82 protein-coding genes, 1 tRNA gene and 5 pseudogenes (2 of these 88 cut by a window edge) are annotated in these 115,343 nt (G+C 65.8%); 41 read left to right on the top strand and 47 right to left on the bottom strand.

All coding sequences use genetic code 11. The features are described from left to right. Together QE385_RS18630 and QE385_RS18625 are read right to left on the bottom strand one after the other, a co-directional pair. Positions 1-383 carry the 5' portion of an HAD family acid phosphatase gene (locus QE385_RS18630; RefSeq protein ID WP_307104441.1) on the bottom strand. It extends 484 nt beyond the left edge of the window, so 383 of the gene's 867 nt are visible here — the first part of the coding sequence; it begins with the start codon at positions 381-383; the stop codon falls past the left edge of the window. 146 nt (positions 384-529) lie between these two features. After that, entirely contained in the window at positions 530-1,231 is a 702-nt protein-coding gene (locus QE385_RS18625) for a CoA transferase subunit A (protein ID WP_307104438.1), read from the bottom strand. A gap of 100 nt (positions 1,232-1,331) precedes the next feature. On the opposite strand from QE385_RS18625, the gene QE385_RS18620 reads away from it, so the two are divergent. Next, positions 1,332-2,981 (top strand): thiamine pyrophosphate-binding protein, encoded by a 1,650-nt coding sequence (locus QE385_RS18620; RefSeq protein ID WP_307104435.1) that lies wholly within the window; start codon positions 1,332-1,334, stop codon positions 2,979-2,981. A 215-nt stretch (positions 2,982-3,196) separates the two neighbouring features. On the opposite strand, the gene QE385_RS18615 is transcribed toward QE385_RS18620, so the two are convergent. Both QE385_RS18615 and thiS read right to left on the bottom strand, forming a co-directional pair. After that, positions 3,197-3,379 carry a CsbD family protein gene (locus tag QE385_RS18615; protein ID WP_307104433.1) on the bottom strand — a complete coding sequence of 61 codons (183 nt, stop codon included), beginning with the start codon at positions 3,377-3,379 and terminating at the stop codon, positions 3,197-3,199. A 90-nt stretch (positions 3,380-3,469) separates the two neighbouring features. Then, the gene (thiS, locus tag QE385_RS18610; protein ID WP_307104431.1) at positions 3,470-4,480 is read right to left on the bottom strand and encodes a sulfur carrier protein ThiS; all 1,011 of its coding nucleotides are present in this window, start codon (positions 4,478-4,480) and stop codon (positions 3,470-3,472) included. 115 nt (positions 4,481-4,595) lie between these two features. Between thiS and aroQ the strand changes: the two genes are divergently transcribed. The 7 genes from aroQ to glnA all read left to right on the top strand — a co-directional run bounded on the left by aroQ (position 4,596) and on the right by glnA (position 9,896). Continuing rightward, the gene (gene aroQ / locus QE385_RS18605; RefSeq protein WP_058746681.1) at positions 4,596-5,030 is read left to right on the top strand and encodes a type II 3-dehydroquinate dehydratase; all 435 of its coding nucleotides are present in this window, start codon (positions 4,596-4,598) and stop codon (positions 5,028-5,030) included. A 14-nt stretch (positions 5,031-5,044) separates the two neighbouring features. Continuing rightward, a complete protein-coding gene (gene accB, locus QE385_RS18600; protein ID WP_307104428.1) occupies positions 5,045-5,533 on the top strand; it encodes an acetyl-CoA carboxylase biotin carboxyl carrier protein in 489 nt (162 codons plus the stop codon). Positions 5,534-5,539: 6 nt separating this feature from the next. Next, a complete protein-coding gene (accC, locus tag QE385_RS18595; RefSeq protein ID WP_307104426.1) occupies positions 5,540-6,889 on the top strand; it encodes an acetyl-CoA carboxylase biotin carboxylase subunit in 1,350 nt (449 codons plus the stop codon). 162 nt (positions 6,890-7,051) lie between these two features. After that, entirely contained in the window at positions 7,052-7,441 is a 390-nt protein-coding gene (locus QE385_RS18590) for an HdeA/HdeB family chaperone (RefSeq protein ID WP_307104425.1), read from the top strand. Between the two features lie 100 nt (positions 7,442-7,541). Then, positions 7,542-7,877: an arsenate reductase (glutaredoxin) gene (arsC, locus tag QE385_RS18585; protein WP_307104830.1), complete on the top strand. Its 336-nt coding sequence runs from the start codon at positions 7,542-7,544 to the stop codon at positions 7,875-7,877. Positions 7,878-8,037: 160 nt separating this feature from the next. Further along, a complete protein-coding gene (locus QE385_RS18580; RefSeq protein ID WP_007405799.1) occupies positions 8,038-8,376 on the top strand; it encodes a P-II family nitrogen regulator in 339 nt (112 codons plus the stop codon). A gap of 107 nt (positions 8,377-8,483) precedes the next feature. Further along, complete coding sequence (gene glnA, locus QE385_RS18575; protein WP_307104423.1) at positions 8,484-9,896, top strand: type I glutamate--ammonia ligase; 1,413 nt, start codon at positions 8,484-8,486, stop codon at positions 9,894-9,896. Positions 9,897-10,152: 256 nt separating this feature from the next. Here the strand turns inward: glnA and QE385_RS18570 are convergent, their stop codons facing one another. The 6 genes and pseudogenes from QE385_RS18570 to QE385_RS18540 form a co-directional block, all read right to left on the bottom strand. After that, on the bottom strand, positions 10,153-10,461 hold the full coding sequence (locus QE385_RS18570; RefSeq protein ID WP_307104421.1) for a putative quinol monooxygenase: 309 nt from the start codon (positions 10,459-10,461) through the stop codon (positions 10,153-10,155). After that, entirely contained in the window at positions 10,458-11,075 is a 618-nt protein-coding gene (locus tag QE385_RS18565) for a peptidylprolyl isomerase (RefSeq protein ID WP_307104419.1), read from the bottom strand. Before QE385_RS18565 ends, QE385_RS18570 begins: the two co-directional genes overlap by 4 nt. A gap of 77 nt (positions 11,076-11,152) precedes the next feature. Then, positions 11,153-12,127, bottom strand: a complete 975-nt coding sequence (locus QE385_RS18560) for a quinone oxidoreductase (protein WP_307104417.1) — start codon at positions 12,125-12,127, stop codon at positions 11,153-11,155. A 42-nt stretch (positions 12,128-12,169) separates the two neighbouring features. Further along, positions 12,170-16,218 (bottom strand): annotated as a pseudogene (locus QE385_RS19915) (translocation/assembly module TamB domain-containing protein). Positions 16,219-16,331: 113 nt separating this feature from the next. After that, positions 16,332-18,347: an autotransporter assembly complex family protein gene (locus QE385_RS18545; protein ID WP_307104413.1), complete on the bottom strand. Its 2,016-nt coding sequence runs from the start codon at positions 18,345-18,347 to the stop codon at positions 16,332-16,334. A gap of 113 nt (positions 18,348-18,460) precedes the next feature. Beyond that, positions 18,461-18,691 (bottom strand): hypothetical protein, encoded by a 231-nt coding sequence (locus QE385_RS18540; protein ID WP_307104411.1) that lies wholly within the window; start codon positions 18,689-18,691, stop codon positions 18,461-18,463. Positions 18,692-18,828: 137 nt separating this feature from the next. Here QE385_RS18540 and QE385_RS18535 point away from each other — a divergent pair, with 137 nt between their 5' ends. Further along, complete coding sequence (locus tag QE385_RS18535) at positions 18,829-19,035, top strand: hypothetical protein (RefSeq protein WP_307104409.1); 207 nt, start codon at positions 18,829-18,831, stop codon at positions 19,033-19,035. A 5-nt stretch (positions 19,036-19,040) separates the two neighbouring features. On the opposite strand, the gene QE385_RS18530 is transcribed toward QE385_RS18535, so the two are convergent. After that, the gene (locus QE385_RS18530; protein ID WP_307104407.1) at positions 19,041-19,676 is read right to left on the bottom strand and encodes a LexA family transcriptional regulator; all 636 of its coding nucleotides are present in this window, start codon (positions 19,674-19,676) and stop codon (positions 19,041-19,043) included. A gap of 74 nt (positions 19,677-19,750) precedes the next feature. Here QE385_RS18530 and QE385_RS18525 point away from each other — a divergent pair, with 74 nt between their 5' ends. From QE385_RS18525 to QE385_RS18470, 12 genes are all read left to right on the top strand, one after another. Continuing rightward, positions 19,751-19,927 carry a hypothetical protein gene (locus QE385_RS18525; RefSeq protein WP_307104405.1) on the top strand — a complete coding sequence of 59 codons (177 nt, stop codon included), beginning with the start codon at positions 19,751-19,753 and terminating at the stop codon, positions 19,925-19,927. Further along, positions 19,924-20,289, top strand: coding sequence for a hypothetical protein (locus QE385_RS18520; RefSeq protein ID WP_307104403.1), 366 nt, complete (start codon positions 19,924-19,926; stop codon positions 20,287-20,289). The genes QE385_RS18525 and QE385_RS18520 overlap by 4 nt, the downstream gene beginning before the upstream one ends. A 78-nt stretch (positions 20,290-20,367) precedes the next feature. Further along, on the top strand, positions 20,368-22,497 hold the full coding sequence (locus QE385_RS18515) for a TonB-dependent receptor (RefSeq protein ID WP_307104402.1): 2,130 nt from the start codon (positions 20,368-20,370) through the stop codon (positions 22,495-22,497). A gap of 136 nt (positions 22,498-22,633) precedes the next feature. Next, positions 22,634-23,818 carry an acyl-CoA dehydrogenase gene (locus tag QE385_RS18510; protein ID WP_307104399.1) on the top strand — a complete coding sequence of 395 codons (1,185 nt, stop codon included), beginning with the start codon at positions 22,634-22,636 and terminating at the stop codon, positions 23,816-23,818. Positions 23,819-23,957: 139 nt separating this feature from the next. Further along, a complete protein-coding gene (locus QE385_RS18505; protein ID WP_307104396.1) occupies positions 23,958-25,097 on the top strand; it encodes a CaiB/BaiF CoA-transferase family protein in 1,140 nt (379 codons plus the stop codon). A 48-nt stretch (positions 25,098-25,145) separates the two neighbouring features. Continuing rightward, a complete protein-coding gene (locus QE385_RS18500; protein ID WP_307104395.1) occupies positions 25,146-25,703 on the top strand; it encodes a (2Fe-2S)-binding protein in 558 nt (185 codons plus the stop codon). Between the two features lie 114 nt (positions 25,704-25,817). Continuing rightward, a complete protein-coding gene (locus tag QE385_RS18495; protein ID WP_307104393.1) occupies positions 25,818-26,759 on the top strand; it encodes an RcnB family protein in 942 nt (313 codons plus the stop codon). A gap of 80 nt (positions 26,760-26,839) precedes the next feature. After that, entirely contained in the window at positions 26,840-27,526 is a 687-nt protein-coding gene (locus QE385_RS18490; RefSeq protein WP_307104391.1) for a 2OG-Fe(II) oxygenase, read from the top strand. A gap of 84 nt (positions 27,527-27,610) precedes the next feature. Then, on the top strand, positions 27,611-29,365 hold the full coding sequence (recJ, locus tag QE385_RS18485) for a single-stranded-DNA-specific exonuclease RecJ (protein WP_307104389.1): 1,755 nt from the start codon (positions 27,611-27,613) through the stop codon (positions 29,363-29,365). A 57-nt stretch (positions 29,366-29,422) separates the two neighbouring features. Beyond that, positions 29,423-29,497, top strand: a tRNA-Glu gene (locus tag QE385_RS18480). Positions 29,498-29,592: 95 nt separating this feature from the next. Next, positions 29,593-31,410, top strand: a complete 1,818-nt coding sequence (locus tag QE385_RS18475; protein ID WP_307104826.1) for a site-specific integrase — start codon at positions 29,593-29,595, stop codon at positions 31,408-31,410. A 309-nt stretch (positions 31,411-31,719) separates the two neighbouring features. Then, the gene (locus QE385_RS18470) at positions 31,720-32,745 is read left to right on the top strand and encodes a hypothetical protein (protein WP_307104387.1); all 1,026 of its coding nucleotides are present in this window, start codon (positions 31,720-31,722) and stop codon (positions 32,743-32,745) included. Between the two features lie 213 nt (positions 32,746-32,958). On the opposite strand, the gene QE385_RS18465 is transcribed toward QE385_RS18470, so the two are convergent. From QE385_RS18465 to QE385_RS18410, 12 genes are all read right to left on the bottom strand, one after another. Further along, positions 32,959-33,716 (bottom strand): IS5 family transposase gene (locus QE385_RS18465; protein WP_307102204.1). Its coding sequence is split into 2 segments (ribosomal slippage): positions 32,959-33,383 and positions 33,383-33,716, totalling 759 coding nucleotides; the frame shifts between segments, so codons are not numbered across the junction. Between the two features lie 589 nt (positions 33,717-34,305). Next, positions 34,306-34,794 carry a hypothetical protein gene (locus QE385_RS18460; protein WP_307104386.1) on the bottom strand — a complete coding sequence of 163 codons (489 nt, stop codon included), beginning with the start codon at positions 34,792-34,794 and terminating at the stop codon, positions 34,306-34,308. A 35-nt stretch (positions 34,795-34,829) separates the two neighbouring features. Then, complete coding sequence (locus QE385_RS18455; protein WP_307104384.1) at positions 34,830-35,183, bottom strand: hypothetical protein; 354 nt, start codon at positions 35,181-35,183, stop codon at positions 34,830-34,832. Continuing rightward, the gene (locus tag QE385_RS18450) at positions 35,180-35,737 is read right to left on the bottom strand and encodes a hypothetical protein (protein WP_307104383.1); all 558 of its coding nucleotides are present in this window, start codon (positions 35,735-35,737) and stop codon (positions 35,180-35,182) included. The genes QE385_RS18455 and QE385_RS18450 overlap by 4 nt, the downstream gene beginning before the upstream one ends. A gap of 47 nt (positions 35,738-35,784) precedes the next feature. Then, complete coding sequence (locus QE385_RS18445; protein WP_307104381.1) at positions 35,785-36,444, bottom strand: hypothetical protein; 660 nt, start codon at positions 36,442-36,444, stop codon at positions 35,785-35,787. After that, entirely contained in the window at positions 36,444-36,965 is a 522-nt protein-coding gene (locus QE385_RS18440) for a hypothetical protein (protein WP_307104379.1), read from the bottom strand. Before QE385_RS18440 ends, QE385_RS18445 begins: the two co-directional genes overlap by 1 nt. Before the next feature lie 111 nt (positions 36,966-37,076). Continuing rightward, positions 37,077-39,773: a hypothetical protein gene (locus tag QE385_RS18435; RefSeq protein ID WP_307104377.1), complete on the bottom strand. Its 2,697-nt coding sequence runs from the start codon at positions 39,771-39,773 to the stop codon at positions 37,077-37,079. A gap of 249 nt (positions 39,774-40,022) precedes the next feature. Further along, entirely contained in the window at positions 40,023-40,502 is a 480-nt protein-coding gene (locus tag QE385_RS18430; protein ID WP_307104375.1) for a hypothetical protein, read from the bottom strand. 8 nt (positions 40,503-40,510) lie between these two features. Then, on the bottom strand, positions 40,511-41,185 hold the full coding sequence (locus QE385_RS18425; RefSeq protein WP_307104374.1) for a hypothetical protein: 675 nt from the start codon (positions 41,183-41,185) through the stop codon (positions 40,511-40,513). 86 nt (positions 41,186-41,271) lie between these two features. Then, positions 41,272-41,934 (bottom strand): hypothetical protein, encoded by a 663-nt coding sequence (locus QE385_RS18420; protein ID WP_307104372.1) that lies wholly within the window; start codon positions 41,932-41,934, stop codon positions 41,272-41,274. Between the two features lie 16 nt (positions 41,935-41,950). Then, on the bottom strand, positions 41,951-43,996 hold the full coding sequence (locus QE385_RS18415) for a S8 family serine peptidase (protein WP_307104369.1): 2,046 nt from the start codon (positions 43,994-43,996) through the stop codon (positions 41,951-41,953). A 22-nt stretch (positions 43,997-44,018) separates the two neighbouring features. Continuing rightward, a complete protein-coding gene (locus QE385_RS18410) occupies positions 44,019-44,225 on the bottom strand; it encodes a hypothetical protein (protein WP_307104368.1) in 207 nt (68 codons plus the stop codon). Between the two features lie 632 nt (positions 44,226-44,857). Here QE385_RS18410 and QE385_RS18405 point away from each other — a divergent pair. Beyond that, the gene (locus tag QE385_RS18405) at positions 44,858-45,376 is read left to right on the top strand and encodes a hypothetical protein (protein WP_307104366.1); all 519 of its coding nucleotides are present in this window, start codon (positions 44,858-44,860) and stop codon (positions 45,374-45,376) included. Then, complete coding sequence (locus QE385_RS18400) at positions 45,373-45,612, top strand: hypothetical protein (protein ID WP_307104364.1); 240 nt, start codon at positions 45,373-45,375, stop codon at positions 45,610-45,612. Before QE385_RS18405 ends, QE385_RS18400 begins: the two co-directional genes overlap by 4 nt. Positions 45,613-45,945: 333 nt before the next feature. Here the strand turns inward: QE385_RS18400 and QE385_RS18395 are convergent, their stop codons facing one another. Next, complete coding sequence (locus QE385_RS18395) at positions 45,946-47,187, bottom strand: hypothetical protein (RefSeq protein ID WP_307104362.1); 1,242 nt, start codon at positions 47,185-47,187, stop codon at positions 45,946-45,948. A gap of 357 nt (positions 47,188-47,544) precedes the next feature. Further along, positions 47,545-48,060 carry a DUF1643 domain-containing protein gene (locus tag QE385_RS18390; RefSeq protein ID WP_307104360.1) on the bottom strand — a complete coding sequence of 172 codons (516 nt, stop codon included), beginning with the start codon at positions 48,058-48,060 and terminating at the stop codon, positions 47,545-47,547. Between the two features lie 438 nt (positions 48,061-48,498). On the opposite strand from QE385_RS18390, the gene QE385_RS18385 reads away from it, so the two are divergent. Beyond that, positions 48,499-49,515 carry a restriction endonuclease gene (locus QE385_RS18385; RefSeq protein ID WP_307104358.1) on the top strand — a complete coding sequence of 339 codons (1,017 nt, stop codon included), beginning with the start codon at positions 48,499-48,501 and terminating at the stop codon, positions 49,513-49,515. 67 nt (positions 49,516-49,582) lie between these two features. Here the strand turns inward: QE385_RS18385 and QE385_RS18380 are convergent, their stop codons facing one another. Beyond that, on the bottom strand, positions 49,583-55,633 hold the full coding sequence (locus QE385_RS18380; protein ID WP_307104356.1) for a hypothetical protein: 6,051 nt from the start codon (positions 55,631-55,633) through the stop codon (positions 49,583-49,585). Between the two features lie 456 nt (positions 55,634-56,089). Next, positions 56,090-57,464, bottom strand: a pseudogene (locus QE385_RS18375) (transposase). A gap of 497 nt (positions 57,465-57,961) precedes the next feature. Here QE385_RS18375 and QE385_RS18370 point away from each other — a divergent pair. Both QE385_RS18370 and QE385_RS18365 read left to right on the top strand, forming a co-directional pair. Continuing rightward, entirely contained in the window at positions 57,962-58,891 is a 930-nt protein-coding gene (locus QE385_RS18370; protein WP_307104354.1) for a DUF1837 domain-containing protein, read from the top strand. Beyond that, positions 58,891-60,999, top strand: a complete 2,109-nt coding sequence (locus QE385_RS18365) for a DEAD/DEAH box helicase (protein ID WP_307104352.1) — start codon at positions 58,891-58,893, stop codon at positions 60,997-60,999. The genes QE385_RS18370 and QE385_RS18365 overlap by 1 nt, the downstream gene beginning before the upstream one ends. 506 nt (positions 61,000-61,505) lie before the next feature. Here the strand turns inward: QE385_RS18365 and QE385_RS18360 are convergent. The 9 genes and pseudogenes from QE385_RS18360 to QE385_RS18325 all read right to left on the bottom strand — a co-directional run bounded on the left by QE385_RS18360 (position 61,506) and on the right by QE385_RS18325 (position 88,919). Then, complete coding sequence (locus QE385_RS18360) at positions 61,506-61,721, bottom strand: hypothetical protein (RefSeq protein WP_307104349.1); 216 nt, start codon at positions 61,719-61,721, stop codon at positions 61,506-61,508. 89 nt (positions 61,722-61,810) lie between these two features. Further along, positions 61,811-62,221, bottom strand: a complete 411-nt coding sequence (locus tag QE385_RS18355; protein ID WP_307104347.1) for a hypothetical protein — start codon at positions 62,219-62,221, stop codon at positions 61,811-61,813. A 49-nt stretch (positions 62,222-62,270) separates the two neighbouring features. Then, positions 62,271-69,821, bottom strand: a complete 7,551-nt coding sequence (locus QE385_RS18350; RefSeq protein WP_373424736.1) for a cadherin domain-containing protein — start codon at positions 69,819-69,821, stop codon at positions 62,271-62,273. A 9-nt stretch (positions 69,822-69,830) separates the two neighbouring features. Then, positions 69,831-69,926, bottom strand: a pseudogene (locus QE385_RS19910) (hypothetical protein); the annotation flags it as partial. Positions 69,927-70,500: 574 nt separating this feature from the next. After that, positions 70,501-82,512 (bottom strand): annotated as a pseudogene (locus QE385_RS18345) (hypothetical protein); the annotation flags it as partial. Between the two features lie 1,434 nt (positions 82,513-83,946). Further along, on the bottom strand, positions 83,947-84,276 hold the full coding sequence (locus QE385_RS18340) for a PilZ domain-containing protein (RefSeq protein ID WP_307104343.1): 330 nt from the start codon (positions 84,274-84,276) through the stop codon (positions 83,947-83,949). Next, positions 84,276-85,922 (bottom strand): hypothetical protein, encoded by a 1,647-nt coding sequence (locus tag QE385_RS18335; protein ID WP_307104340.1) that lies wholly within the window; start codon positions 85,920-85,922, stop codon positions 84,276-84,278. The genes QE385_RS18340 and QE385_RS18335 overlap by 1 nt, the downstream gene beginning before the upstream one ends. A 5-nt stretch (positions 85,923-85,927) precedes the next feature. Then, positions 85,928-86,692, bottom strand: a complete 765-nt coding sequence (locus QE385_RS18330) for a hypothetical protein (RefSeq protein WP_307104338.1) — start codon at positions 86,690-86,692, stop codon at positions 85,928-85,930. A gap of 49 nt (positions 86,693-86,741) precedes the next feature. Further along, positions 86,742-88,919 (bottom strand): ATP-binding cassette domain-containing protein, encoded by a 2,178-nt coding sequence (locus QE385_RS18325; protein ID WP_307104336.1) that lies wholly within the window; start codon positions 88,917-88,919, stop codon positions 86,742-86,744. Between the two features lie 296 nt (positions 88,920-89,215). On the opposite strand from QE385_RS18325, the gene QE385_RS18320 reads away from it, so the two are divergent. From QE385_RS18320 to QE385_RS18275, 10 genes are all read left to right on the top strand, one after another. Next, positions 89,216-90,433 carry an HlyD family type I secretion periplasmic adaptor subunit gene (locus QE385_RS18320; protein WP_307104822.1) on the top strand — a complete coding sequence of 406 codons (1,218 nt, stop codon included), beginning with the start codon at positions 89,216-89,218 and terminating at the stop codon, positions 90,431-90,433. A gap of 40 nt (positions 90,434-90,473) precedes the next feature. After that, complete coding sequence (locus QE385_RS18315; RefSeq protein ID WP_307104334.1) at positions 90,474-91,925, top strand: TolC family protein; 1,452 nt, start codon at positions 90,474-90,476, stop codon at positions 91,923-91,925. Positions 91,926-92,105: 180 nt separating this feature from the next. Further along, on the top strand, positions 92,106-92,531 hold the full coding sequence (locus tag QE385_RS18310; RefSeq protein ID WP_307104332.1) for a DUF983 domain-containing protein: 426 nt from the start codon (positions 92,106-92,108) through the stop codon (positions 92,529-92,531). Next, the gene (locus QE385_RS18305; protein ID WP_307104330.1) at positions 92,509-92,847 is read left to right on the top strand and encodes a hypothetical protein; all 339 of its coding nucleotides are present in this window, start codon (positions 92,509-92,511) and stop codon (positions 92,845-92,847) included. The genes QE385_RS18310 and QE385_RS18305 overlap by 23 nt, the downstream gene beginning before the upstream one ends. A gap of 68 nt (positions 92,848-92,915) precedes the next feature. Beyond that, complete coding sequence (locus tag QE385_RS18300; RefSeq protein WP_307104328.1) at positions 92,916-94,316, top strand: PLP-dependent aminotransferase family protein; 1,401 nt, start codon at positions 92,916-92,918, stop codon at positions 94,314-94,316. A gap of 122 nt (positions 94,317-94,438) precedes the next feature. Next, positions 94,439-95,830: a cytochrome ubiquinol oxidase subunit I gene (locus QE385_RS18295; protein WP_307104326.1), complete on the top strand. Its 1,392-nt coding sequence runs from the start codon at positions 94,439-94,441 to the stop codon at positions 95,828-95,830. Between the two features lie 6 nt (positions 95,831-95,836). Further along, the gene (gene cydB, locus QE385_RS18290; RefSeq protein WP_307104324.1) at positions 95,837-96,844 is read left to right on the top strand and encodes a cytochrome d ubiquinol oxidase subunit II; all 1,008 of its coding nucleotides are present in this window, start codon (positions 95,837-95,839) and stop codon (positions 96,842-96,844) included. After that, on the top strand, positions 96,844-96,966 hold the full coding sequence (locus QE385_RS18285) for a DUF2474 domain-containing protein (protein ID WP_307104322.1): 123 nt from the start codon (positions 96,844-96,846) through the stop codon (positions 96,964-96,966). The genes cydB and QE385_RS18285 overlap by 1 nt, the downstream gene beginning before the upstream one ends. 75 nt (positions 96,967-97,041) lie before the next feature. Continuing rightward, complete coding sequence (locus tag QE385_RS18280) at positions 97,042-97,674, top strand: 2-dehydro-3-deoxy-6-phosphogalactonate aldolase (RefSeq protein WP_307104320.1); 633 nt, start codon at positions 97,042-97,044, stop codon at positions 97,672-97,674. A gap of 4 nt (positions 97,675-97,678) precedes the next feature. Further along, positions 97,679-98,707, top strand: coding sequence for a fatty acid desaturase (locus tag QE385_RS18275; RefSeq protein ID WP_307104318.1), 1,029 nt, complete (start codon positions 97,679-97,681; stop codon positions 98,705-98,707). 6 nt (positions 98,708-98,713) lie between these two features. On the opposite strand, the gene QE385_RS18270 is transcribed toward QE385_RS18275, so the two are convergent. Beyond that, positions 98,714-99,613, bottom strand: a complete 900-nt coding sequence (locus QE385_RS18270; protein ID WP_307104316.1) for a LysR family transcriptional regulator — start codon at positions 99,611-99,613, stop codon at positions 98,714-98,716. Between the two features lie 124 nt (positions 99,614-99,737). Between QE385_RS18270 and QE385_RS18265 the strand changes: the two genes are divergently transcribed. Both QE385_RS18265 and QE385_RS18260 read left to right on the top strand, forming a co-directional pair. After that, the gene (locus QE385_RS18265) at positions 99,738-100,412 is read left to right on the top strand and encodes a DsbA family protein (protein ID WP_307104315.1); all 675 of its coding nucleotides are present in this window, start codon (positions 99,738-99,740) and stop codon (positions 100,410-100,412) included. A gap of 24 nt (positions 100,413-100,436) precedes the next feature. Further along, a complete protein-coding gene (locus tag QE385_RS18260; RefSeq protein WP_307104314.1) occupies positions 100,437-101,045 on the top strand; it encodes an NAD(P)-dependent oxidoreductase in 609 nt (202 codons plus the stop codon). Positions 101,046-101,296: 251 nt separating this feature from the next. Here the strand turns inward: QE385_RS18260 and QE385_RS18255 are convergent, their stop codons facing one another. The 9 genes and pseudogenes from QE385_RS18255 to pobA form a co-directional block, all read right to left on the bottom strand. Continuing rightward, positions 101,297-102,247 (bottom strand): carbon-nitrogen hydrolase family protein, encoded by a 951-nt coding sequence (locus QE385_RS18255; RefSeq protein ID WP_307104312.1) that lies wholly within the window; start codon positions 102,245-102,247, stop codon positions 101,297-101,299. An 85-nt stretch (positions 102,248-102,332) separates the two neighbouring features. Beyond that, the gene (gene pcaF, locus QE385_RS18250; RefSeq protein WP_307104309.1) at positions 102,333-103,535 is read right to left on the bottom strand and encodes a 3-oxoadipyl-CoA thiolase; all 1,203 of its coding nucleotides are present in this window, start codon (positions 103,533-103,535) and stop codon (positions 102,333-102,335) included. Further along, positions 103,535-104,716: a 3-oxoadipate enol-lactonase gene (gene pcaD, locus QE385_RS18245; RefSeq protein ID WP_307104307.1), complete on the bottom strand. Its 1,182-nt coding sequence runs from the start codon at positions 104,714-104,716 to the stop codon at positions 103,535-103,537. The genes pcaF and pcaD overlap by 1 nt, the downstream gene beginning before the upstream one ends. 1 nt (position 104,717) lies before the next feature. Then, a complete protein-coding gene (locus QE385_RS18240; protein ID WP_307104305.1) occupies positions 104,718-105,818 on the bottom strand; it encodes a lyase family protein in 1,101 nt (366 codons plus the stop codon). A 38-nt stretch (positions 105,819-105,856) separates the two neighbouring features. Continuing rightward, positions 105,857-106,552: a protocatechuate 3,4-dioxygenase subunit alpha gene (gene pcaG, locus QE385_RS18235; RefSeq protein ID WP_307104302.1), complete on the bottom strand. Its 696-nt coding sequence runs from the start codon at positions 106,550-106,552 to the stop codon at positions 105,857-105,859. After that, a complete protein-coding gene (pcaH, locus tag QE385_RS18230; protein WP_307104300.1) occupies positions 106,542-107,249 on the bottom strand; it encodes a protocatechuate 3,4-dioxygenase subunit beta in 708 nt (235 codons plus the stop codon). Before pcaH ends, pcaG begins: the two co-directional genes overlap by 11 nt. Beyond that, complete coding sequence (locus QE385_RS18225; protein WP_307104297.1) at positions 107,246-107,884, bottom strand: 3-oxoacid CoA-transferase subunit B; 639 nt, start codon at positions 107,882-107,884, stop codon at positions 107,246-107,248. The genes pcaH and QE385_RS18225 overlap by 4 nt, the downstream gene beginning before the upstream one ends. Further along, a complete protein-coding gene (locus tag QE385_RS18220; protein ID WP_307104295.1) occupies positions 107,881-108,594 on the bottom strand; it encodes a CoA transferase subunit A in 714 nt (237 codons plus the stop codon). Before QE385_RS18220 ends, QE385_RS18225 begins: the two co-directional genes overlap by 4 nt. Beyond that, positions 108,591-109,779 (bottom strand): annotated as a pseudogene (pobA, locus tag QE385_RS18215) (4-hydroxybenzoate 3-monooxygenase). Before pobA ends, QE385_RS18220 begins: the two are co-directional and overlap by 4 nt. Before the next feature lie 127 nt (positions 109,780-109,906). Here pobA and QE385_RS18210 point away from each other — a divergent pair. Next, positions 109,907-110,782, top strand: coding sequence for a helix-turn-helix domain-containing protein (locus QE385_RS18210; protein WP_307104293.1), 876 nt, complete (start codon positions 109,907-109,909; stop codon positions 110,780-110,782). A 39-nt stretch (positions 110,783-110,821) separates the two neighbouring features. Here the strand turns inward: QE385_RS18210 and QE385_RS18205 are convergent, their stop codons facing one another. Then, entirely contained in the window at positions 110,822-111,751 is a 930-nt protein-coding gene (locus QE385_RS18205) for a helix-turn-helix domain-containing protein (RefSeq protein WP_307104291.1), read from the bottom strand. A gap of 322 nt (positions 111,752-112,073) precedes the next feature. On the opposite strand from QE385_RS18205, the gene QE385_RS18200 reads away from it, so the two are divergent. Continuing rightward, positions 112,074-114,905: a TonB-dependent receptor domain-containing protein gene (locus QE385_RS18200; RefSeq protein WP_307104289.1), complete on the top strand. Its 2,832-nt coding sequence runs from the start codon at positions 112,074-112,076 to the stop codon at positions 114,903-114,905. 57 nt (positions 114,906-114,962) lie between these two features. Continuing rightward, positions 114,963-115,343: the beginning of a hypothetical protein gene (locus tag QE385_RS18195; RefSeq protein ID WP_307104287.1), read on the top strand. 591 nt of this gene lie beyond the right edge of the window; the window shows 381 of its 972 coding nt (coding positions 1-381); it begins with the start codon at positions 114,963-114,965; the stop codon falls past the right edge of the window.

Below are 115,343 nucleotides of genomic sequence, written 5' to 3'. Positions count from 1 at the left end.
CCGGGAAAGGCGCGGTCGGCGCGGCCGGTCAGATCGTCCTGCTCGAAACCCAGGTTCAGGAGGACGGTTTCGTCGACGTCGAACACCGCCGCCGGGCGCTTGCCCGCACAGGACAGGAACCGGGGATCGTCGAGGGTCGCACCCTCCTGGAGCACCACGCTGTCGCGCGGGGGGCGGCGGACCTGGTCGGCGGCATAGGTGACGAGCGCGTTCCACGCCTGGCGCGAGATCGCGTCCGCCTCGGCCGAGCCGTAGAGATATTGCATCCCGGCGAGCTTGGGGTTCGCCGCCGCCGGGGGGGGAGCGGCGGGACTGGTGTTGCCGACCGCGACGACGCAGCCGGACAGGGACAGGGCGGCGGCGAGGGTCAGGGCCAGCTTCAAGCCGGGGAGCCCTCCCCCACCCCCTCCCGCTTGCGGGAGGGGAGAGGTTGCGGGACGACCGGCACGGTTCAACATCAGACGTTTCATCAACTCCCCCTCCGCCAGATACGCTCCCCCTCCGCAGGCGGGAGGGGCCTGCCCAACCATCAAGCCCGCTCGCGGACCGTCCGAAACTCGATCTTCTTGTCGTAGGGCGCGCCGACGATCATCCGCTTCACGTAAATCCCCGGCAGATGGATCTGGTCGGGATCGAGGCTTCCCACCGGCACCACCTCCTCAACCTCGGCGACGCAGACCTTGCCCGCCGTCGCCATCGGCTGGTTGAAGTTGCGCGCGGTCTTTCGGAAGATCAGGTTCCCGGCCTTGTCGGCCTTCCACCCCTTGATGATCGACAGGTCGGCGCGGATGCCGCGTTCGAGGATATAGTCCTCACCGTCGAAGCTCTTCACTTCCTTGCCCTCGGCCACCTTCGTACCGACGCCGGTCTTGGTATAGAAGCCGGGGATGCCCGCGCCCCCGGCCCGGCACCGTTCGGCGAGCGTGCCCTGCGGACAGAATTCGACCTCCAGCTCGCCGCTGAGATATTGCCGCTCGAACTCCTTGTTCTCGCCGACATAGGAGGAGATCATCTTCCTGACCTGATGCGAGCGGAGCAGCTTGCCCAGCCCCACGCCGTCGATCCCGGCATTGTTGCTGGCGATGGTCAGGTCCCTGGTCCCCGCCGCCTCGATCGCGTCGATCAGCCGCTCCGGGATGCCGCACAGGCCAAAGCCGCCCGCGCAGATCGTCATGCCGTCGAACAACAAGCCGTCGAGCGCGTGGGCCGCGTCGCGATAAAGCTTCTGCATGGGCGTCCTCCCTATGATGGACGGAGCGTTAGGCGGAGCGGTGGAGCCCGGTCAACCCGGCGTTTGCGCTTTGCGAAGCAGCGGGTCTAGGCTGGGCGCCATGACCCAGATCACCGGCGGACGCCTGCTTGTCGATGCGCTTCTCGAACAGGGGTGCGACCGTATCTTTACCGTGCCGGGCGAGAGCTTCCTGGCGGTGCTCGACGCGCTGCACGATACGCCCGCGATCGACCTCGTGACCTGTCGACAGGAGGGCGGCGTGACCTTCATGGCGTGCGCCGACGGCACGCTGACCGGACGGCCGGGTATCGCCTTCGTGACGCGCGGACCGGGGGCGACCAATGCGGCGATCGGCGTCCATGTCGCACGACAGGATTCGCAGCCGATGATCCTGTTCATCGGCGATGTCGACCGGGGCACCCGCGACCGCGAGGCGTTTCAGGAGGTCGATTTCCAGGCGATGTTCGCGCCGCTGGCCAAATGGACCGCGCGGATAGACGATGCCGCGCGCATCCCCGAATATGTCGCCCGTGCCTATGCCACCGCGATGAGCGGACGGCCCGGCCCGGTCGTGCTGGCGCTGCCCGAGGACATGCTGTGCGACCTGGTCGAAGGCCATGCCCGCCCCCGTATCGAACGCCCGTCGCAGGATGTGCGGATCGAGGACGTCATGGCCGTGCAGGCGCTGATCGAAAAGGCCGAGCGCCCGGTGGCGATCATCGGCGGCGCACACTGGAACGACGACGCGGTGGCGCTGGCCGGGTCCTGGGGCGAGGCAGCCGGCATTCCGCTGGTCGCGGCCTTCCGCCGTCAGGATGCGGTGTCGGCGACCTGCCCGGTCTATGCGGGCAATCTGGGCTATGGCCCCAATCCGGCGCTGGTCGCCCGGGTGAAGGCGGCCGATCTGCTGATCGTGCTGGGCGCGCGGCTGGGGGAAGCGACGACCGATGGCTATAGCCTGATCGCCCCGGACCATCCGGGGCAGATTTTGGTCCATATCCATCCTGACCCGGAGGAACTGCACAGCACCTATCGCACCGATCTGGCCCTGTGCTGCGACGTGGACCGCGCGCTGGGTATGCTGGAATTGCTGGCGACGCAGGCCGCCGCGCCGCATCCCTCCGGGGCCGAAGCCCATGCCGCCTATCGCGCCTGGTCCGACCCGGCTCCGCGCGAGGGCGTGACGCTCGACCTCGGCCAGTGCGTCGCGGCGATGCGCGAGGCGCTTCCCGCCGACTCGATCCTCTGCAACGGCGCGGGCAATTATTCGGGCTGGTGGCATCGCTATTGGCGCTACGAGCCGGGGTGCCAGCTTGCCCCGACCTGCGGCGCGATGGGCTATGGCGTGCCCGCCGCCACCGCCGCCGGGCTGCGCCACCCGGAGCGGACGGTCGTCGCCCTGGCGGGCGATGGCTGTTTCCTGATGAACGGACAGGAACTGGCGACCGCCGTCCAGCATGGCGTGTCGATGCTCGTGATCGTGGTCGACAATGGCGGCTATGGCACGATCCGGATGCATCAGGAACGCGAATATCCCGGCCGCGTGGCGGGAACCCGGCTCGGCAATCCCAACTTCGCCGCGCTTGCCCGTGCCTATGGCTGCTGGAGCGAGACGGTGACGCGAACCGAGGATTTTGCCTCCGCCCTGTCGCGCGCGATGGCGGAGCCGGGCGTGCGGCTGCTCCATCTGAAGACCGATATCGAGATCATCACCCCCGCCACCACCCTGTCGCGAATCGCCGGGCGTTAGGTCAGGCGTCATCTGCCTTCCGCCCCGGTCCTCGCCGGGGCAGGAAGCAAAGGACGCAAAAGTCCCATTCCGACACCCGCAAGACGATCCAAGCAACGCCGCCACGGCCTGCCGGACTTCACCCGATCGCCCCCAGACAAAACAAAACCGCCCCGGCGTGAGCCGAGGCGGTGAGTTTCGTTGCTGATTGCTTTAGTCAGAAGCGAATAGCAGGATCAGATGTTGTCGCCAAGCGCGCCCTTCACCGATCCCTTGACCTGCTGGCCCTTGCCTTCGACCTGCTGGGCCTGGCCCTCCGCCTTCAGATCGGCGTCATGGTTGTGCTCGCCCAGAGCTTCCTTGGCCTTGCCAACCAGTTCGTTGACGTTGCCCTTGATCTTGTCGGTCAGCTCACCCATCGGGGCCTCCATTTGCTGGGGATTGTCACATCCCGTTGAACACTCGGAGATAGAACCCTTTGTTACGCGGCAAGTTCCCTGAAATTAATGTCAGATAAGCCCGGCGAGCGGGCTCGAGGGATCGGCATAGCGGCGCTGTCCCATCCGTCCGGCGCGGTAGGCCATGCGCCCCGCCTCGACGGCCGCCTTCATCGCGCAGGCCATCAGCACCGGGTCCTTGGCTTCGGCGATAGCCGTGTTCATCAGCACGCCGTCGCAGCCCAGCTCCATCGCCACCGACGCCTCGGACGCGGTGCCGACCCCGGCATCGACCAGCACCGGAACCTTGGCCCCCTCGACGATCAGGCGGATCGTCACCTTGTTCTGGATGCCCAGCCCCGAGCCGATCGGCGCGCCCAGCGGCATGATCGCCACCGCGCCGACATCCTCCAGCCGCCGGGCCGCAATGGGATCGTCGACGCAGTACACCATCGGCTTGAAGCCTTCCTTGGCCAGGATCTCGGTCGCGCGCAGCGTCTCGACCATGTCCGGATAGAGCGTCCGCGCCTCGCCCAGCACCTCCAGCTTGACCAGGTCCCAGCCGCCCGCCTCACGCGCCAGCCGCAGCGTGCGGATCGCGTCCTCGGCGGTGAAGCAGCCCGCCGTGTTGGGCAGATAGGTGATCTTCTTGGGGTCGATGAAGTCGGTCAGCATCGGCGCATTGCGATCCGACACGTTGACGCGGCGTACCGCCACGGTGACGATCTCCGCGCCCGAGGCTTCGACTGCCGCCGCATTCTGCGCGAAGTCCTTATACTTGCCGGTGCCGACGATCAGGCGCGAGCGGAAACGCTGCCCCGCGACTTCCCACGAATCATCGTCGACGACGGGCGCGGCATGATCGCCGCCGCCGACGAAGTGCACGATCTCGATCTCGTCGCCGTCCTCGACCTCGACCTGCGCCAGCGTCGAGCGCGGCACGACCTCCAGATTGCGCTCCACCGCCACCTTTTCGGGCACCAGCCCCAGTTGGCTCGCCAGATCGGCCAGCGACAGGCCCGCCTTTACCCGCTTATGCTCGCCATTCACGGTGATCGTCACGGTTCCATCGGTATGAGGCATATCTGTGTCACTTACCATGCAAGTCGCTGCCCGCTCGACGTGGGATAGGGCATGCGGTTAAGGAAGGCCCTCGATCTAGGCCCGGCCATTCCGAGCCGCAACCATGGGAGTGCGGATGTCCGCGACCGTTTATGTTCTCAACGGGCCGAACCTGAACCTGCTCGGCCTGCGCGAGCCGCATATCTATGGCCATGACACGCTGGACGATATTGCGGGGATGCTGGAGGATCGGGCCCGAGAGCTCGATCTGGCGATCGACATGCGCCAGTCCAACCATGAAGGCCATCTGATCGACTGGCTGCACGAGGCCCAGGCCTATGAGGCCAAGGCCGTGCTGCTCAATGCCGGGGGCTTCACCCATACGTCGATCGCGATCCATGACGCGATCAAGTCGGTGACGACCCCGGTGATCGAGGTTCACCTATCCAACCCTCATGCACGGGAGCCATTCCGTCATGAGAGCTTCATCGGGCGTGCCGCAAAAGGCACAATCGCGGGTTTTGGCGCGCATTCCTATCTGCTCGCGCTTGAAGCCGCGGCCCGGTTCTGACAGGAGCGCTGCCCATGACCGAAAAGACTGAACAAGCGATGAAGGTCGATGTCGACCTCGTCCGTCAGCTCGCCGAGCTGCTCGACGCCACCGCCCTGACCGAGATCGAGGTCGAGCATGGCGACCGCAAGATCCGCGTCGCGCGCAAGGCCGCGGCCGTCGCCCAGATGGGCTATGCGCCGGCGCCCGCGCCCGTCGCTGCCCCGGCCGCCGCGCCCGTCGCCGCCGCCGCACCCGCAGAGGTCGGCGCCTCGGCCCCGGCCGTCTCGGCCAATGCGGTGAAGTCGCCGATGGTCGGCACCGTCTATCTGTCGGCCGAGCCGGGCGCCAAGCCCTTCGCCTCGGTCGGGCAGAAGGTCGCCGCGGGCGACACGCTGCTGATCGTGGAAGCGATGAAGGTGATGAACCCGATCACCGCGACGTCGGCGGGCACCGTCACCGCCGTCCTGGTCGAGAACGGCCAGCCGGTCGAGTTCGACCAGCCCCTGGTCGTCGTCGAGTAAGCCGCCTTGGCGCAGATCAAGAAACTCCTGATCGCCAATCGCGGTGAGATTGCGCTTCGCATCCACCGCGCCTGTCACGAGATGGGGATCGAGACCGTCGCCGTGCACTCCACGGCCGATGCCGATGCCATGCATGTGCGCCTCGCCGACCAGGCGGTGTGCATCGGCCCGCCCGCGGCGACGGACAGCTATCTCAACATCCCGAACATCATCTCGGCGGCCGAGATTTCGGGCGCGGATGCGATCCATCCCGGCTATGGCTTCCTGTCCGAGAACGCCAAGTTCGCCGAGATCGTCGAGGCGCACGGCCTGATCTTCGTCGGCCCCAAGCCCGAACATATCCGGGTGATGGGCGACAAGGTGGAGGCCAAGCGGACGGCGGGCGCGCTCGGCCTGCCGCTCGTCCCCGGTTCGGACGGCGCGATCTCGGATCTGGATACGGCCAAGGCCCTCGCGGCCGAGATCGGCTATCCGGTCATCATCAAGGCGGCCAGCGGCGGCGGCGGTCGCGGCATGAAGGTCGTGCCCTCCGAGGATCAGCTCGAAACGCTGATGCAGCAGGCGGGCACCGAGGCGAAGGCCGCGTTCGGCGACGCCACCGTCTATATGGAAAAATATCTGGGCAACCCCCGGCATATCGAATTCCAGGTATTCGGCGACGGCAACGGCAATGCGATCCATCTGGGCGAGCGCGACTGCTCGCTCCAGCGCCGCCACCAGAAGGTGCTGGAGGAAGCCCCCTCGCCGATCATCTCGGCCGAGGAGCGCGCGCGCATGGGCGGCGTGGTCGCCAAGGCGATGGCCGATATGGGCTATCGCGGGGCGGGCACGATCGAGTTCCTGTGGGAAAATGGCGAGTTCTATTTCATCGAAATGAACACCCGCCTGCAGGTCGAGCATCCGGTAACCGAGATGATCACCGGGCTGGACCTGGTGCGCGAGCAAATCCGCGTCGCCGAGGGGCATCCGCTGACCCTGCGCCAGGAAGACGTGCAGTTCCGTGGCCACGCCATCGAATGCCGCATCAACGCGGAAGATCCGCGCACCTTCGCCCCCTCGCCGGGCACGGTGAAGATGTATCACGCGCCGGGCGGCATGCATGTCCGCGTCGATAGCGGGCTGTATCAGGGCTATAAGGTCCCGCCCTATTACGACAGCATGATCGCCAAGCTGATCGTGTACGGCACGACCCGCGAAGGCGCGCTGCGCCGCCTGCGCCGGGCGCTGGAGGAGTTCGTGATCGAGGGGATGAAGACCACCATCCCGCTCCACCAGTCGCTGCTGGACGATCCCGAATTCCAGAAGGGTGACTATACGATCAAGTGGCTGGAGGAGTGGCTGGCCAAGCAGGCCTGACCTCTTTCCATTCCATGTTCGATCAGGGGCGCTCGGTCACAGGACCGGGCGCCCTTTTTGTTTTCCCGATCAATGAAGGACTGATGAACAGTTTTTCACTGGTGGAACATGGCCTGTGCAATCGGCATTTCTGCGGTGCCTTTGATGAAAGGAGTATCGCAGATGAAACTTCTCCGTCCCCTCCCCGCCTTGGCTGCCCTCGCCATCGTCGCGCTTCCATCGGCCGGCATGGCGCAGCGTGTCTATGAACAGGCCCATGTGCCCGGCAAGAACGGCAGCGTGCGCGTGATCGAAGTGCTCAAGTCCGGCAAGAAGCTGGAAACCGTGTCGTGCCACGACTTCGGCCTGCTGGATGAAAGCTCCCGTCCACAGGCGATCGTCTATGCGGCGAACTACGGCCCCAAGGGCAAGCCCCATCCGACCTATACCGTCGACGGGGTCGAGAACATCGTGCCCGTCGTCGTCGACCAGTGCAAGGCCCGGCCCGGCGACCATTTCACCACCGCCGTCGCCCGCGCGCTCAAGCGGATGCCGGTCGCCGCCAAGCACTAAGCGGATTTCCGAGCGGGTCGGGCCCCCTGCCAGTCCCGCTCTTTCCGGTCACGAGAGCCTTGGCTTTCACCGCTGCGGAGCGCATAAGCCGCTCATGGCCATTCGTGCGACCATCTATCACAATCCGCGATGCTCCAAATCGCGCGAGGCGCTGGCCCTGCTGAACGACGCCGGTGCCGATGTGACGGTGGTCGAATATCTCAAGTCGCCGCCCTCCGTCGAAGAACTCGCGCGCCTCTATGCCAAGGCTGGCCTGGCGCCCCGCGACGGGCTTCGCAGGGCGGAGGCCGAAGCGAAGGCGCTCGCACAGGCGGACGACGCCACCGTGCTGGCCGCAATGGCCGCCAATCCCATCCTGATCGAGCGGCCGCTGGTCGAGACGCCCAAGGGCGTGGTCATCGGCCGCCCGCCCGAAGCCGTGCGGGGCATCCTGTGATCGCTGCCCATTATTTGAGCAGCATCCATCCTTTTGCCCGCTTTTCGGGCGCAAATCTGACCATTTTCTTACCCTCGCAGGAGGGGAAGCCAGTTGGCACGATCTCTGCAACGCGTGAGATCGGGCGAGGGTTCGAACATCATCGGGGACAGTCAGGCTCGTGAAAAAGATTGAGGCGATCATCAAGCCGTTCAAGCTCGATGAGGTGAAGGAGGCGCTGCACGAAATCGGCGTGTCCGGCATCACCGTCACCGAGGCGAAGGGTTTCGGCCGCCAGAAGGGACATACCGAGCTCTATCGCGGTGCCGAATATGTCGTCGACTTCCTGCCGAAGGTAAAGCTGGAGGTGGTCGTCGAGGACGGTCTGGCCGAGCGCGTGGTGGAGGCGATCGCCGCCGCCGCGCAGACTGGCCGGATCGGCGACGGCAAGATCTTCGTGATCCCGGTCGAAACGGCGCTGCGCATCCGCACGGGCGAGCGCGACGACGCGGCGATCTGACGCACCCGACACTCATCCGTCACCGGGCTGACATTCGGCCCGGCTAAACACGTATCACCGGCCCCGGCCTTTCGCCGGAGGGCGGCCAAGCAGAGAGAGAACGGCACATGGCGAATACGGCCAGCGACATCCTGAAGAAGATCAAGGACGAAGAGATCGAGTGGATCGACCTGCGCTTCACCGATCCCAAGGGCAAGTGGCAGCACCTGACCATGGTCGCCTCGATCCTGGGTGAGGATGAGCTGACCGACGGCCTGATGTTCGACGGCTCCTCGATCGAGGGCTGGAAGGCGATCAACGAGTCGGACATGGTCCTCAAGCCCGACCTCGACGCCGTGTACACCGATCCGTTCTCGGCCACCCCGATGCTGATCGTGTTCTGCGACATCGTCGAGCCGTCGACTGGCGAGCTCTACGCCCGCGATCCGCGCTCGACCGCCAAGCGCGCCGAGGCATTCGTGAAGACCACCGGCATCGGCGACACCGTCTATGTCGGCCCGGAAGCCGAATTCTTCATGTTCGACGACGTGCAGTTCGACACGAACTATTCGTCCTCCTACTTCAAGATCGACGATATCGAGCTGCCGACCAACACCGGCCGCGAATATGAGGGCGGCAATCTCGGCCACCGTCCGCGCGCCAAGGGCGGCTATTTCCCCGTCGCGCCGGTCGACTCGGCGGTCGACATCCGCGGCGAGATGGTCACCACCATGCTCGAAATGGGCCTGCCCTGCGACAAGCACCATCACGAGGTCGCCGCCGCGCAGCACGAGCTGGGCCTGACCTTCGGCACGCTGACCCAGACCGCCGACCGCATGCAGATCTACAAGTATGTCGTGCACCAGGTCGCCCATGCCTATGGCAAGACCGCGACCTTCATGCCCAAGCCGATCAAGGAAGATAACGGCTCGGGCATGCACACCCACTTCTCGATCTGGGAAGGCAAGAACCCGCTGTTCGCCGGCAATGGCTATGCGGGTCTGTCGGAAATGTGCCTCTACTTCATCGGCGGCATCATCAAGCACGCCAAGGCGGTGAACGCCTTCACCAACCCGACCACCAACAGCTACAAGCGTCTGGTGCCGGGTTATGAAGCGCCGGTGCTGCTCGCTTACTCGGCGCGCAACCGCTCGGCTTCGTGCCGCATCCCATACGGCACCGGCCCGAAGTCGAAGCGCGTCGAGGTGCGCTTCCCCGACGCGCTGGCGAACCCGTATCTCGCCTATGCGGCGCTGCTGATGGCGGGTCTGGACGGTATCCAGAACAAGATCCATCCGGGCGAGGCGATGGACAAGAACCTGTACGACCTGCCGCCCGCCGAGCTGGCCCAGGTTCCCACGGTCGCCGGTTCGCTCCGCGAAGCGCTCGACTCGCTGGCCGCCGACCACGACTTCCTGCTGAAGGGCGACGTGTTCACCAAGGACCAGATCGAAAGCTATATCGAGCTGAAGATGAGCGAAGTGATGCGCTGGGAAATGACCCCCAGCCCGGTCGAATACGACATGTACTACAGCGGCTGATCCAGCCACGGACCGATGTCACTACGGGGAAAGGGGCCGCGAGGCCCCTTTCTTTTTGGGACGACGGCCGCCGATACACCCGTCCAAAACGGATGACGTCAAGGCTCTCGGACTGGCGGAAAGACGGCACTTCCCGTCGTCCGCAAATAGAGCAGGATGACATAAGCACCCGCCCCCTGCCCTTCAGGGGCATTGTCCACTTTAGAATCAGCGAGGGCAGAGGGAAGAATAGGCGGATCGAATGTCGGTCCGAGCATCACACAGGGCGGGCTTCCCCGACCGTATAGACCCGCAGATCACGCTCACCGATGCCCAATGCCGGCCATGCCGCCCGCCATTCGGCGATATGCGGCGACGCGAAATGCGCATCCAGCGCCGCCTGATCGGCCCATATCTCCTTCACATGGATGAGGCCGGGGTCGAGCACGTCCTCGGCATAGCCATATTCCAGGCATCCCGGCTCGGCGCGGCTGGCCTCGACCATGCGGCGCATGACGGGGCGGGCGGCGTCCAGATTGTCCGGCGGCAGCCGCACCGTGCCGATGATCAGCAGCCTGTCGCTCACGGCGTCACCGACACCCGCTTGGCCGACAGGATCTTCACCGGTGCCGCCAGCATCTCGCCCTTGAACGGCCCCTTGGCGGCGTCGGTCTGCGCGTCGAGGATCTTGTGGATCACGTCCATCCCCTCGACCACATGACCAAAGGCGGCATAGCCCAGATTGTCGCCGGGCTTGGAGGGATCGGCATCGAGCGAGGGCTGTGCGCCCACCATGATGGTGAAGTCGCCCCGCGCGCTGCCCGGCGCCAGCCGCGCGATCGAGATGGTGCCGTCCAGATGCTTCAGGCCGGTCTTCGTCGTCGGCTCATGCGCGATCGGGGGCAGGATGCGCTTGGGCTCGTTCTGGATGCCGAACTGGACGAAGCCGAAATCGGGCGCGACGCGGACCGAGCGATAGAAGGTCACGCCGTCCAGCCGGTGCTGGTCGACATAGCGCAGGAAATTGGCGGTGGTGATCGGCGCATGGGTGCGATCGAGGTCGAGGACGACCGGCCCCAGGCTGGTCTGCATCGCGACCCGGACCATGACGGGCCTGGGGGCTTCGACCGTGGCCGGTGCCGTCGGCGTGGCGGGCGCGGCCTGAATGGCCAGCAGAGCGAGCGGGAGGAGCGCGATCATATGGGTCTCCGATGGGCGATTTCAGCCAGCTTAACGGGAATGTCGGACGAGGAATATTCCTGGCGCTTCGACTTTGGTCAGGGGATCAGCACCGTGCTCCCCACCGTCTCGCCTGCCTCGATCGCGCGGTGCGCCTCGGCCGCGTCGGTCAGGGCGAAGCTCTGGCCGATCTCGGGCGTGATTGCGCCTTTCTCCAGCATCGCGAAGACCCGCGCGATCAGACGCCGCTTGTCCCCGGCGGTCACCGCATAGTCGAACAGCGTCGGCCGGGTGACGAACAGCGAGCCCTTGGCCGCCAATAGGCCCAGATGGACCCCGTCGACCGGCCCCGAGGCATTGCCGAAGCTGACCACCAGTCCGCGCCGCGCCATGCTGTCGAGCGAGGCGCCCCAGGTCGCCTTGCCCACGCCGTCCAGCGCCACCGGCACGCCCTGGCCCTGGGTGATCTCGCGAACCCGGGCGGCGACATCCTCGGTCCGGTTCAGGATGACGTGATCGGCCCCGGCCGCGCGCGCCTTTTCGGCCTTCGCCTCACTGCCCACCGTGGCGATGACGGTCGCGCCGATCGCTTTCAACCAGCCGACCGCCAGGTGCCCGACCCCACCCGCCGCCGCATGGACCAGCACGGGCCAGCCCGGCTGGACGGCGGCGCAATCCTCGATCAGGAACGCGGTCGTCGCGCCCTTCAGCAGAATCGCCGCGGCCGTGCGATCATCCACCCCGTCGGGCAAGGGCACCAGCAAATCGGCCGCGACATTGCGGGCCGTCGCATAGGCGCCGCGCGCCGGGCCGAACACGCCGACGCGGTCGCCCACCGCGAAATCGGTCACGCCTTCGCCCAGCGCCTCGACCACGCCCGCCGCCTCCGAGCCCAGCCCGCCCGGCAGGTCGATGGGATAGAGCCCGCTGCGGTGATAGGTGTCGATATAGTTCAGGCCCACCGCATGGTGACGCATGCGAACCTCGCCGGGGCCGGGCGGGGGCAGTTCGTGCTCGCGCCACCGGATCACCTCGGGGCCGCCGGTCTTGTCGATGAACGCGGTCTTTTCCATGGGGTTCAGGCTCCTGTTCGACATGGTGGCAAGCGCAACGCCTCAATAATCCTTCGAGATGCGCACGTTCAGGCTCTGCCGCCCCAGCGTCGAGATGCTGGAGAGCAGCGAAAGCCAGCGGGTGACCTGGAACTCGACCTGGGTCGCGGAATAGCCCTGACCGTCGGTCACGATCTCGGCATAGAGGCGCCGGGTGATATATTTGCCCGCCGCCACCGACGTGCCGCGCCCCAGCTGCACATCGGCGGGCAGCACGCGCAGCCGATCGAGCCCCGCCGCCCGGCGCACCGCGTTGATCGGGTTCAGCCCGCCCCCGCCATCCTGAAGCGCGGCGACGGCGGCGGCAAGCTGCAACGCCTCGGGCGCGGACAGCTTGGCGATCGAGGTGCCGAACAACAGGCGCGACAACAGCTCGTCATTGGGCAGCGCGGGGGTGCTGGAAAAGCCGATCTCGGGCTTCAGCGCGGTGCCGGTGACGCGGATCGAGGCGCTCAGCCCCTGGACATTGGCATTGGCCGCGATGTCGAGCGCGGGGTTGGCGGGCACCTCGCCGCCGAAGCGGATGATGCCGCGCGCCAGATCGAACTCGCGGCCCGCAAAGTCGTAATCGCCGCGGATCAGCGTCGCCTGTCCGGTGATCGCGGGATTGTCGGGCGTGCCGCCGATCTTCAGGTCCGCCGACCATTCGCTGTTGAGGCCCAGCCCGGAGACGATCAACCCGCCCGAGGCGCGCGCGCGGACGTCCAGCGTCCAGGGCTTGCGCGGAGCATCGTCCTCCTCGCCGCCGCCGGGAACGTTGATCTCGCGGATGTTGAGCTGCGGCACCGCCGTCGCGGCGGAGGCGCGGCCCAGGCGATAACGGCTGCTGTCGAGCACCACGTCGCCCGCGATCGTGCCGCCCGTCCCGTCCGAATGGAAGGTCAGCGGCCCGGTCACCGTCGCGGCAATATCGTCACGCGCGATCATCGCCGCGCGGCTGGCCTGGAGCGAGAGGTCGAGGCCGATGCCATGGGCGGCGGCGAAGTCGAACTGGCCGTTGCCGCTGACCCGCCCCTCGCGCCCCGCCTGCGCGGCGAACCGGTCGATCACCAGCCGCGATCCGCCGAACCGGCCGCTGGCCTGGACGTCGGTCAGGACGGTGCCGGTCGTCGCGCTTTCGATCCGCGCGCCGGTCGCGCGCACCGCCCCCCGGATGACCGGCTGGCGAAGCGAGCCGCCGACATCCGCGCCGATCGCCACCGGCCCCGACAGATCGAACAGCTCGACCCCGGTCAGCCGCCACAGCGTATCGGCGGGCCCGGCATAGCGTAGCTGCGCGATCAGCTGCCCGGTCTGCATCCGGCTGGCCCAATCGCCCTGTCCGGCAGGCACCAGCAGCGCCTGGCCGCGCCCGACGATCCGCCCGCCCGACGCCATGACCGCGCGCACGCCCAGCCGGTCGGCGGACAATACCCCCGCCACCCCCATGTCGATCGGCCGCGAATTCAGCACCAGTCCCGCGCGCGTCAGCCCGCGAATGGTCAGGTCGACCTTGCCGGTCGGCGCCCCGCCCGCCCGGCGCAGGGTCAGCGTCCCGCTGGCGCTGCCCCCCAGCCCGAGGCCCGGATAACCGATGTCGAGCACGGCCAGCGGCATCCGGGACAGCCCCGCCTGCACCTCCACGCCATCGGCGTCGAGCCGCCCGGCCAGCTTCGCCTCGCCCCCCGCAAAAGCCAACCGTGTCGGTGCCAGGGTCCAGCTGTCGCCGTCGCGCGCGTGACCACGGCGGGCGACAGGAATTGCAGCGGACGCCGGTCGAGCGTGCCCTGCGCGGTCATCGACAGCCGCCCCGGCGTCACCTGCGTCACGGTCTGGATCGCGAAAGCGCGACCGCGCGACCCCGAAATGCCGACCCGCACCTCGCCCGTCCCGCCACGCAGTCGCGCGGTGCCGGTCATCTGCGCGATGTGGAAGGCACCGTGCCGCACCCCCTGCGCACGCGCCGACGCCTCGACCGAGGCCCCGGCGGGATCGAGCAGCGCGATCAGGTCGAGCCGCCCCTGACGGACCGCCACGCCCGCGATCTGCGCCTGTCGCGCCGCCAGATGGGTTTCGATCCGCTGCACGCCATTGGCGGGCCGGAACAGCAATTCGCCCGACAGCCCGCCGCCCGCCACGCCCAGCTGTCCGACAAAGCCGCCCTGCGCCACGGTTAGCGCGCCGGTCGCCCTGGCACCGGCGACCTCCAGCGGCTGGAACTGGATCACCGCATCCTGCCCGCGCGGCAGCAGGATCGCGCCGGTCAGGCGGAACGGGCCCAGGCGCGATCCGCCATTGGCGCGGACCGCAAAGCCCTGGTCGGTGGGGTCGAGATGCGCGCGGACATTGGCAAGGCCCAGCGCGGCATTGGGCTGGGCAAGGATCAGGTCCAGCGTCGGCCGGTCGATCCGCCCGTCCAGCGTCATCTGCACCGGGCCATAGCTGCGCTGCCGCCCGCCCCCGACGAAGCGGAAGCTGCCGTCGGTCCGGCGGATCGCCTCGCCGGTCAGCCGGATATCCGGGCCGGTCAGCACCAGCCGATGGAAATGAAAGACGCCGTCCGGCCCGCGCTCCAGATCGGTGGTCAGGCGCGGCAATCCACCCGCCAGCGACCGCAGGAAGCTGTTGTCGAGGCGACGGACCTGCGCCTCGCCGCGCCCGACGATGCGCGTGCCATGGCCGCCCGCACCCGGCACGGCGGTCAGTTTGGAGCGGACGTCGACGATGCCCAGGCCGGGGATCAGATAACGCTGGAGCGCGCCGTCCAGCGCGACATCGTAGCGGCCGTTGGTCAGGTCGATCCGCAGGCCCAGCCGCCCCGCCAGCCTGTCCGAGCGCAGCGCAAGCCCCTGTCCGACGATCGCCCGCGGCGTGATGCGCAGGTCGCCCGCCACCGACAGGCGGCGCAATATGCCGCCCGCCGCTTCGCCGACCCCCGTCACCCGCGCGGCGGTGAACCGGACCGGCAGGGTCAGCGGCCAGCCGCCGCTCAACCGCCCCCGCCCCTCAGCCAGCGCGCCGTCGAACCCCGTGCGATCGAACGAGAAGCGGGTGGCCGCCAGCCGATAGTCGAAGGCCGCCCGGTCCAACGCGCCGTCCAGCCGCAGGCGCAGCGCGATCGCCTGTCCGCGCATATTGGCGAACAACGCTTCGGGCCGGAGCAGGCGCGCCTCCACCCGCAGGCCGTCGAAACGGTTGGCGCCCAGATCGACCGTCCCCGTCGCCCGCGCCCGCAAGGCGGCCGAGCGCAGCGCCAGCGCGCCGGTCAGGCGGCGGTCGGCGAAATCGGCTTGCCCGGCCAGCGTCACGCGCGGCGCGGTCAGGCGCTGCAACCGCCCGCGCAGGATCAGCGAGGGGGTGAGATAACCCGATAGGGCATAGTGCCCCGCCCGCGCCGACAGCGTCAGGTCGGCCGCGCGCCGCTGCGCGATCAGGCCATGCGCGCGCCCGTCCCAGCGGGTCCAGCTGCCCTTGCCCGCAACGTCGAGCGACACCGGCGCGCGCGCGCCCGACAGCCGCGACAACACGCCCCCGGCCCGCCCCCGCGCCTGAACCGCCAGGTCGAACCGGTCGCGGTCGGGCTGCGCGTCCAGCCGCAGGCGAAGCCGGTCGCTGCCCGCCACCGCGCCGTCGAGCGCGACGAGCGCCCGGCCGTCGCGAATGTCCGCGCGTCCATCGATCCGCGCCACCCGCCGACGGCCCAGCACGGCGGGCGCGAGGACCAGCCGGTCGAGATGGAGCCGGTCGATGCGGATATCGAAATCGGGCAGGATCGGCGTGTCGCGCCCGGTGCGGCGGGTGTGCGGCACATGATAGAGCGTGGCGAGCGGCGCTTCGACCGCGCGGATGTCGAGCGCCCCCCGCGCCCAGTTCAACGGCCGCCAGTCCAGCCGCGCCCGCGGCACCCGGACCAGCAGGCCGTCCAGATCATAGACGCGCAGATCGACCAGCCGCATGTCCGAATAGAGCGACCCTTCGATCCGTCCGACCGAGAAGCGCAGGCCAGTCGGGGTGCGGATCGCCCCGATCCGGTCGGCGACCCAGCGATGGCCGATCGCGGTATCGACGATCATCAGCGCGGCGCCGATCGTGGCCAGCACCAGCGCCGTCAGGATCGCCAGCGCCCGACCCCAGCGGAACCGGCGCGCGATCACCGGCGGATCGGCGGGCAGATCCTCCCCCTCGTTCAAAATGCCTGTCCCAGCGAGACATAGACGGCGACCCGGCTATCCCCCTTTTGCGGGTTGAGCGGCGTGCCGAGATCGAGGCGGATCGGTCCGAAATTGGAGTAATAGCGCACTCCCAGTCCGGTGCCGAAGCGCAGCCCGGTCAGGCGCGGCAGCGGCGAGGTCGCGATATTGCCCGCGTCGAGAAAGGGCACGATGCCGAAATTGCCGAACGCCCTGACCCGCGCCTCGATCGAGAATTCCGCTAGGCTGCGCCCGCCAATGGGGTCGTTATTGGCATCGCGCGGCCCGATCGCCTGAAAGCCATAGCCGCGCACCGACGCGCCGCCGCCCGCATAGAAACGCCGCGACGGCGCGATCTGGTCGCGCGGCGCGCCCAGGATCGTCCCCAGCCGGGTGCGCGCCGCCAGCACCACCCGGTCGCCGAACGGGCGATAGATGCTGGCATCGACCTGCGTCCGCGCATAGCCGAACGCCGCCCCCTGCAACGACAATTCGGGGCTCAGCCGCCCGCCCAGCCGGAAGCCGCGCGTCGGGTTCAGCAGGTCGTCCGATCCGTCATAGTTGAGGCTGGTCGGCAATGCGCCGATGAAGAAGGTCCGTCGGCGCGGCTGGCCGGTCGACTCGATCACGTCGCGCTCGTCCGAGGTCAGCAGCTCGCCGCCCAGCGACCAGGTCCAGGTCTTCTGGAAGAAGATGTTGGTCTGCCGCTCCAGGCTGGCCGACAGCGACAGCGTCTTGGCCTCATAGGCGTCGCGCAGCAGATGCGCGGCGGCGAACTGCGCGGTCAGCACCCGGTCGCGGCCGTTGAAGTTGTTGCGCCGGAACACCACCGAGCCGAGCTGCTCGCGCGTGCCCAGCACACTGCGCAGGGTCAGCGCGCCCTCGGGCGGGAAGAGGTTGCGATCGGTCCAGTTGATCGCCGCGCGCGCGCCCTCGCCGGTGCCATAGCCCAGCTCGCCCGCGATGGTATGCGACGGCGCGGGTTCCAGCGTGACCGCGACATTGACCGTCTCGGGCGTGTCGCCGGGCACCGGCTTGACCTGGACCGAGGAGACGAGCCCGGTCTGCACCAGCGCGCGGCGCAGATCGTCCAGCCCGGCCGAGTCATAGGGATCGCCGGGGCGGAAGCGCGCAATGTCCTGGACATGCTCCGCGTCGAACAGCCGGTCGCTGGTCGTGACGATCCGCCCGTAACGGCGCGGCGTGCCCGGTGCGATCGACAGGTCCAGCGTCGCGGTGCGCGCGGCGCGATCGACCACGATCTGCGGATCGCCGACCTTGGCGAAGGGAAAGCCCGCCTCGCCCACCGCCGCCTTCAGGGCCGCCTCGCCCGCGACGATGGTATCGGCGTCGACCGGATCGCCCGGCTTGATGCCGAACGCCTGCGTCAGCGGCGCGGCCTTGTCCCCCGCCCTCTGCACCCCGTCGAGCGTCACCCCGGCGAAACGGTACAGAGTGCCCGGCGTCGCCTGCAGCAGCACGGTCGGCACCTCGCCGGGTTCGATCCGCGTCGCGACCTGCGCATCATAATAGCCCGCGCCGCGCAGCAAATTGGTCAGCAGCGCGGCATCCTCGCGCGCGCGGCGGTCGAGCTGCGCGGCGTTGGCGGGATCGCTGTCATTGGTGTGGAGGCTGGACAGCTCGTCGAACCGCTTGCGGAGCAGGTCCCCCGCGCCGTCGATCCCCTCGACCCGCCAGCGATAACGCCGCTCCGCCGCCGCATCGACCGTCGCCGCGATCGTCGCGGACGGATCGCCCGGCGCGGTCGACAGGTCGGGCCAGGCCACCCCGATCTCGGGCAGCGGCGCAAGCGGCGCGGACGGGTCGAGCATCGTCGGATCGATGGCGTCCGGCGTCGTCTGCGCGGCGGGCGCGGTCGAGGACGGCGCGGGGTTGGCACCGACCGGGACCGTCTGGGCACGCGCCTGGCCCGTCCAGGCGATTCCGCCCATTTCCATGGCAATACAAAGGATGGCGACCGATCGGCGCGGCCGCCCGACGCGGACCATCATGGCCCAGTCCCTAGCCGCGACGGAGCGGCAGCGACACCCCCCGGCACGCTCGGTTGAACAGATTTGCCGCGCCGGACGTCGCGCGCCATGGTCCGCGTGCCGCCCGGCCCGCATCAATGAACGGTGCCGAACGCCTCTTCGCTGGACAACAGGCCGATCAGACGCTCGATCTGGCGCCAGCGGCAGAAATGGATGTGGTTGCCCAGGTCGCGGCTACGCCCCGCGCGCGCCGCCGCTTCTCCGCCCGCCGATTCGCCGAACGTCTCCATCATCTCCGCCGCAGTCGCCACATCGGTGTCGGTGACGAAGGGAGGAACCTGAAAGCCGCCGCCGCGATCGGGCATATACACTCCTGAACCGTGCCGTTTCGCTGGCGTCCCTAATCCGGATTTCCGTTTTTCGCCAGTCCCCTTGGCCTGTGCCGCGCGCCCCGTCGCGGGACGGCTGGCCTCGCCCGGCGCATCGTGCGAGGACGGTCACCATGACCGATCCCCAGCGCCCTTCCGCCCCGCCGTCCCCGCCCCGCGCGTCGCGGCCGTCCGCGCCCGCGGGCGGGTTCTTCATCGCGGTCGGCGTGGTGGGCGGCATCCTTGCCGGGCTGGCGACGGGACAGGTGACGCTGGGCGTGCTGGCCGGACTGGGGTTCGGCATCCTCGTCGCGCTGCTGCTCTGGTGGCGGAGCCGCTGAGGCCGTCAGCTGGGCAGGCGCATCTGCCACACCACCCGCCCGATCACCGTGATCGGCCCCTGCGGCACCGGCGGCGCGGCGGGATTGTCGCTTGAGGCGACCAGCCCCTCGGGCCCGGCACGGAGGCGCTTGACCATCAACACCTCGCCGATCCGGATGATATAGAGGCCGCCCCGCGCGGGCGGGCGGACATCCTGCTGATCGACGACCAGGTGATCGCCGTCCATCAGCCCCGGCGCCATCGAGTCGCCCCGCACCCGGATGACCGAGGCGGCGCCCTCGTGCAGCCCCAGCCGCCGCGCCAACTGGCGATCGAGCGCCTCGACCCCGATCATCACCTCGTCATCCACGGTCGCCCCCGGCCCCGCCGAGGCAGCCACCGCGAGCCGCCGGACCAGCATCGGCCCCGCCTCCACCGACGCGCCCAGCCGCGTTTCAGCGATGCCGAAGAACTCGGCCAGCTGACGGCGATCGCCCTCGGCCAGCATGCGCGGCGATCCGCGATGGACGAACTGGTGGAGATAGGCCTCGTTGCGCCCCAGCATGCGCGACAGCGCGGCCAAGCTGACGCCCGCCTGCTCCGCCAGCGCCTGGAGCGTGGCCCTGATCTCCGATCCCGACATGGCCTCCGATATAGGCATAGGATTTTTCCTAGACAAGTTGGAAATTAGAACAGAACAAGAACAGCGGAGATTCGGACAATGGGAGAACGTCCATGGAATTGCTGGGGTTGATCGAACGCTATCTGAAGGCCAGCCACATGCCGGAAACCAAGTTCGGCCGCATGGCGGTCAACGACCCGCGACTGGTGGGCGACCTGCGGCGCGGGCGCGAGCCGGGGCCGGAGATGGTCCAGCGCGTCCGCAGCTTCATCGCGGAGCATCGCGCATGACCGCGCTCGCCTGGTCGGACCCCGCCCGCCGCTCCGCTGGCCTGTGCCGCACCCGTCCGCGTCCCGCCGATCGCGGCGAAAGGCTGGCCCGCGTCCTTGCCGCCCATGCCGCGCAGGCGGGGTGTACGGTTACGATCGCGGTCCAGGCGGTCGAGCCATGGTCTTCGGCGACATTCAGCGGATCGGTGGCGACCCTGTCGCTGGCCGCGCCCTCCTCCCCGGCCCTGGCCGCCTGGCTGGCCGATCTGGCGGAGGCGGATATTCCGCTGGGTCGCGATATCGTCGCCGATCTGTCGGTCGAACCGGCGGCGGAGGGGTGGCTGCTGCGCGTCCTGACCTGTGCGGATGCGGCAAACGGATGAACGGTCGGTCATTTTTCTGTTGATATGTTGTAACACTACGCTACCGACGGGGCTTCGCCAATCATCGGAGCCCTGTCCTTGCCCAAGTCCGTCCTGCTGTCCGGCCTGTCGGCCACCGCCGTCGCCGCCCTGTTCGCCCTTCCCGCCGCCGCGCAGACCGCAGGCCAGCCGACCAATCGCGGCCGCGAGATCGTGGTGACCGCGCCGGTCCAGCAGTCGGAAGCGGACGTGCTGTCGGGCACCTCGATCGTGACGGGCGAGGAACTGCAACGCTCGATCCGGCCGACCATCGGCGAGACGCTGGCCCGTCAGCCAGGCGTGTCGGCCACCTCGTTCGGCCCCAACGCCTCGCGCCCGGTGCTGCGCGGCTTCCAGGGCGAGCGTATCCGCGTGCTGACCGACGGCATCGGATCGATCGACGTGTCGAACACCAGCGTCGACCATGCCGTCGTCATCAACCCGCTGCTCGCCGAGCGGATCGAGGTGCTGCGCGGCCCCTCCGCGCTGCTGTTCGGATCGTCGGCGGTGGGCGGCGTGGTCAACGTCATCGACACCCGCATCCCGCGCACCGTGCCCGAAAATGGCTATCGCCTGTCGGGCATGGCGACCTATGGCTCGGCCGCGACCGAACGGTCGGTGGCGGGCGCGACCGATGTCGCGGTCGGCAAGCAGTTCGTGGTGCACGCGGACGGTTCGTATCTGAAGACCGACAATCTGAAGATCGGCGGCTATGTCCTGTCTCCGCGCGCCCGCGCCGAGGCGCAGGCGGCGGCGGCGCAGGCGCCCCGCGACCCGCTCAACTTCGGCCGGCTCGCCAATCTTAGCGGTCGCCTGCCCAACACCGCCAGCGAGACCTGGACGGCGGGGGTCGGCGGTGCGCTGATCACCGATACGGGCTCGCTGGGCATCGCCTATAGCCATTATGACAGCCTGTACGGCGTGCCGATCCGCTATACCCTCACCCCCGGCGGCGAAAAGCCCGAGGCGCCGCGTCTCAGCCTCGTCCAGAACCGCCTCGACCTGCGCGGCGAGATCGAGACGGGCGGCGGCTTCCTCGACCGCATCCGCCTGCGCGCGGGCGCGGCGCAATATCGCCATTACGAGCTGGAGGAAGATGGCGGCATCGGCACCGCCTTCTACAACAAGGGCATCGAGAGCCGCCTGGAGCTGGTCCAGTCGAAGCGCGACGGCTGGCAGGGCGCGTCGGGCGTCCAGTTCTTCAACCGCGACTTCGACGTGCGCGGCGACGAGGCGTTCCTGCCGCGCAACAACACCGCGCAGGTCGGCCTGTTCACCCTGCAACAGCTGGATCGCGGCGCCTTCAAGATGGAGGCGGGTGCCCGTTACGAGCATACCTCGCTGACCGCGCGCACCGCCGTCGCCGACAACCGCTTCTTCCGGGGCCAGCGCAGCTTCGACGCCTTTTCGGGCTCGGTTGGCGCCAGCTACGGCTTCGCGCCCGACTGGCGTGCGGGCCTGAACCTGTCGCGCACCGAACGCGCGCCGTCGGCCGAGGAACTGTTCGCCAACGGCCCGCACGCCGGGACCGAGGCCTATGAACTGGGCAACCCCAATTTCAAGAAGGAAGCGAGCTGGGGCATCGAGGCGACCGTCCACGGCCATGGCGAGGGCTATAGCTTCGACGCCTCGGCCTATTACAACCGCTTCTCCAACTATATCTATGACGCGCTGGTCACCCAGAGCCCCTGCGTGGCGGCGGCGGCGCCTTCGGGCCGCACCGTCGACCTGCCCTGCTTCCAATATGCGCAGGCCGATGCCCGCTATTACGGGATCGAGGCGGAGGGTTCGGTGCGCCTCGCGACGATCGGCACCTATGCGATCAACGCCGACCTGCTGGGCGACTATGTCCATGCCCAGATCCTGAACACCGGCCCCGCCCCGCGCATCCCGCCGCTGCGGCTGCTCGGCGGGCTGGAAGCGCAGTCGGACCGGGTGAACGCCCGCGTCGAGGTGGAGCGCAGCTTCCGCCAGAGCCGCGTGCTGGGGCTGGAGACGCCGACCAACGGCTTCACGCTGGTCAACGCCTCGGTCCAGCTCAAGCCCTGGGGCGCGGTGAACCCGACGACGCTGACCCTATCGGCCAACAACATCTTCGACGTCGACGCGCGCCGCCATGCCAGCGTGCTGAAGGACTTCGCGCCGCTGGCCGGTCGCGATCTGCGCGCGACGCTCAGCTTCAAGCTCTGACGCCCCCTCGAGCGTTCAGACCTGGGCCCTTCCCGTTCCGGCGGGAGGGGCCCTTTTTCATATCCCCGCCCGCCCCCGCCGGGGGTGGACAAACCAGGCCGCCTTCGGGAGAAGCGGGAGGATAAGGAGAGAAGACATGTCCCGAATGGGCAAGTTCGACTGGGCGGATCCGTTGCTGCTCGACGACCAGCTGACCGATGACGAGCGGATGATCCGCGACACCGCGCGCGCCTATGCCGACGACCGGCTGGCGCCGCGCATCATCGACGCCTTCGCCAACGAGCATACCGATCCCGCGATCTTCCGCGAGATGGGCGAACTCGGGCTGCTTGGCCCCACCATCCCGGAGGAATTCGGCGGCGTCGGCGCATCCTATGTCGCCTATGGCCTGATCGCGCGCGAGGTGGAGCGGATCGACAGCGGCTATCGCTCGATGATGAGCGTGCAGTCGAGCCTCGTCATGTATCCGATCCATGCCTATGGCTCGGACGAACAGAAAAGCCGCTATCTGCCCAGGCTGGCGAGCGGCGAATGGATCGGCTGTTTCGGGCTGACCGAACCCGATGCGGGCTCCGATCCCGGCGGCATGCGCACCACCGCCAAGAAGGTCGATGCCGGCTATGTCCTGTCGGGCGCCAAGACCTGGATCTCCAATTCGCCGATCGCCGATGTCTTCGTGATCTGGGCCAAGTCGGATGCGCATGGCGGCGCGATCCGGGGCTTCGTGCTGGAAAAGGGCATGAAGGGGCTGTCCGCGCCCAAGATCGACAACAAGCTGTCCCTGCGCGCCTCGATCACCGGCATGGTGATGATGGACGAGGTGGCGGTGGGCGAGGACGCGCTGCTGCCGCATGTCGAGGGGCTGAAGGGCCCGTTCGGCTGCCTCAACCGCGCGCGCTACGGGATCAGCTGGGGCGCGATGGGGGCGGCGGAATTCTGTTTCCACGCCGCGCGCCAATATGGCCTGGACCGCAAGCAGTTCGGGCGGCCGCTGGCGGCGACACAGCTCTATCAGAAGAAGCTGGCCGATATGGAGACCGAGATCGCGCTGGGCCTGCAAGCCTCGCTGCGCGTCGGACGGCTGATGGACGAGGGCCGGTTCGCGCCCGAGATGATCTCGATCGTCAAGCGCAACAATGTCGGCAAGGCGCTCGACATCGCGCGGGCGTCGCGCGACATGCATGGCGGCAACGGCATTTCGGGCGAGTATCAGGTGATGCGCCACATGCTGAACCTGGAGACGGTCAACACCTATGAAGGCGCGCATGACGTCCACGCGCTGATCTTGGGCCGTGCCATCACCGGGATCGCGGCATTTTGATCCCGTCCCCATTCCTCCCCAAGCTCGGCTTGGGGAGGGGAACCATCCGAAGGATGGTGGAGGGGCTTATGCCCCTGCCCCTCCACCACGCCCTGCGGGCGCGGTCCCCCTCTCCATCTTGCGATGGGGAGGATTGAGGATGGCAAATCCCCCACCCCTGACCGGACTGAAGGTCGTCGAGTTGGCCCGCATCCTCGCCGGTCCCTGGGCGGGGCAGGTGCTGGCCGATCTCGGCGCGCAGGTCGTCAAGGTCGAGAGCCCCGAGGGCGACGACACCCGCCGCTGGGGCCCGCCCTTCATCGCCAACCCGGACGGCAGCCGCGACGCGGCCTATTTCCACGCCGCCAATCGCGGCAAATCCTCGGTCGTCGCCGACTTCGCGACGCCGGAGGGGCAGCGGATCGTCCGCGACCTGGTCGCCGATGCCGATGTGGTAATCGAGAATTTCAAGCTGGGCGGCCTTGCCCGCTACGGCCTCGACCATGACAGCCTGTCGGCGATCAACCCGCGCCTGATCTATTGCTCGATCACCGGCTTCGGGCAGGACGGCCCCTATGCCCCGCGCGCGGGCTATGACTTCATCGTCCAGGGCATGAGCGGGATCATGGACCTGACCGGCGAGCCCGACGGTCCGCCACAGAAGATCGGCGTGGCGCTGGCCGACATCATGACCGGGCTCTATGCCGTGATCGCGATCCAGGCGGCGCTGCACATGCGGGAGCGCACGGGCCGTGGGCAGCGGATCGACATGGCGCTGCTCGACACGATGACCGGGGTGCTCGCCAACCAGGCGATGAACTATCTCGCCTCGGGCACGACGCCGACCCGGCTGGGCAATGCGCATCCCAATATCGTGCCCTATGCCGCCTTTCCCGCCAGCGACGGCTGGTTCATCCTGGCGGTCGGCAACGACACGCAGTTCCGGCGCTTCGCCGCGCTGGTCGGGATCGATGGCGACGATCCCCGCTTCGCGACCAACGCCTTGCGCTGCGAGCATCGCGACACGCTGACCCCGATGATCGAAGCGGCGACGCGGGTCTGGCCGCGCGACACGCTGCTCGCCCGGCTGGCGGCGGAGGGCGTCCCCGCCGGGCCGATCAATACGGTGGAACAGGCCTTTGCCGATCCGCAGGTCGTCGCGCGCGGACTGGCCATCCATCCGCAGCGGCCCGACGGCTCCACCGTCCCCGGCGTCCGCACCCCGATCCGCTTTTCCGACGCCGACCTGATGCTCGACCGCGCCGCGCCGCTGCTGGGATGCGACCGGCCGACGACGTGACCCGCCTCGATTGAGCGGGGCTGGTCGATCGCCTATGCCTGGCCCCCGATGACCAGCCTGACCGTCAACAACCAGCCCGTCCGCTATCGCCTGCCCCCGGACACGCCGCTGCTCTGGGCGCTGCGCGACGCGTCCAACCTGACCGGCACCAAATATGGCTGCGGCACGGGCGATTGCGGCGCGTGCACGGTCGATCTGGACGGGCGGGCGGTGCGCAGTTGCCAGATCCCCATCGGCCGGATCGAGGGCAGCGTCGTCACCACGATCGAGGGACTGTCGCGCGACCGCTCGCACCCCGTGCAGCAGGCGTTCCTGGCCGCCAATGTCAGCCAGTGCGGCTTTTGCATCCCCGGCCTGGTGATGGCCGCCGCCGCGCTGCTCCGCCGCGATCCCGCCCCCTCCGAAGCGACGATCCGCGCGCAGATCACCAATTTGTGCCGCTGCGGCGTCTATCCCCGGCTGGTCGAGGCGATCCAGCGCGCCGCCCGTGCCGCGCGTGGCGAGGAGACGATCCACGCCGCCCCCCTGCCCGGCACCGATCCCGCCGACGCCGCGCGTGCCGTTCCTGCGCTCCTTGCGCCTGCGGGCGTTCATGACACGCCATGACCCGATTCTTTCACAATGCTGACGGACGGGTTCAGCATCCGCTCAACGGCCATGGGGCAAGGTGCATCGCATGATCGGGGTCGGCTCGTGCGCCGACGGATGGGGATACGAGCGATGAGCAGGAACTGGATGGCGGGCTTGCTGGCGACGGCGGCGATGGCGGCGGGCATGGCCCCCGCGATGGTCGGCGCGCAGGCGATGATCATGGATGGCCCGCGCGGCCGTCCCGAGGGCGGACCGCGCCCCGGCGGCCCTGCCCCCGGTCCGGGCAATCCGGGCGGCCCGGCCGGTCGGCTGGAGCGCAGCGAGGGGCGGCCGATCTTCCACGACCGCGAATCCTTTCCCGAGAACCGCCCGGCCTTCCGCCCGGACCATGCCGAGGCGCCGCGCCCGCAGCGTCCCGAACCCGGCCCCGCACCCGGCCGCCCCGGCGGTCCCGATGGCGGACCACGCGATTATGACCGCCCCGGCCCGGACGGACCCGGCCCGGACCGGCCGCGTCCCGATCGCGGCGACTGGCGCGGTGACCGCCCGCGCGACCCGGCGGGCTGGCGGACGCCGGACGATGACCGCCGCCAGCAGGAATGGCGTCAAAGGGAATGGCGGGACCAGGCGCAGAACCAGCGCTGGCGCGACGAGGAACGGCGTCGGCGCGAGGATCGCGACCGCTGGGGCCGCAGCTTCGGCGACTGGCGGGACCAGAACGACCAGAATTACGGCTTTGCCGAACGGCGCGCCTGGGCCGATCAGTGGAACCGCAGCTGGCGTCGCGACCGCCGCTATGACTGGCTGGGCTGGCGCTCGCTCAATCGCGGCGCCTATCACCTGCCCCGCTATTATTCGCCCTATGGCGGCTATGGCTATCAGCGTTTCTCCAGCGGCGTGATCCTGGAGCCGATGTATTTCGGCCAGAGCTATTGGCTGGACGATCCCTATGCCTATCGCCTGCCGCCCGCTTACGGCTCGTATCGCTGGGTCCGCTATTATAACGATGCGGTGCTGGTCGACCTGCGCAGCGGGCTGGTGGTCGACATCGTGTACGACATCTTCTGGTAATGGCGGGACGGAGGGGGTGGACGCGCCCCCTCCCTCTCCAGCCTCTTGTCTTTGGCCGCCCATCGTCGCACATCCGGGGCATGTCGTTGTTTTCGAGGAAGCCGAAGGGCAATCCCGCCGCCTCCCCCGTCCGCGCCCGCTTCGGGGTCAGCGTGCCCGAACGGCTGGACGCCAACCCCGCGGTCCAGCGCGTGGTGACCGACACCGCGCAAATCTATTATCAGCATGACTTCCTCACGCCCGCCCAGTGCGACGCGCTGATCGCGATGATCGATTCCAATCGGCGGCCCTCGACCCTGTTGTCCGACCGGCCCGATTACGGATTCCGCACCTCGGAAAGCTGCGACATGAATCGCTGGTCCCCCGATGTGCAGCCGATCGATGAGTCGATCGCCGATCTGCTCGGCATCGCCCCCGAACAGGGCGAGACGATGCAGGGCCAGCGTTATGCCCCCGGCCAGCAATTCCGCGCGCATCACGATTATTTCCACGAAAGCGAAAGCTATTGGGAAAAGGTCCGGGTCCATGGCGGCCAGCGTACCTGGACCGCGATGATCTATCTCAACGACGTGCCGGAGGGCGGCGCGACCTGGTTTCCGCAGGCGGGCATCCGCGTCGCGCCGCGCCGGGGCCTGCTTCTCGCCTGGAACAACATGAAGCTGGACGGCAGCCCCAACGAGATGACCCTGCATGAAGGGATGCCGGTGGTCGAGGGCGTCAAATACGTCATCACCAAATGGTTTCGCGAGGGCAACTGGGTCAGCTGACCCGGCGCCCCATCCCCCCTTGTCGCGACTCCGCGCGGCATGGCATGGCGTTCGCGTGACGTTCTCCGCTTTCGCCGCTCGCCCATGACCGAAGTCCTCGGCATCGGCCAATCGATTCTCGGCCAGCCCTGGCGCTGGCGTGCCCTGGCCGCCGATGCGCGCGACGGGCTGGGCCATGACGATCTGGTCGCGCAGCTGTTGCTCGCACGCGGCTGCCCGCCCGATGCGGTCGAGGAACATCGCACGCCTTCGATCCGGGGGTTCATGCCCGATCCCTCGATCTTCCGCGACATGGACCGCGCCGCCGCGCGCCTGGCCGATGCGGTGATGGCGCGAGAGGCGGTCGCCATCTTCGGCGATTATGACGTGGACGGCGCGACCTCGGCGGCGGTGATGGTCCGCCTGCTGCGCGACCTCGGCCTGGCGCCCCGCGCCTATATCCCCGACCGTCTCAGCGAAGGCTATGGCCCGACCGAGGCGGCGCTGCTGCGCCTCCAGGCGGAGGGTGCGAACCTGATCGTCACTGTCGATTGCGGCGCGCAGGCGTTCGAGCCGCTCGCCGCCGCCCAGGCCGCCGGGATCGAGATACTGGTGGTCGACCACCATAAATGCGCGACCGAGCTGCCGCGCGCCCATGCGGTGGTGAACCCTAACCGGCTGGACGAGACCGAGGGCGCGGCGCACGGCCATCTGGCGGCGGTCGGCGTCTGCTTCCTGCTGGGCGCGGCGCTGATCCGGACGCTTCGCACCCGCGGCTTCTTCGCCGACCGGGCCGAGCCGCGTTTGCTCGATCTGCTCGATCTCGTCGCGCTGGGCACGGTGGCCGATGTGGCCCCCTTGCGCGGCCTCAACCGCGCCTTCGTCGCCCAGGGGCTGAAGGTGATGGCGCAGCGGCGCAATATCGGCTTGGCCGCGCTGACCGAGGCGGCACGGCTGACCCGCGCGCCGACCTGTTCCGACCTCGGCTTTGCGCTGGGTCCGCGCATCAATGCGGGCGGACGGGTCGGTCGCGCCGATCTGGGGGTGCGGCTGCTCACCACCGAAGACCCCGCCGAGGCGCGCGCCATCGCCGAGGAGCTCAACCATTTCAACGACGAACGCCGCGCGATCGAGGCCGGGGTCCAGGCCACCGCCGAGACCATCGTCGACCGCGCGCGGCAGGTCGCGGTCGTCTCCGGCGCGGGCTGGCATCCCGGCGTCATCGGCATCGTCGCGGGGCGGCTGAAGGAAAAGCTCGACCGCCCCGCCATCGTCATCGCCATCGACGAGCATGGGATCGGCAAGGGATCGGGCCGCTCGATCGCCGGGGTCGATCTGGGCGCCGCCATATTGTCCGCCAAGGAACAGGGCCTGCTGATCGCCGGAGGGGGCCATGCCATGGCGGCGGGCCTGACCGTGGAGGCGGATCGGATCGCCGAGTTCGCCGAGTTTCTGGAGGAGCGCCTGGCCGAAGCAGTGGTCCGCGCCAGCGCGGGGCGCGCGCTGCTGGTCGACGCCGTGCTGGCACCCGGCGGGGTCAATCCCGCTTTGGTCGGCGCGATGGAGGCGGGCGGCCCTTACGGCATGGGCTGGCCTGCCCCGCGCATCGCCGCCGGCCCCTTTCGCGTGATCCGCGCCGATCTGGTCGGCACCAACCATGTCCGCGCCATCGTCGCCGGCGCGGACGGCCGCAGCCTGAAGGCGATGGCCTTCCGCCAGGCCGACACCGCGCTGGGACAGGCTTTGCTGGGGGCAGGCAGCACGCGCCGCCTGTGGCTGGCAGGCCGCGCCAAGGTCGACGACTGGTCGGGCCGCGACGTCGCAGAACTCCATATCGAGGACGCCGCATGGGCCGACTGAAAAAAGTTGTTGACCGATTCCACAACCTCCCTTAGAGGCCCCTCCACGCCACCCGGCGGCCCCTTCGTCTAGCGGTTAGGACGCGGCCCTTTCACGGCTGAAACACGGGTTCGATTCCCGTAGGGGTCACCAGCATCCGCCAGAATGGCGGATTTGCGCGGTTTTGGCGGTCTTCATGGACGCTTTACCCATCCTTGTGTACAAAGGATGCGTACAAAGTGATCCGTATGGCCACCCCTTTCAAAGATCCTCGCACCGGCATTTTCTACTTTCGACGGGTCGTCCCCGCCGCGCTCCGCCCGTTCTTCGATGGCGCGTCGAGCGAGTACAAGCGCACCCTCGATACCCGCGATCCCGACGAAGCCCGTCAGCGCTACCATCCGCATGCCGTGATCTATGAGCAGAAGCTTGCCGCCGCCCGTCGCGCCTTGGCCAGCCGGCAACTCCGCTCGGCACGTGTGATGGTCGACGATTTTCTCGACGGACAATCGGATGAGCAACTCCGCGGCGCGGCGCAGAAGCTCGCCGCGCTCGAGCTCGGGGCATTCGAATATGCCAACGGCCTGACTGACCATGCGCCCGGTGCACGCTACGACTTCGGCGCGCCGCCGGGCCTTGATGATCTGCGGGACCACACAAGCCGAACCGTTATGTTGAATGCGGTGCCCGACTTCATGCCCCTGCCCTGGCTCGAGACGCTACAGCGGGTTGCCGCCCTCCCCACCCTCGATCCAATCGAGTGGTTGATCGCAGCGGTAGCCTCCGCCAACGCCCTGGGCTGGCCGCTGGCGCCCGAACTCTACGAGGCAATTGGTCGCGCTTACCTTGACAGGCTCTGCGCTGCCTGTGCTCTCAGCATCGATCCGGCACGGAGCCGCATCCTACCACCCTCGGTCCTTGTGACGGGCTCCGGGGCGGTCCTCCCCGCGCTATCCCCACCTTCGAAAAAATCACAGCTGCCGACGCCGCCAGCCAAGACGATGCCGACAATCACCCAGGTCTATGAAGCCTGGGCAAAGTTCGAGCCGCGCGAGGCCAAACTCGTCGACGAGTGGCGAACCGCCGTGAATCGGTTCGCCCAGCTTCATGACGACCCACCCGTCGATCAGATCACGGCATCGATGGTACGCGCCTATCGCCGCACCTGTTCCGGACTTCCCAGTCGGGCAAAGAAGAAGGTTACCGCGCTCCCCTTGTTAGAACAGGTCGAATTAGCCGAAGCTGAGGGATTACCGAAGCTAGCGAATGGTACCGTCAATAAGGCACTTTCAGCCATAAGGGTGACCCTCGAACACGCAGTCGAGGAAATGGAGGTCATCGAGGACAATGTTGCCAAGACGGTGAAATCCTTGCCAACAAACTCTTTGCAGGATCCGCGCCTCCCGTTCGAGCCGGAGGATATGGCAAGAATCTTCAACGCTCCTCTGCCTGAACGTGACGGGGTAGCGCCGCGAACGCTGTTCTGGGTACTGATGCTCGCCGCATTCACCGGTTGCCGCCTCGAAGAACTGGGCAAACTGCGGCCGGGCAACATCAAGACCGACGATGGCATCCCATACATTGCCATCGAACCCGATCGTCTGCGCGTCCGCCAGGAGCAAGAGGGGCCAGCCAAGCGGATGAAGACTGCCAGCGCCAAGCGGGACATCCCGTTGCATTCGACGCTGCTCGAAGCGGGCTTCCTTGATATGGTGAATGCGCGCCGCGCGGAAGGCGCGGAATGGCTGTTCCCCGAACTCGAAGCCAATGCCTATGGCAGCCGGACGCAACGCCTGTCGCGCGTGTTGAACGATTTCCTCGATGCAATCGGCCTGTCCGATCCGGAACTGGTGTTCTACTCGTTTCGTCACACCGGGAAGCGCGCCGTGCGCGGCAAGGTTCTGAGAGAAATCGTCGATTTGCTCTTCGGCCATGCAGATGGATCCGTCAGCACGCTGTATGGGCGCGGCGCCGAAATGACGGTACTCCGCGACGCCGTAGAGAAGATTCAATACCCTTCGGTCGATTGGCAACCGGTGATCGCAACGGGCCGAAAAATGACATGAGAACCAGCGCGGCGAGCCAAACTTCACGTCGCTGCATGATATGTATCTCGCCCTGATGGACGACAATGAGCGGCGGCTACCGACCAAGGCCGGTCGTCCAACTCAGACACCGTGAATGTCCGCTTCTAGCGGAACTTGCCAAGAAGGCTTTAATCGAGCTGTCAGCAAGGCGCCCCGGTATTAGCCTTTTAACGCGGCGTCGACTGTCGGGAAAGCTGCCACTATCTGAGAGGCCGCAACCGCGGGTGTTGTTGTCTGGATCTACCGTTGATAGGTTCCAATGCCGGACCGAACCATTAGACGGTCGCGATGCAGATAATCGCAAAACGCCTTGTCGACTCGATCCTCATCATGCCGAACACCGAACATGTGTTCGGCACCGACGCTGCCGCCGCACCGCTGGCGATCGTCGCCCAACTGACCTTCGGCGATATCGCGACGATCTATCTGACCGAGCTTGGCGCCATCGCGATCCAGTTCCTCGACAGCGGGGAACTGGCGTCGATCGAGCAGTTCGACGCGGTCGGGCCGGGCGCCTTCGCGATTCCCGACCATGTCACCGAGCGGCGCGACGAGATTCTCGTCCTGCAAGGCCGGCGGCTGCTCTTCGCCAACTTCATCGCCGGCGCGGTGTTCGGACGCATCTGCGCCATCCGCCATACCGCCCTATCGGGCGCGGTCAGCGCGAGCATGAATGACATTCTGGCGTTCGAGCGTCGAGGCGACGTGATCGCCGTCGAAAACACCGCGTATGCGACCGCAGTGCTTGGCCCGAAACTCGCCGCCGCCAGGCAGAATGCACCGCGCATGCAGCTGATCAGTGCCGGCGATCTGTCCGATGCGGCGCGCTTTACCGAAAGTCTCGCGGCCCGCGCGTCGGCCTTCGCTTACGCAAATCTGCAGGTCTGCATGGCCATGAACTATCAGGCGGCGGTTCTGCACCATGCGCAGTTGGCCCCCGCCAGCTTCGCCATCAATTTCTCGGTGGCCGAAGCGCTCATCAACGAAGTCTTCTTCGCCTATGGCGCCGTTACTACGGTGCCCCGCCAGGCCTTCGCCGCGCACCATCACACGATGGCCCCGGTATCCCGCAAGACGCTGCGCGAACGCAATTTGAAAACGAAGATCGAGGATTTGGAGGGTGGCGGATTGATTTCGTCCTATCTCGGCCAGCGGCTGCAGACGGCGCGGCTGGCGCGCAACGATCTCATGCATGGCGCGATCCCCGTCGCCGTCACCGCATCCGGCGACCTGCAGACCATGGTGCGCGACCTGTGGGGACTGCTGCTCGACGCGCCATTCGAACTCAACGCCGGCTTTGTGATGCGGGTATGAGCGTCGGCTAGGACCGATCTACACGTTCTGGCGCTGCTCGGTCGCGGATGCCGCTCGATCGCATCGAGCACTTGGTGGCGTACCAGCGCGGTCAGGAAGTCGAATACGGCCCTCGTGTCCGCCGAGATAACCTGCGCCAATTGCGCGTATAGATGCGCTACGCCTGCGACGCGGACTACCGATCCGCTTTTTGCTAGGGTCAGGACTCGTTGATCACAGCCAGAAGATAACGGTGGCAGCGAGAGCGACGGCGGAGAAGAAGGCCGTGGGGCAGCGATCGTAGCGGGTAGCGACGCGCCTCCAGTCCTTAAGGCGGCCGAACATGATCTCGATGCGGCTGCGACGCCGGTAGCGACGCTTGTCGTACCTGACCGGCTCGTTGCGTGATCGCCGGCCCGGGATGCAGGGCTGGATGCCCTTGGCCTGGAGGGCGTCGCGGAACCAGTCGGCGTCGTAGCCGCGGTCCCCGAGCAGCCACTGCGCTTTTGGCAGTTCGTCCAGCAGCGCTGCCGCGCCGGTGTAGTCGCTGACTTGGCCGGCGGTCATGAAGAAGCTCAAGGGGCGGCCGTTCGCATCGGCAACGGCATGGAGCTTGGTGTTCATGCCGCCTTTGGTCCGACCGATCAGGCGGCCGAGATCCCCTTTTTAACCCGCAAGCTCGATGCCGTGCGGTGCGCCTTCAGGTAGGTCGCGTCGATCATCACGGTCTTGGGCTCGGCATCGCCCGCAGCTAACCCCTCCATCATGCGCGTGAACACGCCTCGCTCGCCCCAGCGCTTCCACCGGTTATACAGCGTCTTGTGCGGGCCGTAGGCGCTGGGCGCATCTCGCCAGCGCAGCCCGTTCTTGTTGACGAACACGATGCCGCTCAGCACCCGCCGGTCGTCCACCCTCGGCTTGCCGTGGCTCTTGGGAAAGAACGGCTGCAGGCGCTCCATCTGCTCGTCCGTCAGCCAAAACAGGTCGCTCATCCCGGTCTCCTTGCGGAAGCCTGAATCAGATCGCGACGCTCACATCAATGGGTCCTGACCCTAGAGCAGGCGCGTTCCAGTGCCCCTTGTTCGGTAAGGTCATAAACGTGTCCCACCTGTCGCCTATAGACGTAGGCGTGATCGGAAAGGAGAAGCTTCCCAGTCCGTGTTAGCGGCGCCGCAATTTTTCGCATTCTGAAGGGTCGTGCAGTCGCCGACGCTGTTCACCTCGGAGGACTCTGGGCCCGGGTGTTTCTATACGACAGCCCCCGATTGTAGCAGCCGCTTCGGATAAACTTCCGCCTGTCGGCCACCGGCCCAGCTTTTGTCATAACGCGACGCCGCTCGAGCAAGCGCTGAACGTCAGCCTCTTACAAGAGCTGACGTTCAGCCTGTGTAATGCAAACGACGGCTTTGTCCCACATCATGCCCTTATCAAACAATGTTGGCATTCCAGCATACAATAACCCTTGAAACAGACGATCGACCCTGCTCCGCGAAAAAGGATAGCGATTTATTCTTGCAAAAGTGCGTCAGTCGGATGGGAATGATAATGCTGCTGCCGACTGGGCGGCAGCAGCTTTGAATATCAACACCAGGTCTGCAAATTGACTTGGCCTCCCAGGTCGGCGCCGTCGCGAACCAGCGCCGCCAGCTTCGCGGTCGCGCGGTCACATCCGGCCGCCAGCGACGCCGGCCACCCCCGCACCTGCACGATCTCGCCCGGCAGCACCTTGAAGTGGGACTGAGCCCCGTCCTGCGGCACGATCACCGCGCGAGCCTTGCCGGGGATGAGCGACAGGCGGCATCTCGTCGAAACGTAGCAGACGGTGTCGCGCGGCAGCATGACGGTGATCCCGGTCATGACGGGGACGTCGTCTTCGCCGACGGCGAATTCGAGATAGATGAGATCAACCTGTGCCTCAACGGCCGTGCGACCGAACGCGATCTGCTGGAGATGGTCGAGCGGATCACCGGCCATGATCATCAGGCCGGGGTTCATGATCTTGTTGTCGAGCAAGAGCTTGGAAACGGCAGCGACATGGGCGCGGACATGGGCGGTCTGGTCGGGGTTCATGGTGTGTCTTCCTTGTTTCATCCCCACCACGGGGATCACATCGACTTGCCCATCCCCCTCATCTTCTCCCCTCCACCGCGATCGCGCTGTTGATCAGCCCGCGCGGCAGGCGGTTCGTGCGGGATCGAGCAACCCGATCCCATGTGAAGCTGCGCCGTGATCCGCCGCAGGACAGCACGGTCAAGCGCGTGCGCCCCATCAGCGACGCGCACCGCCCGGACCCGCTCGACGGCCGACGGGCATATGACGGCGGCGACCGCCATCACGCCTCGCGTACTCGGCCCCGCCGCCGCGTGCTGCCAGTGCTGGCCGGCCAGCACGAGCAGCGGGAAGGCGATGACGAGCGCCCAGCACGCCTGCCGCAGCAGGCGGGGCATCGGCACCGTCATGACCGATCCTCCCCGTCCGCAGGGCCGGATGCCAGGCCGCGCTCGCCGTGGACCAGCATGCGGATGGCCCGGACCAAGCCATCGGCGCGTTCGTGTGCCGTTCGCCACGGCACCTCTTCGACACGAAGATGTCGCGCCGTCAGCCGGAACCCCGAAGCAGCCGTGCCATCCCGCTTGTCCGGTGTCGGCACGAGCCACAGGCCAGCGTCGACACCAACCCAGAGCGTCAGCATCCAGTGCCAGGTAACCCGCCCGCTATGCCACACACCCAACGCAAAGCCCGGCATCCCGTCCTCGGCTGTAGCCCTGACGATCAGCGCGTCCGACCGGGTCGCGAGCAGCGCGCTGTCCATCGCGGCGATGGACGCGGCGAGATTGCCGACCGTTGTCGTGACCAGCAGGTGGTTCGCCTCGCTATACAGGCAGCCAGCGAGCGGCAGGCCGAGGTCGGCCGGCATGTCGGTGAGCCGCCACTCCGCTCCCTGCGCCAGTGTCCGCACGACGTGCGAGTTCATCGCCTGGCCGATCCGCGGCCAGGGTTCGTTATCGTTCATGATGTTTCCCGATGATGGTGTTGGTTCGCCGGCGGGCGCCAGCGTGTTCAGGCTTGCCGCCAGTCGGCCTGGAATGCCCGAAAGGCGTTGCCGACCAGGGCATGGGCCTTGTCGGTGGCGAGCGGTGTCACCCATTCGCCAAAGCCCAGCGGCGTCAGTCGCCTGGGGCCAGCAAGGAGAACATGAACATGCGGCGGGCTGGCACTTCCGGCCCGGTGGGGCGCATGCTGGACCAGCAGTGCGGCCACCTCGAACGGCACAACGAGCAGTTGGCGGGTGAAGTCGCGGACCAGTTCATATTGCTCGTGCAGTCGCGCGGTCGGGAAGGTGAAGGTCAGATAGGCGAGCAGGGCCTTGGCCTTGACCGGCAGTTCCGCGTCGACCGTCTCCATCAGGATACGCGCGTCGGACAGCCGGTCATCCGCCCCCGGCGGCAGCAGCACCTCGGCCCGTGCGGCGGTCAGCGTCCATGGCGGCGTGTCGGGTGGTGCACCGACGGTCAGTTTGGCGGCGGCAAAGGCCGCCGCGCTGTTCAGGTGGCCGCGAAAGCTGGGTCGCAGGCAGCCATACATGACACGGGTCGCATCACGATGGGCATCGTCGCCGGTCAGCACCAGCCAGCTATGCGGGTTTGCCGGATCCGGCAGGCAGCCCGGGTTGACCTCGACGCTGGGTGTTGCGGCTGCGCGCTTGGCCTTGGTCCGCATCAGAACGCACCTTGCGGGTAGAGGCGTTCGGCCAGATCGGACGCAGCGCGGTAGATGCCGTCGGCGCGTTCGGCGAGCGTTGCATAGGGTGGCACCAGATAGAGTTCGAGGCCGTGCGCTTCCAGCCGGATCGCCCCACCGAACCCGAACGGCACCAGCCACAGGCCGCCATCATCGTGGCGGTAGAGCGCCAGGTCCTCAAGCTTGAAGGGGGTAAGGCCGCCGCCCGCCAGCACGACGTCGATCGACACCGGCAGCAGGTCACCGCCGGTCAGGCAGCAGCGTACCAGCATCACGTCGATCGACTGATCCGCCGCGAGCCGTTCGATCTTGCTGCGGAACATAGGTGCGGCGACACAGCTCAGCGAGACGACGACCGACTGGGCGTCGTACAGAACGCTGTCGGCGGGCATACCGCCGCCCGAAACCAGGACGGGCACCTCGGGCTTGCCGAAGGCGGAGGAGATATAATGAAGAAGCACGTGCGGCAGCGAGTGCACGGGGGTAGTCAGGAAATCCATTGTGGTTCCGAAGCTTAAGGGTCGCGAACCGAGCGGTCCGGACAAGCACCTCCAATCTTTTTCATCGATCTTCAGCGGCTCAAAAGCCCAGCTTCCCCCTTACTGCAACGCCTACCTTTCCTGTCCTTTCTTACTTGTCTGGCTTGTCACGCCAACGGCAGGGCCTCTGCTTCCGGTATGTCGTTTTCCACCCGACATACCGGATTGAGGCTGAGCCGCTTGCCGGTCGCCAACGGCTGCGACCGCCTGGACGAGCAAGCCGGTCGACTTGCCTTTCGACGCACGATTGGCGGGCGATGGCTCCGGAACGGCTATGGGCGACGTGGCGGCGGGCTCATCAGGGCCAGTGGGCGGCGCACCCGTCGCCTTGCGTCGGCGCTTGGCCTGGATTGTCGACAGCGTCTGGAGCAGCTCGACATGCTGCAGGCTGCCGATATCCGCCAGCGTGCGTGATTGTCCGCCGTCGGCACCACGATCCGCGACGGTGAGCGTTTGCCAAACGTCCTCGCCGGGCAGACCCGACCTGCCGCCATGGTGCTGATGCATCAGGTCACGGGACACAGCTGCCGATGCCGCCATGACCTTACGCCGCTGGCGTTCTTTCAACAGCAGTTTCTGAATTTCAGGTTCGTCGCCGAGCAGGCGGAACAGCCGGTGGATCGCGGGCGGGACCGTCTTGTCGATCACATATCCGCCCGGGACGAAACGCAGGTGTCCATGGCTTCGGCGATGCTTGATCAGCCATGTGTACAAGCGTTCTTCGACCTGCGGTCGATAGGCCGGCGATATCGGCTTGAGCGGTTTCAGCTTGGCAGGATCAGCTGGGACGTATCGCAACCTTTCACGCCAATTGTCCGTGACCGCGACAACCTCAGCCCACGCCTTCTCGACCTTGCCGTCGAGGTCCTCCAGCCGCGCTGCCGCGCGGGCCTGCTGCGGGGTCGGTGCCACGATGGCGTTGATTTCGCCCAGCCAAGCGCGCGCTTCTTCCTGGATTTCCAGACTGGCGGTGCCGACACGCAGCACGGTCTCAGCCCGTGAGCGCACCATCCGCTCGACGATGACGACCAGCCTTGCCTGGCACCGCCGCGTCACGGCGGCGTTTGCGAGTTCCCGCCAGTGCGCAGTCGCCTTCAGGGAAGCCGCCGAAGCCCGTCGACCGAGCTGGATCGCGGCCCTGAGACGATTCTCGAGCCGGTCGCGATCGGCCTGCTCCAGAAGCAGTCGCATCTCATCATCGTACCGGATATGAGCGTTTCGCGTACCGGCAGCCGTGACCTCGCCCCTGGCCTCGCTGGCGGTGATGGCGGGGCCGAGATGCTCCATCGGCGTCAGCCGGATCCTGGCGTCCTTAAACGTCCCCGTCGCGTAGACGGGGCTGCCCGCCCGGCCATTCACGACCTTGTTGACGATGTCGACATAGCGTTTGCGCAACGCTTTGACGTAGCGTTGACCAGCCACAAAATGGGAAACGGCCTTTTCGCCGTCCTTCGGCACGTCCCGGGTCGGCTCTGCGATCTTGTCCTGGCGATAAGGGTAACAGAACTTGCCGTTCCGCTTGCGCTCGGAATATTCGAAATCCCAGCAACCCTCGCCTTCGAACGGCTTGCGGGGGTTGCGCTCGTCATTGATCTCCTTCGCCGTCAGCCAGCGTGCTGGCCGATCATACCCATCGATGTGGAAGTGGAAGTTGTCGGGGTCGTTCGTCGCATCAGGGCGATGGATCGCGGCGACGTACATCCAGCCTTCCGCGTTGAGCGCCTCACAAAAACGTTCGAGCACCAGGCGCCGCTCGGCCGGCTTCAATCCGCGTGGAAACTCGCCGACGAAGCGGGTCTGGGTGCGCCCGCATGGTCCCGCCTTCCAGTTCGGTCGCGCAGCCGCGGGTAAGCCAGGCTGGTCATCACACCACACCAGCCGGTCATAGGCCTCTTCCAGGTTGACCTTGGCGATGTCGACGATGGTGTCGACAAGGGCCTTGCCTTTAGCTTTCGCCTTCGTCTGCTGGGCAAGCCGTTTCTGCTGCAGCGTCACCGCAGCCTTGCGCACCCATCCCGGTGCATCATGCCGGGTGGCCAGCAGCATCCAGTCATCGGCATATTGCGTCGAGACGTGCAGCGTCCCGCCCTTCGCCTGCCGCTCGCAACGCTCGGCTGCCTCGAACAGGCTGCGTTCCCGTCCGCGCCCGCCGGGAATGTTGCTGATAATGGCGAGGTGGTTCTGCAGCCGGCGATCTTCGTCCATGTCGAGCATGTCGATCAGCCGCGCGGTGTCATTCTTCTCCACGGCGGTGGTACGGGTGATATAGTCGAGATGCGTTTCGAAGTCGGCGACACCGCCGCGCGTCACATAAGCGTGATGGGCAGCGGCGATGCCGCTTCGGTCAGGATAGCGCGGGTGGGTACGGCCGTCCTTCGCGCGTGGGACGACGGTGCGGCTGATCCGAACCATGTCGAAATGCGGGATCCGCACAGGTCCGGTCTGGCGCGGGCTCACCGAAAGCGGGCTAGCCCGTGAGAAGTCGACCGACGTCGCTCGTCCGCCACCGCTGCCAGTATTAGCGACGCGCTGGCGCGCGTGGGCGGCTTTGGAAAAGGGCGAAAGAATATCGAAACCGGCGTCGGATGTGACCCGCGTGCGACCGCGCACGACACTTCGCTTGGGCTCGATCTCCCACTTGCCGAAGCCACCGCGTCGCAAGCTCGCTCCGATCGCCTCGCGATCCTCGCGCGCCAGCCGCCGCAGCAGCGCCTGTAGCTGATGCGCATATTGCGGATAGGCAGGTAGTGGGTCGGCGCCGCTGGTCATGGCGTACAGTGTCCCGTGGCGCCGCCCTATTCTCAAGGGGGCGCCTCTTGGCCTCGAACAAAAAATGCCTTCCGGAGCCGAAGGTGGAGGATATAGGGGATGTCGCCGACCAACGGTCGGTGAGCCCCCGCAAAAAGGTGGTCACCACCTTTTTGCGCTGTTGCGCCTTAAATCTTGCCCGGGCTTCTTCTGTTTCCTCCTATCTGATCCGAAAGGCATCCGAAGCTCGCCGATCCTCATCGGCTGGGGTCAGGATCCGCAGGTCAGGCGCCCCCGCGCGATCCATCGGCGGCGACCGTTGCGAACCTCGATGTCGGCCGCCCCCTCGTTCACCTCGGTGCCCTTCCACCTTGATGGGCCGATGGGCGTGACCGTCACGGTGATGCTGTCCCCGACCCAGCGATCATGGGTAAACGGGAACAGGTCGCCAGCGCCGGCCGCAGGCCGAAGGTGCATGATGCCGCGGGCCAGACGGATCACGGCAAGGTCGTCGGCCGCGGCGAAGCGCATGTGCCTATCAGTCGCCAGCGACCACGAGCAGCCGGTCCCCGCGGCTCCCGCCTTCATGACCATCGGCATCGACAGCGGCCGCAGCGGTGCTACGGACGCAGTGGCCCCGACGCCGTTTCGCGGGACGCCTACTGGCATGTTCGCGAGCGTTGGCGCGGCGGCCAACAGCGATAACGCGGCGGCGACAGGCACGAGTAGCGACACAATGGCCGTGTTCATGCCCGACCTCAAAAAGCCCCGCGCGCCGCAGCAGGTGCTTCGCGGGCCGCTGCCGCCTTCACCGCAGCCTCATCGGCAAGACGCGCGTTGCTTCCCCGGGTGCCGAATATCTTGAGGGACCAGGCGTCGGACCTGACGGTGATGCGCGGATTGGGCTCCATGGTCAGATCGCCGCCGCATCGGCTCGTGCACCACGATCCGTTCGACGGGACGCCCTCAGTTGGCCGCCCGAACTTGGCCTCGACCTGCGCAAGGAGAGTCGCCGGATCGACGCGGTTGGTCGACACCGTCAGGTCGATCCGGTCGACGATCTCGCCCGCTGGCGTCTGCGCCATGAACAGACGGAGATGTTCACCAGCAGGACCCTGGCAAGTCAGGTCACCAACGGCAGTGCCATCAGGGCCGAAGCCATCGGGGACGCCTTTGCGCTTGCGGACCTCCCGCTCGACAAGTTGCCGGAAGGAGGCCACCTGGTAAGTCGAGCAACGGTAGGTTCCCGCCAGCGCTGCCTGCACCGCGGCCAGCGGCATGCCTAGGCGGACGCCGGCGACGTCCATCGCCAGCGGTTTGGCCATGGCAGACGCGGGTTGTGCGGGCACTCTCGCCTTCTGCGCTATGGCGGGAGCAGTGGCGGGCGACAGCGCCATCACGGCAACAATGGCGGCGGCCCTGGTCATTTTCATGGTAGTGTCCCTTCACGGCCCGGCGCTCGGCGCCCGGGTCATGGTGTCGGTCGAAATGGATGGGATGGTGACGGTCACGTCCATCGTCAGCGCGGCATCGGTCGCCAGCCATCGCTCTGCAGCTCGAACGGCATCGTCGCCTCCTTCGGCTCGGCCATCTGCGCTTGTTCTGCCGGCGGCATGACGGGGATCGGATCGACGCCGTGATAGGTGTAGGTGACCTGGCTGACACGATGACCGGCAAAGTCGGTCGGCTCGGTCCAGCGCACCACCTCGACGACCTCGCCTTTTGCGAGGCAGAAGGACGGCACCGAAACCATGGCGTTCGTTGCCTTACGCTCGACCGTATGCAGATAGGGCGCGCCTTTTCGCGTCGGCGCGTAGGAGATCAACGGCTGCCGCACGAACGCGTTAGTGGACCCGCTCCACCGCGCGGGCTTCTCGAACGTCGTGCGCGTGACGAGTCCGACGCCTACCAGACCGTCCAGCATTGCGACCGCCTTCCCGTCAGAGCCCGGTCCCGCGAGCGTCGGCTTCGGCGAGGTGATGATCGGGAACCCCGATCCGCCGGGCTCGCCTTCGACCTCGTACCGCATCACATCGATGGGATGGCAGAAGACGTCGCGGACGACGGAATCGAGCGCGACGGCGAACGCCTCCTTGCTCGGGGCTTTGGATTGGCCGCACCCGCTCAAGCCGGTGGCGGTTGCGAAGAGCAGGACAGCGGCGGACAGGGATGATCTAAACATGGGCGTTCCTTAGGATTCAGCGGACGACGAAATTAAAGAAGGCGGCGACATCGGACGCGCCGCGAACATGGCCGGCGTCGAAGGCCCGCGCGACGCCGACCCGCAGCGTCGAGGTGGGCGCCAGCGCGGTCGACCAGCCGAGCTCGAGATCGAGTTCCCGCGCCGTCGGCGACAGATCGAAGGTTCGACGCTCTTCGGCTAGCACGCCCGACATCAGGTCATAGGCGACCGGCACCAGCAGCGACGCCCGCGCTCGTTCGACGCGCAGCGGCGACGACAGGCCGAGCGTCGCCAGGCCGCCGAGCAGTGGACGCACGCCCTCTACTGCGAAGGCGGTGCTAACGATGCGACCGTCGAAACGGATCGGGCCGTCACCGCCACCGTCGACACTGGTTCTACCCGTCGTGGCCCGCGCGGTCAGCGCGACACCCGCTACGGTGCGGCGTGTGACGAGGGTGGCGAGCGTCGTCCGACCGCCACGTAAGCCTGATGCGGCCATACCACCGCCGAACCCCAGCACGCGCCCATGTTCGACGAGGTCGGTTACCTCCAGGCCGATGCCAAGCGGGGTGAAGAAGGTGACACCGCGCAGGTCCGCACTGCGGTCGCGCGACGAGCCTGAGGCGAACGATGCCGACCAGCCGCCGTCTCTCCAAGACGACCACAGGCCAATGGGCTGGCCGACCACGCCGCGCAGTGGGGAGTCGGTGAGCGAGAAGCCACCGCCGACTGCGGTGTTCGCGCCGATTGTCACCGTCTGGCCGGCTGCGGGCGAGAAGCTCGCCACCGCCGGTCGGTTGGCCGTCGCGCCCTGCCACGGGCCGACCACGTCCTGCCCGGCGAAGCCCAGCCGTGCTTCGCTGACCGACCAGCGGCGGACGGGCAGCGGATCGATCGACCCGGTCATACCGCTGGCCAGCAGTCCCGACGAGCGTGCGCGGATGCCCGTCGTGCCCGTCATCGCGAAGTTGCGGCCGTAGCGGTCGAACACCGTCATGCTGCCTGCCGCCGTCGCGAGCATCGACGCTGTCGCCGCCCCACCGAACGGTGCGGAGACGTCGAGCGACGAATAGCGAGCGAGCACCGCCTGCGCCGCGGCGAACGACGAGGCCGGTGCTTGCGCCTGCATCGCCTTCTCGACGTTGAGCAGCCCCGCGCCATAGATCGGATCGACACCGGGCGCGCCCATGTCGGTGGCGGTATCGAGCAGAATACGGGCGATCGCCTTGCCGCCGAGCTGCGGCCAGTATTGTTTCAGCAGCGCCGCCGCCCCGCCGACGGCCGGTGCCGCGAAGCTGTTGCCGGTGACGGTGGTGATGCTGCCGTCCTTGTCGACCGCCTGCACGTTCACCCCCACCGCTGCGATCATGCGGTCGGCGAGCACGCCCGCATTGCCATTGGCGGAACGCGGGTTGCCGTTCGCGTCCACCCCGATCGCGAACAGGAACCAGTCGGCGTTGGCGCGGTCGCTGCCGACGAGCGTCTCGGCGAACTGGCCGGCGAAGCTGTCCTTGCCCGTCTCGTTCGCGACGGACTCGACCAGCAGCCGGTCGGCGGCGCGCAATGCATCCATCGCCGCCCGCTGTTCTGTCGCGACCTGTCCACCCCCAAAACCGTTCAGCGACATCACCGTGACGAACGCGCCCCTGGCGACGGCCTCGCGCAGCGCCGGGGCAATCAGACCCGCGTTCGGCTGTGTGCCCTCGCGGATCGGTGTCGTGCTACCCGCGGCAACGCCGTCCAGGTCAGGCCCCGTCACCTTGAGCGCAAGGATCATCGCATCGGGTGCCAGTCCCTGCATGCCGGATCCGTTGCGCGCCGCCGCTGCGATCGAGGCGACCTTGCTGCCGTGGCCATCATTGTCGTCGATCGCGAAGGGCGGCACCGTCTCGCCGGGACAGGTCGCGCAGCGGGCGATGCGCTGCTCGAAGCCGGTGCTGTCGGCCGAGATGCGACCGGCGAACTCGGGCAAGGACCGCGCGATTCCGCTGTCGATGACCGCGATCGTCACGCCCTTGCCGGTGATCCCGCGATCATAGGCATAAGCCGCCTTTGCGCTCACAACGGCGGTGGATGCTTTGTACTCAGCGGTGTCGGCAGCCGTTGGTGTTGGTGAAGGCGTAGGGGATGGCGTCGGCGTTGCCGCCGGGGTTGGCGAAGGCGTACCGGTCGGCGGGGCATTCCCACCGGGTGTGTTCACGCCACTGCCGCCCCCGCCGCATGCGGCGAGCAACAGCGCCGCCGTTGCCGCAGTCGAATTCCTGATGATGGCAAGCCGCCTGCTGCGGCATCTATAATTTGCACCCACGCCCGAACCCCCGTTCGCGCGGTGCCGGCAAGCTGATTCCAGCCGGCGGCACCGCCCCATGTGAAAAACGAGGCGGTGCCGGCCCATGAGCCGGGAGGTGACAACCTGCGGTAAGACAGGCGCGAGCGTCTTTAGGCCCTCGAGAGAGCCCTGGACATGCACGCCCGCTTCCCGGCCGAATGGAATTCGGGCCGGGCTTACGGCTACTTACCGACGAGGTTGTCACGCCTCGGTCCGCCTGCTGGCGAACAGAGCACTCCTACGCCGAGCGGGTTAACAATCTCAAGCGCTGAACTGCAGCTACGACGTTATCGGGCGTAACTCGTGGACGAGACCATGCATTATTTGAGGTGGCATGGTGGCCAGTTTCGCCCGAAAAAAAACCGGCCGACTGCTGCGGCATTCCTGCCAACAAGCGAGAACAGCATCCTTCAATCCATAAAGCGGACGACCTCAAAAATTCAGACAGCCGAAGCAATTTTTTCATCCTTCTGTCCGAATATGCCGGCTGGTCCGCTTTTATGATTGGGAGGCATCGTCATCTCGTCCGCTCCCCCCTCAATCGTCGACGAACCTGCCGGCGAAAGCCATTATACGCGGGCCGAGATCGGCGTAATGCTGGGCGCGCTCACCGATTCGGACAGGCAGCGGCTCCTTGCTTCGTCGCGCTATCTGGCACGCGACCGGTATATCTTCGCCGCGGATTTACGTCAGGAAGCCTTCGTCCGAGCCCTTGAAGGGCGGCGCAAGTGCCAGCGTAGCTGGAACGTCACCGACTTCCTCGTCGGGATCATGCGCAGCCTGACCTCCGCTGAGCGTGAAGCTGATATGGCCGGCCACCGTCCAGTGCTAATCGGCACATTCGGTGAGGGTGGCATTGATCTGGCTTCACTTGCGCCCTCGCCAGAGCAGCTTGGACATGACGCCATATATTACCGCCGCACGATCGCTGCGATCCGCGAGGCGATCGACCGCGACCCCCGCCTGATGGCGCTGGTCGACGCGTTGCTGGATGGGGCCAAAGGTGCCGAGCTTCAGCGGCGGTTGGACATCGATGCGACCGAGCTTGCTTCACGCCGCAGGCAGCTCAAGCGCGTGTTGAATAACGCTACAGCGAACAGGAGCGTACCGTGATGCCGCAGGATGTTGAACTCGAGCAGCTACGGCTAATCGACGACTTCCTCGAGGGCGACAGCGATAATCCCCTCCCAAACGAGGCATTTGACGCCGAACTCGAACAAGCAGTCGCGGCGGCCGAAAAGTCGAAGCTGCGGCGCATCCGCGCCGTTTTCGAGCGCGAAAAGGACGTCTTGTGGAAGGCATCTTTTCACAATGCTCGGCTGCTTTTCGGAAAATCCGACGCACTCTGAAACGTCCAGCGACTGGCCTCGGCAACCAGCTTAACTTCGCAACGCCAAAATGACTGGACCGCTGGCTAGAAGAATGACCCACTTTCGGCCGTTCACGGCTTACTCTCAGCTTCTCAACTTCGGCAATTGGTTCATCCCGCGAAAGCGGTCGCTCCGGTACGGATATACCGTCCGGTTTGGGGCATTCGCGGTTACAGAGGGAAGGTCAGAACCGACGCCCGCTACGGTCCCCGCAAAATTCAAACCGAATCGCGAACACCATTTAATGCTGATGCCAGCGGCGACGTTCGGATTTGGCGGCTTAGCGAGCTTCTCTTCCACCCCCCAGAAGCGTCAGGTCCCAGACGTTGTGCGCGCCAAACGCTGTTCGAGACGATGCGCCAGCCAGTGGAAAGAGTGATCAGCGGTCAGCGCGAGCTCTTCGATTAGATCGTGAAGCTGCACGGCCGCGTCGCGCTGCTGTTGGTAGAAGCGCTCTATGTAAGCATGCTTGAGCGGCTTGCCGTCACCGTCGATGTCCGGCGCAACCGCCTGGACATAGCGGATCGGGATATTGGCAACGAGAGCTGTACCGCGGCCAACAAAGCAGCTGGGCTGGATATGGCCCGACATCATATTGTGGGTGAGATCGTTCCGCATCACGCGCAGCGCGAAGAAATTGCCGGACTCCACATTCGGCAGCGCATAAGGCAGGTAAGCGGCACCGATATCAGTCGGCTCCGCTGCGGCGCCCTTCGGAAACGGCTTATAGGCCTTGCCGGCCTCATGGTACGGGAAGTAGAGCTTGCCAGGGAGATCGGCCATGCCAAACGGCTCACTCACCAGATAGACGAAGACTCGATACAAGAGATCCAACGCGGTCGCCACCGCGCCGACCCCGTCGGCAAAGGCGCCATGCACCCGCTCGGCCGTCATAGAACTGTTGACGATCTCCTCGCCGAGCGCGAGCGGCGGATAGTAACGACTCCCCTCGTTTGCGAGAAGGATTCGGATCTGCGCTATCATCCTGTCAGCATGATCGAAGGCGCGCAACAATGCGGTTCGGGTTTGCTCGATGAGAATGTGGGCGTTCCGTGCGAATAAATGGTGGTAGCCGGCGGTCCCAATCGCGAAGTCAGGCTTCGCAACGCGGGCAGCAAAAGCCGTTGCGTCGACCTTACCGTCGCGCACGCCGTCGATGATTGCGAGCAGTTCCTCTTCCATCTCCAGCGTCCATGCGGTGCCGGTTACGGCCTTGGTGAGGCCACGCAGCGCATTGTCGATCCGATTGGCCGCGCCCAGCAGCGCTTCAACAAAGTAATCGGCCGAGATGATGTGTCCCGCCGGTTCAGCGACCTTGAAATGCAGACGGCCGTTCTTGCCGTGCAGCCGGCCATTCAGATGCTTCTCCACCCAATCGAGTAGATCGTGATCCGAGAGGGGCACCGCGGCGCTCAATTCGTCCACCCCGTCAGCGAGTTGTAGCGGGTCAGCGAGCTGAGCCTTTGGCCCAGTGGTCAAATCGTACCAAGTCGCAGCATCCAGCGGTTCGCATAGATGCGCAGCAGCAATTCTCAGATGGGTCTTGGTCGACATTGGATCTCCGGTGACCTTCTCTTGATATTGAGCACGTCGTTTCAAGGCTAATGCGGGCGGGCGATGTGACAAGCGTTAAACGGACTTGCTGGTCGATCAAAAGCCGTTGAGCAGCGTCAAGAAAAAATCATCTCCGGTCATTCGCAGCCCGCTTTCAGTTTCCCGAGTTCGGACGTTAATTCCTCGGCTTGGGCTGCCGAATCGAGCTGGGTGGCCAAGTAGCTGCTCGAGACCGTGATCGAGCACTTAGGGCTCGATGGGATGCCGGCTAGGAGCCTCGCCCTGGAACCCGTCGCTGGCGCTGACGACTAGGCACTCACCCCGGTGGAACGGCTTCCTCCTTGAGGATCACCAGCTTCAATAATCCCACCGTACGTATGGGTGCCTGTCACCGTCGCCCGATCTGCTCGGATGCCTTGGCGTCCGGTTGGCCTTCGTCAGATCGCCGAACCGATGTAGCTCGACGCCCGCCCCGCGGGCCGCCGCGAGCGCCCAATCCTGCTTGTGCCTGCCGCTCTCGCCCCAGCCGGCTAGGACGGGCCAGCCCTCACGCGCCGCCTCACTCAGGACCTCGACGATGCGTCCCTCGTTCGCCTCCCGAATAGCGATCGTCTCGCGAAGGGCTGGGCCGACCTTGCTGGACCTCAACGCATACAGGTTGATGATCCTGAAGCCGTCGAGTTTCAGCCTGTCGGCTTCGACCATGATCCGCCGCACCGTCGGATCAAGAACGATCTCGGTCGCGGTCGACGGGTTCAGCAGCCAGCCCACCAGCAGCCGTCCGTCGCCCCATCTCCAATGCAGGTCGAAGCGGTGCCGTTCGTCATCACTGTACCAAGCTTCGGTGCGGTGGGTCGCGCTTTTCTGGATCATCGTCTTGATTCGCTGGTCGGTTCACCGCCGATCGCATGGACGTGCTGGCAAATCGATCCGTTCTATGCGCCTCCGCCGCCAGTCATAGGATCGCGGCGCCTTCCAACAAGCCGCTACTGCTGCGGCGCGCGTTGGCTCCCCCGGGGATCCGCTGTAGCCTGAGGCCGTGGCGCCGAGATGCTCGCGACCGGTTCACGCAGCTCCACCTCGACGCTAACGACCCAAACTTGGCTGTTCGCACGTGCCTTCTCGCTTCCCGGAAGCTGCCGCTCGTTCATATATCCAACCTCGGCGACCGCGGCGTCGATATCTACGTTCCCCCGTGGCAGATGCCTCACTTGCGCGTTGAACGGCAGCGTTCGGAATTGATCATTGAAGCGACGAGGTGGTAACCCCACCGCTTAGCTCAGCGCTTGGCGTTCAAACGGAGTGGCGCGATTGTCGAATCTAGCATCGAGTGGCGAGCCCTTCGACTTCAACGCACTCAATTATCAGGATTTCGAGCTTCTCGTGGGCGCGCTGCTCTCACGATCCGGGTTGTCTATAATCGCACAAGCACGGCTGGGCCAAAACGCCCCTGACTTCGAACTAGTATCCTCCACCGGCGAACGCATGATCGTCGAAGTAAAAAACTATAGGCGACCGATCCCGAGTGCGATCGTGAACCAGTTTGCCAGCGACGTGGCTCGCGCGAGGATCCAGACGCCCGATACCAAGGGTCTGTTGGTCGTGTCCGGCGACCTGTCCCCGCGGGCGCGGCAAGCTATAGAGAAGCAGGATGGACTGGATGTATGGACAGGAGACGACCTTAGGCACCTCCTGCAGCGCTTTCCAGATGTTGCGCAAGCTGCGTTCTCGAGCGTAGCGGCATCGCAGTCGCTCCAGATTATGATGGCAGCGGCCTCGACCCAACCCCCGCGCCCGGTTTTCGCGCAATTCGAAGACCGTCTCGACGCCATCAAGGCAGGCAAGGACGATTGGAGGAAGTTCGAGGATTGGGGGACTGATATCCTGAGCGAAATCTTCAAACCTGATCTAGGGCCACCAGATCAGCAGACGCGTAGCGACGATGGCCTAGACATTATGGACGCAATTTTCCCGATCCGTAGCGGAAGCCCGCCATGGGCGCTGGTGCGCGCCGAGTACGGAACGCGCTTCGCTGTCGCTGAGTATAAGAACTACACGGAGCCGATTGGGCCCAAGCAGGTCGAGTCCATCCAGCAATATCTCTGGATCCCGGCGAAGCGGCAATTTGGCTTGCTGGTGTCGCGCGAGGGGCCAGCGCCTCAGGCGATTATTCAACGGCGCCGGGCCTGGCTTGAGCAGCAGAAGATGATCGTTTTCCTTACCGCGGCCGACCTCATCGGGATGCTCGAGATGCGCGAGAATGGCGAAGAGCCGTTTAACGCGATCGACGCGCAGCTTGAAGAGTTTTTCCGCACGCTCAGTCCATAGCAGGCAGGAACGAACAAAAGGGTACCTTGCTAAACCTCGATCTGATCGCACCGCTCCTCGCCATTCTTCAAGGGCATGCATTGAGATAGAGATAGAGCCGCCAGAGCGCTTCGGCGTGGATCACACCATTGCTGCGGATCAGCCGGTCGACAAGTTGGCGCAACGTCGTCACCGCTGCCGGCCATTCCTCGACCGCGGCGACTATCCCGGCCTCGAACCGTTCGAAGGCCCCCGCTTCCTCGATCCCGGCGTAGCACGCGGCGAGTTCGAGTATCTCATGCACCGGATCGAGCGGACTGCCCTCCTCGGTGTCATTGGTGAGGTCCGTAGAAACACCCGACAAGGCCGCCTGCCGCGCCAGCGCCCGGATCACGTCGAGCGCGCGACCGTGCTCGGCCTGCGGCAACAACAGCCCGATCGTGCGGATCATCGCCCGCGGCACCAGCAATCCGTCGCGTGGCCCAAAGGTCAGTCCGTCGAGATCCATCGTCCGTACTAGGTCCTGCACGACTGCTTCTTGCTCTGGCGACAGACCGGTCCTGGAATGCTGCATCAGCATCGACCAAGCGAGGCCGTCCTCGCGATTGGCCCGGATGTCGCGGATCGCGTCATAGCCCAGGCTCTCCCGCTTCTCCATTGGATCGCCGATCAGCGCGTCGAGCGCCGGGGCATGCGCGGTCAGGAAGCTGCCGAGCAAATTTTGACCGATAAAGTTACGCAGGATCAGCGCAGGTATTGCCAAAGGCTCTCCCATTTCTACCACGCTAAACCCCGCGACGAGCTTCTCGAGTTCGGCGTCATCGACAAAATCAGCCACCGGTGCATCGCCGATCAGCGCGCCGAGCATGTGGAACAGCAAAGCGTCCGCGGTCATCGCGCTTGATGATGCCGCGTCGCGATCACCGAAGCGTTCGATGTTGATGCGATCGGCGATATTTTCGTCGAAATGCCCTTCGGAGAAAAAGCGGGTCAAGAGGTACGGATCGGCCCGCCACCGCAGGAACGTGTCGAGGACGCTATTGGCATGGACCCAGGTCAGCACCAGACGATCCGCCATGCCCAGCGCTCGGAACTCCTGATCCTGCCAAAATGCCCGCACCGTCCAGCGCAGGATGGCGGAGAAAGACGGCCCTGCGACGCGAACCTTCGCGATCAGCGCGCCGAGCAGCGCCTGCCGCGCCGCGGCGTCCGCAACTGTCGGCAAGGCGATCTCGGTCTGCCGATAGAGCGCGACCGGCGTTACTGCGCGATCGAGCTCAGCCTGGATGTCGGGGGTGAGCGCCAAGTCGCACAGATCGAGCAGACCCGCGATCGGCAGGCCGCTCAGCCGACGCAACGCCACGACCGAACCGACGTCGCCGACCAGCCGCGCTGCCGCTGCGCGCAGCCGGTCGGTGAATGGCGCGTCGCCGGGCTCGAGCCGCAGATAGTTCAGCAGGGCGCTTGCAGGCGGCGGGAAAAACGCGCCGAGCGAGATCCGCAGTTTGGACTGGAAGGCCGCGTCGAGGTCGACATAGACCGCTTTGGCGCTGCGCTTGCGTGCCGCAATCAGCGCGCTGATCAAGTGATTGGGGGTGCGCGCCGCGCGGCCGTCGGCCGCAAATTTCTCAAGTTCAGCAGGCGTGAGTTCGAGTTCGGCGAGCAACTGATCGTAGCGATCGAGCGGACGCACCTGCGGATCGAACAGGCTGCAGAGGGTATCGGCGAGCCGGGCGCGGACCCCGCCGCTGATCGCAACGCCACTGTCAATGCGCACGATCCGGCACTTCTTGCCGTCGAGGGTGCGGACATTGGTTGGGCCATAACACCTCGCGGTCCGCACCGCGCGCCAAAAGCGATCGGCTTCAAACCGTTTGTCACGAATGGTGACGACTTCGTCAGAGCGCAGGCCGAGATAGGCGCCGATCGGGCGTGTTGCGAGCGCGCTCAACAGCGGCTGCGGCAAGGCCGCTGCGCGCAGCTTGAACAATCGAAGTTCGAGGTTGGGCCGCGTGGCGGTCGGATCACGGCCCGTCAGCCGCGGCAGATAGAGCTCCTCGATGTGATCGGCGATGCGTTCGAGGATGTCGGGATCGCCCTTCTGATGGGGCGCAAGGGCTGACAGCCAGAACCAATTGGAGAAGGTGCGCCGCCGTACTCGGCGCAGACCCGGCGGCAAGTTGCTCGGGAACGCCAGCGTCTCGACAGCGGACTGGAAGCAAAGCGAGGCGAGCATGCTCGCCGAGTCACCAGGCTTCTCCTCGGGGATAGCGCGGAGCGACCGTTCGATCCGCAGGGCCGCCCACACCCATTCGGACCGCGCGACGCAGGTCTCCGCCGTCTGCGCGGGGTCCGACCAAATCGCCGCGAGGCATTCCTCTGCGAGCTTCATGTCGGCGAGAACGAGGCGGGTTTCGTCGGGCCGGCGATCGTCTGGATCGTCGCCTGCCCCGACCTTCAGCCGCGCGTCCATCAGCCGCTGCGCCGCGCGGTTGCGGCGCAGCGCGCGGAGCGCTGGCGTTTCGCGCAGCGTGCCATCGACCACCGGCGCGGCAAGGATCGCCGGGATCACGTCGGCGGTTTCGAGTTGGTTCAGCCCCGCGCCCTGTCCGAGCAACCGGCTCAGCCGCGCGCGCGCGTCGGCTTCGCTCAGCACGCCATCGGCAACGAGCGCGTCGAGGACGTCGAGCAGCTCGACAATGACATGCGTGCGATTGGCAGGATAGCCGGTGAGATTGCGGTCCTGATACCATGATACGGCCCCGTCGATCTCCTCGGCGTTGAGCAGGTCGATGAGGCACAGGGTTGTTGGATTGCGGGTATTAAGCGTGTCGATCTCGCGATCGGCATGGCGCCGGATCAGTTCGTAACGGCCGGCCTCGATGCCGAGGCGGATGCGCTCGCGCAAGTTATCCAGGAACGCGGCCCGCGTCGCCTTGGCTTCTTCGGCGGCAGCATATTGGCGAATCCCGCGCGCGACCGCGGGATCGATTGCGATATCGAAACCGAGACACAGGGCTGGAAGGATATCAATTTCGAGGAGTTGCTCCGCGGCCGCGCCCGCGAGCCATAGGCCTTCGCCCGCGACCAACGGTGTGAGCACTTCGCGGGATTCTGTGTCTGGTGCCGCCATCGCAGCGCGCGCCTGCAAGGCCATGGTCTCGTCGATCACGCCTGCGGCAAAGGCGGCATCGACCAGCTGCCGCACATCAAAATCCATATCCCGATCGCCGTCGGTATCGCGCAATGCGACGACGCGATCGGTATCTCTGCGCGCTCGCTCGGCTAGACTATTGCCGATCATGTCGGTCAGCCGGCGCAACAGGGCGAGCCGGGTTGGCTGACTCGGCGCAACACGCCGATGCATGTCGACTAGCGCCGCGGGCACCGCAGGCGATATACGTATTGGGTTGGGATGACGCTCAACGATATCGAGGAGGTCGGCGTGCGCGGCGACGAGCAACGCCGAGATGTCCATGTGCAAGCGCCACCGAGACCAGGGCAGCCCAACATCGAGATGGCGAGGGCGTGCGCCATTGCGCCATAGGCGCAACTTGAGTGGTCCGCGCTCGCTGTTGGGTGACTCGAGCAGCAACGCGTCGAGTGTCACATTCTGGTTCTCGGCAAGCAAATGCGCGGGGATGCGGCCGTCGAGATAGAGAGCCCAATGCTCCTCAGCGGTGGCATTCTGCGACGCAATGAAGTCGGGCAGATCGGCAACATCGAATGTGCGGATCGAGCCGGTACCATCTTCTGCCGCGCGCGCAACGTCGAGGTGGAACGGCGCGGCTTCTCTTTCCAGGCCGAGCGAGAAGGCCTGAATATAGGCCGAGACGGCAAGATTGCGCTGCCCGTCGCGGGCGACCGCGAAGCGCCATAATTCCCGGGCCAGCGCCATGTCGCTGGCCCGCAAGGTCTCGACCCAGACCATAGCGGCATCAGGCGCAAGGTCGGCGCTCCGCATAAGGTCGCGCACGATCCGCGCGGCACCCCCGGTGTCGCCAATGCTGGCGCGGAGTCGGGCTTCGAGGTGGCGGTCGACCGCAGCGCCGGATTCGGCGCTGAGCGCCCGCGCAGTTTCGAGCGCGCCGACCAAGTCGCCGGCGCGCTGCTGCTGATCGGCGATGAGGCGCCGCACGTCCGGTGGTGGTGCGCCATTGCGGAAGACGTGACGATGTTCTTCGACAAAGGTGACGAGTTCACCCTCAACGCCCGTTGAGGCAACTAGATAGGCGACGATCCGCACCGCCTCAGCGGTCGCGAATGCCAGGATCGTATCGCGGTGCGGCTGCAGGATGGCCCATTGACCTTCGGCGGCAATCAACTGTGCAGCGGCAAGCGTCTGTGGGTGCCCACCTCCCGCCAAGACGTCGAACCCAGCCTTTACGCCCGACCAGTCGTCGCTGGCGCGCGCGGCCTGAATATCGTCGACGAACGTATCGGTCGCCAGCACCGGCGTGCCCGTATCGTCCTCGCCTGCGTCTGCGGCGAGCCGCGCGATCCAGGTCTCGGCCTCAGTGTGCGCCTCGCCGGACTGCGCGTCGAGATGGGTCTCGAGGGCGGCCCGCGCCGACCGGGTATCGCCCCCGGAAACCAGCAGAAGCGCGTGAATGCGAACATCGATCTGTTCGGTCGTGCCCTTGGCATAGATATCGGTATAGCGGCGTCGACTCTCCGCGAGATCCACATCGAAGCGACGCGACAACGACCAAGCGATCGGCATCGGATCGCTGGCATCCTCGGCGATCAGCGTCCGGGCCAGCGCTTCGGCATCCTCGCGCCTGTCGAGCTGGTTTGACAGAGCGGCAAGCAGCCAATGGCGATCGCCGCGGTCGCCGACCCGGTCGACGAGCGACTGAAAACCCTGCGTGGCTCCCACCAGCAAGTCATGAGCCTCGTCGTCGTCGCGGACGAGATCGAAATCGACCGGACTCGCGTTGAGGAACCATTCGGGAGTAAGGACCGGAGACAAGGCCGCAGCATAACGGGCGATCGCGACGGTGCGGATCGTCGCGGTCCAATGCCCGGCCTCGCGTTCGAGTTGCTCGACCAAAGCGAGTGCTTCGACGCGCTTGTTGCGCATGAGCAGCGCCCAGGCTTGCAATCGGACGGTTTCAGGATCGAGCTCGTCGCTCGCGAGGATGGCGAGCACGTCTTCCGCCCCATCGACATCGCCGCTCGATAGCAGGAGAGCCGTCTGCAGCTGGCGTCCGTCGCGCGTCGATGGCGTGCCGAGCACGGCAAGCCCGGCAGTGGTACCCTCACGCTGCATCGCGATCCGCGCGGCGATACGGGGTTCGGCCGCCGGCTGGATCGCGGTCGCTTCGGCATCGAGTGTGGCAGCGCCGTCAAGGTCGTCGCGATGCAGCGCCGCCGAGGCGGCGAAGCGCAGGACGCGAGCTTGGGCGCCGGGATCGAGCTGCGACCAGAGCGGTTCCGCGCGCAGTTCGGCGAGCGAGCGTTCGACCGCACCGAGATCGCCAGCGCGTAAGTCGTCGAGCGCACGCGCAACCTTCTGCTCGGCCTCGCCCGACAGTAGCGCCCGCAATTCGGCGATCTGACTGGCGCCGACCGGCTGCGTGCCGACCGACGATCCGACCGGTTGCAGCGCCTCGCGCTGCTGAGGTCCGCAGATGATGTCGACCCAAAAGGTGCCAAGGTAGGTCGCGACGATGCCGCGGTGCGGCCGCATCCGCTCAATCAGCTGGGTTTGCCCCCACAGTTCATAATCGACGCCGATCGCGCTAAACCTTTCGCGTTCGGTGTCGGCCTCATCGCTGACGTGCGTGGGCGCGATAGGCGCGGTGGTCGTAAGGATGAAGCGCTTGACGCCCTTGGCCTGCCACTTGCTCGTCCAGTGATCGAGGAAGGCCGTCGACCATTTGGCGAGGTCGCCCTTCTTGATCTCGATATACGCCTTGCAGGAGGCGACATCGCAGCCCCCGCCCTTTAAATCGGCCTTAGTATCGATCCCGAACTGCGTTTGGCCGGGAGTGCCATATTGATTTGCCGTCACCACGTACGGTTCGTGGTTTAGCAAAGCTTCGGTCAGACGTTCGAGCTGCTGCCAGTCCCAGCCTTCAAGCCGGGGTGGACGCGTCTCCTGCTGAGGCAGATTGATATTGGGTGGCTGGTCCATCAGTCGCGTCCAGACATCCCGCCGCGATTGCTGGTTCTCCGGCCATTGCACGACCGTGAGTTGCCGGGAAATTTACCGCCAATAAACATCGCTTCATCTGCTTGATGCGTTGCGGGAAAAGCAAGCCCGTGCATCGAAGGCGATGAAATTGTTTGGGATGCGATGCCTGCTTCTTATCACCCCAACTCCCTCGATAAGCGCCGAAAAATGGAGGCCGGCAAGCGATCAATTGCTATCTTTGCGGGAATGTCCGCGCTTGAAATTGATGCCGCGGCTGTTGAATGATCCAAATTGCGGGCGCTTTCCTGACGGAGCGGGTCATAGGCAGCTTCCGTCAGTAGCAGACATTCGCGGTAGCTGAGCTGAACGACCGCCTTTCGTCGATTGTGTTGAAGAAGTCGGGGTGCAGACCGGAGGCAAGTGGCGGCTGAGCTGCGGCGGAAGCCGCTGATCGGCTCAGACGGGTAGTGGCTGCGCCGGCATGGGGACGAGCTTTGCCATCTTGCGCAGGTTATGGGCGGTGGCTGCCATATGGAACGCGCCCCTGGCACCATTCGGCCCGCGCAGTCGCAATCGGTCGAGCTTCAGGATGCGTTTGAGGTGCGCGAACAGCATCTCGACCTTCTTTCTCTGGCGCCGCGAAGTGACGTAAGCGTCGGTGGTGGCAATGTCGCGGGCCAGGTCGCGAGCCCCTTCGTGGATCGAGCGGGTGTCCTTGCGCCGGCATGTTGGGCGTGCAGCGTTCCCGCAAGGCACAGCCGCCGCAGTCCTGCTGTCGCGCGCGATAACGGATGAAGCCGTCCTGGCTGACATCGCCCCGGGCGGTTGCGAAGTTGCGGTTCCTGGGGCGCAGGCGTTTGCCGCCAGGGCAGACGTAGCTGTCGTCGTCATGGTCGTAGGTGAAGGCATCGCGCTCGAACGTGCCGTCGCGGCGCGCGGACTTGTCGAACATCGGTATGTGCGCCTGGATGTCGCGTTCGTGGACCAGCCAGGCGAGCATCTCCGCCGAGCCGTAGGCGGTGTCGGCGGCCAGCCGCTCGGGCCAGACGCCGAAGCGGTCTTGCACCCGCGCGATCATGCGCTTGCACGCGGTGACCTCGGCCTGGCGCACTGCGGTGCTCGCTTCCACGTCCATGATGACGGCGTGGTCGAGGTCGATGAGATAGTTGGTCGAATAGGCATAGAAGGCCGGCCCGCGATGCGCGCTGGTCCAGCGCGCTGCCGGATCGGCCGGCGCCAGATACTTGGGCTCCACCGGTGTCGCAGCACCAAATGCGGCATCGTCGAGCACGGCCAGATACTCGCGTACCGCACGGCTGTCGGCGTCCGGTGCCAAGCCGTCGCGGCCCGGGCCGCCGGTCTGGCGATTGGCATCGGCGCGGATCAGGCTGGCGTCGACCGCGAACCCTTCGCCACCCACTAGCCCCTCGGCCATGCAGCGCGCGACCGTCGTCTCGAACAACCGGCGGAGCAGATCGCTGTCGCGGAAGCGCCCGTGCCGGTTCTTCGAGAAGGTCGAGTGGTCGGGCACGTCGCCGTCCAGCCCCAGCCGGCAGAACCAGCGATAGGCCAGGTTCAAATGCACCTCGTCGCACAGCCGCCGCTCGGACCCAATGCCCATGCAATAGCCGATGATGAGCATCCGGATCATCAGCTCGGGGTCGATCGAGGGGCGGCCCGTCTCGCTGTAGAAGGGTTTCAGCTCCTCGCGGATGCCCGACAGATCCACGAACCGGTCGATCGAGCGCAGCAGATCGTCCGCCGGCACGTGCCGCTCCAGGCTGAAGCTGTAGAACACCGCCTCCTGCGCCACCGTCCGCTCGCCCATCATCGGCCCGTCTCCGCTTGCCTCGCAGAGATTGAATCAAACCATCGACACGACTGCAAGCCGGCGTTTTTCAACACAATCGGGCGATAGCTGCCACCCGCTTCGTACTGGCGCTGACCCAGAAGCCGCTATTCAGGCCGCCGCTTCGCTTTCCAGCACCGGCGATTGGCCGTTTCAGACCCTATGCGCCGCATCAAAGCTTGCAGGACGGCGATCCTCCGAACGGCGATGCAAATGCCCATTGTCCGCAACGGAAGCTTGACCCATAACTTGTTCCGGTTTCGTTCCAGAACGAAACCTGCCGTACAAATCTTAAACGGCATCGACGAAGAAAGGTGATGCAAGTGGTCGCACCTAACATGCTTGACACCCACTCTTTTTCTTGGGAGCCGTACATCAGGCGATTGGGGGCTGGTGCTTATCTTGATGCAGCAGGTAATCAATCCTTTAGACACGCGGTTCATTGTCTTGCTTCGATCTGGTCAGAGGTATTCCGCTGGATGACCGCCATCGCCTTCGAGACCGTTATAGACGACTCACTGTCGACGATCACGAATGTCGTCCAGTTGAAGGCTATGATAAACAAGCGCCTCCTGAGCTTAGTAAATGACTTCGAGGACGGCAAATGGCGCAGTAGTCGTTTCCAAAGCTATCTATGGGATAACATCGCTCAAACCGCGCTTTCGGAGCGCGAAAGGCTTGCCTTGGCGGATCAGAGCCACTCGGCTCTTGTGGCTGCTGCTCGGAATCTCAGACTCACCGACAAGGACGAGGTTGGCCAGGGAAGCGAGATTGCGGAGGTTTTCCTCTACGGAATAATGAAAAATCACTTCGGAGCGCTGCCAGTCGTGCCGAAGATATTCTACAAGCAGAATGTTCAGGATAATGCGAAAGGTGCTGATAGCGTCCACATCGTTATCAGCGAAGATAGCCAGGACTTCACGCTGTGGTTCGGTGAAGCTAAATTTTATAATTCAATCGTCGATGCACGTTTGGATGCAGTGGTGAATTCAGTCTACGCAAGCCTCGACACGGGCAAGCTAAAAAAAGAAAACGCCATTATAACTAACGTGTCAGATCTTGACCGGCTAGTGCTATCCGGACCCCTTCGGATGAAGATCAAGGCGGCACTTAGTAGCCAGGTTTCGATCGACCATCTGAAGCCAAAAATCCACGTACCGATTCTTATTCTTCACCAGTGCGCAGAGACAGCAAAATGCGTCCAGCTCTCGAGCGAGTATCGGAATGCGATATCCGCCCAGCATAGGGAGAGGGCCGAAGCCTACTTCTCAAAACAGATATCCGGATCGTCACGGGTTCACAGGTACGGCGACATCCACTTCCATCTGATCCTCTTCCCAGTTCCCGATAAGAAGGCGGTTGTGGAGACCTTCCTAGGAGCGGTTTCCTACTTCAAGGGAGCGGTGTAATGGAGGTTTTCGCCGCATGTTCAGAAGTGAACGACCTCATCGAAGGCGGTAACGACCTCGCCGCGCGAAACATGCTGATACGGCTTCTGGGCGATCTGGACCGTAGCAGGACCCCCTACCCTCAGGTCCTGAACCAGCTGATCCGGACGGCGGGCCTCTTCCCCTATCTGCAGCTTGAGACTGCGTCATGGGATCAGAAGTTCGTCCATGAGGCGTTCGCGGTGGATGTCGGCAACCGGACCGCCACGCTGCATCGCGAGCAGTCCACGGTCCTGTCGAAGCTTCTCGACGGCAGGAGCATAGCCGTGAGCGCCCCTACGAGCTTCGGAAAGAGCTTCATTATCGACGCGTTCATCGCGGCGAAGCGACCGGACACCGTCGTGATCATAGTGCCCACGATCGCGTTGATGGACGAGACCCGACGTCGCCTGTACAAGAAGTTCGCGCGCCAATACGGCATCATCACCGCGCCTGACGCCCCGCTCGAAGCGCGGAACATCCTGATCTTTCCGCAGGAACGCGCCTTCGGCTACATTCAAAAGCTAAAAAAGATCGACCTCCTAGTCATCGACGAGTTTTACAAAGCGAGTATCGTCCACGACAAGGAGCGGGCCCCGTCACTCATTAAGGCAATCGTTCAGCTGTCTCGCAGGTCTGAACAGCGCTACTACTTGGCTCCAAACATTAAGAAACTACAAGACAACGTCTTCACGCGTGACATGGAGTTCCTGGAGCTACTCGATTTCAACACCGTCTTCCTCGAAAAGCACGAGATCTACAAGGAGATTAACGGCGACGCGCAGAGGAAGTCCGAGGCCCTTCTGTCGATCATCTCGTCGCGGAAGGAGAAGTCGCTCATCTACGCCGGGACCTACGCAGAGATAAGAAGGATCGCCGATCTTGTCGTGGCCCGACTGGACAAGGTCGATCGACTTCACACCAACCATTTCGCACGTTGGCTTCGAGACAACTATCAGCGGGATTGGGTTCTGGCCGACCTCGTGGAGCGGGGTGTCGGCGTCCATAACGGCCGGATGCACAGGTGTCTCAGCCAGCTTCAGGTCCTGCTGTTCGAGCATGAGAAGGGGTTCGACAGCATCATTTCAACGTCTTCGATCATCGAAGGCGTCAACACATCCGCACAGAACGTCGTTATCTGGAAGAGCAAGCTTGGACAGAACAACCTAAAGGATTTCACGTACAAGAACATCATCGGTCGAGGTGGTCGAATGTTCAAGCACTTCGTAGGCCACATCTACCTGTTGGATTCGCCGCCGAAGGAGGAGGATACGCAGCTTCAGATCGAGTTTCCTGATTCGCTTCTAGGAGGCCTCGACGAGACCCAAGACCGCGAAAGCCTGACCGAGCGCCAGATTGAGAGGATCATCGAGTACAAGCGTAAGCTTTTAGACATCGTTGGTGCGGACAACCTCGCGCGGATCAAGAGAGACAACCTGCTGCAAGACAGCGACGCAGACTTCCTGCTCAAGACGGCCAGTGACATGAAGGACAACCCCGAGGATTGGAAAGGCTTCGGCTACTTGAACTCGAGTAATCCCTCCGAGTGGGAGCGAATGCTCTACAAGGTGATTGCGCTCAAGCCCTCCGGATGGGACGCTCCCCATAGTCGCGTGGTCGCCGTGGTCAAGGCTCTTGCTGCGAATTGGACGACGGACATGCCGACGATGCTCAGGCGACTGTCAGTCGAAGGGATCGACATCGAAGCCTTCTTCCAGCTCGAGAGGACGGTCACGTTCAAGCTTTCCGCTCTTCTGAGTGACGTCAACGAACTTCATAAGATGATTGTAAACCCCTCCGTTGACATCAGTGGCTTCCTTGGAAAGGTGAGCCATGCGTTCTTGCCTCCGGCCGTCCACAATCTGGAGGAGTACGGCCTTCCGCGGATGATCTCGCGTAAGCTGCACAAAGCACGCTTCGTGAGTTTCTCGCAGCCCGATCTCGACCTCAGGGGCGCGCTGGATCTCTTCCGCAGCAAGGGTCTCGACGCTGCACTCAAGGTTGAAGGCCTCACGGCGTTCGACAGATTCGTTCTCAAGTTTTTTTATCATGGCATAACGCCGGACGACACGTCTTCGACACCGGCGTAGCTCTGCAGCCCCTTCCCTTCATGCCTCAGCTCGCCATATCAACGGGCGGCAGCTTAGATCGACCGCTGGCCGAAAGCGGACAAGCCCCTATCCACCAGCTTTGTCTTGACGGATGGCAAGTAGCGGGCTCATATCGTCATGCACACGGGTACAGGCCGTGTGTACAAACTGATGGGTAAGCAACCCACGAAAACCGCAGAATTACATGCTTTTTATGCTGGATAAACGCCTCCCGTAGGGGTCACCATTGTCAAGGCGAAAGCCGCAGAAATCTGCGCTTTTTGCGGACATGGTGCGATTAGCGACATCGTCTGGTCCATTCAAAATAGTCTGACCGCGATGGCTCAAGGCGCCCCCTCATCGATCGAAATTTGTCGCTTCGGGCATGCCATTGCGTCTCACATTCCCGCGCTAGCCATGTTCGAGAACAGGTTGATCCTGACCGAATTATGCCACTCGGCCTGAAGGTTGTTATGCACCTGCAGCGAGGGCGGAAGCCTGGTTCATCATGATGTAGTCCGGCGAGCTTCGGCGTAACGCTTATAGTCTTCGTCGAGGCGGCGAAGCGGGTTGCCGATGCAGATCACCGCTCGCCCCAACCTTATGGCAAACGGACAAAGCCGCGCTATAAGGACAGCCAGCAGATGACCCGGCAAAGTGACGGCCATGTGGATCTTCGAGGCCTTCTTCGGCTTGGCCCCGGCCGTCAACCAGCCCTGCATTGTTACATCGTTACCCAGGCGGCAAATCGTTGGGCGTCCACCGCCACGGGGCGATTGTCTTTACGAAGCTGCAAAGGACGTTGAACACCTCACACAGGTCGTGACTCCTGCTGGCCGACATCCTTGGTAAAATAGCGGGCACGGCACATTCGGCGGCCATTCTCGCCGCATATGTCTGAGGGATATGGCTTGCGGCAAACGCCTATCCCATCACGGATGAGCAGTAATCCACGCAACTCCACACCAGCCTCTATTTTGAAGCTCTCCTCGTCCCGATTGTTCGGTTTCCAGCGATCGGACAGCTTCGCCGACCTGCGATCTTGGCCCCAGAATATCCACATCCCGGATAAGGATTCCTGAAGCGCTCGCCCGCCTCGTCCTGCGGATCGCACCACAGGATGATAAGCGGGCGAAGTTTTCGTCGGAACAGCGGTGGTGCCGCGTATTGCATCATAGAACCAATCGACGCCCGGCACACGACCGCTGACGACGAACGTCACGGCGAATTGCCGAGGCTTCGGACGGCTGGCGCAGCAACAGGCACTCGATTCATCCCGCAAGTGTCAAGGATGCGATCTGAAGCTGGTGACTGCTATCGCTATAGAAGGTGTATTCGTTGCCGTTCTGAACCACGTTCGCGCCCATCGTCAGGGTGTCGTTCCCGTCCGTATGCAACGTCAAATGAGAACTATTGCCTGCACCAGCCAGAGCGCGAATGAAATCCGCATCCACGGTCAGGTTCGCCCTGACATTGTTCTGCGTGAACGATATCTCTTCCACATGGCTTAGCACGGACGTGAGATCGGTGTTCGTGACTGAACCGCTTCCGGACGCAAGCGTCACCATGTCGTTCCCCGCCCCGCCGTCGATCGAAATTCCTCCCGACAGGCTGAGGACGAACTGGTCGTCATAATCCGTCCCGATGACCCGCTCGATACCGTTCAGCGTGTCGCCATTGGCGGCTCCGCTCGTACCGACACCCTGCCCCGGCCCCATGCCGAGCGTCATCCCGATGCCGGTCGTGGCATCGGCGTAACTGACGGTATCGGTACCGGTACCGCCGATCAGCGTGTCGCCCCCGCCATGACCGTTCAGCACATCGTCTCCGGGTCCAGCATCGATGACGTTGCTACCGCTGCTGCCGAGCAGGACGTCGTTGTACAACGATCCGTTTATGTTCTCGATCCCCGCGAGCACGTCGCCCTGGGCATCGCCGCCGACCCCCGGTGTTCCGTCCAGATAGACCGTCACGCCCGCGGACGACTGGCCATAATCTACTTGGTCGCTGCCATCTCCGCCATCGAGCCGGTCCGCGCCGACACCGCCGATCAGGATATCGTTTCCGCCCAAACCCGAAAGGCTGTCGTTGCCGACGCCGCCATTCAGAAAATCGTCGCCGCTGGTGCCGACAACCACCTCACCTTGCACGTCACGCACGGTGACATGGGCATGCTGAATCGTCACCAGCGTGCCGTCCGACACCAGCACATCGACGTCATAAATGTTGTTGCCATCAGCGTCACTGGGCGCCTCGAAGTCGGGGGCGTTACGGAAACTGATCGCCCCCGTGGCGGAGTCCACATTGAAGAGCGCGCCATCATTGCCGCCGCCCACCGCGTAGATCAACGACGCGCCCTCTGGATCACGCGCCTGGATCGTTCCGACCACAAGCTGGTTCTCGTCGATCGTGAAATCGCCGGAGGTGATGACCGGAGCCTCGTTGACGTCGGTGACGGCAACGCGGATCATCTGGCTGGTGGTTAGCGTGCCGTCCGATACGGACACCTGCACTTCGTTCAGATGGCTGCCGGTCTCATAATCCGGCGCGGTCTTGTACGATAGAACGCCGGTGGACGAGATCGAGAACAGCGACCGATCCGCCCCGCCCGTGATGGAATATTGCAGCGCATGCCCTTCGGGATCGCGCGCCGCGATCGTCATGACCGTCGTGCCGTTCTCCGCCACGGTCGCGCTGTTGGGCGAGGTGATTACAGGCGCTTCGTCCACGTCGGTGACGTTGACCGTCAGCGTCTGCGTCGTCGCCAGCGAGCCATCGGAGGCGAGCACCTTCACCTCGTAGCTATGCTGGCCGGCATCGTAATCGGGAGCGGTGCGGAAGCTGAGCGCACCGGTACGCGAGTCGATGGCGAAGACATTGGCGTCCGCACCCCCTGCGATGGCGTAGACCAGTTGCGCACCCGCATCGGGATCATGCGCGACGATCGTCGTCACCGCCGTCTGGTTTTCCGCCACCGTCACCGTCGCGGTCGGGGTCAGCACAGGCGCTTCATTGACGTTCGTAATCGCCACATCGAAGGTCTGCGTCGCATTCAGCGTGCCATCGGACGCCGCGATGGTGACCTGATAATGGGCCGCTCCGACCGTCTCATAGTCCTGTGGCGACACCAGCGACAGGGCGCCTGTCCGGCTGTCGATCGTGAACAGGGCGGAATCGCCGCCATTGACGATCGAATAGCTGACCGCGCCATGCTCTGGATCGACGGCCAGGATCGTCCCGACCGCCGTGCTGTTTTCCGGCACGCTGAGCGCTGCGCCCGTCACGAAAGCGGGAGCCTCGTTGACATCGGTCACGGTCACGGTGACCGCCTTGTCGCTGAAGAGCCCGGTCTGGTCTGTCGCACGCAACACGACCTGATACTGATTATCGCCATTCGCATCGGAGGGGGCGTCGTAATCCGGTGCCGCGACGAAGCGCAAAGCTCCCGTGCTGCTGTCGATCGTAAAGCGTGCCGCATCCGCTCCACTTGCGATCGACCAGCTGATCGTATCGCCCGCATTGGGATCGGTCGCGGTGGCCGTCGCGACACTGGTCCCATTCTCGGCGATCGTGAACGTCGTTGGCGAGGTGATCGTCGGCGGCCGCTGATCGCGCACCACGTCGATGGTCATCGCCTGTGTGGTGACATTGGTGCCGTCACTGGCCGAGACGACGATGTCATAGCGGTTGTTGCCGCCCAGGTCCGTCGGGTGATCGAAATCGGGCGCCGCGATGAACCGCAACACGCCCGTCGTCGGGTCGATCGTGAACCGTGCCGCGTCGGTGCCGGACAGGCCATAGCGCAGCGTCTGTCCCTCCGGGTCCGTGCTAGCCACGGTGGCGACCGCCGTCGTCCCTTCCACCACGGTAGCCGCCGTGGTGGAAGTGATCTGGGGCGCCTCGTTCACATTGGTTACCGTCACGGCCAGGTTCTGCGTCGTGACGTTGGTGCCGTCGCTTGCCGACACCGTCAGATTGTAGACATTGTCGCCGCCCGCATCCTGCGGTGCTTCAAAGTCGGGGGCGGTGCGGAAGGTGATCGCGCCGGTCTGCGCATCGATCGCGAACAGTGCCGCGTCGGTGCCGCCCAGCGAATAGGTGAGGACCGCGCCCGCATCGGGGTCGCTGGCATGCGCCACCTGCACCGCCATGCCGTTCTCCGCCATCGATACCGTCGTCGGTGTCGTGAACACCGGCGCTTCGTTGACGTCGCCGACATTGAAGGTCAGCGTCCGCATCTGCGACAGGCCATGCGAATCCGCCACGGTCAGCGTCAGGCTGCGCGTCGCCGCCTGCTCATAGTCGAGGCTGACGCCGTCTTTCAGACGTACGGTATTGCCGTCGACCATGAAAAGCGCCGCATCCGTACCGCCCAGCGTATAGGTCAGCGTATCCCCGGCATCGGGATCGCTGGCCACGAACGTTGCCACCGTCGCCGCGACCTGGTTCTCCATCACCGTGCCGACGCCGCTCAACGTCAGCGACGGGGTCTCGTTGACGTTGGTGAGGGTCACGGCCAGGTTCTGCGTCACGACGTTGGTGCCGTCGCTCGCCGACACCGTCAGATTATAGACATTGTCGCCGCCCGCATCACGCGGTGCCTCAAAGTCGGGCGCGGTGCGGAAGGTGATCGCACCGGTCTGCGCATCGATCGCGAACAGTGCCGCGTCGACGCCGCCCAGCGAATAGGTGAGGACCGCGCCCGCATCGGGGTCGCTGGCATGCGCCACCTGCACCGCCGTGCCGTTCTCCGCCATCGATACCGTCGTCGGTGTCGTGAACACCGGCGCTTCGTTGACGTCGCCGACATTGAAGGTCAGCGCCCGCGTCTGCGACAGACCGTGCGAGTCCGTCACGGTCAGCGTCAGGCTGCGGGTCGCCGCCTGCTCATAGTCGAGGCTGACGCCGTCCTTCAGGCGTACGCTATTGCCGTCCACCATGAAAAGCGCCGCATCCGTACCGCCCAGCGTATAGGTCAGCGTATCCCCGGCATCGGGGTCGCTGGCCACGAACGTCGCCACCGTCGCTGCGACCTGGTTCTCCATCACCGTACCGACGCCGCTCAGCGTCAGCGACGGGGCCTCGTTGACGTTGGTGAGGGTCACGGCCAGGTTCTGCGTCGTGACGTTGGTGCCGTCGCTCGCCGACACCGTCAGATTATAGACATTGTCACCGCCCGCATCCTGCGGTGCCTCAAAGTCGGGCGCGGTGCGGAAGGTGATCGCGCCGGTCTGCGCATCGATCGCGAACAATGCCGCGTCGGTGCCGCCCAGCGAATAGGTGACGACCGCGCCCGCATCGGGGTCGCTGGCATGCGCCACCTGCACCGCCATGCCGTTCTCCGCCATCGATACCGTCGTCGGTGTCGTGAACACCGGCGCTTCGTTGACGTCGCCGACATTGAAGGTCAGCGCCCGCGTCTGCGACAGACCGTGCGAGTCCGCCACGGTCAGCGTCAGGCTGTGGGTCGCCGCCTGCTCATAGTCGAGGCTGACGCCGTCCTTCAGCCGTACAATATTGCCGTCCACCATGAAAAGCGCCGCATCCGCACCGCCCAGCGTATAGGTCAGCGCGTCCCCGGCATCGGGATCGCTGGCCACGAACGTCGCCACCGTCGCCGCGACCTGGTTCTCCATCACCGTGCCGACACCGCTCAGCGTCAGCGACGGGGTCTCGTTGATATTGGTGAGGGTCACCGCCAGGTTCTGCGTCACGACGTTGGTGCCGTCGCTCGCCGACACCGTCAGGTTGTAGACATTGTCGCCGCCCGCATCACGCGGTGCCTCGAAATCGGGGGCGGTGCGGAAGGTGATCGCGCCGGTCTGCGCATCGATCGCGAACAGTGCCGCGTCGGTGCCGCCCAGCGAATAGGTGATGACCGCGCCCGCATCGGGGTCGCTGGCATGCGCCACCTGCACCGCCATGCCGTTCTCCGCCATCGATACCGTCGTCGGCGTCGTGAACACCGGCGCTTCGTTGACGTCGCCGACATTGAAGGTCAGCGCCCGCGTCTGCGACAGGCCATGCGAGTCCGTCACGGTCAGCGTCAGGCTGCGGGTCGCCGCCTGCTCATAGTCGAGGCTGATGCCGTCCTTCAGGCGTACGGTATTGCCGTCCACCATGAAAAGCGCCGCATCCGTACCGCCCAGCGTATAGGTCAGCGTATCCCCGGCATCGGGATCGCTGGCCACGAACGTCGCCACCGTCGCCGCGATCTGGTTCTCCATCACCGTGCCGACACCGCTCAGCGTCAGCGACGGGGACTCGTTGACGTTCGTGAGGGTCACAGCCAGGTTCTGCGTCGTGACGTTGGTGCCGTCGCTCGCCGATACCGTCAGGTTGTAGACATTGTCGCCGCCCGCATCATGCGGGACCTCGAAATCGGGCGCGGAGCGGAAGGTCAACGCCCCCGTGTTGGGGTTGATCGTGAAGAGATTGGCATCCGCGCCGCCCGCGATCGCCCAGTTCAGCGTCGTGCCCGCATCGGGATCGCTGGCGGTCAGCGTTCCCACTACCGTTCCGTTCTCCGCCATCGAGAGGGTCGCTGGCGAGGTGATGACGGGCACTTCGTTGACGTTGGTGACGGCGATGGTCACTGTCTGGATATGGGTCGATCCGTCCGCATCGGTCGCGGTCACCTGGACGCTGCGGGTCGCCCCCGCTTCGTAATCCAGCGCCACCCCGTTGGCGAGGACGATGGTGTTGCCCGACACCGTGAAGGACGCCGCATCGGGACCCCCGGTGATCGCATAGGTCGCGCTGTTGCCGTCCGCCATCGCCAGCGTCGCGGCGACGGTGCCGGCGGCGCTGTTCTCGGCGATGGTGCCGGTCGGCGTGATCGTCATGCCCGCAATCAACCGCGCCGCGCTTAGCGTGCCGTCGTCGAACCGGAACCTTTCGACATTGGTGACGGTGTCGTTTCCGTCCGGCCCGTTGATCGTATAGGTCCGAGTGTCGATATTATAGGTGACGGTATAGGCGGCGCGATTGCCGGAATAGATGGCGGTGTCCACGCCCCCACCCCCGTCGATACGATCGTCACCGGCGCCGCCGCGGATGACATCGTCGCCACCCCCGGTGATGGGGTCGGTGCCCTTGCCTGGGACAGCGACGTTGTCGATCACGAAGCTTTCGTTCGTCACCGCCTCGTTCATGTTGGATCCGAAGCCAAGCGTCAGGACTCCCGAAGCCGGGGTCGGAACCGTCAGCGTCAGTGTCAGCTTGGTATCGAGCCCACCCCCACTCCAGCTATTCGAATAGTTCCCCGACGTCATGCTGCCGGTCCAGGTGGCACCGTTGACGGGCGTGATCGTGAAGTCGGAGAGGCTGGACGAACTCATCCCGCGCGGCGCAACGATCATCAGCGTTGCGACGCCGTTCACATAGACATACACGCCTTCGTTCGTGTCGTACGAGTCGAGCAAGTAAAGATCGAAACTGACCTGAGTCGTCCCCGCCCCGGGGGCATCCAGAATGTAACTCTTGCTGATCTGCTGCGAATAGACGTTGGTGTTGCCCGAACCGGCGAACGGTCCCAGAACCACGCTGCCGTCTAGCAGGGTGTAGGTGGCAGGAACCGACCCAGCCGCATTCTTCCAGCCCGATGCTCCGGTATCGAAGGTTTCCAGACCGCTGGTTCCAAAGGCATTAGTGTCGCCGCTGATCGTGTCGTCGCCGTCACCACCATTTATGACGTCGTTGCCGCTGCCGCCGATGATCGTATCATTGCCGTCGTCGCCAGAGATCCGGTCGTTGCCGAATCCGCCATCCATAACGTCGTCGCCACCGCCGCCCGACAGGGTGTCGTTGCCGCCGGCATCGGCAAAGACCACCTTGTCGATCAGGAGGCCGCCGCCTGCCGTGGTGAATTCGATCTTGTCGCTGCCCCCCGTGCCGGTGACGAGATAGGCGAAGCTCTGCCAGCTATTGGCCGCATTGGCCGTATCAATTGTGGCGATGACCGTGCCGTTGAACAGCACGTTGACCGTACCAGTTGTAGTTGCGTTCCAGTTCCCCAGATCAAATTTCAGGATATAGGTTTCACCGGCGGTCGTCGTGACGTTCTGCCAGACATCGGCGACTTGCCCCGACTGAAGGCGCATCGCCTGATTCAGCGGCGTTCCGTCGGAGTTGGTATAGTTACTGAAGATATCGATTCTTCCGGCCGGACTGCTCCAGCCGGTCGCGGCGGTCGCTGCAAAGGACGTATTGCTACCACGCGCCGCGCCGGTATAGGATTCGAAATTCCCGTTCACCAACAAATTGGCCGGATTGCCATAGGTGATCAGGTTCCTGAGATCGCCAGGGATCGCCCCGTCACCATAGATGGTGTCGTTTCCATCGCCACCAGCGATCGTGTCGTCGCCCAGCCCACCTGTCAGGACATTGGCGTTACCGTCGCCGGTCAACGTATCGTTGCCGACCGACCCGGTGACGCTTTCCATGCTGATCAGCGTATCACCCTGCGCATCCCCGCCCAGGACAGCGCCCGTGGCGAGGTTGACAGTGACAGGCGCTGCGGATCCCGCATAGGATGCGGTGTCCGAACCCGCCCCGCCATCCAGCCGGTCCGCGCCGATGCCACCGATCAGGACATCGTCCCCCGCACCGCCGGAAAGCGTATCGTTGCCCAGACCGCCGTCCAGCACGTTGTTACCGGCATCACCGGTCAGCGTGTCGGCATAATCGGTACCGGTCAGGTTTTCGATCCCCGACAGCGTGTCGGTCACCAGGCCGGAACCTTCCTGCCCCTTGGTCTGCGTCGCGAGCTGCTGAATCTCCGCCTGGGTCAGCGCGGATTTGAAGACGGCGAAGTCGTCCATCTTCCCATCGAGCGCGCGCGTGTTCGACCAGTCCCGACCGATATAGTTGTCGGAATAGGTTGGCGTTCGCCAATACCACGGTGTTTTCCGAATTGGCGACCACATTCCCGTTCAGATAGATCGTCATGCGACCAGCCTGATAGGTCACCGCCACGTCGTACCAAGTGCCTGGGGTTGTAAGGCCGGCGGCCGTCTGGGCCCCAAAAACGTTGCCGGTCACACCATCACGAATCTCGAAGTACAGCCCCCCCGACGTGGTGCGGTTCAGAAAGATCTGGCCGGCGGAATTGGTGGAGTTGCTGATCCCGAAGCGGAATATTCCCTCGTTCGAGCCGGCAGGCTGATCGAAATTGACCTTGGTAGCGATCGTGAAGCTCTCGCCGAAGGTCAGCGCGCCTACCCTTGCAGTGCTGTTGCTGTTCCCCGCGAAATCGATCGCCTTGCCGCCATGATCGTCGGCAACCCAGTTGGCGTTGCTCAGCACGATGCTCTGCGTCCCGCCAATCGCGGTGGCGGTATTGCCCGATCCTTCCGAAAAGCTCCAGCCGGCGATCAGGCTGGCATTGGCATAGGGCGTTGCCGCGCCGGGCGTGCCCGCATCGCCGCCAGAGGCGACGCCCGTCGCGAGGCTCGCGTTCACGCCGGAGCTGGACCCCGCCCAACTCGCGGTATCGGTGCCCCTGCCACCAATGAGGGCGTCCGCTCCCGTGCCGCCGATCAGGATGTCGTCCCCGTCGCCGCCGAACAGCACGTCGTTGCCGCCGCCGCCGACCAGCGTGTCGTTGCCCGCCGCGCCGTCCAGCGCATTCACCCCGCCATCACCCGCCAGATAGTCGGTGAAGTTGGACCCGATCAGGTTTTCGACATTCGTGATCTGATCGTTACTGGCCCAGCCACCCGATGCCTTGGTCGCCCCATTGCTGTTGGCGCCCAGATCGACCGTTACGCCGCCCCAGCTACTCGTTTCGATATAGGTCAGCGTGTCGATGCCTGCGCCGCCATCGATGCTGTTCGCATTGTTGTTCGCATAGATCAGGTCGTTGCCCGCGCCAGCCTGGAACCCATAGAGTTCCCGAGTCCCCTTCAGAATGTCGCTATATGCGGAACCAACTAGGATTTCGAAGTTGCTCGTGATGTCTGCGCCAGCGCCGACGGTATTGCGCGGCAAATATTGCCAGACATTATTTGACCACCCGTTATAGTTCGCGACTACGCTGACACCACTGGTCGCGCTGGCATAGCTCAGCGTGTCGGTGCCTGCACCGCCATCGAGCGTATCGTCGCCCGCACCGCCGTCGATCACGTCGTTGCCTGCGTCGCCGCTGATCTTGTTGTTGTTCGCATCGCCGGTCAGCGTGTCGTTGAACGTCGATCCCCACAGGCTTTCGATACCGGTCAACGTGTCGCCAGCGGCATAGCCACCAGATGCGGTTCTGGCGGTCAGGTTGATCGTAACGGCCGCATTTGACCGCAAATAATTGACCAGATCATTGCCCGCACCGCCATCGAAGACGTCATTCCCCGCGCCTGCGACCATGACGTCGTCGCCCGCGCCGCCCTTCAGCACGCCGCCCGAATCAGTAGCGTAGAGATAATCGTTGAACGCCGAACCAATGACGTTCTGGATATTGACCAGCGTGTCGCCCTGCGCATCGCCACCGACACCCTGACCGGCATTGGCATAGGTGCCGTTGACCAGGCTCAGATTAACCGACACGGCCGCACCCGATGCGGAATAATCGGCCGTGTTGCTGCCCGCGCCGCCGTCCAGCGTATCGGCGCCGCCCAGGCCCGCCAGCACGTCGTTACCGTCGCCACCCAGCAGGGCGTTGGCGTTGGCGTCGCCGGTCAGCGTGTCGTCAAAGGCGGAGCCGGTGACATTCTCGACATTCTGGATCAGGTCGCCCTGCGCGTCGCCGCCCAGATTGACGTTGGTGGTCAGGTTGACGGTGACACCCGTCAGCGAGGCGACATAGGTAATGGTATCGGTCCCGTCGCCGCCGTCGATCGTGTCGTCTCCGCCCAGCCCCACGAGCGTGTCGTTGCCTGCACCGCCGCGCAGGACGTTGCTGCCACTATTGCCGGTCAGCATGTCGTCAAGCGCCGAGCCGGTCAGGTTCTCGATCCCGGTCAGCACGTCGCCGGACGCATCCCCCGTTGAGCTTTGCGCCGTCGCCACCCTCAGATCGACGGTCACGCCCGCGCCGGACCCGGCATAGCTCGCCGTGTCGCTGCCCGTGCCGCCGTCGAGCGTATCCGCGTCTGCGCCGCCCTCCAGAACGTCGTCGCCCGCGCCGCCGGTCAGGGTGTTCGCCCCCGCATTGCCGGTCAGGATGTCCGCCTGCGCCGAACCGAGGATATTCTCGAAATTGCTCAGGATATCGCCCGATGCGTCCCCACCCGACAGCTGCGCCGTGGTCAGGTTCAGGTTGACCGTGACGCCTTGCGCCGAATTGACGTAGGACACGGTGTCGATGCCGTCCCCGCCATCGAGCGTGTCCGCGCCGCCCAGCCCCTCGATGATATCGTTGCCGGCAAAGCCCTTGATGATGTTGACGCCGCCGGTGCCGGTCAATGTGTCGGCGTTACCGGAGGCGTAGATGCCTTCGAGCCCGGTATAGGTATCGCCCTGCGCATAGCCGCCCGACCCGACACCTGTGGTGAGGTTCACGGTCACGCCGCCGTTGCTGTATGCATAGTTGACGAAATCGAAGCCGGCGCCACCGTCGATCTGATCGGCGCCGGCATTGGCGACCAGATTGTCGCCGCCGCCGCCGCCCTGCAACTTGCCTCCGCCTGCGGACGCGGCGAGAATGTCGTTATAAGCCGACCCGATCAGGTTCTGAATGTTGGCCAGCGTGTCGCCCTCGGCATCGCCGCCACGCCCCACCGCACTGGTGACCATCCCCAACGGGGTCGCGATCTGAAGATTACCCAGCGTGACATAGACCGCCGCACCCGAGGCGCTATAGTCGGCGGTGTTGCTGCCCGCGCCACCATCCAGCACGTCCGCGCCGCCCAGGCCCGCCAGCACATCGTCTCCGCCGCCGCCCTTGAGCAGGTTGACGCCCGCCGTGCCGGTCAGCACGTCGTTGCCGCTGCCGCCGGTGACGTTCTCGATCGCGATCAGCGTATCGCCATCGGCGTCGCCGCCCGACCCCGTGCCGGCCGTCAGGTTGATGGTGACGCCATTGGCCGAGGCGCTGTAATCCGCCATGTCGGTGCCGTCGCCGCCGTCCAGCACGTCCGCACCGCCCAGACCCGCCAGCACGTCGTCGCCCGCGCCGCCGCGCAGGATGTTGCCGCCGCCATCGCCGGTCAGCGTATCGGCATAGGCCGTGCCGATGACGTTCTCGACATTGGTGATGACGTCGCCCTGCGCATCGCCCCCCGATGCCGTCTGCGTCGCCAGATCGACCGTTACGCCCGCCGTCGAGCCGGAATAGTCGATGGTATCATTGTCGGCGCCGCCGTCGATCGTGTCAGCCCCGGCGCCTGCGACCAGCGTGTCGTTGCCCGCGCCGCCCATCAGCGTGCTGCCCGTCGCCGCCGCCGTCAGCCGGTCGGCATAGGCCGAGCCCAGCACCTTCTCGAACCCGCTGAGGATATCGCCCGACGCATCGCCTGCGGACACCTGCGCGGTGGCCAGGCCCATATCGACGGTGACACCGACACCCGACCGGGCATAGGACACCGTGTCGATCCCCGCGCCGCCGTCGAGCATATCGGCGCCACCGAGCCCCTCGATCACATCGTCGCCGGCGGCGCCACGGATATCGTTGCTGCCCGATGTGCCCGTCAGCGTGTCTGCGAAATTCGAGCCGTACAGAGCCTCGATCGCGATCAGCGTGTCGCCCGCCGCATAGCCGCCGCTGGCGGTGCCGAGCGAGAGATCGATCACCACCCCTGCCGTGGAGAGCGAGTAATTCGCGGTGTCGCTGCCGTCACCACCGTCCAGCACGTCCGCGCCGACGGCCGCCAACAGAATATCATTCCCACCGCCAGCGGACAGACGGCCACCCGACGCCCCTGCGATCAGATAGTCGCTGAACGCGGTGCCGATGACGTTCCGGATATTGCGCAGCGTGTCGCCCTGCGCATCGCCGCCCTGCCCCGAACCGGCCGTGATCGCACCGCCCGTCAGCTGGTTGGCGGTGATCGTCGCAGTCGACAGGTTGACCTGAACACCCGCCATGGACGCCGAATAGTCCGCCGTATTGCTGCCGGTGCCGCCATCCAGCACGTCCGCACCGCCCAGGCCGGCCAGCACGTCGTCGCCGGCACCACCCATCAGCACGTTGGCGCCCGCATCGCCGGTCAGCGTGTCGGCGTAGCGCGATCCGGTCAGGTTCTCGATATCGACCAGCACGTCGCCGGTGGCCTCGCCCGCGCTGCCCTGACCCGATGCAAGGCTGACCGCCACGCCCGCCGTCGCATTGGCATAGCTCGCGGTGTCGTTGCCCGCGCCGCCGTCCAGTACGTCCGCGCCCACGCCGCCTTCCAGCATGTCATCGCCCGCGCCGCCAACGAGCATGTTGGCACCGCTGTCGCCGGTCAGAATGTCGGCGAAATCGGAGCCGACGACCTGCTCGATCGACACCAGAGTGTCGCCCTGCGCATCGCCGCCGCTATTGGCGCCCGTCGCCAGATTGACCGTCACCCCCGCGCTCGAGCGGGCGTAATCGGCGATGTCCGTGCCGCTGCCGCCGTCCAGCGTGTCGCTGCCCGCGCCCGACACCAGCCGGTCGTCGCCCGCGCCGCCGGTCAGCCGACCGCCCGCCGCCGCCGCGGTCAGCACGTCGGCATAGGCCGAGCCGATCGCATTCTCGATCGAGACCAGCGTATCGCCCTGCGCGTCGCCGCCCTGCGCCGTCCCGGCAAGCAGATCGACCGTCACGCCCGCACCCGATGCGCTATAGTCCGCCGTGTCGCTGCCGTCACCGCCGTCCAGCACGTCCGCGCCGCCCAGGCCCGCCAGCACGTCGTCGCCAGCACCGCCGGTCAGCCGGTTCGCCCCCGCATCGCCGGTCAACGTATCGGCCATCGACGAGCCGACCAGATTCTCGATGCGGAGCAGCGTATCGCCCTGCGCATCGCCGCCGATGCCCGTGCCGCTGGCCAGATCGACGGTCACCGCCGCCGCCGACCCGGCGTAATTCGCCGTATCGCTCCCGGACCCGCCGTCCAGCACGTCGGCACCGGCTCCACCGGCGAGCAGATCGTCGCCCGCGCCACCGATCAGCGTGTTGGCATTGCTGTCGCCCATCAGCACGTCGTCGCCCGCCGAACCGATGACCCGCTCGACCGAGGTCAGCGTGTCGCCATCGGCATCGCCGCCCCGGCCGGTACCTGCGGCCAGATCGACCGTCACCGCCCCCGTGGAGGCGGAATAGTCCGCCGTATCGACGCCGCTGCCGCCGTCCATGGCGTCCGCGCCGCCGCTGCCGACCAGCAGGTCGTCGCCCTCGCCACCGCGCAGCACGTCGGTGCCTACATCGCCTCTGAGCACATCCGCGCCGGCATTGCCGTCCAGCGTCGATCCCGTTGCCGCCGCCGACAGGCTGTCGTCATAGGCCGAGCCGACGACCCGTTCGATGCTGGAGAAGCTGTCCCCGGTCGCGTCGCCGTCGCTCGCGGTGCCGGTTTGCAGGTCGATCGTCACCCCGGCGCCCGAGGTCGCATAATCGATCGTGTCGAAGCCGTCGCCGCCGCGCAGCACGTCCGCGCCGACACCGCCCCGCAGCACGTCGTCACCGATGCCGCCGTCCAGCACGTCATTGCCCGCGCCGCCGTCCAGCATGTCGTTGCCCGCACCGCCGGTCAGCGTGTTGGCGGCGCCATTGCCGGTGATCGTGTCCGCCTGCGCGGTGCCGATCACATTTTCGACATCGCGCAGCACGTCGCCTTCGGCGTACCCGCCATGCCCGACCGATCCGTCCAGTCCGACGACGATGCCAGCGGCGGAGCCGGAATAATCGACGGTGTCGTTACCGTCGCCACCCGACAGCGTGTCCGCACCGTCGCTGCCGACCAGGATATCGTCGCCCGCGCCGCCCAGCAGCGTCTCGGCACCGGCGGCGCCGACCAGTCGGTCGTTGAAGGTGGAACCAATGACCTTTTCGATCGAGATCAGGCGATCGCCCGCCGCATCGCCGCCAGCCCCGGTGCCGGTCGACAGGTCCACGGTCACGCCAGCGCCCGAGGCGCTATAGTCCGCCGTATCGAATCCGTTGCCACCGTCCAGCACGTCGGCCCCGCCCAGACCCGCCAGCACATCGTCGCCAGCGCCGCCCGTAAGGGTGTTCGCACCGTTGGTGCCGGTCAGCGTATCGGCCATCGACGAGCCGGTGACATTCTCGAAATTCGCGATCAGGTCGCCACTCGCGTCGCCGCCGCTCGCCGTGTTGGTCGTCAAATTGACCGTCACGCCGCTCTGCGACGTCGCATAATCGAGCGTGTCGATCCCGTCGCCGCCATCGAGCTGGTCCGCCCCGCCCCCGCCGCGGATGACATCGTTGCCGGCCCCGCCCAGCAGCGTATTGGCCCCGGCCGTACCGCTCAGCACGTCGTCGAACCCGCTGCCGACCACCGCCTCGACGCTGCGCAGCACGTCTCCGGCGGCATAGCCCCCGCTCGCCGTCCCCGCGGCAAGGTCCACCGTCACCGCCGCAGTGGAGCGCGAATAGTCGACCGTGTCGGTGCCCGAACCGCCGTCGAAGCTCTCCGCCCCCGCACCCGCATCCAGCCGGTCGTCGCCGCCCTGGCCAGACAGGACATGCGCATTGGCGTCGCCGACGAACACATCGCCCTGGTTGCTGCCGATCGCGGCCTCGATGCCCGAGAAGCTGTCGCCCTCCGCATCGCCGCCCTGGCCCGTGCCGCTCGCCAGATCCAGCGTCACGCCCTGCGTCGACGCGCTATAGTCGATCGTGTCGAAGCCCACGCCACCTTCCAGCGTGTCGGCCCCCGCGCCACCGACCAGTACGTCGTCGCCCGCGCCTCCGACCAGATGGTTGATGCCCGCATCACCGGTCAGCCGATCGGCAAAGGCCGAGCCGGTGACATCCTCGACGCCGGAGATGCGATCCCCCGTCGCGTCCCCGCCCGTACCCGTGCCGGTCGCCAGACTGACGCTGACCCCCGCACTGGAAGCGGAATAATCGACGCGGTCCGCCCCGGCACCGCCGTCGATGGTATCCGCACCGGCCCCGGCATAGATCACGTCGTTACCGGCACCCGCGACGATCACCGACCCCGCTGCCGCCGTGCGGATCACGTCGTCATGCGCAGATCCGATCGCATCCTCGATCGACGCCAGCACATCGCCCGTCGCATCGCCGCCGCTCGCCGTCCCCGCCGCAAGGTCGAGCGTCACGCCAGCGGACGAGGCGGAATAATCCACCGTGTCGCTGCCGTCGCCACCATCCAGCACGTCCGCGCCGCCCAGGCCCGCCAGCACGTCGTCGCCCATTCCGCCGCGCAGCACGTTCGCGCCGCTGGAGCCCGACAACACGTCGTTGCCGCTGCCGCCGGTAACGTTCTCGAACCCGCTGATCTGATCGCCCTGCGCATCGCCGCCCGCTGTCGCGCCGGTGGCCAGGTTGACCGTCACCCCCTGTGCGGAAGTGGTATAATCGAGCGTATCATTGCCGACGCCGCCGTCGAGCACGTCTGCCCCTGCGCCGCCGCGGATGACGTCGTTACCCGCTCCACCCGACAGCCTGTTGATGCCTGACGCGCCGACCAGCACATCGTCATAGGCGCTGCCCACCACGGCTTCGATGCCCGACAGGGTGTCGCCCTCGGCATCGCCGCCCAACGCCGTGCCGGACGACAAATCGACCGACACGCCCGCTCCGGAGGCCGAATAGTCCGCAGTGTCGACCCCGTCACCGCCCTGCAGCGTGTCGGCACCGGCGCCACCGACCAGAATGTCGTCGCCCGAACCGCCGCGCAGCACGTCATTGCCCGCTCCGCCATCGAGCCGATCGCTACCCGCTCCGCCCGACAGCGTGTTCGCCGCAGCATCGCCGATCAGCACGTCATCATTGTCGGACCCGGTCAGATTCTCGATCGAGATCAGGACGTCGCCCTCGGCATCGCCGCCATGGCCGACACCAGTGCCAAGGTCGACGCGCACGCCATCGGCCGATTGCGCATAGCTGGCGGTGTCGCGGCCATCGCCGCCGTCCAGCACGTCCGCGCCTGCGGCGCCGGTCAGCACGTCGTCGCCCGCGCCGCCCTGCAACGTGTCGGCCGCGTCCGATCCGGTCAGCGTGTCGTTGAACGTCGACCCCACGATCCGCTCGATGCTGTCCAGCACGTCGCCCTGCGCATCGCCGCCGCTGTTGACGCCGGTCGTCAAGTTGATCGTCACCGCCGCGCTCGACGCGCTATAGTCGGCGGCGTCGATGCCCGCACCGCCCTGCAGATCGTCCGCCCCCGCGCCGCCGATCAGCACGTCGTCCCCGGCGCCACCAACCAGCGTATTGGCCCCGGCATTGCCGGTCAGCACATCGCCATAAGCGCTGCCCAGGACGGCTTCGATGCCGCTCAGCCGGTCGCTCTCGGCATCGCCGCCCCGGCCGGTGCCCGCCGACAGATCGACCGTCACCCCCGCACTCGATGCGCGATAGTCTGCGGTGTCGAAGCCCGCGCCGCCCTGCAGGCTATCCGCCCCGGCGCCCCCGACCAGCAGGTCGTCACCCGAACCGCCGATCAGGGTGTCCGCGCCCGCACCGCCGGTGACGACGTCGTCGCCCGCGCCGCCGTCGATGACCGCGCCGCCGTCCCCGCCGGTCAGCACGTCGTCATGGGCCGATCCGATTAGGCTTTCGATGCTGGTCAGCGTATCGCCGGTCGCATCGCCGCCATCCGCGCGGCCCGCCTTCAGGTCGACGGTCACGCCCGCCGCGGAATTGGCGAAGCTCGCGGTATCGATACCGGCGCCGCCATCCAGCCGATCGGCGCCCGCGCCCGCGATCAGCACGTCGTTGCCGGCCCCGCCGGTCAGGCTGCTGCCCGACGCTGCCGCGCGGAGCCGATCGGCGAAGGCGGTGCCGATGACATTCTCGATCCCGCTCAGTCGGTCGCCTTCGGCATCGCCATATTGTGCGAAGCCGGTCGTCAGGTCGACCGCAACGCCGGCGGACGAGGCGGCATAATCGGCCGTGTCGATGCCGTCGCCACCCACCAGCGTGTCCGCGCCCGCCCCGCCGGTCAGCAGGTCGTCCCCCGCCCCGCCGGTCAGGACATTGGCGCCGCCATCGCCGGTCAACACGTCATTGCCCGACGATCCGGTCAGGTTCTCGATCCCCGACAGCGTGTCGCCTTCGGCGTCGCCGCCATGGGCGAGGCCCGTCGCCAGGTTCACCCGAACCGCCGCCGCAGACGTGGCATAGTCCGCAGTGTCGCTGCCGCTGCCGCCGGTCAGCACGTCGGCGCCCTCGCCACCGACCAGATCGTCGTCACCCTCGCCGCCGGTCAGCGTGTCCGCGCCAGCGCCGCCCAGCAGACGGTCGTCGCCGCTGCCGCCCGACAGGATATCGTCGCCGTCGTTGCCGATCAGCTCGTCGGCCCCCGCCCCGCCGTCGATCGTATCGGCCCCGGCCGTGCCGGTGATGCGATCGTCGAAAGAGGAGCCGATGACATGTTCGATCGAGACGAGCCGGTCGCCCTGCGCGTCACCGCCGCTGCCGACCGAGCCGTCCATGGCCATCGTGATGCCCGCGCTCGAATCGGCATAGCTGGCGGTATCGAAGCCCGCGCCGCCGTCCAGCGTGTCGGCACCCCCGCCGCCGGACAGCATATCGTCTCCCGCACCGCCCTCCAGCGTCTCGTCCGCGGCGCTGCCCTTCACCATATCGTTGAAGTCGGTGCCGACGACATGCTCGATCGAAATCAGCGTATCGCCGCCCGCCAGCCCGCCTGCGCCCGTCCCCGCTTGCAGGTCGACGGTAATCGCGGCGGAGGACGCATGATAGTCCGCGGTATCGAACCCGGCACCGCCATCCATCACGTCCGCGCCCAGCGAGCCCGTCAGCGTATCGTCGCCGCCACCGCCGTGCAGCTCGTCCGCGCGGTCCGAACCGCGCAGGCGATCGTTCCATGCCGAACCGACCAGTGCCTCGATGCTGTCATAGGCGTCACCCTCGGCGTCGCCGCCATGGTTGGCGCCACCGTCCAGCCCGATGTCGACCGCGCTCGTCGAGTCCGAATAATCCGCCGTGTCAAAGCCCGCGCCACCGATCAGCTGGTCGGCCCCGCCACGCCCGGTCAGCACGTCGTCGCCCTTGCCGCCGGTCAGCGTGTTGGCACCGCCATCGCCGCCCAGGTGATCGTCCAGGTCGGACCCGATCAGATTCTCGATGCCCGACAATGTGTCGCCCTGCGCACTGCCCCCCTGCCCGACGCTGCCGTCCAGCGAGACGGACACGCCCGCCGTCGAGCCGGAAAAATCCGCCGTGTCGATACCGCCGCCGCCGACCATCTGGTCGGCGCCCGTGCCGCCGACGAACCGGTTGTTCTGGTCGTCGCCGATCAGGACGTCGTCGAACGCGGAACCGATGATGTCCTCGATCCCGCTCAGGCGATCGCCCTCGGCGTCCCCGCCACGCCCCTGCCCCGTCGACAGGTCGACCGTCACCCCGGCGCTGGAGGCGGAATAATCGGCGATATCCTCGCCCGCCCCGCCTTCCAGCGTGTCGGCGCCCGCGCCGCCCACCAAGACGTCGTCGCCACCACCGCCCGCCAGGTCGTTCGCCCCCGCGTTGCCGACCAGCAGATCGTCATATCCACCGCCCAACACACGCTCGATGTTGATCAGCCGGTCGCCCATGGCTTCGCCAGTGGAGGCACGGCCGTCCAGATAGACGTTCACGCCGGCCGAGGCGTCCGAATAATCGGCGGTGTCGAACCCGTCCCCGCCGTCCAGCACGTCGGCACCCAGGCCGCCGACCAGCATGTCGTCGCCCGTACCGCCGACCAGCACGTCGTCTCCGGCGCTGCCCTTCAGCACATCGTCGAACGCGGAGCCGTGCACTTCCTCGATGCCGGTCAGCATATCCCCATCGGCATCGCCGCCATGGGACACTGACCCGTCGAGCGCGACCTGCACGCCCGCCGCGCTGTTCGCATAGTCGGCGATGTCATGGCCCGCGCCGCCGTCCAGCGTATCGGCGCCCGCGCCGCCCACCAGCACGTCGTCACCGGCCCCGCCGCTCAGGCGGTTCGCGCCCGCGTCGCCGGTCAGAACGTCGTTGAAGACGGAACCCGTGACATTCTCGACGTTGCGCAACCTGTCGCCGTCGGCGTCGCCGCCAACACCGGCCGTTCCGTCGAGATAGGCCGTCACGCCCGCGCGCGAGCCGCTATAGTCGGCGGTATCCACCCCGTCGCCGCCGTCCAGCACATCCGCGCCGCCCGCACCGACGAGATTGTCGTTGCCCGCGCCGCCGATCAGCGTGTTGGCCGTGTCGTCACCGGTCAGCACGTCATCGAAGGCAGAGCCTTCAAGCCCCTCGATCGAGACGAACGTGTCGCCCACCGCATCGCCCGTCATCGGCGATCCGTTGAGCGATGCCTGCACGCCAGACGCCGCACTGGCGTAACTGGCGATGTCGAAACCGTCGCCGCCCTTCAGCGTATCGGCCCCGGCCCCGCCTTCCAGAATGTCGTCGCCCTTGCCGCCGCTCAGAATATCGTCGGCGGCATCGCCGACCAGGCGATCGTTCAGGTCCGAGCCGACCAGAATTTCGATATTGGCATAGGTATCGCCCTCGGCATCGCCGCCATGGCTGACCCGCCCGTCGAGATAGACGCTTACGCCGACCTTGCTATCGGCAAAGCTGACGGTGTCGATGCCAGCGCCGCCGTCGACATGGTCCGCCCCGGCCCCGCCGGTCAGCACATTGTCGCCCGCATCGCCGTACAGATTGTCGTCGAACGCGGACCCGACCAGGTTCTCGATCCCCGACAGCTTGTCGCCTTCCGCGTCGCCGCCCCTGCCCGGCGTGCCGTCCAGATAGGCCGTCACGCCCGCGCTCGCGGTGGCGTAGCTTGCGGTATCGATACCATCGCCGCCGGTCAGCGTGTCGGCACCGCCGCCACCGACCAGCAGGTCATCGCCCTTACCGCCCTCCAGCGTGTCGTTCGCCGCCGCGCCATAGAGGGCGTCGTTGCGATCCGAGCCGATGACATGCTCGACGTTGACGATCATATCGCCCTCGGCATCGCCGCCATGGCTGGCGGTGCCGTCGAGGTGGATTTCCAACCCCTTGGTCTTATCGGCGGGCGGGGTCTTCTCGTTGGCGAAGGCATCGGCATAGGACACGGTGTCGAAACCGCCGCCGCCATCGATCTTGTCCGCGCCCTCGCCGCCCTTCAGCACGTTGTCGGCGTCGCTGCCGGTCAGCGTGTCGTCGAACGCGGTGCCGATGACATTCTCCACCGACGTGTAGCTGTCGCCCTCGGCATAGCCGCCCTTGCCGGTCCCCGCCTTCAGGTCGACCGTCACCGCGGCGTTCGACATGGTGTAACTGACCGTGTCGGTGCCGCCGCTGCCATCGATCTGGTCGGCGCCCGCGCCGGCGACGATCAGGTCGTTGCCGTCGCCTGCGTTGACGATATTGCCCGGCGGGTTCGAAAACAGCACATAGATCGGCGCGCCCGTGACTGGATCGACCGCCTTCATGTCGGCTTCGCCGGACACCATGTGGATGCCGAAATGCGTCGAAACGTCGACGGAATAGGTGTAATCGGCTCCCCCCGTGGACAGGCCCAGCGCAATCGGCAGAAAGAATTCGTTCTGGAATCCGCTGGATGCCACCGGCGTACCGAGTTTCGGCAGAACGTAGGTCAGCTGAACGTCGAAGGTGAAGTGCGTTTCCGTCGACGGATAGGTCACGGTCGCGCCCGTCGCGTCGACGCCCGAGGTGACGACCTTGATATTGCCCTGTTCGATCGAGATGACCCAACCCTTGTCGGTCTTGGTCGCGTTCTGGACCGAATAGCCGTCCGGCAGGGTGGGGACGAGCACCTGCTGCAGGGCGAGGCTGCCCGCCGGCACCATCGCCTCGACATGCAGGGTGCGCGAGCTGGTGCCGGACGGCGCCTGCGCCGCACTGTCCACGACGATCACGTCGTCGCTGCCGGTTCCCGAAATCGTCTCCCGCGCCGATTGCGCTCCATAGGATTTGTCGGTGGACGAACTGGCCGCGCCCGTCGATCCGGTGATGTGGTTCGCCCCGCTCTCCGAGGTCGTCTTGACGCCCTCCTGATTGTACAGGGTGAAGGTCAGCGTCGGCACGAGCTTGCCCAGCCCTATGCCCGTTCCCTTGTCGACGGTGTCCTTGGATTGCGAAGTACCAGCCGGGTTGCCGCTGCTGGGTGGGGGCGAGGAAGACGCGTTGGTATCGCTGATCTTCTGCGTCAGCCGTTGGCGATCCTCGTCCGACTTGTGTTGTTGCTGCTGCTTCTGGACTTCGGCCTGCTGGATCTGGGTGGCATCCTGCGGCTGGATCTGGGACTGAGCCTGAGCCTGCGCCTGATCCTCTTTGGTGGCGGACGGTTCCTTGCGCGGCTTAGCGGCCTTCTCATCGGCCTGATCCGACGAGAGGCTGACGTTGATCAGCGCGCTCTTATCGTTGATCTCGCCGACGGTATTGATGACCTGCGCGGACGTGATCGTCTTATCGTTGAAGACCAAGGTCGGCGTTTGCCCGGAGAAGGTCGCCAGGGCCATGCCGGGAATGACGACCCGGCTACCATCGGCGAACACCAGAATGAGATCGACATCGGCGATCTGGGCCGTGAACGACGCATAGGGAATTCCCAAAAGCGCCTTTCCATCGGGGCCCATTTGCACGACCTTCAAGGCATCCAGGGACGGGATATCGCCCAGCATCGCCGCTTCACCGTTACCCGGCATCGTCGTTTGCGACGCCGTGTTGGTCTTATCCGGTTTGCCTGCGCCCTGCTGCGCTGCCTTGTTCGCCTGAACCATTTTTGACCTGCCAGACCGATTGAGGTTAAATATCAAATAAAACGGGTGATCTCGTCATCATTCCGACAATGCCGCCCGTGTAATGCAATAGGCTTTTGGAGAAGACGCCGCCTTCGACGCGGATCAGGATATGATCGCGTCGAGTGACAACATCTCTCTAAAATGAACGCCATAGCCGCGCGGCGTGGTATTGACGATCACACCTTCCACGACACTTTCTCCTACCGACAATCGCACAAAGCCTCCCGCGCGATTGAGGAGATAGACTTGCGGCGGACGAAACAACGCCCCTTTGCTGGCAATATCCAGTATCTTTCCTTTCAGAACGATACCGCTCTCGATCAGTGTCAGACTGGCATCCAGCCGACATTCGAGCCGACGCTGAGATCGGGCGGCGGCATAATCCCGGTGGAAGACTTTCCAGACGACCGCCTTGGCGCGAGACATGCCCATCAATTTTTCCCCAGATTGTCGTTGATACGCGTCTCGGTGATATCGTCACGCAGACGCTCCGCACGTGCGGTCAGAACATTCATATGCGCACGGGCATGCTCAAGCTCGCCCCGCACGGTCGCCGCCATTCCGCTGGCTTCGATCATCCCGGCCAGCGCGGAAAGACGTTCGCTCTCCTGCGCCAGCGCATCGAGAAGCGTGGCCGCCTTGACCCGGTCGGCCGAGACGGCATTCCGAAACCGCGCGACCTCCCGCTGCAATTCCTCTTGGAGACGATATTGCCGTTCCATCGTCTCCCGGATCTCGATGGCGAACCGGCGATAGTCACGCTTCGTCCGGATTTCGTCCCGCCGCCTGCCAAAAGCCGCCAGAAGACGATGATGCAGCATTCGCGCATCGAAGCGCGTGGATGCATCGTCCTTCATGACCGGCCATTGCAGGGTTACGGGTTCCCGATCGAGCAAAGCTTCCCCGCATGCGAGAATTTGGTCGAGCGTTCGGACGATACGATCCTCGCGTTCATTCTCGGCATGACGCTGCTGCCAGGCCATTTCGCGCAGCGACGTCATCACGTCGTGCAAGTGGGCGCGGTCGAACCGAACCTCAGCGAAGAGCAATTCCATATCGGCCGCCAACCGAACCTGGTGCCGCCCCAGATCGGCCACGACATCGGCGATCGGCTGAAGCAGCGGTGTGGGGTCGGTAACGCGTGCCACCATGTTCGACAGGTCGGCCATGGCGTCGTGCAGACGGGACAATGTCACCTGTATCCCGAGGTCATTCCGCTGCCCCTGCTCCACCGCCTGGTGCAAGGTCGACAATTGACGCGCCGCCACGTCCATCGCGCGCACCAATGAAGGCGCGCCGGCCCCGACTACGCCTCGCGACTCCACTTCCGTGGCCCCTTCGAGGGTCGTGACGCTCGACAGCCAATGCTCATAATCGTCCCTTAGCGACTTGGCCGCCTTGGTCATGCAACGCTCGAGCGCACCAAGCACCATCGATGTGGACAGGCCGAAGAGCGAAGAACTGAAACCCACCGACATACCGCGCAGCGGGGCCTTCATGCCCTCGATCATCTTGCCGAAGCTGTCGCCGCCCGCCGTGCCGGAGACATCCATACCCCCAATCAGGTCACCCACGGACCCGACCGTATGCATCAGGCCCATGAACGCGCCGATCAGGCCCATGAAGACCATCAGGCCCGAGAAGTAGAGAATGACCGACTTCTGTTCGTTGATGCGCTGGTCGACGCTGTGGACGAGCGATTCCGCCACCTTTGACGGCAGATTGACGACCCCGTCCTTGGCGAGCTGTTCCGCGATCAGGCGATAGCCCTGTCCCAGCAGGTGCGGCTCATGGAAGATGCTCGCGGGCGTTTCGTAAACGCTGTCGTCCGCCTCCAGGATCGCGCTGCTCTGTTGCAGCGCACGCAGGGCCTGTACTTCGTTGCTCAGCGCCAGGACGTTGCGGAAGGCGATGATCGCAGCGACGGAAAATAGCGCAAATATCGACAGGTTCAGCGCCATCTTGGCCTTGATGCCCGCGATGACGAAGTCGTGCGCATAGACGCCGACGCCGATCATGATCGTCATGACCGCCGACATCTTGATGAGTTCGTCGCGTATCTGGCGTTTCATGGCCATGCCCCTCAATTCTTGACGACGATGCGGACGGAGTTCGCGTCATCGGACTTGGGGTCCACCACGCGGGTTTCGGTGACGATATCGTCGGGCTTGATACCGGCCTGGATCAGCAGGTTGCGGGTCGCCGCAGCCCGATAATATGCGATCCGCATCGGCTCGGAGATCGCCCCGGTACTGCTGACCAAGGACCAGATCCCATATTTCCGGCCTGGCTGTGCCGCGCCTTTCAGGAAAGACTGCACCTTTGCCGCGTCCTCATCGGTGTATCGAACAGCGTTCGGATCGAAGTCGACCCGCAGGAGCGTCGAGGCGGTGGTGATGCGCATGCCCTTTGTCTCGCTGGGCCGCTCCGTCGACTTGGCAGCGATCCGCATCGTATCGGGCGTATCCCGGGTCAGGATGGACAACTGGTCCTTTCCGTTCGTCGCGGTTTCGGACATCAGCGGAGAGCCGAGCTGGGCGATGGAACTGCCCGAAGCCGCATCGGACGGGGATTGGACAGGCCGCATGCCCTCGACACCCCGGCTGGCCGCCTTGTTCGCAGGATTGCTCGCCGTCGGTGCCGTTTCCCCTGCCACCGCCCGCTGCCCGTTGCTCTGCTGCATCTCATTGATCTTCTGCTGCATGACCTGAACCGTCCGCTTGGACAGTTCCATGACCGCCGCACTCATGATGACCAGCAGAAAGGTCACGACCATGATCACCGCGGTCAGTACGTCCACGAATGCCGGCCAGTGATTGACTTCGCCGTCTTCAGATGCCCCTGCCACGTTACCCCTTTCCCTGATTGTCCGGTTGCTTGCCCGTGAATGGCGCCCTTCACGCGGCGCGTGCGGTCTGACGCTGGCGCAGGTGCGCCAGAAGCTGGTCCCTGGGTTGATCGGCCAGGATGCGTCCGTTCTCCATCCAAAGTACCCGGTCCACGAGGTCGAGCACGGCGAACCGATGGGTGGCGATGACCAATGTCCGGTCGGTGCTGAATTCCCGCAGTCCGCGGATCACGGCCTGTTCCCCATCGATGTCCATCGATGCGGTGGGTTCGTCCAGCAACAGGATGCGAGGGTCGCGCATGAAGGCACGCGCCAATACCACCGCCTGGCGCTGACCACCGGAAAGCCGGCAGCCCCCGCCCCCGACCGTGCGGCTCAGACCTTCCTTCGACTGGGTGACGAACTGATGGACGCCCGAAGTCTTCAGGGCCCGCTCCAGCAATGCCGGATCGGGAGCCGCACGTCCCAGCACGATATTCTCGTAGATCGTATCGTCGAAAAGCGTTGCATCCTGCGTTGCGAAAGCGATGTTTTCGCGCAGGAGAGAGGCCGCATATTGCTCTACGGCATGACCATCGATCAGGAACGCGCCTGAGGTGGGCGCGACCAGGCCCCCTAGCAGTTTGAGCAGCGTGGATTTGCCGGAGCCGGCCAGCCCGATGATCCCGATCTTCTCGCCAGGCGCGATCTCCAGGTTTATGTCATGCAGAACCGGCGCGCTTGTATCGGGATAGGCATAGCCTGCATTCTCAAAGGCCAATTGCCCGACAAAGGGACGGGCCTTGACTGCCATGTCCGACGTTTCGACCTCTGGCTCGAGCGCCAGGAGATTGGCCAGCGCCCCGAATTGCGTCAGACTCTGATAGCCCTTGCCGATGATTCCGATCGCCGACGAGACGAGGCCCATGGCGCGACCCGCCAACATGTTGCAGGCGATCAGCGCACCAGCCGTCATCACCCCGGCGCGGATCTGATAGATGCTGATGACGACGATCCCGATCGTTACCGCCTGGACGATGAAGGCCGAGGCGACCGCCGGAATCTCCTGCCAATGACGGGTGGCCTTGCCATTCATGCCGACATGGTCGGAGAGGATATCCCATCGGCGCAGAAAGCGCCCTTCGGCCTGATTGCTCTTGATCGTATGCAGGCTGCCGACGACGTCCGCGACCAGGTTGCTGCGCGCCTGCACCAATTTGCTGGACCGATGGCTGCCGAACTTCAGTCCATAGGCCGAAGCCAATCCGATCAGGGACATCGCAAGAGCGCCGAATAGCGGCACCACCGCCACCCATCCGCCGATCATCGCAATCAGGGCAAGGAAGGCGAAGAAAAAGGGAATTTCCACGCAGAAGGTGGCCGCCGCATGCGGTGCAAGCATCGCCATCGATTCGATATCGCGAAGCGCCGTCATCAGGCTTCCGACGGTCCAGTTCGACTTGTCGATCCGCGCGTGCAACACCGAGGCCATGGCGCGATGCTGTATGCCCTGACCGACGCGCAGACCGATCGCGTCGATGAAAACCGACCGCGTCTGCTTGAACAGGCATTCGAAGACCAGAATGAGCAGAGCGCCGAAAGAGAGCGCCCACAGGGTATCGACGGCCAGGTTCGGTACCACCCGATCGTAAATGGCCCGCATATATAATGGGATGGCGAAAGCGCACATGTTGAGCAGCAACGCGGCCAGCAACAATTGCGCAAAATTTCGCCGTTCCGACAGGAAACATGAGAACAGCCAAGTGCGGGGATTGGCCCGTATGCGTTCACGCTGGTCGCAGGCCAAACTACCGTTGACGGAATCGACATGGCCCACGATCAGCATCTGATCGGTTGTTGCCGCGGCAACCTCATCGATCGGGACAAGCCGTTCGCCCGTACCGTCAATTATCGTCAATTCTCCGGCGCTGGATCTCGCCCTGGCGACCAGATAGCCGCCATCGATCAGGCAAAGCACCGCAGGCAGATGCGCCTCGGCCAGCTTCCGCACGTTGCGCCGTTCCCATCTGGCATCCAGATCCACGCGCGCACATGCGAACGGTGCGAACCGGGCATCGAGATCACCACCGCTCATCGGCAGAGACGCGCTCAAATCGACAGAGCCGACAGTAATACCCGAATTTTCGGCAATTTTTACAATTGCATCGACCAGTCCAAGCCCAACAAAGCCGTTCAGTTTCGTGCCCCGGAAGCTCGCGCGACTCCGCATCACAGTCGCGATAACCATTTGAAAGTATGACTTTCGCTTCCTCATAACAAGCACGATTCCCTCATTTCATCTCCACATCTACACTCTTTTTATATATTAAGCGTAAATCACAGACAAACAGGATACCGCAAGGGCATATTCGAATAATGCTAAGACACATGACTCGATTTCTGAATGATTTATCATGCTCTATCAGCAGGATATTCCGTGCCGATGGCGGCTTAACGCAGGAAAACCTAAATTTTACAAGGATAGACGGACTTCAACCTTGGAGTGCAAGGATTGAAACTTCCAAGTCTTTCAACATCTTGAAAGTGCTGGCCGTTGCTCTTGCGAGCCTCCTGCTATGGGCGGCGCTGTTCCAGATCGACAAGGTCACGCGTGGCACCGGTCGCGTCCTGCCCTCGATCCAAAACCAGGTGGTCCAGCATTTGGAAGGCGGGATCGTGAAGCAGATTCTGGTTCGCGAAGGACAACGCGTCCGCAAGGGCGATATCCTTCTGCGCCTATCCAACCAGCAATCGAACGCCGAACTCGACAACGCCCAGACCGACGTTGCAGCGAAACATATCAGCATCCTTCGCCTTGAAGCCGAAGCATCCGGCGCAGATCATTTTACTGCGCCGCCCGAACTGGCACGATTGGCTCCTGATATCGCTCGGTCGGAAGAGGCATTCTTTGCGTCGCAGCGCGCCGATATTCAGCAGCAAATCAGCGTATACGACCATCAAATCCAGGGTTTCCGTGCCGACATCGCGAGTTCCACGGCGCGACTGGCCAGCCTTCGCAAAGAAGAGGGCACGGTCGAAACGCAACTGGAGCGGCTGCGGCGTGCCCTGGCATCCGAAGCGGTGTCGGAAAATGCCGTGCTCGAGAAACAGGGCGAATTGCAGCAGGTCCGCACCCGTATCTCCGATACGATCACGTCAATTCCCAAATCCCAGGCCGGGCTTGCGGAGGCGACGGCGAAGCGCGGCGAAGCCTGGACGAAATATCTGTCCGACACCCGCGAAAAAGCCGCGACCCTGAGGCTGGAAATGACCAAGGCCGGGCACGCGCTCAACGCCTTTCAGGATCGCAATTTTCGCGAGGAGGTTCGCGCCCCGACCGACGGCTATGTCAACAAGCTGCTTGTCCAGACCCTGGGCGGCATCGCCAAGCCGGGCGAGCCTCTTGTCGAGATCGTGCCCGTCGACGACGCCGTGATGATCGAAGCGCGCGTTTCGCCGCGCGACCGCGGCAACATCTGGATTGGCCTACCGGCGGTCGTGAAGATCAGCGCGTATGATTCCACCATCTTCGGCGGGCTCGATGCCAGGGTCGAGGATATTTCCGCGGACGCTCTGCAAGATCCCAAGGGCGAGCTTTATTATCGGGTACGACTTCGCGCCGATACGCGCCGGTTCGACAAAACAAAGCCCGTACTGCCAGGCATGACCGCAGAAGTAGACATCCGGTCCGGTCATCAGACGGTGCTCAGCTATATTTTGGGGCCGCTGATCCGCGTGCGGGATGGGGCTTTCCGCGAATAACGATGATCCATCAATCTTTCTTTCCGGGGGGAATGCGACAATGACGAATAAATCCAAGCCGTCGTGGTATGCCGGGAACGGGCTTGTTCTTGGGGTTGCAATTGCGATAGCCGCACAGGCCGGTGGCGCGGAGACACGCTCGCCGACCAAGCAAGGCGGGAGGCGCAGCGCCGCCCTCGCCCCCACGCCCACCGTTCAGCCTGATGCTCAGCCGAGTGCCGTAGCGAAGGAGTCGCTCCGTGACGCCATCGTCGCGTCGCTCAAGCAGAACCCAGATATCCAGATCGCCCTCGCGCAGCAGGACGACGCAAAATATGGCGTGAACGAAGCACGCGCGGCATATCTTCCCCGGGTCGACATGACATTGGCCAGCGGTCCCGAATATGTCCAACCGAATGCGGCCAGCGACTCGCTGCTCCAGCGACGCGAGGGCGTGCTGAATATTCATCAGAACCTATGGGACTTCGGTGTCACGATCAATGACATCAAGCGCGCGAACGCCGCTTATGCCAGTGCGCGGTGGGGCACGCGCAAGAAGATCGAACAGATATCGTTCGAAATATCATCCGCCTATCTCGGCGTTCTGGAAAAGCAGAAGCTTGTCGACCTGATCGGCGAGGAGATCGAGACGCAAGCGAAAATGTCCAAGATGATCGCGGTGCAGAAGGATCTGGGGCTCACGACCAGCGCGGATGTCAGCCGCGCGCAGGTCCGACAGGACAATCTTCAACAGTTGCTGCTCGACGCGCAGAGTCAGCTTCAACAGCAGCGCGAAGCCTATCGCCGTTTGACAGGGCGCCTTCCCGACCGGGCGACCGATCTGCCACCCGTCGACTCGGCCCTGCCGCCCAACCCCGATTCCGCCGTCGATGTGATCGAACAGCGAAATCCCGATCTGGCGCAGGCGAGCCAGGATCGCCGCTCGATCGAGCGTCAGCTTGCCAGTCAAAAAGGCAATTTCTTCCCGCGCATCGGCCTCGATCTCCAGGGCAACCATCGCTACGAGGTGCTGGGTCGCACGGGACGCGCCGACGATGCTCGCGCCGTCGTCACGATCAGCTACAATCTGCTCAACGGTGGCGCGGACATGGCGCTGAAACGCAGGATCGAAGCAAGGCTGCGCGAGGCGGATTACCAGTTGCTGAAAGTTCGGCGTGACGTCGAACAGGATCTGAGAGTCGATTTCCAGTCGCTCAAGGCAGCCAATGAGAAAATGGCCACGATCGAATCGCAGATCGATGCTGCTCAAAAGGTGGTAACGCTCTACCGCGAACAGTTTCGATCCGGTCAGCGGTCCGTGTTCGATCTGCTCGATAGCCAGCAGGCGTTATTCCAAGCGAAGCAGAACCAGCTTTCGAACTATACGCAGAAGCAGGTCAGCGGCCTCCGGGTATTGCAGAAAATGGCAGAATTGTTCCGCTTTGTAGGAGGAGGCGAACCGCCGCCGCTGAGCACCCCCGCACCCATTATCGTCGGCGTGCCGGCGCGTTAGGGCCAGGGTTTATGATTTGCACCCACTTGGCGATGGCGTCCCGATAATCTCAAGGGGCGATCGCCAAGTGGATGCAGGTCCCGTTCGCCCCCTTGGGAAATCCGTCCAACCATACATAAGATTCGACAAACCATACATAATGCATTATGCATGGATAAACGACCATGCGATGGTGCTCCTATGCCTGCAAATATCCTTTCCGACGGCTTTCGCCGGATTTTGAAGAGTGGCTGGAAGGGGCTCTGCCCCCGATGCGGCAAGGGCAGGATGTTCGCGTCCTGGTTGAAGCTCGCGCCCCAATGCGAATGCTGCGGCCTGAACTATCGCTTTGCCGCCCCCGATGACGGGCCGGCCTTCTTCTCGCTGTGCATCGTCGCGTTCCCGCTGACCTTCGTGGTGGTGTGGATACAGGTCGCCTATAGCCCGCCCTGGTGGGTCCATCTGCTGACATCCATGCCGCTGATGCTGCTCGGCTGCCTCCTGCCGCTGCGTCCGATCAAGGGGTGGCTGGTCGCGTCGCAATATGTGAACCGGTCGGTGGAAGCAGGCACCGAAGCGCTTTGGAACCGGATGGATGGACGGGATGACAACCGCTTCGGCGACTGACCGGGTGACCGGCGAATTGCGGGAGGAGGCCCGCCGCGCGGCGGCGCAACTGCTGGAAAGCCTCGGTCGGCACGAGGATGCGAGGATCATCCGGGCGGGCGGCGGAGACGATTTCCCGGAAGTCCGCGTCGCGCTTCTTGCGCTCTGCGGCATGGCCGCAAAGGTCCAGCGGCTGGAACGCGCCCTGCGATGCTATGCCGACGAAACCCTGTGGGAAGCGCACCCGCATAGCGAACCGCTGGCCGTGCATGACGGGGGCGCCATGGCTCGCGCCGCGCTGGCGGGCCGTGAGGCGTTCGAGCTGCACCGCGACTGACCGGACAAAATATCCAGCCCATGAATTATGCATGGACATTGCATGGATATAGAAATAGGGAAACCCCCATGCAAAGCTGGACACCCGATATCGATTCGTCATCCGGACCCAAATATCTGGCGATTGCGGACGCACTGGCGCGCGATATCGAGGCCGGAATGCTGGGACCGGGGGATCGCCTGCCGCCGCAACGCGCGCTGGCGGAGACGCTGGGGGTCGACCTGACGACGGTGACGCGGGCCTATGGCGAGGCGCAGCGGCTCGGGCTGATCGAGGGGGATGGCCGCCGGGGCAGCTTCGTGCGCGAACAGCCCGTCCGATCCGCCGCACCCGACATGGCGCGGCCTCCTTTGGTCGAGCGGATCGATCCGGGCATGAATGCGCCGCCCGAACTCCCCGGTGGAGAGCTGGTCGATGCCTTTCGCCAGACGACCGCCGCCCTGCTCGGCGGGCCGGACGGCGGCGCGCTGTTCCAGTATCAGCCGACCGGCGGCCTGCCGTCGCTGCGCGAAGCCGGGGCGGCGTTGCTGCGGCGGCGCGGCATCGCCACGCAGGAGGACATGGTCCTGCTCGCCGCCGGTGGCCAACAGGCGCTGCATGCGTTTTTCGGGGCCGAGTTGGCGGCGGGCGATCGCGTGGCGGTGGCGCCGTTCGCCTATCCGGGCCTCCTGGCTCTGGCGCGGCGCTACGGCGTGCTGCTCCAGCCGGTTTCGGTGGATGCCCAGGGGATGCTCCCCGACGCGCTGGACGCCGCCTGCCGCGCGGGAACGATACGCGCCGTCTATATCGTGCCGACCAACGACAATCCGACGACCGCGACCATGGGCCTGGATCGTCGCCGCGCCATCGCCGAGGTGGCGGAGCGGCACGGGCTGATGGTGATCGAGGACGACGCCTATGGACTGCTGCCGGAACGGCCGCTCGCGCCGATCGCATCCTTCGCCCCCGACCGGACATGGCATATCGCCAGCGTGTCGAAAATCCTGTCGCCGGGCCTGCGCGTCGCCTGGCTGCATGTGCCCGACATCGCCAAGGCCTGGCGACTGGCGGCGGACATGCACGAAACCGCGATCATGGCCCCGCCCCTCAATGCCGCGGCGGTCGCGGACTGGGCGGGCGGCGACACCTTCGCGCGCCTGGTGGCGGCGGTGCGAAGGGAGGCGCAGGCCCGCCAGGCGATGGTGCGCAAATGCCTGCCCAAGGGGAGCTATCATATGCAGGACGAAGGCTATCATCTTTGGGTTCCGCTGCCCGCCGATGCGGACGCCGGATCGATCGCGCAGACGGTCCGTCCGCATGGCCTGTCGGCCATCCCCGGCGAGGCCTTTGCGGTCGATCGTTCGGCGGTGTCCTCGGCGCTGCGGGTGTCGATCGGCGGGATGCTGTCCCACGACCGGCTGGAGCGAGGCTTGCGGTTGCTCGGTGCGATGATCGCGCCGGACGCCACGCGAAAGATATCGCTGATCTGAGTTGATTTGATCCGATCCGGTCCGCCGGACCGAACGCACCGACGCATTTTCTTTGCCGCGTGGCGAAAGCCATGCCGTGTTGTCACGCGCCCCGACGGCGCGCCCGAGACAAGGAGTTCGCCATGGGTGACCAAGCCCTGTTACTGGCCCGTGCGCAATTCGCGTTCACGGTTTCCTTCCACTTCATATTCCCGGCCTTTTCGATCGGGCTGGCCAGTTTCCTGATGGTGCTGGAGGGGCTTTGGCTGCGGACCGGACGCGGCGTCTATGCCAATCTCTATCGCTATTGGCTGAAGATCTTCGCCGTGGCCTTCGGCATGGGCGTGGTGTCGGGCATCGTCATGTCCTACCAGTTCGGCACCAACTGGTCGGTCTTCTCCGAAAAGGCGGGGCCCATCGTCGGCCCGCTCATGGCCTATGAAGTGCTGACCGCCTTCTTCCTGGAGGCGGGGTTCCTGGGCGTCATGCTGTTCGGCATCACCAAGGTCGGGCCGCGGCTCCATTTCTTCGCGACCTGCATGGTGGCGCTCGGCACCTTCATTTCCGCCACCTGGATCATCAGCACCAACAGCTGGATGCACACCCCGACCGGGTTCGCGATCAACGCGCAGGGGCAGTTCGTCCCCGCCGGGTCGTGGCTTCCGATCATCTTCAACCCCAGCTTCCCCTATCGCCTGCTGCACGTCGTCATCGCCGCCTATCTCACCACCTCGCTTGTCGTCGGCGCGGTGGGCGGGTGGCACCTGTTGAAGGACCGGACCAATCCGGGCGCGCGCAAGATGTTCTCGATGGCGATGTGGATGGTCGCGATCGCCGCCCCCGCCCAGATCCTGGCGGGCGACGCGCACGGGCTGAACACGCTGGAGCATCAGCCGGCCAAGATCATGGCGATGGAGGGGCATTATGACAGCCATCCCGACGGCGCGCCGCTGATCCTGTTCGGCATTCCGAACCCGGCCACGAAGCATATCGACTATGCGATAGAGGTGCCCAAGGCGTCCTCGCTCGTCCTGAAGCACGATCTTAATGCGCCGCTCGCCGGTCTGGACACCGTCGCCGACGACCGCGAGCCGCCCGTGGCGATCCTGTTCTGGTCGTTTCGCGTGATGGTCGGGCTGGGCATGGTCATGCTGTTGCTGGGGCTGGCGAGCCTGGCGGCCCGGTTCCGTCGCAAGCTCTATGACTGGACGCCGCTGCACCGCCTCGCGATCGCCATGGGGCCGTCCGGCTTCGTCGCGGTGATCGCGGGCTGGATCACGACCGAAGTCGGCCGCCAGCCCTTCACCGTCTATGGCTATCTGCTGACCGCCCAGTCGCATTCGCCGCTCAGGGCATCGGCGGTCGCGACGTCGCTGCTGACCTTCGTGGTCGTGTATTTCGTCGTCTTCGGGGCGGGCACCTATTACCTGCTCCGCCTGATGGCCAAGCCGCCGGAGGCGCACGAGACCGAGCCCGCCTCCACCCCGCAACGCGCGGCGGGCATCACCCCCGCCCCTGCGCTCGACAAGGAGTGACCGGCAATGTTCTACGATTATGATCTCGCCACCATCTGGGCGTTCATCATCGCCTTCGCCGTGTTCGCCTATGTCGTCATGGACGGCTTCGACCTGGGCATCGGAATCCTGTTTCCGACGCTGAAGGTCGGCGAAGAGCGCGATCAGGCGATGAATTCGATCGCGCCGGTCTGGGACGGGAACGAGACCTGGCTGGTGCTGGGCGGCGGCGGCCTGATGGCGGCCTTTCCGCTGGCCTATGCGATCATCCTGCCCGCCACCTATCCGCTCGTCATCGCGATGGTGCTCGGCCTGATCTTTCGCGGCGTCGCCTTCGAGTTTCGTTGGCGCGACCCCCGGCACCGGGCCTTTTGGGACGTCGCCTTTTGCGGCGGTTCGGTGGTGGCGACGCTGGCCCAGGGCGTGATGCTGGGCGCGGTGTTGCAGGGCATCCGGGTCGCGGGCCGGGCCTATGCGGGCGGTTCGTTCGACTGGTTGTCGCCGTTCAGCCTGTTGACCGGCATCGCGCTGCTGGCGGGTTACGCCCTGCTGGGCGCGAGCTGGCTGATCGGCAAGACGCATGGCGACGTTCAGGACCATGCGCGCCGCATGGCGTTCCGCCTCGGCATCGCCACGCTCGTCGCCATGGCGGCGGTCAGTGCCGCGACGCCGTTCCTGGCGATCGACTATTGGCACCGCTGGTTCCGGATGCCGGGTGTCCTCTTCACCGCGCAGGTGCCGCTGGCCACGATCGTCTTCGGCTTCATCTTCTTCTGGAGCCTGAAGCGCGGTCGCGAGACATTGCCCTTCCTGGTCACGCTCATCCTGTTCGCGCTGGGCTTTGTCGGCCTGGGCATCAGCATGTTCCCCTATATCGTGCCCCGCGCGCTGACCATCTGGGACACCGCCGCACCGGAGAAGAGCCAGATCTTCATGCTGGTCGGCACCGTCTTCATCCTGCCGATCATCATCACCTACACGGCATGGGCCTATTATGTGTTTCGCGGGAAGACCGTCACCGAGGGCTATCACTGATGGTCGGCCAGCCCCCCGCGCCGCTGTGGCGCCGCCTCGGCTGGATGGCCGCGATCTGGCTGGCGAGCGTGCTGACGCTCGGCATCGTCGCCAGCCTCATCCGCCACTGGCTCCTCCCCTGACCCCGAACGCTGCGACGGAGCGCGTGACATGAACAGCGATACGACCTGGTCGACCACCGATGTGAGGATGGCGGCATGAAGACGCTTTTTTCCGAGATCATGGCGGACCTTCCCCTGGTCGCAATCCTGCGCGGGATCGCACCGGCGGAGGTCGAGGCGATCGGCGACGCGCTGGTCGAGGCGGGCTTCCGGTTGATCGAGGTGCCGCTCACCTCGCCCGATCCATTCGACAGCATCGCGCGTCTGGCCAGGCGATGGGGACAAGGCGCGATCGTCGGCGCGGGGACCGTGCGTCGGATCGACCAGCTCGACCGGCTGATCGAGGCGGGGGGCCGCCTGATGGTCACGCCCCATGGCGATCCCGCGCTGATCGCCGCCGCCTGTGCGCGCGGACTCGTCACCCTGCCCGGCGTCGCCACGCCCACCGAGGCGTTCGCGGCGCTGGACGCCGGGGCCGACGGGCTGAAACTCTATCCGGCGGAGATGATCCCGCCGAGCGCGGTGAAGGCGTTCCGCACGGTGATCGGCCCCGGCGTTCCGCTCTGTCCGACGGGCGGCATCGAGCCCGAGGACCTTGCCCGCTATGTCGCGGCGGGTGCCGATGGCTTCGGGCTGGGCGGCGCGCTCTACCGCCCCGGCGACACGGCCGCGGATGTGGCCGTTCGGGCGGCCGCCTTCGTATCGCGCTGGAAAACGCTTCATGGATGACCCGATGGCGCAGCGCCCCGAGGATCGCGAATTGCTGGCGGCGGCCGCCGCGATCGGCCGCGACCTCATGCGGCCCGATCCGCGCATCTATTGGGCCGACCTGCTGCTGACCGCCATGGTGGCCTATGCCAGCCTTGCGGGCGTGATGCGGCTTCCGTTCGGCGGCGCGACGATCGTCCTGGGCCTGGTCGCCATGCTCGCCTTTTATCGCGGGCTCAGCTTCATCCACGAACTGGCGCATCTTCGCCGGTCGCAGCTTCCGGGGTTCGCCGTCGCCTGGAATCTCCTGTTCGGCATTCCGTTGCTGACCCCGTCCTTCCTCTATGACGACGTCCATGTCCGGCATCATGCCCGACCCATTTATGGCACGACGCGCGACCCGGAATATCTGCCGCTGGCGTCGATGCGGCCGCAGCATCTGGTCCTCTTCCTCGTGGCGGCGGGGTTGGCCCCGCTGGGCCTGCTGATCCGCTTCGGCCTGCTGGCGCCGCTCGGCATCGCCAACGCCCGCCTGCGCCGGGCGACCGTCGCCCGCTATTCCGCGCTGGCGATCAACCCGGCCTTTCGCCGGACCGAGCCGCAAGGACAAGCGCGTCGCGAATGGCTCCGCCTCGAAATCGCGGCCAGCGCATGGGCCATCGCGGTCATCCTGCTGGTCGCCACCGGAACCGTCGGCGTGACACAGGCGGGGCTGGCGCTCCTCCTCGGCTCGGGCCTGGCGGTCATCAACCAGTTCCGCACGCTCGTCGCGCATCTGTGGGAGAATGAGGCGGGCGCGCCGATGAGCCTGACCGCGCAATATCTGGATTCGGTCAATGTGCCGCCCCCCGCGCTGCTGCCCGCGCTCTGGGCGCCGGTCGGTCTTCGCTATCACGCGCTGCATCATCTGTTGCCATCGGTCCCCTATCACGCGCTCGGCACAGCGCATCGGCGGCTGTCGACCCGGCTGGGGCGAACGCCCGAACGCGCGCGTGTCGACCATCGCAACATGCTGGCGCCGCTGCGTGCCATTTTCCGCACCGCAGGCCGCTGAGCCGGGCTAGGCCGATCGCCTGCGCTCGATGTCCGCGAGCACGTCGATGAAATGCCGCACCCGCGCCGACCGGAACCGCGCCTCGGGGAAGACCGCATGGACGCCTCCGTCCGGCAGCGACCATTGGGGAAGCAGATGGACGAGCCGTCCCGCCGCCAGGTCCGCCGCGACCACGAAGTCCGGCAGCACGGCCAGCCCGCACCCGGCCAGGACACAGGCATGGGTGGCGGGCGTCTTGTCCGCCATCACGACGGGCGACCCGGTGCAGCGACGCTCCTCCCCATCCCTGGAAAATGTCCAGTCGAGCGGATGACGCAGCAGCCGGTTGCCGATCCATGGCATCGCCCCAAGCGCGTCCGGCGACAGGGCGTCCACGGCGCGACGCGCCATATCGGGCGTGCAGACCAGCAACTGGCGAAAGCTGCCCAGCCGACGCATCTGCAACCCGCTGTCCGGCAACCAGCCGAGCCGGATGGCGACATCGACCTCCGCATCGATCAGATCGAGGACGGCGTCGTCGAACGTCACCTCGGCCCGGACGGCCGGAAAGCGCGCGAGGAATGCCGCCATGGCGGGCGCGACCACCGCCCGGCCATAATCGCTGGGCGCCGTCACCGTCAGCGTGCCGGTCGGCGTCTCCACCCCCTGCGCCGCCTCGGCGAACGCATCGTCCGCATCGCGCAGGATCGCCATCGCGCGTTCGTGGAAGCGCCGCCCGGCATCGGTCAGGTGCAGCTTGCGCGTGGTGCGCTTGAGCAGCGCGACACGCAGTTCCTCCTCCAGCCGGGCGACCTGATGGCTGACGACCGTCTTGGCGACGCCCAGCCGCTCTGCCGCGCGGGTGAAGGATCCCGTCTCCACCGTCGCGGTGAAATAGCGGAGACGATTGAGATTGGGGGCGTCCATCACATGATTGTCCTGTTTGGACTTACAGTGTGTACGATTTGTACCGATTTATCCAGGTCATCGGACCGCCTATCTCGGTCATCGACAGGGCAGCCCCTTGCTGCCGATCCACAGGACGATGACCATGACCGGCATAGGCGACATGCAGTTCCGCTATTTCTTCGATCCGCTGTGCGGCTGGTGCTATGCCAGCGCGCCCGCCCTCGCCGCGCTCGCCGAGCAGGCGGGCGACCGGCTGGACATGATGCCGTCCGGCCTGTTCGCCGCGCCCCGGCCGACCGCGTCGATCGCGGATCATGCCTGGCACAACGACCAGCGCATCGCGAGCATGACGGGCCAGCCGTTCAGCGAAGCCTATCACCAGCGCGTCCTCCAGGCGCCCAGCGGCGTGTTCGATTCCTCCGCCCTGACCCATGCGCTGGTGGCGCTGGGCGAATGGCAGCATGGCCTGGAGCCACGCTTCCTGCATCAGGCGCAGATCGCTCGCTATGTCGGTGGAGAGGATACGTCCGACGCGATGGTGGTGGCGCAGGTCGCCGCATCGGTGGCGGGCCAGGCCGGGATAACGCTCGACGCCGCGACGCTGGCCGATCGCCTGCGCCATGACGCGGACCTGCATGCCCGGACCGACGCGCGGATCGGCGAGACGCAGCGGGCGATGGCGGCGCTGCGGATCAGCGGGGTGCCGCAACTGGTCGCAACCGTCGGCGGTCGGCAGATCATCGTTCGCGGGGACGATATCTATGCGGGCGGCGATCGCCTGCTCACCGCTTTGGCCGCGCTGGACCGCGCGGCGTAAGTTCACAAGAAGGGACGTAACATCATGAACATCGCCTTGATCGGCGCATCCGGCAATGCCGGTTCGCGCATCCTTGCCGAACTCGTCCGCCGCAATCACATGGTGACCGCGATCGCACGCGACACCGCCAGGATCGCCACCGCTCCGGGCGTCCGCGCGGTCGGTATCGACCTGCACGACGGCGCGGCGCTGGCGGACGTGCTGCGCGGCCATGACGCGGTCATCAGCTCGGTCCATTTCCTCGCCAGCGGCCCCGACGCACTGATCGAGGCGGTGAAGGCATCCGGCGTGCGCCGCTATCTGGTCGTCGGCGGCGCGGGCAGCCTGGAGGTCGCGCCGGGCCAGCGCCTGATCGACAGCCCCGATTTCCCCGCCGCCTATCGCGACGAGGCGCTGGCCGGGGCGGCCTTTCTCGACAAGCTGCGGGGTGAGACGGATCTCGACTGGACGTTCCTGTCGCCCTCGGCGGTCTTCGCCCCCGGCGAGCGGACCGGGACGTTCCGGCTCGGCGGCGACGCGCTCCTGACCAATGCGAACGGCAGCAGCATCTCGTTCGAGGATTATGCGATCGCGCTCGTCGACGAACTGGAGGTTCCGGCCCATATCCGGCGGCGTTTCACCGTCGGCTACTAACGCCGATCGACATTCTGGATCGCTTCTTCTTGCCCTCTCCCCTGGAAAGGGGAGAGGGTTAGCGAAGCTTGCCAGCCTGCTGGCTAGCGTAGCTTGGGTGAGGGGTTGAGCGAGCCCAAAGGCTCGCGCGCTCGCAAGGCGAGCGCCCACCCCTCACCCAGCTCCGACTAAGCCTTTGCTCTCGCAAAGACCAAGTCTGCGCAACCCTCTCCCCTCTGCGAGGGGCGAGGGAAGGAGGGCATCGCCCCGCCTCACGCGGGCGAAGCGCCGTCCTCCGCTTCCACGGAGAGCGCCGACCGGGGCGTTGCATCGACACGCAGCGCGAACACATCCGGCCGAGAATAGTGACCGGCCACGTCGAGATCATATCGCCCGCGCACGACGTCATCCAGGTCGATCGTCGCGGCCAGCACGCCTTCGCGGCCGTGAAGCGGCCCCGCCACGATCTCGCCCATCGGGTTGACGATGATGCTGCCACCCTTGATCAGTTCCGCCGTCGCGTCCTCCCCGGCAAATGCGGCATAGTCCGCAGGCGCGTCGGCGCGGGTCATATATTGGCACGCGCTGAGCAGGAACATGCGTCCCTCATAGGCGATGTGGCGCATCGACGCCTGCCAGATGTCACGCTCGTCCACCGTCGGCGCACACCAGATTTCGACGCCGCGCGCGTACATCGACTGGCGCAACAGCGGCATGTAATTCTCCCAGCATATCGCCGAGCCGATCCGGCCGACCGGCGTCTGGAGGACCGGGATCGTCGAACCATCGCCCTGCCCCCAGACCAGCCTTTCGCTGGCGGTCGGCATCAGCTTGCGATGCTTGCCGATCAGCGCCCCATCGGGCCCGAAGAACAGCGCGGTGCAATAAAGCGTGGCACCATCGCGCTCGATCACGCCCGTCACCAGGTTCGCCTTCATATCGGCCGCGAACCCGCCGATCGTACGGACTTCCGGCCCGTCGATCTCGATCGCCGCGCGCCAGTAGCGCAGATAATCCTCCCGCCCCTCGGCCGTGCGCGATCCGATGCGCGCGCCGAAGTCCAGCCCCTTGGGATAGCCGCCGATATAGGCTTCCGGAAATACCGCGAGCTCGACGCCGTCACGCCTGGCGGCTTCGCAATGGGCGGCCATCCGCTCCAGCGTATGGGGGGTGTCGAACAGGGTCGTTCCAGCCTGCACGACGGCGACGCGATGTTGACGCACGCTATGATCCTCTATCGTCCGGTGTTCTTCAAAACGGGTCCATCGATGCCCCTGGGCCGATGTCCTATAGCAGTTGCGGCCTCGATCAGACTCGCTCGATCATCAAGGCGATCCCCTGCCCCACGCCGATGCACATGAAGGCCATGGCATAGCGGCCGCCGGTGCGATGAAGCTCCTCGACCGCCGTCATCGCGATGCGCGCCCCCGACATGCCGAGCGGATGGCCCAGTGCGATCGCACCGCCATTGCGGTTCACGCGAGGATCGTCGGGCGCGATGTCCAGGTCGCGCAAGGTCGCGATCGCCTGCGCGGCAAAGGCTTCGTTGAGTTCGATCACGTCGATCTGGTCCAGGCCGATCCCGGTGTTCCGGCACAGCTTGCGCGCGGCCTCGATCGGTCCTGCCCCCATGATCCGGGGTGCGATACCCGCCGATGCCAACCCCAGGATACGCGCGCGCGGCGTCAGGCCGTGGCGGACCGCCGCCGCTTCCGAGGCGATCAGCATCGCCGCCGCGCCGTCGTTAAGGCCCGAGGCATTGCCTGCCGTCACCGTGCCGTCGGCGCGGACGACGGGTTTCAGCTTCGCCAGCGCCTCCAGGCTGGTGGCGCGGGGATGTTCGTCCTGCGTGACGACGATCGGCTCCCCCTTTCGCTGGGGGATGGTGACGGGCACGATCTCCACGGCCATGCGACCACTCGCGATCGCCGCCGCCGCCTTTTGCTGACTCGCAAGCGCGAAGGCGTCCTGGTCCTCGCGACCGATCCGCCATTGGTCGGCGACGTTTTCCGCCGTCTGGGGCATGGTGTCGACGCCGTACGCCGCCTTCATCGCCGGATTGACGAAGCGCCAGCCGAGCGTGGTGTCCTCGATCTGCTGGGCCCGGTCGAAGGGGCCCGCCGCCTTGCCCATGACATAGGGTGCGCGGGTCATGCTCTCGACCCCGCCCGCGATCGTCAGTTCGGCATCGCCGCTGCGGATCGCCTGCGCCGCGATGCCGACGGCGTTCAGCCCCGACCCGCACAGCCGGTTGACCGTCCCGCCCGGCACCACCTCCGGCAGACCGGCGAGCAGCACCGCCATGCGCGCAATGTTGCGATTATCCTCGCCCGCCTGATTGGCGCACCCCAGAAGAACGTCGTCCACGCCCTGCCAGTCCACCTTGGCGTTGCGCTCCATCAGCGCACGCAGCGGAATGGCGGCAAGGTCGTCGGCCCGAACGCCCGCCAGCGCGCCGTTCAGCTTGCCGATGGGGGTGCGGATCGCATCGCAGATATAAGCGTCGGGCATCAGGCGTCCTGTTCCAGCATGTCGATGATCTTCTGCGCCTCGGCAAAGCCGGTATTGGCGGCGGGTACGCCCGCATAGATGGCGGCCTGCATCAGCACTTCCTTCAGCTCGTCGCGGGTAAAGCCGCCCTGGGTCAGCCCGGCGCGGACGTGCAGCGCGAATTCCTCCCAGCGCCCCAGTGCGCAGGTGATCGCCAGCACGATCAGGCGGCGGGTCCGATCGTCCAGCCCCGGCCGACCCCAGATCTCGCCCCAGGCGATCCGGGTGATCATCGCCTGGAAATCGGCCGTCAGGGGCGTGCGCTTCGCCAGGCTGCGTTCGACCCATGCATCGCCCAGCACCCGGCGGCGGTTGATTAGCCCCGCCTCGAACAGTGTATCGCTCGCCGCCTCGACCGTTTCGTCGGTGGTCAGGAACCGGCGGAGCGCGGTGGCCAGCGCGGCCGGCGCCTCGATCGGTGGCAGGTGCGCCCCCTCGACCCCGGCATGGCGCGCGCCGGGGATGGTCGCGACCAGATGCTCGCCATGCCCGGCATAGGGGGTGGAGACGTCGCGCATCGCGGTAACGACCAGGGTCGGCACGACCAGCCCCGCAATCCGGTCGATCAGCGCCATGTCGCGGATCGCCGCGCCCGCCCCGGCATAACCCGTATCGGCCTGGCGCGCGATGCCGTCGCGCAGCGTCGCGGCGATGTCGGGATGCTGCGCGGCGAAGTCGGGCGACAGGAAGCGCCCGACCGCCATTTCGGCAATGGCACCGGTGCCCTGGGCCCGTACCATGTCGATCCGCGCGCTCCACGCGGCGGGGTCCATCGTCGCCGAGGTGCAGATCAGCGCCAGCGCCGACACCCGTTCCGGATGGTCGAGCGCCAATTGCATCGCGACCATGCCGCCCAGCGACACGCCCGCCACCGCCGCGGTCCGGATGCCCGCATCGTCCATGATCGCGGCGACATCGGCGGCCAGCATCGCCAGGCTATAGTCGCCGTCCGGGGCATCCGACCCGCCATGCCCGCGCGCATCGATGCGCAGCAGGCGAAAGGCGGGGAGCAGCAACGGCACGGTCCGGTCCCAAAGGCCGATATCCGTGCCGATCGAGTTGAGCAGCACCAGCACCGGACGATCGTCCGCGCCCTCCAGCCGCCAGTGCAGGCGGACGCCGCCGCGTGTCGTGAACGCCATATCAGTTCCCTTCGAACCCCAGCAATTCGGCGATGATGGCCGCGCTTTCGCCCAGGTCGTCGCCCATGCCCGCGCTGGCCAGATTGCGCGCCACCGACACGCCGTCGATGTCCAGACCCTCCGCCACCACCGCCATGGCAGCGGCGCTGCCCGACGCGAGCAGGAACAGCTCGGCCAGGACCGGCCCTTCCGCCTGCCACCCGCCCAGTCCGCGTTCCTGTTCCTGCGGCATCCCCGCCAGCAGCGAAGCGACCAGGCCGGGCGCGCGGATCGCGGCGGACAGCGCGACCTGACAACCGGTCGGATTGCGCTTGTGCGCCATCGCCGAGGAGCCGCCGCGTCCGGCGATCGCGGGCTCCCGCGCCTCGCCGACGCCGTTCTGCGCCAGCAGCGACACGTCGCGGGCCAGCTTGCCCAGCGCGCCGATCAGGATGCCGATCGACGCGCCGATCGACGCCACGCCCGTCCGCCGCGCATGCCAGGGCGCCCCCGCCATCAGCCCCAGGGCCTGCGCCATATGCGCCGCGACCGCCGCACCCTGCCCGCCCGATCCGGCGCGCGTTCCCGCCGCGCCGCCGAACTGGATGAGGGCATGGCGTTCCACGGCCTCTTCCAGTTGATCGAGCGCCTCGTCGATCCCCGCCGCAGCCTGCGCCAGCCGCAGGCCGAAGGCGACCGGGATCGCGTCCTGCAGCAGCGTGCGCCCGATCGCCGGGGTCGCACGATGCGTCGCCGCGAGGGCCGCCAGGGCCGCGACCATCCGGCGGCCATCGCGCGCGACCAGGGGAAGCGCGGCGCGGACCTGCATCATCATCACGCTGTCCGCCACATCCTGGCTGGTCGCGCCGCGATGCAGCGCCCTGCGCGGCTCGCCCGACAGCGCGCCGCGCAGATGTTCGACCAACGGGATGGCCAACGTTCCCGCCAGGGCCGCCGCATCCGCCAGCACGGTCGGGTCGATCCGGGCCTGGGAGACACCCTTGGCGATGGCCTCCGCCACTGCTGCCGGGATCAGCCCATGGGCGGCCTGCGCCTGTGCCAGCGCCACCTCGAAGGCGCAGGCATGGGCGATGGTCGCCGCATCGTCGAATATCGCGATCATGTCCGGCGTCGCGGCCGGGCGGAGGGGCAACAGGCTGGTCACAGGTCGAACATCACCGTTTCGCGTTCCCCCTGCAGGACGAGGTCGAGCGACCAGACGCCCGGCGCGCCCTGCACCGCGATCAGGGTGGCGCGACGCTCCGGCGGGACGAGCGCGAGGACCGGATCGGTGTCGTTGCCGTCCGCCCCCTCGAAGTAGATGCGGGTTGCCAGCCGCCTGAGCAGCCCGCGCGCGAAGATCGACACCGCCAGATGCGGCGCCTGAAGGCCATTGGCCGGTCCCGGCACCCGGCCGGGCATGATCGTGCGGAAACGGAAGCGGCCCTCCTCATCGGTCGCGGACCGACCGAAGCCGACGAAATGCGGATCGATCGGCACCTCCTGCCGGGTATCGTCCCTGCTGCGATAGCGACCCGCCGCATTGGCCTGCCATATCTCGACCATCGCATCGGGCACCACGGCGCCCTGTCCGTCGAGCACGCGGCCGGTGACCTCGATGACCTGCCCCTCGGGCGTGCCGGTCGGCGCGGACAGGTTCAGCACATAATGCGCCTCGGGCATCAGTTCGGGCCGCGCGCCCATGTCGGACCGGCCGACCAGGTCCGCGCCGCCCCGCCAGGGCAAGCCGTAGTGGAAGAACGGCCCGACCGTCTGGCTGGGCGTCTGGCCGAACAGCGCCGGGTCCTGATTGTCGGCGCGCGCTTCGGGGCGTAGGTCGGCGGGATCAATGGTCATGATGATCCTCCTCGAAGGGCGTCTGCTCGCGCCCCTTCAGCACCACGTCGAAGCGATAGCCGAGCGCCCAGTTGGGCTCGGTCACATCCATGTCCAGCCGCGCGACCAGCCGCTGGCGGTAGGGCATCGGCACCGCATTGGCGATCGGATCGATCTCGATCAGCGGGTCGTCGGGAAAATAGAGCTGCGTCACCAGCCGCGTCGCAAAGGCGGGGCCCAGCAGCGAGAGATGGATATGCGCGGGCCGCCAGGCATTGCGGTGGTTGCCCCAGGGATAGGCGCCGGGTCGCACCGTCACGAAGCGATACCGTCCCTCCGCATCGGTCACCACCCGTCCCGCGCCGGTAAAATTGGGGTCGTGCGGCGCGTCCCACTGGTCCTTGGCATGGATATAGCGTCCGGCGGCATTGGCCTGCCAGATTTCCATGACTGTATCGGGCACCGGGCGCCCCTGTTCGTCCAGCACGCGGCCCGCGACGATGATCCGCTGGCCCAAAGGCTCGGCCTTGTGCTGCTTCGTCAGGTCGGCGAGCGCCGATCCCATCAGCCGGTCCCAGCAGCCGCCAGGCCCGGTCGTCTCGGTCAGCGTCGGCGGGATTGCGATCGGCGGCCGAAGCGGTGCCCGCGTCGCCGTGGAGCGATAGTCGGGCACCAGCAGCGGCGGCGCGCCCGCATCGTCCCTGCTATAGCCGATCATGCCGGCTGCTCCGCGAAGGGCGCACCCGTCTTGGCGCGCACCTCGTCCAGCGTCACGCCGGGCGCCAGTTCGATCAGCCGCAACCCCGGCTTGTCGCACGCCATCACGCACAGGTCGGTGACGATCAGGTCGACACAGGCCTTGCCGGTCAGCGGCAAGGTGCATTCGGGCAGGATCTTGGGGGTCCCGGACTTGCTGGCATGGTCCATCACCACGACGATGCGCTTGACGCCCGCGACCAGGTCCATCGCGCCGCCCATGCCCTTCACCATCTTGCCCGGAATCGTCCAGTTGGCGATGTCGCCGCCCGCCGACACCTCCATCGCGCCCAGCACCGCCATGTCGATATGGCCGCCCCGGATCATCGCGAAGCTGTCCGCGCTGGAAAAGAAGCTGGAAGTCGGCAGCGTCGTGACCGTCTGCTTGCCCGCATTGATGAGGTCCGGGTCCGCCTCGCCCTCATAGGGAAATGGCCCGATGCCCAGCAGGCCGTTTTCCGACTGAAGCGTGACGTCGATCCCGGCCGGAACATGATTTGCGACCAAAGTCGGGATGCCGATGCCCAAATTGACGTAGAAGCCGTCCTGCAGCTCGCGCGCGGCGCGCGCCGCCATCTCGTCGCGGGCCCAGCTCATGCCGCATCCTCCCGTGCGCGGGTCGTCAGCTTCTCGATCCGCTTCTCGTTGATGGTGGAGCGGACGATCCGGTCAACGAAAATGCCGGGCGTGTGGATGCAGTCGGGGTCGAGCGCGCCCGCTTCGACGATCTCCTCCACCTCGACCACGGTCACCTTTCCGGCGGTCGCCATGTTCGGGTTGAAGTTGCGCGCGGTCTTGCGGAACATGAGGTTGCCGGCCGGGTCCGCCTTCCACGCCTTGATGATCGACAGGTCGGCGCGCAGCCAGGTTTCGCGGACATAATCCTGCCCGTCGAACGTCTCGACCGGCTTGCCCTCGGCCACCACCGTACCGACGCCGGTCTTGGTGTAGAAGGCCGGAATGCCCGCGCCGCCAGCGCGGATACGCTCGGCCAGCGTGCCTTGCGGGTTCAGCTCCAGCTCCAGTTCGCCCGAAAGATATTGCTGCTCGAACAGCTTGTTCTCGCCGACATAGCTGGAGATCATCTTGGCGACCTGTCGGCTTTCCAGCAGCATCCACAGGCCGAAGCCGTCCGCGCCCGCATTGTTGGAAATGACGGTCAGGCCCGTCACCCCGCTCGCGCGGACCTCCGGGATCAGGCTTTCGGGATTGCCCGACAGGCCGAAGCCGCCCGACATGATCGTCATGCCGTCGAACAGCAGCCCGGCCAGCGCAGCCGCGGGGCTGTCATAGATCTTGCTCTTCATGCCATCTCCAGGGGCAGGCCCACATAATTTTCGGCGAGCGTCCGCTGCGCGGCGGGCGAACCGCGCAGATATTCCAGCTCGGCCATCTGGATGCGCCGGTCGAAGCCATCCATCGTCGGGAAACGGTGGGTCACCGAGGTGAACCACCAGGAAAAGCGCTCCGCCTTCCACACCCGCGCCAGCGCACGGGCCGAATAATGGTCGATCCCCGCATCCGACCGTTCGTGATAATGTTCGGTCAGCGCACGACCCAGCATCGTCACGTCGGACACCGCCAGGTTCATGCCCTTGGCCCCCGTCGGCGGCACGATATGCGCCGCGTCCCCGGCCAGGAACAGCCGCCCCCAGCGCATCGGCTCGGCGACGAACGAGCGGAGCGGCGCGATCGCCTTTTCGAAGCAGGTGCCGCGCGTCACCCTGGCCGCCATGTCCGGGCCGAGGCGGACGCAAAGCTCGTCCCAGAAGCGATCGTCGGACCATTGCGCCAGATCCTCGTCCAGCGCGCACTGGACATAATAGCGGCTGCGCGTCGACGAGCGCATCGACGCCAGCGCGAAGCCGCGTTCGTGATTGGCATAGATGAGTTCGTGATCGGCGGGCGGCACATCGGCCAGCACCCCCAGCCAGCCAAAGGGATAGACCCGCTCGAACACCCGCAGGACGTCGGCCGGGATGGCCGCGCGACTGATGCCGTGAAAGCCGTCGCAGCCGACCACGAAGTCGCAATCGAGCCGGTGTTCCGCGCCATCCTGCCGCCAGGTCACGCTCGGCCGATCGCCGTCCAGGGCCGGACAGGGTGACGTCCGCCGCGTTCCAGACGATCGACACGCCGCGATCCTCGGCGGCGTCGAACAGGTCGCGCATCACCTCCTGCTGGCCATAGACGGTGACGGTCGATCCGCCCGTCAGCGCCGCCATGTCGATGCGGAAGACCTCGCCGTCGAGCGCCAGATTGGTGCCGCCATGGACCAGCCCCTCGCGCTCCAGCCGCGCCGACAGGCCCAGCCGCCGCATCAGCGCGACCGTCCCCTGTTCCAGCACGCCCGCGCGCACCCGTCCCTCGACATAGGGCCGGTCGCGTCGTTCGATCACGACGGCGTCGATCCCTTCGGCGTGGAGCAGATGGGCCAGGAACATGCCCGCCGGTCCCGCCCCGATTATCGCCACCTGTGTCCGGTGCCTCATATCCATCCTCTCGACTGTCGGCCTGTCCGCCGACTTGTGCCGATCATGCGCTTTGCGATGGCGGCGTGCGATGGACGGGGCGCGCAAAAAGTTGGACGATCCGGTTGCCGCGCAATAGCATGGCCGGATGGTGTCCGCGGCCATTCCCAGCTTCTATCTCTATGGCGAACCGCACCGCGCGGTGGAGGAGGGCTTCGTCCATGCCGAACGGCTGGACAGCCGCTCGCGCCCGCATGAATGGACGATTCTGCCGCACGCCCATGCCGATCTGATCCAGCTCTTCCTGCTGGAAGAAGGCGGCGGCACCATGCGCGCCGAGACGAAGAGCCTGGCCGTCAGCGCGCCCGCGCTGGTGATCGTACCGGCGGGGATCGTGCATGGTTTCGACTGGCATCACGAGTCGGCGGGCGCGGTCGTGACCTTGTCGGTCCGGCATCTGACGCTGCTCGACAGCCGCTATCCGGGGCTCGCCGCCGTTTTCGAACAGGCCGGGGTCATCGGCTCGGACGATATGCCGACCGACCGGATCGGCGCGCAGATCGCGACGCTGATGCGCGAGCTGCTATGGTCGGGACCGGGGCACCGCGCGGCGGTCGATGCCGCGCTGCTGACGATCCTGGTCGAGACGCTGCGCTCGCTCGACAGGATGCGCGACCATGCCCCCGCCATCCCGGGCCATCACCACAGCCTGGTCGCCCGCTTCCGCGCCAGGATCGACGAGCGTTTCCGGCTGCGCGAACCCATCGCCGATTATGCCGAGGCGCTGGGGACCAGCGAAAGCCGCCTGCGTGTCGCCTGCGCGCGGGTCGCGGCGCTGTCACCCGCCGCGATGCTGGACCAGCGTGCCATGCTCGATGCCAAGCGCGCGCTTCTCTATACCAATATGTCGGTGGCGGAGGTCGGCTATGCCATCGGCTTTTCCGACCCGGCCTATTTCACCCGCTTCTTCAGCCGCCATGCGGGCGTGTCTCCCAGCGCCTATCGCAAGGCCGCAGGCGACTGACGTCCGGACGCGGCATCGGCCTTTCCGGCGGAGTGGAAGTCAGCCCCGTGCGTAATCGCGCGGGGTCATGCCATATTTCTCCTTGAAAGCGCGGCTGAAATGCGCGGGATCCTTGAACCCGCAATCATAGGCGACGGACGTGACGGACGACCGATAGGCCAGATTGCCGCGAAGGTCGCGCTTGGCCTTTTCCAGCCTGAGGTGCCAGATCCGTTCCGACAGCGACCGTTCGCTTTCCGCGAACAGCTTGCGCAGATAGCGTTCCGACAAGCCAAAGGTTTCCGCGACGCGCTCGCACGTCAGCGTCTCTTCGCAGAAATGCGTGTCGACGAACTGGACGATACGCGTCATCAGCACGTGCCGCTGTTCGCGCAGCGGCGGGCGCCGGTCGGAGGTCTGTTCGGTGAAGGCCGCGCCGACCAGATCGATCAGCGCACCATGGAGCGCGGGCGCGCTGCGGGGATCGATATGGCCCAGCTGATCCTCGAGATCGCAGATGAAGCGTGCCGCCAGCCGTCCGGTGCCCCGCGTGCCCGAGATGGGGCAAGCGGTCAGATCGTCCAGGCTGCGGATCTGGCGGGCCATGTCCTTGCGGCTGAGCCGCAGGACGGTCTGGACGAAGGGTTCCTCCACGAAGAAATCATAGGGCCGCGTGCTGTCATAGATCGCCATGTCGCCGACCTGAAGACGTGCCTCGCGGCTGCCCTGGCAGATCGTCACCCGGCCCTCGACCAGCACGGTCAGCAGGACATATTCGTCATGGTCGGATGCGATCCGGCGGCGATCGCGCGAGACATGGTGGCGCCCGGCGGCGACCTTGGCGATGCGGGTTCCCAACAGGTCGCAACTGCTGATCGAGGCGTGGAACGGGCCGTCATCCGCGCGCGCGCAATCGAGATCGACGATCTGTTCGCGCACCGTCTCCCGCCAAGCGGCAAAGCTGACGGCATCGACCTGCCTGCGCTTCATGCTTTCAACGTCCACGATGCATCCTCGTGTGCCGGAGGGCTGAAGGGAGCGATGCTCTCATAGGGACCGGTTCGGCCGCAAGCCCTTATTCCATGGCCCGGTCGCCAGCGCCCCGACCGGCCCCCAGGGACGCCACCGCCCCTGTCCTGCGCCGCTCCACACCTGAAAACAGGCCGTCCCGTACAAGTTTTTCCGATCGTCCTCGCAGACTATCCGTCTTGTGGGTCGGGCTTTGCAGGTTCGCACCCATAGGCCGACATCCAGCCCGAAAGAGGCTCGAGCGGCGCCGTCAGGAGGTCCTGGTTCATAGGAAGGGGGCGTTATGCGCGTGCAGTATAGTTCGATGTTATTGGCCGGTGTTTCCCTGATGGCGTTGCCGCACGCGGCACTAGCGCAGGAGGCGACACCCACGACCGCCACCGGGATCGAGGCCCAGGCCAGCCCGGCGAACGACGGCGCCGATGGGCAGAAGGACATCGTCGTCACCGGATCGCGCGTGGTGCGCGACGGCAGCAAGTCGCCCAGCCCCGTGACCGTCCTGAGCGCGGGCGAACTGACCCGCACCGCGCCCAGCAACATCGCCGACGGGCTCAACCAGTTGCCGCAGTTCAGCAATTCGGTCAGCCAGACCAGCTATGGCCAGACCAACGCCAACACGCCCAGCAACGGCAACTATCTGAACCTGCGCGGCATCGGGCCCGCGCGCGCGCTGATCCTGTTCGACGGGCGGCGGCTGCCGCCGACCAGTTTCGACGGCAGCGTCGACGTCAACACCCTGCCCCAGATGCTGGTCCAGCGCGTCGACGTGGTCACGGCCGGTGCGTCGGCGACCTATGGTTCGGACGCGGTCAGCGGCGTGGTCAACTATGTCCTCGACAAGACATTCACGGGCGTCAAATACACGCTGCAAAAGGGCGTCTCGACGCGCGGCGACGCACCAAGCCTGCGCGCGGGCGTGGCGGTCGGGACGGGGCTGCTCGGCGACCGGGCGCACCTGATCGCCAGCTTCGAACATTACGACTCAGCCGGTATCTTCAGCCGCTACGACCGACGCTATGCGGGCAATCTCTATAGCCTGGTCGGCGCCGGGACCGCCGCCAATCCCTATGTCACCGCGGCCAACACCCGGCTGAGCTTCTCGTCGTTCGGCGGATTGCTGCCTGCGCTTGGCCTCGCCTTCCAGCCGGGCGGCGCGCTGACCGCGTTCAACGGGGGGACGGCGACGGGCAATCCATCGATCAATATCGGCGGCGACGGGGCCTATTTCGATCAGCTCGGCCTGACCGGCAGCCTGAAGACCAACCAGGCCTTTGCACGCCTGTCGATGGACGTCGCGCCGGGCGTCAACGCCTTCGTCCAGGGCAGCTACGCCGACTCGCGCAATATCGGCTATTACGGCTCCGACTTCCATTTCGGCAGCATCCTGTTCTCGCCCACCAACGCCTTCCTGTCGGCGCAGCAACAGGCGCAGCTCACCGCCGCCTCGGGCGGCGCGCCGATCACGATGTCGCGCTATAGCCGCGACCTGGGCCAGCGCGTGTCCGACGCGTTCAACCGCAGCTACAATGTCACGGCGGGCGTCGACGGACGCTTCGGCGATTATCGCTGGAACCTGGCCTATTCCCATGGCCGCACCCAGCTCGACGTGAAGGGGCTGGAGGTCAACAACCAGAAATTCTACGCCGCGCTCGACGCGGTGAGGGACGGCAGCGGCAACATCGTCTGCCGGGTCAGCCTGACCAATCCCGGCCTGTATCCGGGCTGCGTTCCGCTCAACCTGTTCGGAGAGGGTTCGCCGTCGGCGGCGGCGGTCGCCTATGTCAACGACTATTCGCGCTACCGCGTCGTCAACGAACTGGACGTGGTCAGCGGCTCGATCTCGGGTTCGCCCTTCTCGTCATGGGCGGGGCCGGTGTCGGTGGCGGTCGGCGGCGAATATCGGCGCCAGTCGCTGGTCGAGACCAGCAATTCCGATCCCGGCGTGGCGACCGACTTCACCGGCATCCGTTTCGTGCCCAGCGGGACGCTCGGCCACAGCTTCACGAACGTCGGCAGCGCCAAGGGCCGTTACGACGTCAAGGAGGTGTTCGGCGAGGTCGACATTCCGCTGGCCAAGGACAGCGCGCTCGGCCGTTCGCTCAACCTGAACGGTGCGGTCCGCTATACCGACTATAGCACCAGCGGCGGCGTGACGACGTGGAAGGCGGGCCTGGTCTATCAGCCGGTCGACGATCTGGTCATCCGGGCGACGCGTTCGCGCGACATCCGGGCGCCCACCCTGTACGACCTGTTCGCCTCGCGCTCGATCAACGTCTTCGGCTTGTCAATCCCCGGCGTGGGCAATTTCCCCACCCAGGCGATCTCGGGCGGCAACGCCGCGCTCAAGCCCGAGAAGGGGCTGACCACCAGTGCGGGCTTCGTCTATTCGCCCTCCTGGCTGCCCGGCGCGCGCCTCGCCATCGACTATTTCGACCTGAAGCTGCGCGATGCGATCACCGTTCAGGACGCGCAACAGGCCTATGACGATTGCCAGGCCAGCGGTGGGAACGCCCCGGTGTGCAACCTGATCGTCCGCACGTCCGGCTCGACCGTCCCCACGGCCATCCTGGTTTCGCCGCTGAACAGCGCCTCGCTGCGGACGCGGGGGTTCGATTTCGAATCCTCCTACACCTTCGGCGTGGGTCAGGGGCAACTGGCCCTGCGCGCCTTCGCCAGCTATGTGCCGGTGCTGAGGTTGCAGACGAGCGCGACGCAGCCGGCCGAGGAACTGGCGGGCACCGCGAACACCTCCGTCGGCGGCAACGGCGCGGGCTATCCCAAATGGCGGGGCAACCTGTCGGTGAACTACGCGAACGGCGGCTTCAACCTGAACGTGCAGGAACGGTGGATCGGCCGCTATGACCGCTCGACGCGGGCCAGCTATGTGATCGCCGACGCGTCCAACCGGATGCCGAACGTGTTCTACACCGATCTGAACATCAGCTACGACGTCGCGGGCGGCCGCTTCTCGCCCTTCGTCAACGTGCGCAACCTGTTCGATCGACAGGCCCCGCTCTACGCCAGCGCGCTGCCGGGCCTGTCCTATCCGGCCAACCAGAGCCTGCACGATGTCGTCGGACGCTACGTCACCTTCGGCATTCGCGGCAAATTCTGATGGATCGGGGCCGATCGCGCGTCGGCCCCCTTTGCTTCCGCCAGAGAGGATCTTTCGATGAAACCATGGTTCCCGGCCATCGCGGCGGTGGTGGCGGCGACACCCGCTGCCGCCACGCCCCGCACGCCCGCATCCCCCGCGCCCGCCGCCCGTTCGGGCTGCGATCGCGGGTGCCTGCTCGACATGACGAACCGCTATCTGCTGGCGCTGGAGGCGCATGACGCCGCCCGCCTGCCCCTCGCCCCCGGCGCGATGGTGTATGAGAATGGCCGGCCCGGCCGGCTCGACGACGGCGTGTGGAAGGACGCCACGATCATCACTGGCCGATCGACGATCGTCGACCCGGAGGCCGGGCAGGCGATCTTCTTCGGCATCGTCCGCCGCAAGGACGCAGGACAGGCGCTGTACGTCGCCCGGCTGAAGGTCGCGGACGGCCGG

This window comes from Sphingomonas sp. SORGH_AS_0950 (genome assembly GCF_030818415.1).
Taxonomy (GTDB): domain Bacteria; phylum Pseudomonadota; class Alphaproteobacteria; order Sphingomonadales; family Sphingomonadaceae; genus Sphingomonas.
The sequence above is the reverse complement of the archived record's forward strand: the minus strand, read 5'-3'. Positions and strand labels throughout refer to the sequence as shown.

Excerpts from the sequence above, each read along its gene's own strand:
- QE385_RS18625 (WP_307104438.1), bottom strand. The coding sequence starts at position 1,231 with ATGCAGAAGCTTTATCGCGACGCGGCCCACGCGCTCGACGGCTTGTTG.
- QE385_RS18620 (WP_307104435.1), top strand. The coding sequence starts at position 1,332 with ATGACCCAGATCACCGGCGGACGCCTGCTTGTCGATGCGCTTCTCGAA.
- QE385_RS18615 (WP_307104433.1), bottom strand. The coding sequence starts at position 3,379 with ATGGGTGAGCTGACCGACAAGATCAAGGGCAACGTCAACGAACTGGTT.
- thiS (WP_307104431.1), bottom strand. The coding sequence starts at position 4,480 with ATGCCTCATACCGATGGAACCGTGACGATCACCGTGAATGGCGAGCAT.
- aroQ (WP_058746681.1), top strand. The coding sequence starts at position 4,596 with ATGTCCGCGACCGTTTATGTTCTCAACGGGCCGAACCTGAACCTGCTC.
- accB (WP_307104428.1), top strand. The coding sequence starts at position 5,045 with ATGACCGAAAAGACTGAACAAGCGATGAAGGTCGATGTCGACCTCGTC.
- QE385_RS18590 (WP_307104425.1), top strand. The coding sequence starts at position 7,052 with ATGAAACTTCTCCGTCCCCTCCCCGCCTTGGCTGCCCTCGCCATCGTC.
- glnA (WP_307104423.1), top strand. The coding sequence starts at position 8,484 with ATGGCGAATACGGCCAGCGACATCCTGAAGAAGATCAAGGACGAAGAG.
- QE385_RS18565 (WP_307104419.1), bottom strand. The coding sequence starts at position 11,075 with ATGATCGCGCTCCTCCCGCTCGCTCTGCTGGCCATTCAGGCCGCGCCC.
- QE385_RS18560 (WP_307104417.1), bottom strand. The coding sequence starts at position 12,127 with ATGGAAAAGACCGCGTTCATCGACAAGACCGGCGGCCCCGAGGTGATC.
- QE385_RS18545 (WP_307104413.1), bottom strand. The coding sequence starts at position 18,347 with ATGATGGTCCGCGTCGGGCGGCCGCGCCGATCGGTCGCCATCCTTTGT.
- QE385_RS18540 (WP_307104411.1), bottom strand. The coding sequence starts at position 18,691 with ATGCCCGATCGCGGCGGCGGCTTTCAGGTTCCTCCCTTCGTCACCGAC.
- QE385_RS18535 (WP_307104409.1), top strand. The coding sequence starts at position 18,829 with ATGACCGATCCCCAGCGCCCTTCCGCCCCGCCGTCCCCGCCCCGCGCG.
- QE385_RS18530 (WP_307104407.1), bottom strand. The coding sequence starts at position 19,676 with ATGCCTATATCGGAGGCCATGTCGGGATCGGAGATCAGGGCCACGCTC.
- QE385_RS18525 (WP_307104405.1), top strand. The coding sequence starts at position 19,751 with ATGGAATTGCTGGGGTTGATCGAACGCTATCTGAAGGCCAGCCACATG.
- QE385_RS18520 (WP_307104403.1), top strand. The coding sequence starts at position 19,924 with ATGACCGCGCTCGCCTGGTCGGACCCCGCCCGCCGCTCCGCTGGCCTG.
- QE385_RS18510 (WP_307104399.1), top strand. The coding sequence starts at position 22,634 with ATGTCCCGAATGGGCAAGTTCGACTGGGCGGATCCGTTGCTGCTCGAC.
- QE385_RS18505 (WP_307104396.1), top strand. The coding sequence starts at position 23,958 with ATGGCAAATCCCCCACCCCTGACCGGACTGAAGGTCGTCGAGTTGGCC.
- QE385_RS18500 (WP_307104395.1), top strand. The coding sequence starts at position 25,146 with ATGACCAGCCTGACCGTCAACAACCAGCCCGTCCGCTATCGCCTGCCC.
- QE385_RS18495 (WP_307104393.1), top strand. The coding sequence starts at position 25,818 with ATGAGCAGGAACTGGATGGCGGGCTTGCTGGCGACGGCGGCGATGGCG.
- QE385_RS18490 (WP_307104391.1), top strand. The coding sequence starts at position 26,840 with ATGTCGTTGTTTTCGAGGAAGCCGAAGGGCAATCCCGCCGCCTCCCCC.
- recJ (WP_307104389.1), top strand. The coding sequence starts at position 27,611 with ATGACCGAAGTCCTCGGCATCGGCCAATCGATTCTCGGCCAGCCCTGG.
- QE385_RS18475 (WP_307104826.1), top strand. The coding sequence starts at position 29,593 with ATGGCCACCCCTTTCAAAGATCCTCGCACCGGCATTTTCTACTTTCGA.
- QE385_RS18470 (WP_307104387.1), top strand. The coding sequence starts at position 31,720 with ATGCAGATAATCGCAAAACGCCTTGTCGACTCGATCCTCATCATGCCG.
- QE385_RS18460 (WP_307104386.1), bottom strand. The coding sequence starts at position 34,794 with ATGAACCCCGACCAGACCGCCCATGTCCGCGCCCATGTCGCTGCCGTT.
- QE385_RS18455 (WP_307104384.1), bottom strand. The coding sequence starts at position 35,183 with ATGACGGTGCCGATGCCCCGCCTGCTGCGGCAGGCGTGCTGGGCGCTC.
- QE385_RS18450 (WP_307104383.1), bottom strand. The coding sequence starts at position 35,737 with ATGAACGATAACGAACCCTGGCCGCGGATCGGCCAGGCGATGAACTCG.
- QE385_RS18445 (WP_307104381.1), bottom strand. The coding sequence starts at position 36,444 with ATGCGGACCAAGGCCAAGCGCGCAGCCGCAACACCCAGCGTCGAGGTC.
- QE385_RS18440 (WP_307104379.1), bottom strand. The coding sequence starts at position 36,965 with ATGGATTTCCTGACTACCCCCGTGCACTCGCTGCCGCACGTGCTTCTT.
- QE385_RS18435 (WP_307104377.1), bottom strand. The coding sequence starts at position 39,773 with ATGACCAGCGGCGCCGACCCACTACCTGCCTATCCGCAATATGCGCAT.
- QE385_RS18430 (WP_307104375.1), bottom strand. The coding sequence starts at position 40,502 with ATGAACACGGCCATTGTGTCGCTACTCGTGCCTGTCGCCGCCGCGTTA.
- QE385_RS18425 (WP_307104374.1), bottom strand. The coding sequence starts at position 41,185 with ATGAAAATGACCAGGGCCGCCGCCATTGTTGCCGTGATGGCGCTGTCG.
- QE385_RS18420 (WP_307104372.1), bottom strand. The coding sequence starts at position 41,934 with ATGTTTAGATCATCCCTGTCCGCCGCTGTCCTGCTCTTCGCAACCGCC.
- QE385_RS18410 (WP_307104368.1), bottom strand. The coding sequence starts at position 44,225 with ATGCCGCAGCAGGCGGCTTGCCATCATCAGGAATTCGACTGCGGCAAC.
- QE385_RS18405 (WP_307104366.1), top strand. The coding sequence starts at position 44,858 with ATGCTGGGCGCGCTCACCGATTCGGACAGGCAGCGGCTCCTTGCTTCG.
- QE385_RS18395 (WP_307104362.1), bottom strand. The coding sequence starts at position 47,187 with ATGTCGACCAAGACCCATCTGAGAATTGCTGCTGCGCATCTATGCGAA.
- QE385_RS18390 (WP_307104360.1), bottom strand. The coding sequence starts at position 48,060 with ATGATCCAGAAAAGCGCGACCCACCGCACCGAAGCTTGGTACAGTGAT.
- QE385_RS18380 (WP_307104356.1), bottom strand. The coding sequence starts at position 55,633 with ATGGACCAGCCACCCAATATCAATCTGCCTCAGCAGGAGACGCGTCCA.
- QE385_RS18370 (WP_307104354.1), top strand. The coding sequence starts at position 57,962 with ATGACCGCCATCGCCTTCGAGACCGTTATAGACGACTCACTGTCGACG.
- QE385_RS18365 (WP_307104352.1), top strand. The coding sequence starts at position 58,891 with ATGGAGGTTTTCGCCGCATGTTCAGAAGTGAACGACCTCATCGAAGGC.
- QE385_RS18360 (WP_307104349.1), bottom strand. The coding sequence starts at position 61,721 with ATGCAGGGCTGGTTGACGGCCGGGGCCAAGCCGAAGAAGGCCTCGAAG.
- QE385_RS18350 (WP_373424736.1), bottom strand. The coding sequence starts at position 69,821 with ATGGACGACTTCGCCGTCTTCAAATCCGCGCTGACCCAGGCGGAGATT.
- QE385_RS18340 (WP_307104343.1), bottom strand. The coding sequence starts at position 84,276 with ATGGGCATGTCTCGCGCCAAGGCGGTCGTCTGGAAAGTCTTCCACCGG.
- QE385_RS18335 (WP_307104340.1), bottom strand. The coding sequence starts at position 85,922 with ATGGCCATGAAACGCCAGATACGCGACGAACTCATCAAGATGTCGGCG.
- QE385_RS18325 (WP_307104336.1), bottom strand. The coding sequence starts at position 88,919 with ATGGTTATCGCGACTGTGATGCGGAGTCGCGCGAGCTTCCGGGGCACG.
- QE385_RS18315 (WP_307104334.1), top strand. The coding sequence starts at position 90,474 with ATGACGAATAAATCCAAGCCGTCGTGGTATGCCGGGAACGGGCTTGTT.
- QE385_RS18310 (WP_307104332.1), top strand. The coding sequence starts at position 92,106 with ATGCCTGCAAATATCCTTTCCGACGGCTTTCGCCGGATTTTGAAGAGT.
- QE385_RS18305 (WP_307104330.1), top strand. The coding sequence starts at position 92,509 with ATGACAACCGCTTCGGCGACTGACCGGGTGACCGGCGAATTGCGGGAG.
- QE385_RS18300 (WP_307104328.1), top strand. The coding sequence starts at position 92,916 with ATGCAAAGCTGGACACCCGATATCGATTCGTCATCCGGACCCAAATAT.
- QE385_RS18295 (WP_307104326.1), top strand. The coding sequence starts at position 94,439 with ATGGGTGACCAAGCCCTGTTACTGGCCCGTGCGCAATTCGCGTTCACG.
- cydB (WP_307104324.1), top strand. The coding sequence starts at position 95,837 with ATGTTCTACGATTATGATCTCGCCACCATCTGGGCGTTCATCATCGCC.
- QE385_RS18285 (WP_307104322.1), top strand. The coding sequence starts at position 96,844 with ATGGTCGGCCAGCCCCCCGCGCCGCTGTGGCGCCGCCTCGGCTGGATG.
- QE385_RS18280 (WP_307104320.1), top strand. The coding sequence starts at position 97,042 with ATGAAGACGCTTTTTTCCGAGATCATGGCGGACCTTCCCCTGGTCGCA.
- QE385_RS18275 (WP_307104318.1), top strand. The coding sequence starts at position 97,679 with ATGGCGCAGCGCCCCGAGGATCGCGAATTGCTGGCGGCGGCCGCCGCG.
- QE385_RS18270 (WP_307104316.1), bottom strand. The coding sequence starts at position 99,613 with ATGGACGCCCCCAATCTCAATCGTCTCCGCTATTTCACCGCGACGGTG.
- QE385_RS18265 (WP_307104315.1), top strand. The coding sequence starts at position 99,738 with ATGACCGGCATAGGCGACATGCAGTTCCGCTATTTCTTCGATCCGCTG.
- QE385_RS18260 (WP_307104314.1), top strand. The coding sequence starts at position 100,437 with ATGAACATCGCCTTGATCGGCGCATCCGGCAATGCCGGTTCGCGCATC.
- pcaF (WP_307104309.1), bottom strand. The coding sequence starts at position 103,535 with ATGCCCGACGCTTATATCTGCGATGCGATCCGCACCCCCATCGGCAAG.
- pcaD (WP_307104307.1), bottom strand. The coding sequence starts at position 104,716 with ATGGCGTTCACGACACGCGGCGGCGTCCGCCTGCACTGGCGGCTGGAG.
- QE385_RS18240 (WP_307104305.1), bottom strand. The coding sequence starts at position 105,818 with ATGATCGCGATATTCGACGATGCGGCGACCATCGCCCATGCCTGCGCC.
- pcaG (WP_307104302.1), bottom strand. The coding sequence starts at position 106,552 with ATGACCATTGATCCCGCCGACCTACGCCCCGAAGCGCGCGCCGACAAT.
- pcaH (WP_307104300.1), bottom strand. The coding sequence starts at position 107,249 with ATGATCGGCTATAGCAGGGACGATGCGGGCGCGCCGCCGCTGCTGGTG.
- QE385_RS18225 (WP_307104297.1), bottom strand. The coding sequence starts at position 107,884 with ATGAGCTGGGCCCGCGACGAGATGGCGGCGCGCGCCGCGCGCGAGCTG.
- QE385_RS18220 (WP_307104295.1), bottom strand. The coding sequence starts at position 108,594 with ATGAAGAGCAAGATCTATGACAGCCCCGCGGCTGCGCTGGCCGGGCTG.
- QE385_RS18210 (WP_307104293.1), top strand. The coding sequence starts at position 109,907 with ATGGTGTCCGCGGCCATTCCCAGCTTCTATCTCTATGGCGAACCGCAC.
- QE385_RS18205 (WP_307104291.1), bottom strand. The coding sequence starts at position 111,751 with ATGAAGCGCAGGCAGGTCGATGCCGTCAGCTTTGCCGCTTGGCGGGAG.
- QE385_RS18200 (WP_307104289.1), top strand. The coding sequence starts at position 112,074 with ATGCGCGTGCAGTATAGTTCGATGTTATTGGCCGGTGTTTCCCTGATG.